General features: G+C 60.0%; 97 protein-coding genes and 15 pseudogenes (2 of these 112 running past the window's edge). 67 read left to right on the plus strand and 45 right to left on the minus strand.

The window, feature by feature from the left end:
• From ABIC03_RS25970 to ABIC03_RS25980, 3 genes are all read left to right on the plus strand, one after another.
• On the plus strand, positions 1–607 hold the 3' portion of the coding sequence (locus tag ABIC03_RS25970) for an ABC transporter substrate-binding protein (RefSeq protein ID WP_354062182.1). Its footprint begins 617 nt before the window's first position; only the last 607 of its 1224 coding nucleotides appear in the window; its start codon lies beyond the left edge, outside the window; the stop codon is at positions 605–607.
• A gap of 61 nt (positions 608–668) precedes the next feature.
• Positions 669–1622 carry an MBL fold metallo-hydrolase gene (locus tag ABIC03_RS25975; protein ID WP_354062184.1) on the plus strand — a complete coding sequence of 318 codons (954 nt, stop codon included), beginning with the start codon at positions 669–671 and terminating at the stop codon, positions 1620–1622.
• An 84-nt stretch (positions 1623–1706) separates the two neighbouring features.
• Positions 1707–3188, plus strand: a complete 1482-nt coding sequence (locus ABIC03_RS25980) for an alkaline phosphatase family protein (RefSeq protein ID WP_354062186.1) — start codon at positions 1707–1709, stop codon at positions 3186–3188.
• Positions 3189–3399: 211 nt separating this feature from the next.
• On the opposite strand, the gene ABIC03_RS25985 is transcribed toward ABIC03_RS25980, so the two are convergent.
• From ABIC03_RS25985 to ABIC03_RS26010, 6 genes are read right to left on the minus strand one after another with little or no spacing between them, the layout of a single operon-like run.
• Entirely contained in the window at positions 3400–4701 is a 1302-nt protein-coding gene (locus ABIC03_RS25985; protein WP_354062188.1) for an NAD(P)/FAD-dependent oxidoreductase, read from the minus strand.
• Entirely contained in the window at positions 4673–5068 is a 396-nt protein-coding gene (locus ABIC03_RS25990; protein WP_354062190.1) for a RidA family protein, read from the minus strand. Before ABIC03_RS25990 ends, ABIC03_RS25985 begins: the two co-directional genes overlap by 29 nt.
• Positions 5061–7238 carry a hydantoinase/oxoprolinase family protein gene (locus tag ABIC03_RS25995; protein ID WP_354062192.1) on the minus strand — a complete coding sequence of 726 codons (2178 nt, stop codon included), beginning with the start codon at positions 7236–7238 and terminating at the stop codon, positions 5061–5063. The genes ABIC03_RS25990 and ABIC03_RS25995 overlap by 8 nt, the downstream gene beginning before the upstream one ends.
• On the minus strand, positions 7231–8901 hold the full coding sequence (locus ABIC03_RS26000; RefSeq protein ID WP_354062194.1) for a hydantoinase B/oxoprolinase family protein: 1671 nt from the start codon (positions 8899–8901) through the stop codon (positions 7231–7233). Before ABIC03_RS26000 ends, ABIC03_RS25995 begins: the two co-directional genes overlap by 8 nt.
• The gene (locus ABIC03_RS26005) at positions 8898–10016 is read right to left on the minus strand and encodes an alpha/beta fold hydrolase (RefSeq protein ID WP_354062196.1); all 1119 of its coding nucleotides are present in this window, start codon (positions 10014–10016) and stop codon (positions 8898–8900) included. The genes ABIC03_RS26000 and ABIC03_RS26005 overlap by 4 nt, the downstream gene beginning before the upstream one ends.
• A 45-nt stretch (positions 10017–10061) precedes the next feature.
• The gene (locus ABIC03_RS26010; RefSeq protein ID WP_354062198.1) at positions 10062–11327 is read right to left on the minus strand and encodes an extracellular solute-binding protein; all 1266 of its coding nucleotides are present in this window, start codon (positions 11325–11327) and stop codon (positions 10062–10064) included.
• A 982-nt stretch (positions 11328–12309) separates the two neighbouring features.
• Here ABIC03_RS26010 and ABIC03_RS26015 point away from each other — a divergent pair.
• Positions 12310–13791 (plus strand): carbohydrate porin, encoded by a 1482-nt coding sequence (locus ABIC03_RS26015; protein ID WP_354062200.1) that lies wholly within the window; start codon positions 12310–12312, stop codon positions 13789–13791.
• 163 nt (positions 13792–13954) lie between these two features.
• Here ABIC03_RS26015 and ABIC03_RS26020 read toward each other — a convergent pair whose 3' ends face one another.
• Together ABIC03_RS26020 and ABIC03_RS26025 are read right to left on the minus strand one after the other, a co-directional pair.
• Positions 13955–14161, minus strand: a complete 207-nt coding sequence (locus tag ABIC03_RS26020; protein WP_354062202.1) for a hypothetical protein — start codon at positions 14159–14161, stop codon at positions 13955–13957.
• Positions 14162–14366: 205 nt separating this feature from the next.
• Positions 14367–14922, minus strand: a pseudogene (locus ABIC03_RS26025) (transposase); the annotation flags it as partial.
• A gap of 79 nt (positions 14923–15001) precedes the next feature.
• Between ABIC03_RS26025 and ABIC03_RS26030 the strand changes: the two are divergent.
• The 4 genes and pseudogenes from ABIC03_RS26030 to ABIC03_RS26045 all read left to right on the plus strand — a co-directional run bounded on the left by ABIC03_RS26030 (position 15002) and on the right by ABIC03_RS26045 (position 21688).
• Positions 15002–16555 (plus strand): annotated as a pseudogene (locus ABIC03_RS26030) (ISL3 family transposase).
• A gap of 553 nt (positions 16556–17108) precedes the next feature.
• Positions 17109–17705 carry a hypothetical protein gene (locus ABIC03_RS26035; protein WP_354062204.1) on the plus strand — a complete coding sequence of 199 codons (597 nt, stop codon included), beginning with the start codon at positions 17109–17111 and terminating at the stop codon, positions 17703–17705.
• A gap of 692 nt (positions 17706–18397) precedes the next feature.
• Positions 18398–19486 carry a DUF3616 domain-containing protein gene (locus tag ABIC03_RS26040; protein ID WP_354062206.1) on the plus strand — a complete coding sequence of 363 codons (1089 nt, stop codon included), beginning with the start codon at positions 18398–18400 and terminating at the stop codon, positions 19484–19486.
• Positions 19487–19531: 45 nt separating this feature from the next.
• Positions 19532–21688: a glycoside hydrolase domain-containing protein gene (locus ABIC03_RS26045; RefSeq protein WP_354062208.1), complete on the plus strand. Its 2157-nt coding sequence runs from the start codon at positions 19532–19534 to the stop codon at positions 21686–21688.
• Here ABIC03_RS26045 and ABIC03_RS26050 read toward each other — a convergent pair.
• Genes ABIC03_RS26050 through legP form a run of 4 tightly spaced genes read right to left on the minus strand, consistent with a single transcriptional unit; the run spans position 21685 to position 26091 of the window.
• On the minus strand, positions 21685–22764 hold the full coding sequence (locus ABIC03_RS26050) for a hypothetical protein (RefSeq protein WP_354062210.1): 1080 nt from the start codon (positions 22762–22764) through the stop codon (positions 21685–21687). The two genes, ABIC03_RS26045 and ABIC03_RS26050, sit on opposite strands and share 4 nt — an antisense overlap.
• Before the next feature lie 52 nt (positions 22765–22816).
• On the minus strand, positions 22817–23992 hold the full coding sequence (locus tag ABIC03_RS26055) for a hypothetical protein (RefSeq protein ID WP_354062212.1): 1176 nt from the start codon (positions 23990–23992) through the stop codon (positions 22817–22819).
• 18 nt (positions 23993–24010) lie between these two features.
• On the minus strand, positions 24011–25192 hold the full coding sequence (locus tag ABIC03_RS26060) for a caspase family protein (RefSeq protein ID WP_354062214.1): 1182 nt from the start codon (positions 25190–25192) through the stop codon (positions 24011–24013).
• Positions 25193–25200: 8 nt separating this feature from the next.
• The gene (gene legP, locus ABIC03_RS26065; protein WP_354062216.1) at positions 25201–26091 is read right to left on the minus strand and encodes a Dot/Icm T4SS effector Zinc-dependent metalloprotease LegP; all 891 of its coding nucleotides are present in this window, start codon (positions 26089–26091) and stop codon (positions 25201–25203) included.
• Positions 26092–26118: 27 nt separating this feature from the next.
• On the opposite strand from legP, the gene ABIC03_RS26070 reads away from it, so the two are divergent.
• The 8 genes from ABIC03_RS26070 (at position 26119) to ABIC03_RS26105 (ending at position 32403) form a co-directional block, all read left to right on the plus strand.
• Positions 26119–26598 carry a hypothetical protein gene (locus ABIC03_RS26070; RefSeq protein WP_354062218.1) on the plus strand — a complete coding sequence of 160 codons (480 nt, stop codon included), beginning with the start codon at positions 26119–26121 and terminating at the stop codon, positions 26596–26598.
• A gap of 97 nt (positions 26599–26695) precedes the next feature.
• Positions 26696–27043 carry a hypothetical protein gene (locus ABIC03_RS26075; protein WP_354062220.1) on the plus strand — a complete coding sequence of 116 codons (348 nt, stop codon included), beginning with the start codon at positions 26696–26698 and terminating at the stop codon, positions 27041–27043.
• Between the two features lie 140 nt (positions 27044–27183).
• Positions 27184–28413 carry a hypothetical protein gene (locus ABIC03_RS26080; RefSeq protein ID WP_354062222.1) on the plus strand — a complete coding sequence of 410 codons (1230 nt, stop codon included), beginning with the start codon at positions 27184–27186 and terminating at the stop codon, positions 28411–28413.
• A gap of 220 nt (positions 28414–28633) precedes the next feature.
• Complete coding sequence (locus tag ABIC03_RS26085; protein WP_354062224.1) at positions 28634–29962, plus strand: hypothetical protein; 1329 nt, start codon at positions 28634–28636, stop codon at positions 29960–29962.
• 248 nt (positions 29963–30210) lie between these two features.
• On the plus strand, positions 30211–30423 hold the full coding sequence (locus ABIC03_RS26090) for a hypothetical protein (RefSeq protein WP_354062226.1): 213 nt from the start codon (positions 30211–30213) through the stop codon (positions 30421–30423).
• A 449-nt stretch (positions 30424–30872) separates the two neighbouring features.
• Positions 30873–31289 (plus strand): hypothetical protein, encoded by a 417-nt coding sequence (locus tag ABIC03_RS26095; RefSeq protein ID WP_354062228.1) that lies wholly within the window; start codon positions 30873–30875, stop codon positions 31287–31289.
• Positions 31289–31867 (plus strand): hypothetical protein, encoded by a 579-nt coding sequence (locus ABIC03_RS26100; protein ID WP_354062230.1) that lies wholly within the window; start codon positions 31289–31291, stop codon positions 31865–31867. The genes ABIC03_RS26095 and ABIC03_RS26100 overlap by 1 nt, the downstream gene beginning before the upstream one ends.
• Positions 31864–32403 carry a hypothetical protein gene (locus tag ABIC03_RS26105; RefSeq protein WP_354062232.1) on the plus strand — a complete coding sequence of 180 codons (540 nt, stop codon included), beginning with the start codon at positions 31864–31866 and terminating at the stop codon, positions 32401–32403. Before ABIC03_RS26100 ends, ABIC03_RS26105 begins: the two co-directional genes overlap by 4 nt.
• Positions 32404–33238: 835 nt before the next feature.
• Here ABIC03_RS26105 and ABIC03_RS26110 read toward each other — a convergent pair.
• The 12 genes and pseudogenes from ABIC03_RS26110 to ABIC03_RS26165 form a co-directional block, all read right to left on the minus strand.
• A complete protein-coding gene (locus ABIC03_RS26110; RefSeq protein WP_354062234.1) occupies positions 33239–33574 on the minus strand; it encodes a class I SAM-dependent methyltransferase in 336 nt (111 codons plus the stop codon).
• Positions 33575–33595: 21 nt separating this feature from the next.
• The gene (locus ABIC03_RS26115) at positions 33596–34171 is read right to left on the minus strand and encodes a hypothetical protein (RefSeq protein WP_354062236.1); all 576 of its coding nucleotides are present in this window, start codon (positions 34169–34171) and stop codon (positions 33596–33598) included.
• Positions 34143–35603, minus strand: coding sequence for a hypothetical protein (locus ABIC03_RS26120; RefSeq protein ID WP_354062238.1), 1461 nt, complete (start codon positions 35601–35603; stop codon positions 34143–34145). Before ABIC03_RS26120 ends, ABIC03_RS26115 begins: the two co-directional genes overlap by 29 nt.
• 197 nt (positions 35604–35800) lie before the next feature.
• On the minus strand, positions 35801–36814 hold the full coding sequence (locus tag ABIC03_RS26125) for a succinylglutamate desuccinylase/aspartoacylase family protein (RefSeq protein ID WP_354062240.1): 1014 nt from the start codon (positions 36812–36814) through the stop codon (positions 35801–35803).
• A gap of 24 nt (positions 36815–36838) precedes the next feature.
• A complete protein-coding gene (locus ABIC03_RS26130; protein WP_354062242.1) occupies positions 36839–37669 on the minus strand; it encodes a class I SAM-dependent methyltransferase in 831 nt (276 codons plus the stop codon).
• A gap of 138 nt (positions 37670–37807) precedes the next feature.
• Positions 37808–38326 carry a GNAT family N-acetyltransferase gene (locus ABIC03_RS26135; protein ID WP_354062244.1) on the minus strand — a complete coding sequence of 173 codons (519 nt, stop codon included), beginning with the start codon at positions 38324–38326 and terminating at the stop codon, positions 37808–37810.
• Positions 38323–39486, minus strand: coding sequence for an aminotransferase-like domain-containing protein (locus tag ABIC03_RS26140; RefSeq protein WP_354062246.1), 1164 nt, complete (start codon positions 39484–39486; stop codon positions 38323–38325). Before ABIC03_RS26140 ends, ABIC03_RS26135 begins: the two co-directional genes overlap by 4 nt.
• Positions 39487–39528: 42 nt before the next feature.
• Positions 39529–40155 (minus strand): CDP-alcohol phosphatidyltransferase family protein, encoded by a 627-nt coding sequence (locus ABIC03_RS26145; RefSeq protein WP_354062248.1) that lies wholly within the window; start codon positions 40153–40155, stop codon positions 39529–39531.
• Complete coding sequence (locus tag ABIC03_RS26150; RefSeq protein WP_354062250.1) at positions 40152–40967, minus strand: phosphocholine cytidylyltransferase family protein; 816 nt, start codon at positions 40965–40967, stop codon at positions 40152–40154. The genes ABIC03_RS26145 and ABIC03_RS26150 overlap by 4 nt, the downstream gene beginning before the upstream one ends.
• Before the next feature lie 24 nt (positions 40968–40991).
• Positions 40992–42197: a pyridoxal phosphate-dependent aminotransferase gene (locus ABIC03_RS26155; protein ID WP_354062252.1), complete on the minus strand. Its 1206-nt coding sequence runs from the start codon at positions 42195–42197 to the stop codon at positions 40992–40994.
• Positions 42198–42784: 587 nt separating this feature from the next.
• Positions 42785–43185 (minus strand): annotated as a pseudogene (locus ABIC03_RS26160) (transposase); the annotation flags it as partial.
• Between the two features lie 98 nt (positions 43186–43283).
• Positions 43284–43641 (minus strand): annotated as a pseudogene (locus ABIC03_RS26165) (transposase); the annotation flags it as partial.
• 125 nt (positions 43642–43766) lie between these two features.
• Between ABIC03_RS26165 and aepX the strand changes: the two are divergent.
• From aepX to ABIC03_RS26195, 6 genes are all read left to right on the plus strand, one after another.
• Entirely contained in the window at positions 43767–44636 is an 870-nt protein-coding gene (aepX, locus tag ABIC03_RS26170; RefSeq protein ID WP_354062641.1) for a phosphoenolpyruvate mutase, read from the plus strand.
• A 523-nt stretch (positions 44637–45159) separates the two neighbouring features.
• Complete coding sequence (locus ABIC03_RS26175; protein WP_354062254.1) at positions 45160–45414, plus strand: hypothetical protein; 255 nt, start codon at positions 45160–45162, stop codon at positions 45412–45414.
• Positions 45415–45670: 256 nt separating this feature from the next.
• Positions 45671–45892, plus strand: a complete 222-nt coding sequence (locus ABIC03_RS26180) for a hypothetical protein (RefSeq protein WP_354062256.1) — start codon at positions 45671–45673, stop codon at positions 45890–45892.
• 760 nt (positions 45893–46652) lie between these two features.
• On the plus strand, positions 46653–47045 hold the full coding sequence (locus ABIC03_RS26185; protein ID WP_354062258.1) for a hypothetical protein: 393 nt from the start codon (positions 46653–46655) through the stop codon (positions 47043–47045).
• 140 nt (positions 47046–47185) lie between these two features.
• Positions 47186–48718, plus strand: a complete 1533-nt coding sequence (locus tag ABIC03_RS26190; RefSeq protein ID WP_354062260.1) for a radical SAM family RiPP maturation amino acid epimerase — start codon at positions 47186–47188, stop codon at positions 48716–48718.
• Between the two features lie 638 nt (positions 48719–49356).
• Positions 49357–51333 (plus strand): RiPP maturation radical SAM C-methyltransferase, encoded by a 1977-nt coding sequence (locus tag ABIC03_RS26195; protein WP_354062262.1) that lies wholly within the window; start codon positions 49357–49359, stop codon positions 51331–51333.
• Positions 51334–51646: 313 nt separating this feature from the next.
• Here the strand turns inward: ABIC03_RS26195 and ABIC03_RS26200 are convergent, their stop codons facing one another.
• The 3 genes from ABIC03_RS26200 to ABIC03_RS26210 are packed head-to-tail and all read right to left on the minus strand — an operon-like array spanning position 51647 to position 53801.
• A complete protein-coding gene (locus ABIC03_RS26200) occupies positions 51647–52486 on the minus strand; it encodes a hypothetical protein (RefSeq protein ID WP_354062264.1) in 840 nt (279 codons plus the stop codon).
• Positions 52480–53175, minus strand: coding sequence for a hypothetical protein (locus ABIC03_RS26205; RefSeq protein WP_354062266.1), 696 nt, complete (start codon positions 53173–53175; stop codon positions 52480–52482). The genes ABIC03_RS26200 and ABIC03_RS26205 overlap by 7 nt, the downstream gene beginning before the upstream one ends.
• A gap of 44 nt (positions 53176–53219) precedes the next feature.
• Positions 53220–53801: a hypothetical protein gene (locus ABIC03_RS26210; protein ID WP_502917345.1), complete on the minus strand. Its 582-nt coding sequence runs from the start codon at positions 53799–53801 to the stop codon at positions 53220–53222.
• Between the two features lie 5 nt (positions 53802–53806).
• Here ABIC03_RS26210 and ABIC03_RS26215 point away from each other — a divergent pair.
• From ABIC03_RS26215 to ABIC03_RS26305, 19 genes and pseudogenes are all read left to right on the plus strand, one after another.
• Positions 53807–54160, plus strand: a pseudogene (locus ABIC03_RS26215) (nickel-dependent hydrogenase large subunit); the annotation flags it as partial.
• 193 nt (positions 54161–54353) lie between these two features.
• The gene (locus ABIC03_RS26220) at positions 54354–55445 is read left to right on the plus strand and encodes a hydrogenase small subunit (protein ID WP_354062270.1); all 1092 of its coding nucleotides are present in this window, start codon (positions 54354–54356) and stop codon (positions 55443–55445) included.
• A gap of 20 nt (positions 55446–55465) precedes the next feature.
• A complete protein-coding gene (locus ABIC03_RS26225) occupies positions 55466–57256 on the plus strand; it encodes a nickel-dependent hydrogenase large subunit (RefSeq protein ID WP_354062272.1) in 1791 nt (596 codons plus the stop codon).
• Positions 57257–57265: 9 nt separating this feature from the next.
• Positions 57266–58003, plus strand: coding sequence for a Ni/Fe-hydrogenase, b-type cytochrome subunit (cybH, locus tag ABIC03_RS26230; RefSeq protein WP_354062274.1), 738 nt, complete (start codon positions 57266–57268; stop codon positions 58001–58003).
• A gap of 14 nt (positions 58004–58017) precedes the next feature.
• Entirely contained in the window at positions 58018–58599 is a 582-nt protein-coding gene (locus ABIC03_RS26235; RefSeq protein WP_148744601.1) for a HyaD/HybD family hydrogenase maturation endopeptidase, read from the plus strand.
• Positions 58600–58625: 26 nt separating this feature from the next.
• Entirely contained in the window at positions 58626–58922 is a 297-nt protein-coding gene (locus ABIC03_RS26240) for a HypC/HybG/HupF family hydrogenase formation chaperone (protein WP_148744597.1), read from the plus strand.
• A gap of 275 nt (positions 58923–59197) precedes the next feature.
• The gene (locus ABIC03_RS26245) at positions 59198–59644 is read left to right on the plus strand and encodes a thioredoxin domain-containing protein (protein ID WP_148756124.1); all 447 of its coding nucleotides are present in this window, start codon (positions 59198–59200) and stop codon (positions 59642–59644) included.
• A complete protein-coding gene (locus ABIC03_RS26250; RefSeq protein WP_354062277.1) occupies positions 59641–60504 on the plus strand; it encodes a hydrogenase expression/formation protein in 864 nt (287 codons plus the stop codon). Before ABIC03_RS26245 ends, ABIC03_RS26250 begins: the two co-directional genes overlap by 4 nt.
• The gene (locus tag ABIC03_RS26255) at positions 60501–60710 is read left to right on the plus strand and encodes a rubredoxin (RefSeq protein WP_148756122.1); all 210 of its coding nucleotides are present in this window, start codon (positions 60501–60503) and stop codon (positions 60708–60710) included. The genes ABIC03_RS26250 and ABIC03_RS26255 overlap by 4 nt, the downstream gene beginning before the upstream one ends.
• Complete coding sequence (gene hybE, locus ABIC03_RS26260; RefSeq protein ID WP_085398642.1) at positions 60707–61234, plus strand: [NiFe]-hydrogenase assembly chaperone HybE; 528 nt, start codon at positions 60707–60709, stop codon at positions 61232–61234. The genes ABIC03_RS26255 and hybE overlap by 4 nt, the downstream gene beginning before the upstream one ends.
• Complete coding sequence (locus ABIC03_RS26265; protein WP_354062279.1) at positions 61231–62325, plus strand: nickel-dependent hydrogenase large subunit; 1095 nt, start codon at positions 61231–61233, stop codon at positions 62323–62325. Before hybE ends, ABIC03_RS26265 begins: the two co-directional genes overlap by 4 nt.
• Complete coding sequence (gene hypA / locus ABIC03_RS26270) at positions 62318–62659, plus strand: hydrogenase maturation nickel metallochaperone HypA (protein ID WP_354062281.1); 342 nt, start codon at positions 62318–62320, stop codon at positions 62657–62659. Before ABIC03_RS26265 ends, hypA begins: the two co-directional genes overlap by 8 nt.
• Complete coding sequence (hypB, locus tag ABIC03_RS26275; protein WP_354062283.1) at positions 62659–63579, plus strand: hydrogenase nickel incorporation protein HypB; 921 nt, start codon at positions 62659–62661, stop codon at positions 63577–63579. Before hypA ends, hypB begins: the two co-directional genes overlap by 1 nt.
• Before the next feature lie 2 nt (positions 63580–63581).
• Positions 63582–65834 (plus strand): carbamoyltransferase HypF, encoded by a 2253-nt coding sequence (gene hypF, locus ABIC03_RS26280; protein ID WP_354062286.1) that lies wholly within the window; start codon positions 63582–63584, stop codon positions 65832–65834.
• Positions 65834–66070 carry a HypC/HybG/HupF family hydrogenase formation chaperone gene (locus ABIC03_RS26285; RefSeq protein WP_085398637.1) on the plus strand — a complete coding sequence of 79 codons (237 nt, stop codon included), beginning with the start codon at positions 65834–65836 and terminating at the stop codon, positions 66068–66070. Before hypF ends, ABIC03_RS26285 begins: the two co-directional genes overlap by 1 nt.
• The gene (hypD, locus tag ABIC03_RS26290) at positions 66067–67209 is read left to right on the plus strand and encodes a hydrogenase formation protein HypD (protein WP_354062288.1); all 1143 of its coding nucleotides are present in this window, start codon (positions 66067–66069) and stop codon (positions 67207–67209) included. Before ABIC03_RS26285 ends, hypD begins: the two co-directional genes overlap by 4 nt.
• Entirely contained in the window at positions 67206–68246 is a 1041-nt protein-coding gene (gene hypE / locus ABIC03_RS26295) for a hydrogenase expression/formation protein HypE (RefSeq protein ID WP_354062290.1), read from the plus strand. The genes hypD and hypE overlap by 4 nt, the downstream gene beginning before the upstream one ends.
• A gap of 8 nt (positions 68247–68254) precedes the next feature.
• The gene (locus ABIC03_RS26300) at positions 68255–69955 is read left to right on the plus strand and encodes a hydrogenase maturation protein (protein ID WP_354062292.1); all 1701 of its coding nucleotides are present in this window, start codon (positions 68255–68257) and stop codon (positions 69953–69955) included.
• Positions 69952–70463: pseudogene (locus tag ABIC03_RS26305) on the plus strand (response regulator); the annotation flags it as partial. The gene ABIC03_RS26300 and the pseudogene ABIC03_RS26305, both read left to right, overlap by 4 nt.
• Positions 70464–70827: 364 nt before the next feature.
• On the opposite strand, the pseudogene ABIC03_RS26310 reads toward ABIC03_RS26305, so the two are convergent.
• Positions 70828–71856 (minus strand): annotated as a pseudogene (locus tag ABIC03_RS26310) (IS110 family RNA-guided transposase).
• Positions 71857–71979: 123 nt separating this feature from the next.
• Between ABIC03_RS26310 and ABIC03_RS39290 the strand changes: the two are divergent.
• Entirely contained in the window at positions 71980–72456 is a 477-nt protein-coding gene (locus ABIC03_RS39290) for an HU family DNA-binding protein (RefSeq protein ID WP_502917346.1), read from the plus strand.
• Positions 72457–73489: 1033 nt separating this feature from the next.
• Here the strand turns inward: ABIC03_RS39290 and ABIC03_RS26320 are convergent.
• The gene (locus ABIC03_RS26320; RefSeq protein WP_354062294.1) at positions 73490–73783 is read right to left on the minus strand and encodes a hypothetical protein; all 294 of its coding nucleotides are present in this window, start codon (positions 73781–73783) and stop codon (positions 73490–73492) included.
• Positions 73784–73852: 69 nt separating this feature from the next.
• On the opposite strand from ABIC03_RS26320, the gene ABIC03_RS26325 reads away from it, so the two are divergent.
• Both ABIC03_RS26325 and ABIC03_RS26330 read left to right on the plus strand, forming a co-directional pair.
• On the plus strand, positions 73853–74164 hold the full coding sequence (locus ABIC03_RS26325) for a hypothetical protein (protein ID WP_354062296.1): 312 nt from the start codon (positions 73853–73855) through the stop codon (positions 74162–74164).
• 58 nt (positions 74165–74222) lie between these two features.
• A complete protein-coding gene (locus tag ABIC03_RS26330; protein WP_354062298.1) occupies positions 74223–74381 on the plus strand; it encodes a hypothetical protein in 159 nt (52 codons plus the stop codon).
• A gap of 1333 nt (positions 74382–75714) precedes the next feature.
• Here the strand turns inward: ABIC03_RS26330 and ABIC03_RS26335 are convergent.
• From ABIC03_RS26335 to ABIC03_RS26350, 4 genes are all read right to left on the minus strand, one after another.
• Complete coding sequence (locus tag ABIC03_RS26335) at positions 75715–77073, minus strand: M16 family metallopeptidase (protein ID WP_502917347.1); 1359 nt, start codon at positions 77071–77073, stop codon at positions 75715–75717.
• Entirely contained in the window at positions 77070–78458 is a 1389-nt protein-coding gene (locus ABIC03_RS26340; RefSeq protein WP_502917348.1) for a M16 family metallopeptidase, read from the minus strand. Before ABIC03_RS26340 ends, ABIC03_RS26335 begins: the two co-directional genes overlap by 4 nt.
• A gap of 139 nt (positions 78459–78597) precedes the next feature.
• Entirely contained in the window at positions 78598–79983 is a 1386-nt protein-coding gene (locus ABIC03_RS26345; protein WP_354062645.1) for a M16 family metallopeptidase, read from the minus strand.
• Positions 79984–81698: 1715 nt separating this feature from the next.
• Complete coding sequence (locus ABIC03_RS26350; RefSeq protein ID WP_354062647.1) at positions 81699–82253, minus strand: peroxiredoxin; 555 nt, start codon at positions 82251–82253, stop codon at positions 81699–81701.
• A 530-nt stretch (positions 82254–82783) separates the two neighbouring features.
• On the opposite strand from ABIC03_RS26350, the gene nifH reads away from it, so the two are divergent.
• The 8 genes and pseudogenes from nifH (at position 82784) to ABIC03_RS26390 (ending at position 91256) form a co-directional block, all read left to right on the plus strand.
• Entirely contained in the window at positions 82784–83674 is an 891-nt protein-coding gene (nifH, locus tag ABIC03_RS26355; protein WP_354062302.1) for a nitrogenase iron protein, read from the plus strand.
• A 66-nt stretch (positions 83675–83740) separates the two neighbouring features.
• A complete protein-coding gene (locus ABIC03_RS26360) occupies positions 83741–84469 on the plus strand; it encodes a nitrogen fixation protein NifQ (protein ID WP_354062304.1) in 729 nt (242 codons plus the stop codon).
• Between the two features lie 567 nt (positions 84470–85036).
• Positions 85037–86066 (plus strand): annotated as a pseudogene (locus ABIC03_RS26365) (hydroxymethylglutaryl-CoA lyase-like TIM-barrel protein).
• 87 nt (positions 86067–86153) lie between these two features.
• Positions 86154–86486, plus strand: a complete 333-nt coding sequence (gene nifW, locus ABIC03_RS26370; protein WP_354062306.1) for a nitrogenase stabilizing/protective protein NifW — start codon at positions 86154–86156, stop codon at positions 86484–86486.
• Between the two features lie 1098 nt (positions 86487–87584).
• Positions 87585–88700, plus strand: a complete 1116-nt coding sequence (locus ABIC03_RS26375; RefSeq protein ID WP_502917349.1) for an electron transfer flavoprotein subunit alpha/FixB family protein — start codon at positions 87585–87587, stop codon at positions 88698–88700.
• A gap of 10 nt (positions 88701–88710) precedes the next feature.
• Positions 88711–90018: an FAD-binding protein gene (locus tag ABIC03_RS26380; protein WP_354062310.1), complete on the plus strand. Its 1308-nt coding sequence runs from the start codon at positions 88711–88713 to the stop codon at positions 90016–90018.
• Between the two features lie 41 nt (positions 90019–90059).
• Positions 90060–90356, plus strand: coding sequence for a ferredoxin family protein (locus ABIC03_RS26385; protein WP_148774735.1), 297 nt, complete (start codon positions 90060–90062; stop codon positions 90354–90356).
• A 378-nt stretch (positions 90357–90734) separates the two neighbouring features.
• A complete protein-coding gene (locus ABIC03_RS26390) occupies positions 90735–91256 on the plus strand; it encodes a hypothetical protein (protein ID WP_354062312.1) in 522 nt (173 codons plus the stop codon).
• 794 nt (positions 91257–92050) lie between these two features.
• Here ABIC03_RS26390 and ABIC03_RS26395 read toward each other — a convergent pair.
• Together ABIC03_RS26395 and ABIC03_RS26400 are read right to left on the minus strand one after the other, a co-directional pair.
• Positions 92051–92914, minus strand: a complete 864-nt coding sequence (locus tag ABIC03_RS26395; protein WP_354062314.1) for an SPASM domain-containing protein — start codon at positions 92912–92914, stop codon at positions 92051–92053.
• 1094 nt (positions 92915–94008) lie between these two features.
• Positions 94009–94284 (minus strand): hypothetical protein, encoded by a 276-nt coding sequence (locus ABIC03_RS26400; RefSeq protein WP_354062316.1) that lies wholly within the window; start codon positions 94282–94284, stop codon positions 94009–94011.
• Between the two features lie 507 nt (positions 94285–94791).
• Here ABIC03_RS26400 and ABIC03_RS26405 point away from each other — a divergent pair.
• A complete protein-coding gene (locus ABIC03_RS26405; RefSeq protein ID WP_354062318.1) occupies positions 94792–95835 on the plus strand; it encodes a Y4kA family protein in 1044 nt (347 codons plus the stop codon).
• A gap of 277 nt (positions 95836–96112) precedes the next feature.
• On the opposite strand, the pseudogene ABIC03_RS26410 reads toward ABIC03_RS26405, so the two are convergent.
• The 3 genes and pseudogenes from ABIC03_RS26410 to ABIC03_RS26420 all read right to left on the minus strand — a co-directional run.
• Positions 96113–96278, minus strand: a pseudogene (locus ABIC03_RS26410) (IS701 family transposase); the annotation flags it as partial.
• A gap of 103 nt (positions 96279–96381) precedes the next feature.
• On the minus strand, positions 96382–98184 hold the full coding sequence (locus ABIC03_RS26415) for an ABC transporter ATP-binding protein (protein ID WP_354062320.1): 1803 nt from the start codon (positions 98182–98184) through the stop codon (positions 96382–96384).
• 244 nt (positions 98185–98428) lie between these two features.
• On the minus strand, positions 98429–98653 hold the full coding sequence (locus ABIC03_RS26420) for a hypothetical protein (RefSeq protein ID WP_283018191.1): 225 nt from the start codon (positions 98651–98653) through the stop codon (positions 98429–98431).
• 164 nt (positions 98654–98817) lie between these two features.
• On the opposite strand from ABIC03_RS26420, the pseudogene ABIC03_RS26425 reads away from it, so the two are divergent.
• From ABIC03_RS26425 to ABIC03_RS26435, 3 genes and pseudogenes are all read left to right on the plus strand, one after another.
• A pseudogene (locus tag ABIC03_RS26425) lies at positions 98818–99161 on the plus strand (transposase); the annotation flags it as partial.
• A 220-nt stretch (positions 99162–99381) separates the two neighbouring features.
• Complete coding sequence (locus tag ABIC03_RS26430) at positions 99382–100413, plus strand: IS630 family transposase (RefSeq protein WP_354062322.1); 1032 nt, start codon at positions 99382–99384, stop codon at positions 100411–100413.
• Between the two features lie 158 nt (positions 100414–100571).
• Positions 100572–100818: pseudogene (locus ABIC03_RS26435) on the plus strand (phage integrase N-terminal SAM-like domain-containing protein); the annotation flags it as partial.
• Positions 100819–101007: 189 nt separating this feature from the next.
• Here ABIC03_RS26435 and ABIC03_RS26440 read toward each other — a convergent pair.
• From ABIC03_RS26440 to ABIC03_RS26460, 5 genes and pseudogenes are all read right to left on the minus strand, one after another.
• Positions 101008–102255 carry an MFS transporter gene (locus tag ABIC03_RS26440; RefSeq protein WP_354062324.1) on the minus strand — a complete coding sequence of 416 codons (1248 nt, stop codon included), beginning with the start codon at positions 102253–102255 and terminating at the stop codon, positions 101008–101010.
• Entirely contained in the window at positions 102252–103193 is a 942-nt protein-coding gene (locus tag ABIC03_RS26445; RefSeq protein ID WP_354062326.1) for a sulfotransferase family protein, read from the minus strand. Before ABIC03_RS26445 ends, ABIC03_RS26440 begins: the two co-directional genes overlap by 4 nt.
• Positions 103194–103222: 29 nt before the next feature.
• Entirely contained in the window at positions 103223–104527 is a 1305-nt protein-coding gene (locus ABIC03_RS26450) for an aminotransferase class III-fold pyridoxal phosphate-dependent enzyme (RefSeq protein WP_354062328.1), read from the minus strand.
• Positions 104528–104568: 41 nt separating this feature from the next.
• Positions 104569–105843, minus strand: coding sequence for a GMC oxidoreductase (locus tag ABIC03_RS26455; protein WP_354062649.1), 1275 nt, complete (start codon positions 105841–105843; stop codon positions 104569–104571).
• Positions 105844–105894: 51 nt separating this feature from the next.
• A pseudogene (locus tag ABIC03_RS26460) lies at positions 105895–106083 on the minus strand (FAD-dependent oxidoreductase); the annotation flags it as partial.
• Positions 106084–106979: 896 nt separating this feature from the next.
• Between ABIC03_RS26460 and ABIC03_RS26465 the strand changes: the two are divergent.
• The 11 genes and pseudogenes from ABIC03_RS26465 to ABIC03_RS26510 form a co-directional block, all read left to right on the plus strand.
• A pseudogene (locus ABIC03_RS26465) lies at positions 106980–107368 on the plus strand (ArdC-like ssDNA-binding domain-containing protein); the annotation flags it as partial.
• A 140-nt stretch (positions 107369–107508) separates the two neighbouring features.
• Positions 107509–107847, plus strand: coding sequence for a helix-turn-helix domain-containing protein (locus ABIC03_RS26470; protein ID WP_283018199.1), 339 nt, complete (start codon positions 107509–107511; stop codon positions 107845–107847).
• A 1-nt stretch (position 107848) separates the two neighbouring features.
• Positions 107849–108568, plus strand: coding sequence for an ImmA/IrrE family metallo-endopeptidase (locus tag ABIC03_RS26475; RefSeq protein ID WP_354062330.1), 720 nt, complete (start codon positions 107849–107851; stop codon positions 108566–108568).
• A gap of 110 nt (positions 108569–108678) precedes the next feature.
• Positions 108679–108885 (plus strand): hypothetical protein, encoded by a 207-nt coding sequence (locus tag ABIC03_RS26480; protein ID WP_354062332.1) that lies wholly within the window; start codon positions 108679–108681, stop codon positions 108883–108885.
• 2 nt (positions 108886–108887) lie between these two features.
• A complete protein-coding gene (locus tag ABIC03_RS26485) occupies positions 108888–109352 on the plus strand; it encodes a multiubiquitin domain-containing protein (RefSeq protein ID WP_354062334.1) in 465 nt (154 codons plus the stop codon).
• Entirely contained in the window at positions 109327–110508 is a 1182-nt protein-coding gene (locus ABIC03_RS26490; RefSeq protein WP_354062336.1) for a ThiF family adenylyltransferase, read from the plus strand. The genes ABIC03_RS26485 and ABIC03_RS26490 overlap by 26 nt, the downstream gene beginning before the upstream one ends.
• Positions 110505–110960, plus strand: coding sequence for a ubiquitination-like system serine protease family protein (locus ABIC03_RS26495; protein WP_354062338.1), 456 nt, complete (start codon positions 110505–110507; stop codon positions 110958–110960). The genes ABIC03_RS26490 and ABIC03_RS26495 overlap by 4 nt, the downstream gene beginning before the upstream one ends.
• Before the next feature lie 20 nt (positions 110961–110980).
• A pseudogene (locus ABIC03_RS39295) lies at positions 110981–111289 on the plus strand (hypothetical protein); the annotation flags it as partial.
• Between the two features lie 16 nt (positions 111290–111305).
• Positions 111306–111548, plus strand: a complete 243-nt coding sequence (locus ABIC03_RS39300; protein ID WP_502917350.1) for a transposase — start codon at positions 111306–111308, stop codon at positions 111546–111548.
• An 818-nt stretch (positions 111549–112366) separates the two neighbouring features.
• Positions 112367–112591, plus strand: coding sequence for a hypothetical protein (locus ABIC03_RS26505; RefSeq protein ID WP_148750447.1), 225 nt, complete (start codon positions 112367–112369; stop codon positions 112589–112591).
• Positions 112588–112785, plus strand: a pseudogene (locus ABIC03_RS26510) (hypothetical protein); the annotation flags it as partial. The gene ABIC03_RS26505 and the pseudogene ABIC03_RS26510, both read left to right, overlap by 4 nt.
• A gap of 883 nt (positions 112786–113668) precedes the next feature.
• On the opposite strand, the gene ABIC03_RS26515 reads toward ABIC03_RS26510, so the two are convergent.
• A complete protein-coding gene (locus tag ABIC03_RS26515) occupies positions 113669–114238 on the minus strand; it encodes an anthranilate synthase component II (protein ID WP_354062340.1) in 570 nt (189 codons plus the stop codon).
• On the minus strand, positions 114235–115343 hold the 3' portion of the coding sequence (gene pabB, locus ABIC03_RS26520) for an aminodeoxychorismate synthase component I (RefSeq protein ID WP_354062342.1). The gene runs 289 nt beyond the window's last position; only the last 1109 of its 1398 coding nucleotides appear in the window; its start codon lies beyond the right edge, outside the window; its stop codon occupies positions 114235–114237. Before pabB ends, ABIC03_RS26515 begins: the two co-directional genes overlap by 4 nt.

The following is a 115343-nucleotide window of genomic DNA, read 5'->3' on the forward strand; positions in this document are numbered from 1 at the left end:
CGCCGACGACCGCTCGATCACGTTCAACGGACCGGACGGACTGCGCGCCCTCGAAATCGTCCGCGATTTCGGCAAGGCTGGCCAGGTGGATATGCCTCGCGAACAGGCCTACCAGGCGTTCTCGGCCGGAACGATCGGAATGATCGTGACCTCGAGTGGATTCCTCAAGACTCAGCTTAAACAGGTGAAGTTTGATTTGCGGACAACGCCTATTCCGATCGTGGACAAGGGCAGGCTCCCGGTCGGCGGCAACTGCGTGATGATGGTCACCCGCAAGCCCGAGCACCAGAAAGCGGCCTGGACGTTCATGAAGTTCGTGGCGAGCCCGCCGGCACAAAGCATCGTCTCGGACGTAACGAGCTATTTGCCCGGCAACCAAATAGCCATCGCAGCGCTCGAGGCTTTGACGCCGCCCACCGACCCGCGGATCGCCGCGATCCGGGCGGCCGGCAAAGCGGGCGGATGGTATTCCTTCCCCGGCGACAACTCGCTTCGAATAACGGACCGGATTCGCCTGCTGCTGCAGGATGTGGTGACGCTGCGCCGCTCACCCGAGGACGCCATGAAGGCGATGACCGAGGCGGTCCAGCAGCTGCTTCCAAAATGAATTCGACGCTGAAAGCGGGGGCCTTTGCCCAATCTTACCGCTCACATCAGGCGAGGCGAGGGTGCAAGCAAGCACCGACCCGGGTCGTCTCGCATGCAATCATCGCCAGCTTGCAATCCTGCATCAGATTCAAGCTGTCCCAGGTGCGGATCTTGCTGATCCCAGAAGCCGCAGCGACAAGACTACGCTCTCGTTCCCGGAGGCAATTGCCATGAGTGATTCAGTTTGCAACGTTCGATATCATGGTGTTGCCGCCTATGAAATCGTAGCTGCCGACGGCAGGCGGATTCTGCTTGACCCGTTCTTTGCCGGCAATCCAGCCTCTCTGGTCAAGGCCGAAGATTTTGAGCGTGTCGACCTCATCCTTGTCACGCATGCGGCCCGCGATCACCTCGGGGACACGCCGGCGATTGCGAAACTTACGGGTGCAACGGTCCTGTGCGGCAATGAGGTCCAGGCCTATCTCCGGGCAATGGACGTTCCGGCATCCCAGATTAGGCCGACAGCCTGGGGCATGCGCCTCGAGATTGCAGGATTTGAGATCCAGACGCTGGAATGCCGGCACTGCTCGGGCGCGACAATGCCGGACGGATCTTTCGTTTCCGGCATTCCCCTGGCCTTCATCATCGAGCTCGGAGCGGGCGTGCGCTGGTATCATCCCGGTGACACCTCCTTGTTCTCCGACATGCGCCTGCAGGGCGAGCTCTACCAGCCGACCATCGGATCGCTCGGTATTGCCAATCCGAGCGGCATTGCAGATCCAAGGCCCGGCCGCAAACTCACCACGGATCTTTCGCCGCGGGAAGGCGTCCTGGCAGCGCAGTGGCTTGGCCTGAAGACGGTTCTGCCATGTCACTACACCGATCCCGACGATCCGCTGGTCCATCAATTCCAGCGCTGCCTGGCTGATGCGAAAGCTGCGGGTGAGAGCGTCCCTGAATCGCTGGTCTTGGCCCCCGGAGATTGGATTAGCCTTGATGCGAGCGGGTGCATCAGGCGGCGTGAGAAGGCTTGAGGCGAACAGCGCCAGCATGTTCGAGCCGGCGGCCGGATCGGGATCCTAACCTTGGTCACGTGCGAGAAAGAACGGATTTGAAAGATGCTTGAATCACCTCGGATTCTCGTGGTCAGCTTTGACGGCCTGCGCCCCGATCTGATCAGCCAGGAACTCACCCCCAATTTGTGGCGACTGAAAGCGGCTGGCCTGACGCTTGCCAATCACCGCACGGTGTATCCGAGTGAAACCCGTTCTGCCTTCCCAAGCTTGGTAACAGGCGCAACGCCAGACCGCCACGGAATGGTCGGCAACAAATATGTCGATCGCACCACCCTGCCGCCTCGCTATATCGACACGTCCGATGCGGTTCTCTTGCGTGAACTCGATGTCGCGAGCGGTGGGCTTTTGTTTTCGGCGCCTTCGCTTGGCGAGCTCCTGGCGAAGAGTGGCCGGAGCCTTGCCGTCTTGTCGACGAATACGCCCGGCACGACGCGGCTGTTTCACCACAAAGCCGAGGACCTTGGTCACGTCCGTCTCTCCGGTCACTTCCGCGAGGCATGCACGCCCTCCGACGTCCTCGCTGACATCGAAGCCCAGCTCGGGCCCTTGCCTCCCGCGCCTCCCAAGATCGAGCCCGACCGCGCCGGCCAGAATTGGATAACATCGGCCTTCCTCGACTATGTCTGGCCCAGATGCCGTCCGGATGTCACGATCCTCTCATTCGGCGAGCCCGACGTCACCTCGCATTTCCACGGCACGGGAGCCGATCAGACCAGGTCCATCATCGCATATTGCGACCGCCAGTTCGGCCGCGTGCTCGACTGGTGGGACGATGAGGGGAGGTCGGCCGGCGTCCAGCTATTCGCCCTGTCCGATCATGGCCATATCACGGGCCATACGCGGATCTCCGTGGCGGGCAGCCTGCGGGCGGCAGGATTTTCTCCGGGTACGGCGCCTGGTCCCGGTGTCGACGTCGTGGTCGTTCCCGGGCAAGTTGGCGCACTCTATCTTGATGAGATGGATGAGGCGACACTCGCGCGGCTGGTCGCAAGCCTTACGGCCGAGCTGTGGTGCGGCCCGATCTTCACGCGGGCCAGGGACGAGGTCAACGGGATTGCGCCGGGCAGCCTCTCGAAGCGGCTCGTCTTTGCCGACCATATTCGCGCGCCGGACGTTGCGTTTTCCTTCCGCACGGACGACAGCGATGATGCCTTCGGCCTTGAGGGAGGCACATTCTACGACAATGATCGCCGCACTGGCCTCGGCCTGCATGGTGGCCTTCATCCGAAAGAGCTTGCAGCAGTCGGGATCCTCGCAGGGACCGCGGTTCCGTGCAGCGGGGCCTCGTCTTCTTTGCCGTCCGGAATCTGCGACATCGCGCCCACCATTCTCCATCTGCTTGGAGTTTCGGCCACGCCGACGATGAGCGGGCGAGTGCTCCACGAGGCCCTCGCATTGGCGCCAAATCTCATCTACCCGCGCGAGGAAGTCTTTGAGGCCCGGCTTGGGGACTATCGCCAGATTCTCCGGCGCGAGCATGTTGGCGGTGCGAGCTATATCGCCGGCGGCTGGATCGAATGTTGAGGCGCTGAGACGCCAAGCCCCGCAATCCAGCGGATTTCTCTGGCTTCTGTCGTGAGGATGACCCTCTGCTTGATAAGGGAACCTGGACAGCCGCTGACGAGCAGTGGAGGGCCGTCCGCTTCCGTCTCACAAACAAGGAGGCTGGGAACGTCAGAATTCCAGGAGAGGAAGAAGCCGGCGTAGCTCGCAGACCGGTCGAATCCACGTCCACTCACTGCGGGTGTGCACCGCCTCCAAACCGACGCGCCGAGAACGGCCCAGGATCGACGCAAGGCGTTTTCTCACTGATGATCTCCGCGACGATGCGGCCCGTCACGGGGGCGGCAGTCATGCCGATATGGCCGTGTCCGAAGGCATAAATCACATCCGCGCATTTGCTTGCTGAGCCTATGACCGGGATGCCGTCGGGCGTAGAGGGGCGGTGCCCCATCCAAAACGTTTGCCGATTGTGAGGCAAAGTCTTCGGCATGCCCGGAAATGCGTTGAGCGCGAAATCGCGAAGGACGTGCGCTCGCGTCCAATTCGGCTTAGCCCGTAGACTCGCCAATTCGACCTGTCCGGTCACGCGCAAGCCGGAAGGTGTGGTGGTGGTGGCGAGCTTTCCGTCGGTGAACAAGATCCGGCTCTTCAGCTTGATTTCCGGGTCTTGAATGACGGCGTGATAGCCGCGCTCGCTCTCCAGAAAGACGCGGTCGCCCAGCCCTCGAACGAGCTCCTTCGACCAGGCCCCGGCCGCGATAACAGCTCGATCGCATGCGAGCTCACCGTCGGCTGTCTGAACCGCCTGGAGCCGACCGCTCTTGATCCGAAAGCCCCTTGCTCGTCCTTTGCGGATCGTTGCACCTCGTCGGCACGCGTGGTCAACAAGGGCCGCGACGTATCGTCCGGGATCAACACATACGCTTCCGTCCACGGCTATGGCAAAGGTGTAGCGGGGGTCGAGGTCAGGCTCTAGCGAGGATAGCTGTCCCTGATCCAACTCGCGCCATGTCGTGCCGTTCTGCCGTCTGAGGCGCCACGCAAGCGCATTGGCGTCAAAATCGCTTCTTTTCCGGAACACATGAAGAAGGCTTGTGTCCTGCAGCAAATCTGGCACGCCAGCCTCTTGCGCCAATTTGCGATGCCGTTCGGCACAATCCGATATCAGACCAGAAATGGCTGCCGCTGTTCTTCCGACCCGCTCGATGGTCGAGCCAGAATGAAGGAAGCGCCACAACCATGGAAGCAGGCCCGGAAGATAGCGCCAGTGGATCGTCAGCGGCCCGAGCGGATCCATGAGGTAGCCAGGAACATGTCGCCAAAGGCCGGGGACAGACGTTGGAACGACGAGGCTGCGGCTGATCCAGCCTCCATTGCCATAGCTCGCCGCATGATCACCGCCGATCTCCCCGGGCTCAAGAATCGTGACCTGATGGCCTTCGCGCAGCAACTCGATTGCGGTCGCAGCGCCGACAATGCCGGCGCCAATCACCACGACATTTCGCTCAGATTGGTGCATCAATCGCACCGCCATCTGCCCTCGCAGCCAGCAGCATGATCTCCACAAGGGTGGCACCGACCAGCTGAGCGCCGACGCAGGTCCGCTGCGGCCAATGGCAGGGATCATCACCTATCCACCTGCACCACGCCTCGTCAAACGAGGCCTTGTGGCTCAAATCCGACAGGTAGATCGTGGCGGAAAGAATCCGCTGCTTGTCGGTGCCGAGCTCCGCCAAAAGGCGATCGAGCTTCATGAAAATGTCGGCAGATTGCTCCGAAATGCTTGCAGTCTTTCGGTCTGGGATCGTGGCGACCCAGACCAACTCACGATAAGCAGTTCCGGCGTTTCGGCCGATAGCTTTGCCGCGCAGCCGATCGATGACATGGGCACGCTCAGACACGGGACATCTCCTTTATTTTGACAGTTGATGGCGCAGGTTCTCCGGATGCGTCGCTGCGCTGCCGCGGCACTTCCGCAATGTTGATGATGAGATTGAGCGAGGCGTCAACTTCGGCCTTGCAGTGAGGTCCGATGATGGTTGTCGACTCGCGTTCTTCGACGACCGCAGGCCCCTCGAACCGCATTCCTGGACCGAGCCGATAGCGATCGAGGACATCGGCCGTTACAAATCCGGTCTCGGGGAAATAGACCATCCTTGAGCCTTTGTGGGGTCCGGCCTCGACGCGGTCGGGAGCCGAGAACTGCAATGACACCTCGGGCGCTGGACCGACGGCGGCAAGCCGCCACGTCAGCGCTTCAATCGCAATCCCGGCGATGCTTCGCCCAAACCGGATCTCATAGGCTTTCCGGAAACTGCCGCCGAGCATATCTGCGGTCCGTGCGTCCAGGATACCATCCGGAACGTCGACTGGGATCTCGAAACCCTGTCCCAGATGGCGCATGTCGACGCAGCGTCGAAAGCCGATGGCTTCAGATGCAATGCCGCTCCGGGTCAGAAAACGACTTGCCTCCTGCTCCATGGCTTCGAGCAAGGCGTTGACGCGCTGCCAATCCAGATCCGCAACACGGCCGGCATAACTGCGCGCCAGGTTGATCGCCGGCGCGGCCACCAGAAAGCCAAGCGCGGACATCACTCCTGCGCCTAGTGGAACGACTACACGCTTCACCCCGAGCAGCTTGGCGAGCGAATGCGCGTGGACGGGACCTGCACCACCAAAGGCGAGAAGCGCATATCGACGCGGATCGCGGCCCTTCTCTGCGATGTACATCCGCGTTGCGGCCGCCATGTTTTCATCGACAATCCTGCGGATGCCAATCGCGGCCTGCAGGACGTCAATATTCAGGGGGGCGGCGACATGCTCGTGCAGCGCACGCTGCACGGCATCTATATCGAGCTCCATCTCCCCGCCGAGGAAGTAGGTCGGCGAGAGGTACCCAAGGACAAGGTCGGCATCCGTGACCGTTGGACGCCTGCCTCCGCGTCCGTAGCACACCGGCCCCGGCTCGGATCCCGCGCTCTGAGGCCCGACCTTGAGCAGGCCCATCTGGTCGATGCGAGCGATCGACCCGCCTCCGGCACCGATTTCGATCAGGTCGATGACAGGGATTTTGAGAGGAAGCCCCGATCCCTTCTGGAACCGGCTGACCCTGGCCGCCTCGAACTGGTTCGATCGTTCGGGCTGACCAGCCTCAATGAGGCACATTTTTGCAGTCGTGCCTCCCATGTCGAAGGAGATCAGATCAGGGATCTGAGTGATCCGGCTGTAGAAGGCGGCAGCGGTCGCTCCGGCGGCGGGGCCCGACTCGATGAGATGAATGGGTTGTGCCTCGGCAGCCTCGATACCTGTGAGACCCCCACCCGACAACATCAGAGACAGCGAGCCAGCAAAGCCGGCCTCGCGTAGTCTGCTATCGAGCCGCGTCAGATAGCGGTTCATCATGGGCTGAACATATGCGTTGGCGCATGCCGTGTTGGCTCGCTCGTATTCGCGAATCTCTGGTGAAATCTCGTGAGAGAGGGTGATCGGCACTCCTGGCAGTTCGGATTGCAAAATCTGCCTCGCACGCTCTTCATGAACCGCATTGGCATAGCTGTGCAAGAAACAGACAGCGATGGCCTCGACATCATTCGCCTTGAACTCCTGGGCGGCAGCCCGGACGCTGGCTTCCTCGAGCTCCAGGAGAATCTCGCCCGCCGCATTGATTCGTTCGCCGGCTTCCTGGCGCAGGCGTCGACAGACCAGTGGCTCCGGCCGGCGCAAAAACAAATCGTGCCGGTCGTGGCGGATTTCCTTGCCGAGTTCAAGACTGTCGCGGAAACCTCGTGTGGTCAGAAGGCCGACCTTGGCGCCCCGTCGCTCGATGATGGTGTTGGTGACCAGCGTCGTACCGTGCACGAGATCGTCGACGCTCTCTATCGAGCGGCCAGATTCCTTCGCAATTCGCTCGAGCCCCCCCAAGATCGCGCGGCTTGGGTCGGCATGTGTGGTCAGACGCTTGCCTAGAAAGATCTTCCCCGTATTCTGGTCGACGAGAACGAGGTCAGTGAAGGTGCCACCGACGTCGACGCCCGTCCGAACCTTGCAAGTTTCACTCCCGACGTTACTCACCTGCGATCTCCTCGAGCCGTACGCCGTAGTGATGCTGCAAACCCTCCACCGTCACATACCCCTCTTCCAGATCCAAAAGCATGTCGGCGCGCGTCCGCTTCTTGGGATCTCCGAAGCCGCCGGCACCGGCGTAACGCAAGATCAAGCGCTGCCCTGGCGCGAGCAGACTGCGAGATTTTGGATGCGGCTGCGATCCATCCCTCAGCCGAATGGCAACTGGTGCGCCGTCCCGTCCACCCATCAGACCCTCGGGTGGGTGTTTCTGTCGGTCAGCCATGAGGGAAAGCTGGATATCTCCAGCGGAAACCACCTCGACCTCAATTTCCTGGCCCAGTCCCCCGCGGTACTGGCCAGCTCCACCGGAGTCCGCGATGAGCTCCTTGCGCCAAACGATCAATGGCGCCGCCGCTTCGAATGCCTCGATGCTTCCAGAGCCCGTGTTGGTCGGAAATGGCGTACAGGAATGACCATCGGAGTGAGCGCTTGCTCCCATTCCGCCGCTGCCAAACAAGACTTGGGAGAAGCGGTTTCCAAAGCGATCGATGCCGCTGTAGACCGAACGCAGGGTTGGGGCAGTCCCTGACTCGGCGACGACCTTGTCGGGGATGACCTGAGCGAGGCATTTATAGATCGCGCCCGCAAGCAGATGGGCTGTGAGCTGCCGCGCATTACACGCTGCAGGGTGAACCGGGTTGAGAATGCTCCCTTCCGGGGCTGTAACCCTAATCGAGCGGTAGGATCCCTCGTTACGAGGAGTCGTAGGATCGAGCGCGCATTTCAATGGATACACTGAAAGCGCATAGGTGAAGTTCATGACGGAGTTCAGACCACGGCCAATCTGCTTCGAGCTACCTGCATAGTCGACGTGAAGCTGCGAGCCCGCAACGGTCACTCCGCATGCGATCCGCGTCTCCTCATTGTCATAGCCATCGGCTGTGAGGACGGCGCGATAAGTTCCATCGGGTACCGCCTCTATCGCGGATCGCATCGCCCTGTCGGCGCGATCCTGCAATGCAGCCGAGATCGCGGTCAGATCTTGAAGGCCGGAGGCCTCGAGAAATTCGCCAAGCTTGCGTGCGCAGACTGCGTGCGCAGCAACCTGCGCGTAGACATCACCCAGAACCTGCTCCGGTACTCTGACGTTGGCGCGAATGAGGCAGGCGAGGTCCCGATTTTCCTGTCCTTGCCGCAGGAATTTGGTTGGCGGAATGCGTACTCCTTCCTCGAACACTTCCCGGCAATCTGCTGAAAACAGCGCGCCGCCGATATCGGGCAGATGAGCAATGGATCCAGAAAATCCGACCAGCCGGCCGTGATGGAAGATGGGCGCGAGCATTGCCAGATCCAGCAGGTGACCCGCGGTCATCCAGGGATCGTTGGTGACGATGCAATCCCCGTCCTGCCAGTCCTCGATCGGTATGTGAGCCAGGCATTGGCGCAGGGTTCTGGGCAGAATTCCGACAAACGACGGGGTCCCGACATTTGTATCGGCGATACTGGCCCCTTCTGCATCCATCAGGACCACTGTGAAATCGTTGGATTCGCGAACGACGGTGGAGAATGCAGTCCGAAGCAACGCAACCGCAGCCTCATCCACCACTGACAGCAATCGATTCCAGAAGATCTCAAGCTCGATTGGATCGAAGTCGACATTCGCCCTCATGTGCTTGTCCGCAAACTTTTGAAACCACCAAATAACGCGCAAGCGCGCTGTACTTCCTCGTGAAGGTCTGCGAGATGAGACATGGTGGCGCTTGCGCCACGTGCTCCGACGAAGAAAAAATGTCCACCCGGCAGGTGCCTGACCAGGCGCCGCGGCAGGTCGATGATACGCTCACGGAGACGAAGCCAATCATGCGTGGAGAGCTGCGCGGGGGCGACCTTCGCCACGACATTGTGCAGAAGGCCCTGGACGGTGATGGATCCCCAGACCGCTTCATCGGCAAGAGCGTGCCGGTAGTCCCGTGAGTCCATGGGAACAACCGCAGCGCATATAGGATAATCGTCGCCCGAGAACGAGCGGGCCTCACGAAGCGCGCAAGACAACTCTTGATATGTCTGTCCTTCAAAAAACCGGTCCAGCTCTGGTCCCCACAAGGCCGTAGGGACATTGGTCCGGTAGAGAGACCTGAACAGGTCCGGATCGACGACACTGCGCCCTTCCAGATTCGCGATTGCGAGTAGCTCTTGCTGCCAGCGCTCGTCCCTGGTCAGGCCATCCCTCGTTCCGGCCGAGAGATCCCAGAGTCCGTTCGGCAACATTCGTTCCGGTGGGATCGGTCCGCCGTCTAGGCGAGGGAAGGGGGGCGTTGCGCAGAAGGAAACGAAGCACGCGAGGGCAAGCCCCTTCAGGCGCAGCGCACGGGTCAGCGCAAAAACGAGCTTGCCACCCATGCTCCAGCCACAGGCAATGATCGGCCGTTTTGGACCACTGCCCAATGTCTCCGCGACGAGTGTTGCAAGCGCCGCCGCCCAGTCGTCCAATGTCAGATCTGGCTTGGATGTCGTGAGCGCCGGATGATCGCCGGGATAGGTGGCAGTCAACAGACCCCATCCTACCCTCTCGAGCCAATGATCGAGGAAATCGCTCGCGTTTGCGCCTGGGTGGCCGTAGGCAATGCGCGCCATAACACCCCCGCCAGTGAGAAACAGCACGAGCGGTTTGCCCACGTCTCCTGGCCTGCAGTAGGCAAGCACCGGCACGAGTCCAATGGCTGACCGATGCTCGCCTTTGAATAGCGCTGCCCGGCAGTGCCTTAATTGCTGTTGATCAGTCATTGCGGGCTTCACCTCAGGTGCCGCAGGTGCATACGAGGCGGCGCACTAGAGCAGCTTCCTGGTTTGCTCGGCCATATCAGCCAAGGCTTGCTTCGGCTCTGAACGTTGCGTGACAACCTTGCGCATTTCCTCGGCCATCATGTCGACGATCTTGACGGTGTTGTCGCTCGGAAATGAAAACTGATCGCCCGTTATCGACATCCGCTCGACGACAGAGCGGTGATATGGATGATCGGCAAAATAGGAGTCGAGAAACTTCGAATCGTTCAGAGCGATCATGTTGATCGGCAGGTAGCCGGTGTGTTTCGCAAGGATGGCCTGGCCATCGCGATCCGCCGCAAAGCGGATGAAGTCCCAGACCCGCCGCTGGCGCTCTGGATCCTTGGTGAACATGAAGAAGCCGTGCCCGGCTCCAATAAGCCTTCCCTGCGGACTGGGGACAGGCAGCTGGCCGACCTGCAACTCGAACTTTCCTGAAGCTGTCTTGGCTACCGAGTTGATGCCGCTTGCAGTTCGGATATGGATCCCGCTGATTCCGGAATTGAACGCCTGGCGCGCCTGGTCCTGCGTCATGTCGACATTGTTGGTCCGGCCGAATTTTGCAAGTATCTCGAGTGCCTGCAGCCCTTCAGGCCCGGCAAACGCGATTTGCGTCTGCTCGGGATTCATCATGCGGCCGCCGAGCGTGCCGAGAATGTTCTGCAACATCCACGCGTTGGTGGACATATACTCGATATATCCGCCATTGACGCCTTCACCGAGCGAGGCAACCTGCTTTCCGATCGCGGCGATTTCGTCCCAAGACGATGGCAGCTCGTTTTTGGAGTAGCCGGCCCGCCTCAACAGCGTCATATTGTAATAAATGACGGGAATGGTCGTCCCGAAGGGCAGAGAATAGGACTTTCCTCTGACCTGAGTTGCATCGATCAAGGGCTGCGAAAGTCCGATGGCGGACAGGGCTTTGACGTCTCCCGTGAATGCGTCCATCGGTTGCGATATGCCGCGCTTTGCGAGAATCCCTGCATAGGTAAGGGACTGCCACGTCGCATCCGGTAAATCACCGACCAAAGCCGAGCGAAGCGTGCTTTGCAAGAGCGGATCCCAGTTTTCGCCGCCGGCGATGAAGTCGATCCGTACGCCAGAATACTTGGCGGAAAATTGCTGCCCAAGCTCGGCAAGCATCTTGAGATAGGCCGGTGCGCCGTGGCTGATCGTCAGCTTGGTGGTCGCGGCACGGACGATCGCAGGAACGGCGAGTGAGCCGATTGCGCTAGCAGCAGCCAGCAGCACTTTTCGACGTGTGGTCCGCATCGCGTCATCCCCAGAGGTTTCGCCTGATCTCGTCTGGCGCGCCAGTTTCAAGCACCGAGTGGTGTGGCGGCCCATCTCTCGTTCAGCCTGGAGTGGCAGGCTCGCCATTTGACGCCCGGATCGCCGAATGTCGGAAACTCATTGGTACTTAGGACCGTACCGCTAGTCTCCTTGCCAGCTTAAGTCTGTTGCTCACGCAGCCTCGCGCTGGCCTCGCTCCACTCCAGCAAGGCTCGTGGTGGCGGAGCCCATTCGGTGTACCGCAGCTTCGTAAAGCCTTTCCGGACAGTGAACCGATCGGCCGCAACCGCGGAAATCGCGTTTCGTCCTCTCGCTGTCTGCCTGCACATCTGTCAGGGGGCACTTAAAGGCGGTATTTGCTACGATCAAATGACATACAGCGAATTAGTCGATGCAATTGCCCCAATATGCGATCCAATACGGGAGGCACTCGCGGCAGATGCGCCTCACGCTCGCAAAGCTCCCGCTGGCCCAGCGTGATCCGCATTTGACCAAGATCGCCATCGCGGAACGATCTCTCGAGAACACCACTTGACGCTCGCGATCGAGATGGTCGCCGCCGAAAGATCCCTCACATAGTTTCGATGACAGCATCAGCGCATTTGACAAGATGGCCCGTTCGAAGTGCTCTGCGGCTTCGCTCGGCTTTGTCGAATAATCACGCGCGGATGGGGCCAGTTGCACCGAACGCCGGTCCGCCCAACTGGTGCTGGCGTGGGAAGCCCATGAGCGTGCGGGATCGCGTATCGTGCGACTTCTCATCGAATTATTCGATGAACGTCATCCCGCTGTTGCGGTCTCAATGCGATTGGAGCCCCCGTCACAAGTCTCACAATCTCTCGGGGGCGTTATGCGAGTAAAGCGAAATCGTACTGGACGGGTGGGCGCGCAGGTTACGCGCTGCGGGCGGGTCAAGGCATTTGGCGATGTGCCTGAGCTTTTTCCAAAACAGGGAAGGCGCATGGTCGCGCTTTCATTGGCAGTAAGTCTGATCAGCAGTATGGCGCTGGCACAGAGTGCCGGCAGCTCGAGCGTCAAGAGCGATACTCCCGATGCGACCGTTAAGCCAAAGCTCCCGAAGAAGAAGGGCCGGCTCCCCGGGTCGGGCAGCGTTCCCGGAAGGTTTGCTTTGGCGCAAGCTCCCGCTTTGCCCCACGCCAGCCGTGCTGACATCGCGGCAGGAAAACCGCAGGACGAAGCCAGCAAGTTTGCAAGGTTCGACAAGCTTCGTGAGCGGGGCCTGGAAATCAACATCCCTGGTCCTGCCGATACGGTTGACCAGGATAAAGGCGGCTTCAGATCAGCTCTGGCTGATCTCGGCATCGGTTACGTTGCCTGGACACAGAACAGCTACGTGCAAAACGTGCTCCCAAATGCGGCCAGAAGCACTATCGCCAATCAGCTCTACAATGGTCAGAATCCGACGTTCAACAGCACAAACTACGTGATGGTCACCTATGACCTCACTCGATATGGGATCCCCGACGGCCAGATCATCGCCGGCATGGAGCAGCAATCGTGGACCTGGCAGCCGGGCGGCCCAGACAGGCTCGGCATCAACACGCTTGCCTATTATCAGACCTTCTTCGACAGGGCGCTCGAACTCAAGGTCGGTTACCTCAGAAACTCGCATGAGTTCGCTGGCACATTGGTCGGCGGAAACGCTGGCGCGAGCGTTTTCGGACCCTCGTCCAACGTCTTGTACCAAGGCGGGATGAGCAGCAACGCGACACCCACACCGGCCATCAATCTTCGATACAATTTCGATAGTCAACTCTACACCAAACTTTCGGTGCAGCGGTCGATCAGCCCGGACGGCGTTGCGACGGAGGTCAATCAGAACCCGGCGGGCCTGAATTGGACCACGCCCAATACCGGCATCCTGACGCTTGATGAAACGGGGTACCAGACCAAGGCGGCTCCCGGTGTGCTCGATACTTGGGTACGCGCCGGTATCGGTTACAACACCAGTCACTACACCAATCTTGCTTTCCCCAAACAACCGAGAGGAGACGAGAATAACTTCTATTATGTTGCAGCCGATCGCCAGCTTTGGCAGGTCGCACCGCAGGGCGCGGCCTCGCGCGGCATTTACGGCGGCTTCTCCGTCATGGGAGCACCGCCCGACCAAAACAAGGTCGTCCAGTATTACGAAGCGCGTCTCTACGCAAAGGGCCTCTTTGACAGCCGTCCCAGCGATCAGATCTCAGTTGTTGCGACAGACACCGTCTGGAGTAACATCGCCGTGCAGAACGCTCTAGCCGCCAAGAACCTCGTTCACAACGACAGTAAGGCAATTTCAGGCACGTACACGGCGCATCTTGCGCCGGGCGTCTATCTCAACCTTGGTCTCACCTATATCAACAATCCCACGACCATCACCTACACACCTCAAATCGGCCACGCCCTGAACTTCTCAGCGTCGACATCGATATTCTTCTAAGGCGCTCCGGAAGCCCGCCGGGCCGGCTCACGCCGGCTCGGTGGCAGCATTTGGCAGCCTCCCACGACGCAGGAGCTTTATTATGAGTCTGATTGGGTGACTTCAAACGCACCCGCTCCCGGGTGAGCTCGTATTCACGTATCCCGTGGCTGGCGCGATCAAGTCATCTGTTTGCCCGCACTGCCTCAAGCCATAGCCAGAGATCGTCAGTGATGCCGAGCTCATGGCATCGGCGGGTGACGTAACGGCACCCTTCTTCAGCGAATAGGTCGGAGCCGTGCTGCGCCTTGAACTTGTCGATCTTCTCAAGATCGAAACTCAGCGCCCACCGTCCCGACTTGAAGCTGATCCCTATTCCGAGGTCTGTCATATCGGCACCAGAAGCAGGCTCAAACAGGACGGCTTCCTTGCGAGAGCGTACGGGTCAAACGGCAGGTTGACTCGCGTGACTTGTTTTCACAAGCGGCGACGTCCCGCATCGCATCACAGCGGCGATCAAATCGCATTATTCGATGATTTGTCGTTCGGCCTGCAATATTGGCTCTGCGTATGACGCAATTTTGGTGCAGCTCCTTTCATTCTGCGCCGATTGATCGGGCTTGAAGCAGATCGATCTTCCCGCGGCCATACATTTGACGCCTGACGAGCTTGAGGCGTGTGATCTGACCTTTGGTCTGGCCGTTAGACCAGGGCAAAGTGATTGCTGCTCGGACCGCCGCTTCGTCCCTGGCGACGCCGCTGGCGAACGGGGCGACGAGACTGGCGCGGGCGCGCTCGATCCACGGGATGAGCCTCGGTCTTACGCCGGATCATCAGGTGGAATTCGGCGGTGATCTCGCGTGCCTCGACCAGGGTTGGCACGCCAGCTTCAATTGCCGCGACCGTGAGGATCTCCGCTTTCGTGAGCAGGTCCCGGCCGACTGTCATCAGGCGCGCAATTGTTCTGGCCGACGGAATCCTCTGAAGGTTTTGTGTGTCGGCACTTTCCGTTCGTCGTCTGCGGGGCGCCCACTCGCTGATGACGCGGAGCGAGCCTCGGAAGCCACGCGCCTTCAAACGGCGCCAAAGTTCAGCCCCGTTGCGACAGCCAGACGCCCACTGATCGTCGAGCCATGGCAAATGTATGTCAATCGGCGTTCGACTGGGGGTCTGACTCATTTCTGATGAAGTTTGCCGGGCGACTGAGGTTCTCAAACGGAGAATCAGCGCCATGCGGACGGGCTTTCAAATCTCATCGCTAGTACCGAGTGGTTTGGTGTTTGTTGGTGTAAGTGACTCAAGGATTCGCTTATTCTGGCTGTTAGGTCGGAAGCTGCGGAGGCTCGGTGCCCTTTGTGCGCGACAGCGTCGAGCCGCATCCATAGCCGCTACGTCCGGCACGTTGCCGATTTGCCATCAGCGGGCAGAAAGGTGCGTCTCCGATTGCTCACGCGACGCTTCACATGCGAGGTGCCGCATTGCCGCCGGCAGATCTTCGCGGAGCGGTTCGAGAAGACGTCGTTCCGCTTCGACGGCGTCGAACGGCACGCTCGAACACATCGTCCATCACCTGGGTTTGGCGCTCGGCGGCCGGCCGGCCGCAAGCTTCGCCAAGCGGCTCATGCTGCCTGTCAGCAACGATACTTTGCTGCGGGTGGTCCGCCGGCGGACGGCGATGCCGACGGATCCATTGCTTGTTGTGGGTATCGATGACTGGGCGTTCCGGAGAAACCGTCGGTACGGGACCATCGTGTGTGATTTGGAGCGTCGGCGGATCGTTGCCTTGCTGCCCGACCGGGAAACGGCGACCGTTCAGGCGTGGCTGTCGAAGCACCCGGGCATCAACATTGTGTCTCGAGATCGCGGTGGTGGATATGGCGAGGCAGCAGCCAAGGCGCTCCCAAACGCCATCCAGGTCGCCGACCGCTGGCATCTGATGGAAAACGCGAGCGCGGCCTTCCTTGATGCGGTGCGCCGCTCCATGAGCAAAATCCGAACCGCAATCGGGGCGACGGCGATCGATCCTAAACTGCTGACGTGCGCGGAAAAGCTTCGCTATCAGGGCTATCTGCGGCGCCAGGACAACCATGCCGCAATTGCGGCTCTTGTCAGCGACGGTGTGCCGCTCAAGGAGATCGTCCGCCGCACAGGACATAGTCGTAATCTGGTTCGCCAAATTAGTCGCGGCGGAGGTACGGATATATTCCGCACCCGTCAAAGCACCCTGGATGGGCACCTGCCGTTCCTGGACGCGCAGTGGTCAGGCGGCTGTCGCAACGGTGCCGAACTCTGGCGCCGTTTGAGAGGGCAAGGCTTTAAGGGATCGCTGCGCGTGGTGGCGGAATGGGCCACGCGACGGCGACGCGCCGAGACTATCAGCCGTCAACAATTGCAGAAGGTCCCCGCCGCCAGGACGATCGCGCAGTTGATGACGACGAAGCGCGACCACCTAACCAAGGCCGAGACCGTCACGGTTGCCGCTATTGAACAGAGCATTCCTATGCTGGCCGATGCCCACGCTCTCATTGGCCGCTTCCACGCGATGATCCGAAAGAGGGCCGAGATCGAGCTCGAACCTTGGATCGATGAATCCAAGCGGAGCCTCATTGGCTCATTCGCGAATGGCATCGCCAACGATAAGGGCGCGGTGCACGCGGCTATCACGCAACCATGGTCCAATGGCCAAGTGGAAGCTCAGATCACCAAGCTCAAGCTGGTCAAACGGCAGATGTACGGGCGCGCTAAGCTCGATCTCCTTCAGGCTAGGCTGATTGGCGCGCCATAAAAACATACACGATCATCGAATATGCGTCAGAGCCCCGATTGGATGCCGATCACCCCGAAAACGGGGTCCTTATTCCATGCCGAAACACACGCAATGTCTTTGACAGCGACGCCTGCCAGTCGAGGCGGCTCTTGGTCAGCAGGCCCGCGGCTTCAACAGGCGCCCAGCCGTTGCTTGCTGCCCAAAAGGTCGCCAAGGCGAAGTTCGAACTTCCGCAAAACCACTCGGACGGCCTCCGCCGCAACCTTGATTGTGCCGTGATCGAGATGTTCCATCGAATTCGACGGGACGCCGGAGAAGCTCCCGTTGACACTGTGCGAGGTATATTCATCGAGGGTGAGCGCATCTATCCGACATCGGGGTTCTTCCAGAAAACTCACGTTCAGATCTGCGTTTGCAATCCGGATATGATCAAGGGCGTGTTTCGCGTTCCTGACAGCCAACTTAGGCGGTCATAGAGAGCGATAAGCATCTGGGCCTTCAACCGGGCCCGAACTTCGACCCCTGGCCCGCCAAACATTCTCAATCATCGTACGAGTTGGGATTTTTCCAGATGTTTTACATAACAGGCGAAAAGCCCACGGGTTTCGTCAAAAACTCCATCTCGACCGATTGGGAAGAATGGATCGGGCATTGCCTTCCAGAAGGCCTGCACCCAGGAGTACGAAAGCGACTGATATCCAATCTCAAGCATGTTATGGTTGCCTTGGAATTGAAGGCTGGGTTGATCGTTCCTCATGGAGAGCGCGGCTCCGGTCCATCAATCTTGTTCGAACCCTATTTCCAGATAATGAACTTCGAATTCTGCGTGGGCGTATTCTCAATTTGCGAGGGATTAGGCTCGGCGCTCTGGTTGAGAGAGAATAAGCGGGATGGGGCTGCGTCCAATCGAATCCGCCATGAGGAATGGGGGCCATCGCTCGTGAGAAAATTTGACCCAACGGGAAAACTTGACCTTACTGATGACGTCAATCGAGTAAGGAATGTAAGAGACAAGTTGCACCAAGATCGGCTGGGTGCGCGAGAGAACATTGACTGGCATGCGTTTTCCTATGCGGACGCATTCACGCCTGCACTACGTGCCATGCGATGTTTGTTTCAAACAAACGCGCAGGTCGTACCTCAACAGACAAATCTGAGAGCTCAATGATCAATCCTTCTAGCGACGCTTCAAACGGCAGCAGTCCGCTGTTCTCTTGTATTTGTGTGCACACCGAGCCGCGAAGGGCCGCACTCGAGCAGGGCTAGCTTACCGGCCACGTTGAGTTGCGTGCCAACCTTATCGGCTTCGGCGTCCGGGCATGTGCTCAGCCCTCGTCGCGATAAACCCTCGAATTCCAGGAGGGCAGAATCTTGGTTTGGAACGTTCTTTTGAACGTTGGCTCGTCTGACCTCGGTCATTAATCCGGTTTGCAGATCCCTGAATCGTATGACTACCGAAGTCGGGGAGACCAAGGTCGGTTTTTGCCCATCCTTCAGGCGGAGCCTCTACCACATGATTTGCGGTGACTACGTTTCTCGTGACGCCGACGACAAACCCTGTCCCGTTCCCCTCGACGTTGGTCCCGTTGGCCGTTTTTCCGCGCACGGCCACCATCACGATTGCGTTCGTGACATCGTTACGGGAGTCTGCTGCGAGAGTCGGTAGCGAAAACGTCGATCCCATCAGAGCGATCAGGGAAACAAGCGCCACACGATCGCCTCCCAGGGAGGGCGATTACCTAAATTTCGGGATGTGATGTTAGCCCGTAAGCCAGATAAGGTGAAAGTGCCTAGTTTACTCGCTCCAAGATTGCGTACATACTTCGGCTTTCGTTCTAAAGCCATTTTCGCGAGATCGTTATGCTGAAGATCGTTCGAAGAAGTGCTTTGGCTATCTTGGCCGTCATAGTGATGACCACGCCATGGGCCACGCAAGCGGCCTCGATCAAGTCGTCCGACGTGGCGGTCGCCGCTCCGCTGACCGACGACGAAGGAACCCCAAGTACGGATATAAGCGGAATTAGCTGCCTGGCGCCGCAAGCCGAAAAGCGGACGTGCGTGGTGATCGACGACCAAGGGCGCCTTGCGCAAGCCGCAACGATGGACGGGTCGATACTCACGGGACAGGCCAAAATTAGGTTGATCGGCAAAAAAAGTGCGCCCGGTGACGTCATTGGAACGGAGCCGGGCCTCAACTCCGAAGTCGTGAAGTGCTCGAAGGGCAAAGACAGCTTCAAGGATCTGGACGGAGAGGCCGTAGCTCTCGATGATAAATACTTCTATGTCGTCGGATCCCACGGTTGCTCGCGAAACAGCAACAAGTTTCGAGCATCGTCTTTTATTTTGACGCGTATCCCGATCGATGTGGTCAGAACCGCCGCTGCCGTTCCCAATAACATCGATGAGGTAGGCCCAAAATCCACGAGTTATCGCCTTTCGGAGGCGCTTCTCGCCGCGCCGACGCTTGGGCCTTTCTATGCGCTGGATCTCATGACCAAGAACGGCCTCAACATCGAGGGACTGGCCATCTTCGGTGGCAAACTCTACGCGGGCCTTCGGGCGCCTGTGATCGGAAAGAAGGCCTATCTGGTTGCCGTTGACCGCGACTGGCTATTTGATGCGGATCAACCCATCGCGAAGGCCGATATCCGCGAAATCGATCTCGATTTGGGAGGTCGGGGTATTCGAGACCTTGCCGTCCTGTCGGACGGTCGGCTTCTCGCCCTCGGTGGCCCAGCACAAGCGGACGATCTTTCCTTTGCCTTTTACATCGTCGAGCCAGCGAGCAAGACGGTCACACCGATCGTCGATCTCGTCGATATTCCAGACGGCGGGAAGGCGGAAGCTTTGCAGATCCTGGCGCAAGGTCCAACTTCGCTCGATCTGCTGGTTCTCTTCGACAGTGCGAAGGGCGGTGCCCCTCGAAGATATCTGATCGACATGCAGTGACGATCGATAGCAGGCATCCCTAAAATCCGGAAAGAGGCGGAGCAAATGAGCAGCCCTAAGCCGATCTACGGTGTCGACATCAGCCATTTCCCGGGGATGGCCGCTATGAAATGGCTGCGGGATAAGGCCAAAGCTCGCTTCGCTTGCTTCTATCTAGGCCCGACCGAGAACCACCCCGGCTCCGATTGGATGGGGCAGCGAACCGATCTCGCTGTCGCCGGCTGGGGCCTCGTGCCGACGTATCTGGGTCAGCAAGCGCACGTCAAGCGATCGGGGGTTAAGGTACCGAATCCGGCGCTGAATGCCGCCAGAGGAGCGTCAGATGGTGATCAGGCGTGTGATCTGATGAAGACGGCCGGCTTTTCCCCTGGGACAGTCGTTTATCTCGACCTGGAAGAGGGAGATGAGCCCGCCAGCGCCTACCAAGCCTACATCCTCGCCTGGATGGATGAGGTGAAGAAGCGGTTCTTCGTGCCCGCAATCTATTGTCCAGGAGGCGCCTTGCGATGGGCGCTCCAGTATGGGCGGATCGTCTGGCTTGCCGCGCCGGACAATCTCGATGCGCAAGGTAATGCGATCACGGTAACCCTCGATCCAGCGGGTCTCCCGCTACCCGCTGCGAGGAAGGGGCCCTTAGCCATTCAGTTCAAATGGGAGATCGAATTCCAAGGGCTCGACCAGCCCGCGGACGGAGGACACGGCCCACGGTTCGATCTTAATGTCGGCCTCGTCGCCGACCCGTCCGATTATGCCTCCGTCGATCGCGCTCTGCTTGATCTGAAGGAAGCGACGGAAGTAGCAGAGCTCGACGAGGCAACGGTCGCGGCACAGGGAGCTTTCGATCGCTTTGTGCAATTCAAGTCTATGGACGCTGCCGTCGCGGCGGACGCGCCTGACGCGGCCAGCCCCACCTCCGACCCGAAATGCGGCTCTCCTTCGGGAGCGGTGGACAAGATAATGCCGGACGAGAAGATTGCCCTGAACCTAGCTGAGGACACGCTGGCGGTCGCATGGATGTCGAACGTGGTCGATCCGGGTCCTAGAGACGAGGATTTGGACCTGTCGCTGGCCGACGCACCGGCGACGCATTCGCCGGATCCCTGGGCCAAAATTAAGTGGCCGGAACAGGACGTGGCGTCTCCCGATTACTCCCATCTAGCTTCCAGTCTAACTTTGCCCGTGCCGACGAGCGGCGTAGCGACACTGGGCGAATTTGAGCTGAAGCCGGAGGATATCGAACTGATGCTATCAGCCAATTCGATGAATCCCGTCGGGTTCGACAATACCGTCGCGCTCGCTATCAGGGGAGCCCGGCTTGGTAAGTTGGCCGGCAAATCGGCCACTCTTGAAGTAGAACAGGTGTCGTCGACGTGGATCACGGAGCTTAGGCCAGATCACAAGAGTTTCCGGTGCCTCATCGGCTTCTACGAACGTGATCCGGGCACCACAAAGCGTAGAATTACCCTATACACGGCCTCGACCGTGCCGAACGCCGAATACGTTCAAAGTTGGTTCAATTATGCGAACGGAAAGACGACGTCGGGGGTCGGCAACATGATGCCGTCTGGTTGCTACGTCTACCGCGTCGGGGTACATAATTCGCCGCATGCTGGCGCGATCAAGCCAGCTCTGCGTCTGACCGACAGTTTCGACCTACATGTCGATGGAACGGCGACGGTACTCCGCACAAAAAACGACCTGTCGTATGGCGTAGACGACGTCTGGTGCAAGACGATACCCGCAGACAACGTGCATTGCTCGTTCCAGACGACCACCGTGCCAAACTGGGGTGCCCCCTTCTCATCGGCTGGATGTATGACGATCCGTGGGCATCAGACGCCGACGGACCAATGGAAAAAGGCCCAAGCCATCATGAATCGGCTGGGTCAAGGTAAGCGATGCGATGTAATCCTAATAACCGGCAGAGATCTTGCGATTGCCGCCGAACTCCGTAGGAAGAACGAAGCCGGCGACGCGGCTTCCGTGCGAAGGGAGCTCGGCCGTCTGAGGCCGGGATCGCGGGGACCCGCGGTCGACCGGCTTCAGGAGAAACTGGGCATCGAACGGACCTCCTACTTCGGTAGCGTCACGAAGAAGGCCCTCGTCGATGAGCAATCCCGAAAGCACGTCCCTATCGATGGGATATTTTCGCCAGCGCTTGACGCCGCCTGGAACTGGGGCATTTTTGATCCCATCGCTTAGAGAGCAGCGATTGCACGGATCATCGCCTTCATCATCGGCACGACCTCGTCCGGATAGTTCCCGCCGTTTATCTTTTTTGCCAAGAAGTAGAGCGAGCCCTTAGTCGCCTTTCCGCCGTTCAGCGTCGCCGCGTCTGTAGCAAGTTGAAGGTAGTTGGACTTGATTCGGCTATCCTCGGCAATTGCTGCCGCGAGAATGATGCCTTCTCCGAAGGCAACGTTCCATTGTGCGTTAGTGGACCGCGACGCGATCGTGTCGCGCTTGCTCGTCCCTACCGCCGCCGGATAAGCGTCCCATGTCGCGCGTAGGTGGCTCAGGTTCGCGTTGCCCGCAATAGCAGGGTTACTCATGATGTAGTCGATCAATACGCCGTAGTCGCCTCTACCCGTCGTTTGGATCACGCCCCGATCTCGAAATTTATAGAAGTCGACTTCCATGACGAACCCGTTGATGGAAGCGTCTTCCTTCGACGAGAAAGAGTGCGGCCAAGTAGCCGTTCCCCATGCCTGATCGATGCCTTTATCGACGACTTGGTGGTAGCCAGCTAGACCGCTGTGCTCCGCCACATATCCGGCATCTTTGAATACCTTCAGCGCGGTCCAATTACCTAGGTCGTCGTTGACGTTGTAGGACGACTTCGATCCGGGGATCTTCTCGTAGGCGTAGACGAGGCCTGGATAGCCGGCCGTGCCGACGGCTTCGGGATCGCAGGACATGTCGCCACTGTTTTCCTGGATGCCGAGGCACATCACGGCGGCGAAATGCAAAGCATCCGTCTTCGGGGCCGAGAAGACCGCCGCTATTTGGTCCCAAAAGGAGTTAAATCTGCTCGCGACGCCAGCGTTCGCCGAAATCCGACCGCGATTTTTGAATGCCGTCGTTGCCGCGAGTGTTGAATTATACCAAGAGATAAAGCCGCCGTGCGCCGCAAACTTGGCTTGGATGTCGGCCGAGCCACCGAGCGGAATGGCGCGGCATTTGTCGATTGTCGTTTGGTCGACGGTATCTCCGGCTAAGAAGTCGTTGATCTCTTCGTTACCGGTATCGAGAAGGAAGTCCGCATCCGATATTTTCATTTGAAATCTCGCGAATGAATGGAATGAGTTGCGCCAATATCGCGAAACGCGATCATGGCTCCGGTGAAATGAGATGCGTCGGGTGGCGGAAAGTACAAACTGACTGCGTTAGATCTAAAGAAGCCGCGAGCTCGCCGAAGACGTAGGAAATTCGCTTGATTAGGCTCAGTTGATCGTCGGGAAGCGAAATGCCGGTCCGGTCGAGAGATGCTGTCGAATAGAGCTTGGCACGATCTGCGACATATCCGAATCCTGATCGAAAAGCCGGTGCTCCGATCTTGGGAATTTGGAGCAGTATTTTTATCGCTTCCTCGTGCTTAGCCATGCGAGCCAAATATTCCATTCGAACGGCCAGGACATCCGGTATCTCGCCGCACGATTCGACCAGGCTGGCCGTCAGAGCATCGAGATCGTCGACCTCATTCGCCCGCAACAAGACGTAGGCCCCCAACGTTGCCCGAAGCGGTTGGACGGCACTTTCCGCCAGCAACTGCTCCGATTGAAGCAGTACGCGGGAAAGAACTCGAGCTTCCACGGTTTGTCCGTTTTGGATGAAGTCGCAGAACGAATTGAGGGACCCGTCGTTGAAATCGTAGGTCAACATCGGGAGGCCCGATGCTTGATCAATCGACCAACGGATTGCGGTCTTCCCACTCTTCTCGACCGGTAGCGCGAAATAATCGCAAACTCGGACCTTTTCGCTTTTCGGACTTGTTGCTCTTTCGAGACTGATCTCGAATATGGCCGGCAGATCCGAAAAGTTGAACTCTAGAGACGTGCGGGAGGTAGCCTCGCGCTTGAAAGCAGCTGTCGGCGCTCCGAACTTGGCCGTCAGCCAGTTGCCGCGCAGAACCGCTGCCTGCTGAGAGGAGAAATATTCTGTTAGCGGTCGAATGTAGTCCTTGACCGCAGCGGAAATCGTATTGATCGGCCGCAAGGTCTCGGGAAAACGAAGTTCTGCGGAAGGCAAGATCACTTCGACGTCCATTCCCGTCGCGACGCTAACAGGCTCCTCGCTCGCGATCTCGCGCCCGTCGGGAAGGGTAGCGGTCACGAAGTAGGTGCCGGGCGTGATGCCGAGAGAATTGCCGCTAAGGCCGCGCGCTCTTAGGACTTGGGTCTTGATATCCCGCACCTCTACTGGGAACGAACCACTCCAACGTTTGTCGGAGGACTCTGACGTTGGGTTGTCGAATTTCACGGTGAGGGATGAAGACGTATCGGCCATGCGCGTGTCCTCTCGCTTCTATTGCACTAGCAGAGAGTCGAGACTGAGTGGCCAGGATCTGACCTTCTGGGTGATCCACTTGAGCTTTGTCTTGTAAGGATTCGTTCTTAGCAGGTTGGAGTCGACCAGAACCCTGTATAATCCGGCTTTCACGGTAACCTCGAACTCCATTATGGTTTGAGGCCAGTTACCGGCTGCGGGTAGATCGCCGTCGTCGCAGAGCATGATCTTGCAATTGCCGTTCATGCGCTGTGGATCGACCAGAATCCTGCAAGCCACCTGCGGAGGATCGGATAGATATCTTAACACCGGCAATCCCACCAGGCTGCTGAGGGTCACGTTGGTCCCGAGCTTGTTGTTGTCGTAGAACGCGTCGAGCGAATTCTTGATCGTTATCGAAGTCACGGGCCACTGGGTGCCGCCGGCGGGAACGTCTTCCGGATCTTCGGCCCCGCGCTCGAAAGCTTGCATCAGAGCTTCGGCAAAGTAGCTGGTCTTGCCGCGACGCCCGATGGAAAGAGCTCCGTCGAAGGTGCTGAAGATCACGGGCGCTTCACGCTTGTCGACCACATTGAGCAAGACATCGAATATCGGCGGCACCCGAGGATTGACGAATTTGGTCTGTGCCTTGGGACGGTCGAGGCAGGCGTCGATGAAGTAGAACTGCGTGAGGCCGATAGCGGGACAGGCCTCGGACGGGGCCATGCCGTTTCGAATGTTTCCCAGTTCGGCGGCTCTGCTCAATATCGTGTCCATCGGGGTGAGGAAGTCGTCGAGCAAAAGGACGCCTTCTTCCGGTCCACGCTGCATTCCGTGGCCGGCGAAGTAGAAGATCGTCATATCCGAGCGGTTGTTCGATGCATCGGCTCGCCAAGCCCTGGCGGCGTCGCCGAAGTTTTGGCGGTTGGCCCGAGGCGCTAGGCCCGCCAAGGCAGGTATGGTCTGGATTTCGCGCTGAGAAGGCGATAGCAACAGCCGGATCGTCTTGATTGGAAGTCTCAAGGGGTTGTTCTTCAGCCAAACGTAGACGGCGTATGCGCTGGATGAAGCGCACGTCAGCTTGTTAAGCTTCCATTCGGCTTGCGGAAGGTCGTCCTCATCGGGAAGATTCACGTAATCGCTCACCCCGACGATAAACAGATGTACGCCGGGAGCGTCGGCGTTCATCGTGGCTCTACTGTCCAGGATCAGTTCGGACATGCCTGCCGTCACGGATAGAGAGTCTTCACGGCCGCGATATCTCCCGCGCTTAGACCGGTCCTTTGGCCGATCTGAGCTCCTTCTTGCTTGGGGACGATGGTGTCGCCGGCGTTCCGCGAGAACGCATCCTTGGGATAGTGCATGATCGAACCGTAGTCGTAGGCCCCGAGATCGATGCCGTCGACAACGTGCTGATCGAAATTGTGCATCATGTTTGGATCGATATTGGCTTTGTTGATGGTGATGAAAGTGTCCCGATCGATCCGGCTTTGTTCATGCCAGAGACCGATCGTGTGGCCGATCTCGTGGATACAGTTGCCCGACGTGCAATCGGGACCCAGGATGACGTTTTGTGCTCCGCCCTTGCGGCCGACCGTGGAGGCGCAGCCGCCGCCGCCTCGAAAAACGACGTAATCGGCGAGAGCTGGATCGTTCCGGTTGGCGGCCGTCCGTTCGACGAACTTGAATCCGGTTTTGTCGGTCCAATGGGCGATCGCGTCTTTCACTCGCTGTTTGTCGGGAAGCCCATCGTCGATCTCGTATGGGACCGTTTTGTTCTTCCAACGGTACTGCACGCCTTTGATCGCGGCTCCCTGCGGCTCTGCTTCAGGAGCCAACAGTTCGGGGTGCAGCTTGATATACTCGGCGATCTCCTGCATCTCGGCGACCGTCCCGAGCACGATGCATCCTTCGAACACGGCCAGGTCACCCACGATCGCGTAGGTGACCTTCTTCCAATCTTGGCCGATCGGTCGGATGTAGGTAATGCCCGTGGTGTCGCTGCTAAGAAATCCATTGTCCGCCATTGTCGGCTCTCCAAAATCGAGTTCGAGGCCGTTGAGCACGGGAATAGTTGTCAGAAATAGAACCATCGTGTTAAGGTTGAAGCCGGACGTCAAGGGGCATCTTTGGATTTGGGGGAATCCATGAGCACTATTTTGCGCATCCGGCCGCCTGCGGGAGACGCCGTCGAGGGAGATGCACCTGCAGGGGCCGCAGCGCCCGATTCCGCTAAGCAGTATATCGAGCGTGTCGTGAACCTCATCCCGACGGAAGTGATCGGGGTCTATCTCGTCGGGAAGGCTGGCATTCAGGCGAGGTTCGCCGACAAGACAGATCACTCGCAGGATTTGTTCTCGGAGACAACCTACTGGATCGGCTGGACCGTGTTTTGCTTTCTTTCGGTCATCGCGGTTCGGGCTTGGGCGACTTCCGATCAGAACACGCCGGCGGAGAAGCCCGCCGTCGCGATCGCAGCCATTTCATTTCTTATCTGGGTCTATTCTCTCGGCGACGTGTTCAAAGTCGTAGAAATACGCAATCACGCAATTTGGGACTCCTTGCTGGCCATGTTGCTGGTTTTCGCGTGGACCCTCATAGTGCCGCTCTTTTACAGAGCGAAGTAATCAAAGGGTTCTACGACGCCGGGCAGTGTTCGTCGGATATTTTTTAAACATATAGTTCTGCGGCCCCTTGGCTGCGCAACAATCGGAGGAGGATACCTTGGCAAAAAAAGCTGCGGTAAAAAAGGCGCCGAAGAAGCCGAGGCAACCGCGTAAGGACTCGCTTCTGGTTCATGCCGAGGCAATCTCCGAGCTCGCTGCCGCGATCCGACAGCACGCCGAAGCCATTTCCGCCGCCAAAGGTGGACAGGCACAGGCGGACGTTGTGGCTGACGATGCCACTGTTGCCAGTCGTGTGACTCTTCCTCCGTTGAGCGCGGACCAAATAAAGGAGGGCATCGAGGGCGTCTTCAATACGAAGCGCGTCTTGAAGGACGACGACGACCTCAACGCTCTCATACCGGGCGATCCGGCAAGGCTCGTGGCTATGTGGCAGGATATTCGATGACTATCCGGCCTTCCGCCAGCGGGGTTTGGCGCTCGGCCCAAATGACCTTCGGTACGTCAAGACGGTGAAGGATCTGGTCGGCATTATCGCGTGGGGACTGCGAAACGCACTGATTCGATAATTTCATAACGGGGGTAAAAATGTTTGGGTCGCAAGGGCGCATCGCGCTCGCCGCATTGTCGTGTTTGCTTATAGGGGTATCAAATGCGGCGTCTGAGCCGGCCGGTGACGAAAAGCCGTTGACTGAAACCGAGCGCGCCGAGCTGCTGAGATTGCGGGCCGAAGTCCGTAAACTGAAGCAGGAAAAGAGCCGTTCAACGAAGCTGTCTGTTCCGAAGACACGGGGAGCGAATGCCAAGGTAGTCTCGACAGCGGTCCCGTCGGCAGCGGACCCTTATCCCGAAGCCGTCGACCCGAAGACTCTCGAGAAGAATAACAATGATCACCCCCAGCCATTCTTTCTCCGGAAGGAGGCGATCGACGCCGCCTACTACCTTTATCCGTTCGGTTCTCCGATCGATGCCAAAGGAGCGTCCGTAACCTACACGCGGGATGAGTTGGGCAAGTCGACTTCCCTAGCGGTTCAGGGGTTCGCAAGCTACGTGTTGTGGCGACCAGATTTGCCTGGCCCGCAGATCAATGGCGATCCTTCGTTACCGCACGTCCAATCGTCATTGGGCCTGTCTGGGTACGCCGCCGCCCCATTCTTGTATGCCAACGGCACGCTTGGAGATCCGTTCAAAGCATCCGAACGCAGCGCATTGCAAGCCGGCATCGATAACCAGTTCGAACTCGCGGGCGGAGGCCCTTTCACAATTCAGACGTTGCGCTTTACGCCCTATGGCCAGACCGACTTCCGCGGCAAGGCCGGAATAGGTGGCTTCTCGGGCACGTATGAGCCCTATCTGCCTAGGGCCCACTGGGGATTGAATCCCGATTTTGGACCCCAATGGATTGGCCTCTATTTCCGTACCGTCGCCGAAGCCAATGTGTTTCGCGTGGCCAACGCCGGCCTTACGAACTACGCGTCGAATACGACTTACAGCTTCCTAGGCGGAACGGCGGAGTTGAACGCCACTTTATTTCAGAACATGCCGGAGATGGGCGCTCTTTGCGGTCGGATACATCTCAACGCTCAGTATCAATATTACTGGAACGCCTCGAACAATACCGACATCAAGAATTTTCATTCTCAAGCGAGCGTGGACCTTGGTGGGAAGCCGTCGAGGTTCTGCTCGGTGGACGGCGCGCCGCCAGCTCCGGTCGACCCGGAGAAGATTTCTGTTGCGGTCACTTACGACGATGGGACGGATAAGACGACGCTGCTGAAGTCGAAGAAGTACCAAGTTCAGCTTACGCTGCAATATTAACTCATCACGCGGCAGGTCGCGACCGCGCATGTCACATTTCGGGGCGGAACTCGGTGCCCGACGTCGGTGGACGGAATTGTTCGGACATAAATTATTTTCGCCAGCGAGGAGTGCGCTCGGCTTTTCGACGACCGATGCTGTTCGACCGCGCAGCGTTCGGTCTACTTTAAAGTGGCCTGCCGTGCCGTTGCGCGGTCGGTAAGCGATTAGATTTGAGCAGATGGATGCGATGACCCACTTAAAGGCATTCTTGTTGCGCTGGAGCATCGTTTTCGCGGTACTCCTACTTTGCGATGCGCTGTGGTACGTCATCGTATTCGCCAATTGGGGCGCGCCAGCAATGCACGTGGGTTGGCTCGCCCTTGCAAGTGTCCTCCTTGCTCTGATCATTTACGGAATTCATCTGCTCGCCGCTTCGCACCCTGAGACGGTTTGGGTGGCGAGACTGCACGTGCCGCGCTGGACGGCACTCGAGCCATTTTTTGCGGGGTCGAGGATGGCCCTCACCCTAGTGGTGCTTTCCTACGTTCTTTTCTACGTAACGCAAGGCTTGGACAAACATTCGGCCTGGGCCGTATGGGTCAACAACAACGTACTTAACTTCTTCCTGTTCTGCCATCACTTCACGGCCGTCGAAGTGATCCGCATCGAAATCGCCGGCTATGCGCTCTATTTGGCGCTCTATCTGATCTACAACCGCTATTGTCCACAGATACTCGCACATTCGATTCGCAAGGAGGGCGCGTTAACCCGTGAGGATGCGGCTCTCGTATTCGTCCGAACGGTCGAACGTCACGGCCGCGCAATCCCGGGGCGCGATCTCGGCAGATCGATTGCGGCGTTCGGCGAAGAACGGCGAGGCCTATTCGAAGAGGATACGAAGGAGCTCTTGGATAAGCGAGCCGGACGGCTGAAGACGCTGGCAGATTCCGATCGACCGCCGGTCGAGGCGACGGTCGCTGCTGCCGCTGCTATGGCGCGCTTATTTCCGGCCAGGCTTGCTTTGGAAACGTACCATCTCGGCGTCTCGCTGTTCGACATCATTTACACCAGCATTCGTGGCTTCATCTGTGTCGGTTTGGCGGTCGCTATACTGGCCACTAGTCTGCCGATCGCGGCGAAGTTATTATGGGTCGTTTTTCCACGCTTGGGAGCTCCTTGCATGACAACAACGTTGGTTGTTCCACCTGACTTTCGCGATTCGGAGTGGGTTGAGTTCAAAGGAAAGGTCGAGTCCTCTAGTGGCGCCGACTTCATCTTGATACCCGAAAGCGACGCAAATGAGAGGTGGACGCTTGCAAACAGCGACGTCGCGGTCTTTCCAACAGATGGGTCCAATCGAATCTTTCTCAGGATTCACGGCACTGTGCAGGAAAGAAAGAAGATTGGCCTCCCTTCAATCTCTCAGCCGCAAACGGGACTTCGGTCTCGCATGAACGTTCAGTGCGGAGCGGCGGGTAGCCAATGCGCCAACCACATCGAGATTTGCTGCGGCAGCAACCAGGTGAAGGGCCATTGCTACGGAGACTGGTGTTGTCCGGATCCTTAGGGTCGCCACGCGGGGCTAGGTGTCATTCAAATCTGTGCGTTTCCTAGCTGGACGAGGTGAGGGCGGTTGAGATCGTTTACCTTGGGCAGTTCGCCAAATGGCGCTGGTCGTCCGGCCAGCTCCCATTTTCCCCCAAATACGGCCAGTACTGCCGCCTGCATGTTAGGGATTATGGTCAGCCCGGGTTGACTCTTAATCAGCGGCTCGTTCCGAGCGCCAGCGTCCGCCGATCAGTGGGAGCATGAATCGTGCCGTTCGTACGCGAGCGCATCAAGGCGATGCTGCCCGCCGATCAGCGCCCGACTTTCTGGGCGTGCTGTTTAAACGCACTGCCCGACTGGCTGCTCGACGTGCTGGCCGTTGCCGCCGCCCGTGGCATTGACGCTGTTCAGCGCAAAAACGGATGCAAACCAAGTGGGCAGAGCGCAGGGACAGGCTTTGGCGTCCGCGCTCGGCCTTGACATGGCACGCTGCTATCGCCCGACAGCGGCAGGGTATTTCAGCAGGATCGGCAAGGCGGCCATCCTCGCCGACCTTGAGGCCCCGCGGCAGATGCCGTGCGGGCTGTCTGGGCTCAAGATGAAGAAGGGCGAACTCGCCGCACTCGCCGAGCGTGAAACAGCCGAAACCGGCCGGCCTCCGCACCGCTGCAGTAAGCGATTGCGAAAGGGGCCAACCGGCCCCTTTCGTTTTTCGAAGCTTACATTTGCAGCCCCGCTTTTTTTCTGCGCCCCAGGCCGCCGGCCTGCCCCGCAACGCCGCCGCTGATAAGCGGGGCGCTACCGGCCGCAACACCCGCCCGACACCGTGCACCGGTTTTGCGGTAGATCGCGGCCACGTCAGGGTTGCGGCACGTCCGGAAAACTGAAATTATCTGAAACCGGCCTCCAGCCAAACCGAATTTCACGCAATGACCAAACTGCAACTCGCCAAGCGCGTCGCTGCGATCGTCGTCTATGGACACGTTGCGCTGTTCGCCTTCGGTCTGATTGTCATGCTTGTCGGACCGTATAACACAGCCGATACCGCGCAGATGATCCTCATGGGCTCCCCGCTGCTGGCCATGGTTGGCCTGTCGGCCTATCGTTTCATGGGAAATCTGCCGGACAAAGACACGTCTCCACCGGCAGACCCGGCATGGTGCCTGATGAGCACGGTTACAACGTCTGCCTTCATCGTAGCGCTGTTTGCCGTCTATACGCTTGCAGCCCTCAACACCTCGATCTCGTCCACCGTCCTCAAGTTCTTGGTCGGTGCGATCGAAACCGTGTTGGGTGGATATCTCGGTGTCAACAAAGACCTCATGTTTCCTGACAAGGCAGCATAATGCGCGCTTTTGCGTGGCTTCTCACTTTTGCTGCCGTCGTCGCCGCGGACCCGGCCGGTGCGCAGGACGCCTATGTGAAAATAAACTGCAATCCGCAGCCGGATTGTGAAAACCAGTTTTATAACGAAATGTATCTTTCCGGTTATATCCGGTCGTGGGTTCACTGGCTGGATCTCGCGGATCACGGCTACAAAAGTGAGTTCGACTCGTATGTCGGTCTGATGAAATACACGAAGTTCGGAGAGACCGACGGCCTTCGCGCGCTGGTGATCATACCCTCGGAGCTGGTGAGAGACTCGACAGCCGACTGGGATTCATTTGAGCTGGTCGTCGGCCATCCCACGCCGATGTCAAAAGCCGATCGCGGGCCGCTCTGGATATCGACCGAAAACTACAAAAGGCGCTCCAGATCGTTATTCGGCCCCAAAGAGCCATCGCCAGATTGGGAATTCACGGCCGTTTCCGACAACGATGTCGCCAACGCCCGCCTGCAGCAAATCGCCGACTCTCTTAAGAAGGTGGCTGAATCGAGAGGAAACAATCGGATCGTCCCCGCTCCGGCTGTGAAGCCACAGTGAGCGCGCCGGTGTTACGAACCGTAAGCTGGAGAGGCGCGCTGGCGGCTCTGGCGCTTGGTTCGGCTGCGCTGCTAACGCCCATGCAAGGCGGGCACGCTATTGTCGGCGCCGACCAGTCGTTCCGGTGCATCGGATGCAGCAGCTTCAAGGCGGGCGCACGCGACATCTTGAATCGATGGCTGTCGACGCTGAAAGCCAACGCGGGATCGAAGTCGGAGTTTTTTATTGGAAAGGAAAGTCTTGAGACGAATTCGTCTCTCAGCGCCTGGCGGGTGCTGGTTATCGTCCCGTCGGAATACGTCAGAGATTCAAGCTCAGACTGGGATATGTTCGAGGTCGTCATGTACACGGACCCGGACGGTCTGGTGTCTGTGGAAAACTATCAGCGACGGGGCAGGGGTGTTTCTTTTGCGAGCGCCGCGCCATCTCCGGACCGAGAGTATGATCGTCCCGACAACGCCCTCTCCAACGCGCGTCTGCGAAACGCCAGAAACGCGTTGCTGAAAGTGGCCGAGGCGCAAGAACAGACAAAATAAGCACCACGTTTTAGACTCTCGTGTTTGCTGCAGCTCATCCACGTTACCCGCATCTTTCCAATCATATTGTTGCAGTCATACAACAATGGCTGGCAATCCGCGCCAGAGTTGTCTAGACGAACTAATCAATCCAGGGGCAGGGGCGTTGCGCCGAAGGCAAATCGCGACGCATCACCTTCAAGTCGACGGACGTTTACATCGAGCACCGAGTGGCAACTGCGACGGTTCGCAATCATCGAGGCTTGACTAAGGAATTTGGCGCACCTGACACGATTCGAACGTGTGGTCTTCGCCTTCGGAGGGGCAGCGGTCAACTTACGCTGCGCAGAGCCTCACCGCATTCAAAGCTTTAGCATGCTCGGGATAAATCTGCTTTCATCAAGCCTTAGCAGTCCAGCGACCCAATGAAACTAACCCGTTAGGCTTTTGCTGCGATAACGTCAAATCAGCGTTAACTCCCTTCACAATAGTTTGGTAGTAGCCTGTCTGGTTCGGCGGAAGAACATCGATCTTTTTGAAACCCGATTGATCGAGTAGGCCGACGAGTTCATGGGTTCGGAGAGCTCGATAGTGGGCGACGAAATGATGAATCCGCCACTGATTGTCGTCTTGCAAAGTCAGATAGACGTGAAACCTGTAGGATCGATCATCGACCCAATCCCAGACATGGTGAAGTATCCGTCGGTTTACGCCACCGGAAAAGCATGACGGCTTAGTAGATGTCTGTCACTCGTGAAGAGCTATGTTCATAGTCAAGTCACGGATGCTAAGCATGACCAAACCGCCGTCAGTCAGCCTCTTGTTCATGTTCTCAATCGCTTGGCGGACCTCGACCTCACTCTTCCAAATGGGGAATGGAATTTCCCATGCAAAGAACTGCGCCGTAGTGCTTGCACGACGCCGCGGACAGCTGCCGCATGTCATCAATACGAAATTCAATGTCGTATCCGTGCGCCAGCGCTTCGGAGCGAGCGCGGCGGATTGCGAGCGCTGAAAGATCGCTCCCCGAGATGTCGTAATTGAGTGCAGCCAAACCAAATGCTTGCGTTCCGATACCACAAGCGCAATCAAGTATCGGGCCCGCCTGTTTCGGCGAAGGCAATAGCCGGCTAAGGCATTCGGCCTGTTCCTTTATCGTTTGGTCCCAATCCTCAAAGAGCAAGTGGTACACTGAGGCAAGATCATCATAAAATCAGAAAGCATCGATAGCTCCGTTTGTTTCCTTCGATCCGCTACGAGTGCACTCGACGCATCGCCGCGCCATTAGAACCGAAAGGTGCCACCGCACTACAGAGTACAGTTCCTTCATGCCAGTGACTGATCGTATCAAGATGTGAAGTCGACACTTCGTGGTCGGCGAGACGCGAGTGGAGAGCCGTCCCTTAAGTCGCCCTAGAAAGCGAGAGCACAGGAAATCAAGGGTCCGTTCGCGCCCTTCAAAAGCAACAACCCAGACCGTCCGGTCTGGAATGGCGCGCTTGGCGGAAGGACAGGGATTAAGGTCTCCGACAGCGGCTAGTCTTGCTCTTGTGCCCCCATTGCAAAGCTGCCTGATGATCTTCCAATCCGGGTTTTCAATGCCGACAGCTTGCTTGTCGGCCTCTTCCGCAGGCCTCCCCTTGTTTTCGCGATGAAAGAAATCAAACGTATGCGCCGTGACCAGAATCGCGGTGAAGAGATCGTCGATATTTTGGCTCAATGAAAATCGGTCCACAGCTCGCTCGGCAAGCTCGATGTATTCACTTGCAGTCTCCGGGAACGCTCGCATCTGGACCTCCACACTTGATCTCCTGAGGGATGTCGCGTTGTATGGGCGGCGGCCGCCACCCTCTTGCCGCGCTCGACGGTCTTGCAGTCCATCGGGCATTGCCAAACTGCTTGCAAAGCGACGGACTTCGTAGCTCCGGCGTCGCGGCTCCTAACTGAGCAACCCCTTCAATGCGGCCCCCCCGGAGGTGGCCTTCAAAGCAATAGTATATTTCCATTAGGTCGGTATCGTGCTTTGCAAGGAGGTGAAGCTCATTGCCGTTGGCGAGGCCAGTAATCGAACCGTCAAAGACGTCGCCTCGGTAGACACCAGAAATAGCAGCTCCCTCTTGCGTTAGCTCCATGGCATGCTCTTCCACCCGACCGGCGAAAGTCAAAGTACTACTCCAGAGTCCCGCGAAAGATTCGTGTGCTTTCGGACCAGCCGACACAGCGTCGTTCTCGACCTCGGATTGCAAGTTTCGGAGTACGGTATCGAGGGATTTAGCAACCAGGTGGGCCTGCTCATTATCGACGATGTTGAACGGGTCGATCAGAACAACATTCTCGCTCGAGCAAAAGTCCGGAAGTTGAATACGAAAATCATGAAGCATCCGAGCAACGATTTCGACCGCGGCTATCCGTTCGTCGACCCAAAAAGCCTCCAGGCGAGGCGTAAGCGCCGACCAACTTGGCGGCTGTATTGAAACATGGAATAGATCGGGCGAGAGGTTTGACGCGATCGTCCCCAATAGCCGAAGCCACTTTTGCTCATCGTTCGCACGTAAAGACGGAGTAAGCCAAGCCTCGAGGGCAACGACGGCGCCTACGATCTCCTCTTTGCCGACTTTCATCGCGCGGCCAAACGAAAGGTGCGGTGGCCCATTCGCCCACGCCGCCCGTGCCAGTTGTTCTGATCCGATCAACAGGCCGGTTGACTGTGGGCCGCGTAGATATTTCCCGCCTGAGTAGATAGCCAATGTTGCGCCTCGGGATAGCCACGGGTCAGGCTTGCCAGGAGACAGTCCAGCTGCATCGACCACAATCGGCATATGCCCAACGCGTTCACGCATCGCTTCCAAGAACATGTTGCCATCAGCCGCCTCCGCCCTTCCGAGCAAGCAGATCATGCAAGCTGATTCGGCTAAGGTGGCGAGATCTTCGAGGCTATCGAATGGAATAAGTTCGGCTCCGACAGTGCCTATGGCAGAGTCATAGGGAAAACGGTGCGCACGCGGAATCAGGACCCGCTTTTTCAAACCGCGCGATTTGGGTAACCGGGTCATTGCAACCGGTTCGTTGCCAGCGATGCATGCGGCGGTCGCCAGTGCAAGTGCCGCCACACTTCCGGCCGTCACCACGCCCCATTCTGCTCCAGTGAGCTGAGCGATGTATCTGCCGACGCCTTCGGCGAGTTCATCCATGTCGACGAATGCTTCGCCCGCAGCTTTCATAGCCTGCTCCACTATCGGAATCGGATTGCTGCCACCAAAACTCGACCTCGTCCCAGCGCAATTGACAATCGGCTGGACGCCCAACGCGTCGTAGATCCAACCACGGCGTTGCTTCTCGTTTGACCGAAGCTGATCGCTTAAGGACCGAGGTTGAGGGCTTAACGTCATGACAATTCCTATCTCGCAGCTCAATCACACTATTCGGGCGTCCATGCCCTCCCGACATTAAACAGACAATCCCCAAGGGTTGCCCGCGCCAGAAAACGCCGGCACAAAACGACGCCGCCCTTCCCGAAGTTAACTGTGACTGACGTCCGCCAAGGCTCTTCAGTAAAGTGAATGCGCCCCGCCTGCTGACCATCGCTGACCGTATCTCCAAGACTTGCAAGCGGCTCGAATAGACCATTTGCAGGAGAGTAGACAAAGTCGTTCGGTCGAACGCGATAGAGAAGTTGGGTGGAACCAAGACGGGGCGCCCTCGGGGCAGCGGTCAGGACACCGATATGATGCAAAACGCGCGCAAGACCATCCTCTGCAGCGCGTAGCAAATTACGTGAAACGGTTCCCCCTCCACCCAATTCGGTCGAAAGACAAGCGGCGGTCCCCACGCGATCGCAAGCGCCGGTCAGGCTGCGATCTGCGCCTGTCGACGCATCGGTTGCGAACCCAACAGGTAAGCCGAATACACGGAGGAGATCCACACTTTGGCAGAGTTGTGAAGCGGACTTCGGAGCAACAATCACAGTAGAAGGCAGATATTCCAGCGAGCTCCCTCCCGAATGAAAATCACAAACCAAATCGCAGCCTGGCAACAGGACCGTTTCGATGAAATGGGCGATCATCATCGTCGGGGTCCCATTTGGATCCCCCGGAAAGCTACGATTTAGGTTTCCATCATCCAAGGGAGAGACTCTTTGGCCTACCGCAACCGCTGGCGCATTCGCACCGGGGAGGATTATCAAATGCCCCTGAATATCTTGTGCTTGTAGCGACTGGATCAGCTTTATGAGCATGATCTGGCCTTCCCACTCATCGCCGTGGCTACCTGCAATCAATAAAACCCGAGGGCCAGATCGATTCTTGATGCTCGCAACCGGAACTGGGATCCATCCGTATGCTGAGGCATTGGTCGAGATCGGCACGCGAAGATAGCCCGTGGCCTTGCCTTCTTGCTGAAGATCGATTTCCGACCAGATTCTTGACGGCTGCATGGTGTGTCCGCTTACGGAATATAATTACTGCACGGTCCGTACTGCAGTTGTAAGTTCGGTACTGTAGGTCACATCAATGGTGCCAACTGCGTCACAATGGTCCGACAAGATTGACCGTAGCTCCTTGATGATGATGTCGTTACCGTGCACCGTCCGCGCCATTTTGAGTTGGATTGTTGACAAAGCGAATGCCTCAAAGCTCTCGGTAGTAAACGTTCTTGGCCATTCCCATCTCTGGACCATGACGTTTGAAAATCGATCATCTGAGGCAAGTTCAACCTCGAAGTCGGCGACCGAATGTCCGCCCCCAGCATCCGCGTATGTGCCTGTTCGATAGCCGGAAACAAACTTCTCGAGGAATAACTCGAAGGACTGGAAGAAGCCGGTCTCGTGGCGGCGCTTGTTCTGCATTATCGCGAGGAAACCATTATCTGCCAGGACGCGGTGCGCTTCTGCGTAGAACAGCATCCGGTCGAAAAGTTGCGCGGCACCAGCAGCCGTTATAACGCCAACGGTTCGGTCGCTGAACGGAAGTTGCTCGGCCGGAGATTGGACGAACCGAATGGCCCGAACGGTCGTTGTTGCTTCAATAGCCCGGCGGATCATCATCGAACTTGGCTCTAGACCAAGGACTTCAAACGACCCGTCGAGAGCATCGGCCAATATTCGCGTGAAGATACCCGTTCCGCTGCCCACGTCGACTATTCGGCGGGAAGAGCGATGCAATGACAAAGCCCGCGCCGCAATTTCATGAACTGCGCAGATGGGATATCCCGGTCGTTCTTTGTCGTAGTGCTCACCAAGTGTCTGATAATGTTCCCATCCAAGGGATTTCGCTGAAACCTGTGTCGGCATGAGAGTTCTCCAAAGAACGTTTTCGTTCGATTCCACACCGAGCCAATGAGGGCGTTGGACGGACAGCTGGGTACTGAGCTAAACTTGAAAAAGAGCAGAGTCCAAAGCAGCCTGCGAGCCCGTTGTTAGCTTCATGGCTCAAGAATGATGCGACTGTCCTATAGCTCTTTTGAAGCGGTAATGGGGTTGAAAGCCCGGCGCCTGCCTCTCGCCGCCAATCTGTTCGAACCCATGGTGTCGGTAGAACGAGCCGGCCGTTGTTCGCCCGGTGCACCATACCAGGAGCCCACCACGCCTACGGAGTTCACGTAAACCATGGTCGAGTACGGCACTGGCAAACCCAAGGCGACGAAAATCTTTTGCCGTTGCCATTCCACGAATTCTCCAACTGCGCCCGGATGACTGACTTCCTTGTTCCGAATCCATGTCTTCGAGAGTAAACGTACCAACGGACGCCAGGACCGATCCACAGTAGGCACCGACGTGAAATAGGGCTTTGGCGTCAGGATAGGCCGGCACTGGTTTCGGAGGTGCAGGTGCCAATTCCGAAGTCCGGAGGTCAAAGCCTGCTTCTTCGGAAATGAGACAAACGTGCAGATCGGTATCGCTGGTGGGGAACTGACCTGTTACGTGAGCTTGCGTTACCTGGCCCTTCATTGGTTCAACTCCCGATCCGCAGACGCATCCATGAGAGATGCAATTGCCTTCAACCCTCGAACAAGTGCATCCTGATCCGACGGCGCGCCTAGACCGAGCCGAAATTTGCGGTCGCCCTGTTGATTGTTAACGGCGAATGAATCACCGGGGCCAACAATCACTCCAGCATCGAGGGCCGCCTTGACAAAGGCGTCAAGTTGCCATGCCTCAGGCAAGTCGATCCAAAGATGATAGTTGAATGCGCTTGGAGATAGCTGCATCCGCGGAAGGGTCGACGCAGCCAGGGCCCGGCGCCTCAGGGTCTCCGCCCGCACCGATCGCAGTATTTCTGAGCCGATCCCATTTACGAGCCAATACGATGCGACCTCCGCCACAAGCGGGGCCACCATCCAATTCGTGGTCCGCACTCCAGGCCAAAAGACATTTTGCGAGATGTCCGAATTAGGACCTACGACATACGCCACCCGAAGCTGCGCGGCGAGGGATTTGCTAAGTCCCAAAATGTACCAGCTGCGCTCGGGCGCATAGAGAGAAAGTGGGGGAGGCGCCTCTTCCGGCAGCACGCCATATATATCATCTTCAAAGAGCCAAAGATCGTGTCGACGAGCCACCGTCGCAATGTCTGAGCGTCTTGCCTCAGACATCGTTGCAGATGTTGGGTTATGCAGTGTGGGCATGCAATAGAGGGCCCGAGCATTGTCGCCCAGCTCAACGCAGGCCTTCTCAAGGCTCGCCGGATCTATCCCTTCAACATCCATTGACACAGCGCGGAGCTCGATGCCGAATAGAGCCGAAAGTGGCTTGATTGCTGGATAGGTCAGCTCTTCCGTTAGAAGGACACCGCCGGGTTTGACGAACCGAGCCATTAACATCGCCAGGATGCTCTGCGAGCCGTTTGCGAGGACGACACGCTCTAGGCTCGGCTTCTGGCCAAGCCGCCGACTAAGCCACGTTGCTCCCGCGTCTCGGTCGCCCACAGTTCCTATGAAGCGCGGAAAGCGAATGGCATCCGCGATATTTGCACGTCCAAGGTCGGCGAAGGTGTCCGTCAAAGCGCGTTGAACCACGGGGCTGGGAGGTGGAAAATTCCGACCAAAATTGATCGGCATCACTTTGGGTGATAAGGGCTGCGCTTGTCCATGCTTGGTCAGATCGTTCATTTCGCTCTCGCTAGTCATAACCTTATGAATTGGCCGCTGATCCTAGTGCTGAAGGCCAGATCGGGAGATCATCACTAAACTGATAGAGCCCGCGATCGCGAAGGCGGTGGCGATGGGGACTGCGATCCCCCGAATAGCCGGAACCCGAATCTCAGTTGTGACATGAAGCATTGCAAGAATGATGAAAGCGATCGCCACGACGGTCGGAAAAAGGTCGTCAGGAAAGTGCGACCGTGAAAGGAGGAGCATCGCAAGAAGTGGCGTATCGTACGAAACAGGGATGCCCGTGAACCGAGCGTCGGCAGTAAGACCCACGTTCTCGAAATAGCTGAGCCTGATGGCACCCGCTAAAACGAGAAGCACGCTCGCGACGAGCGACAGCATCGAGCCTTGACCAAGAAGGATAATGATCGCGGCCGGGAACGCGACTCCATGAAAGAAGTCGGCAAATCCATCAAAGCTCTTTCCGAACTCCGGCACACCTCGACCGCGAAGATGGCTCGTCTTGCGGGCAACATGCCCGTCCCAATGATCCAAAAACCAGGTCCAGAGCATTGCCGCAACGCCGAGCTCTATCTTGCCGTTTAAGGCCAGGAACAGCCCAATGACGGCAAACAGATAGGCGAGGGCGGTGATGGCATTTGCGTAGTCACGCAGATACCCGATCATCGCCTTGCTCCCGTCAGCGGGATGGAACTCGCCGCGGAAAGTGCGCGGCCCATCGACGGCGCGAAAATCTTCTCCGCTAGGCGCAGATCATCTTCGCTATCGATTTCGAACCAGCGGGTATCGCTGCAATCCGCCGTTGAAAGCTGCAGCTCTCGCTTCTCGACAAGCCGAGCGAGGATCTGCTCGACATAGGCCGTACGATGCCCGCTTTCCACAGCCTGGTGCAGTGCTGGCACCAGCTGTTCGCGCGAGGCGTCTGCGGAAAAGCGCGTCAGGTTGATGGTCTTGAAGAGACCCCTGGCCCGGGCCTCGACGGGCGTCTGGTTCATGACGAACGTGACGACAGAACCATCGTCAGCCAGCTCGACGGCGGAACCACTCATTGCTGCGTTGAACGCCGCCACAGCCGCCACGCTCTGCTTGGTAGATGAGACCGTTCGAAGAGTTCTTTCGAGGACTTCGCGCTCAAAGAACACATCGCCTTCGAGAAAGACGGTGTCGCCGGCAAGCATTGTATTTCGCGCTAGCCATAGGGAATAGGCGCTGCCGGTCCGATCGAAGATGGGATTGTGGATATATTCGATGTCGACATCCTCGAATCGATGGCCACAGGACTGTTCGATGGCTTGCGCGCGATAACCCACGACGATGGTTGCTTCGCGAGCCCCGAGCTCAGACAACTGATGCAGCGCGTTGTGCAGCATCGGGGTTCGGTTCACCTCCACCAAAGGTTTCGGAACAAATTCCGTGTAGGGGCGCAGCCTCGAGCCCATTCCTGCGGCAAGGATCACCGCCCGTGTACCATTGAGCATTTTGAAACGTCCTTCTGGCAAGCTTCAGGCTGGTTGCCTGGTCTTCAGGCTGTTCAGGGTCTCGACGACGCGTTTCAGTCCCGTCTCCAGCAGGTCTGGTGGAGCACCGAAACAGAGACGCAGGCCATTCACGTCGCCAAAGGTACCGCCGGCAACGGATCCCACATCGGCTTCCTCCAGGAGCAATCGTGCAATGTCGTCGGTGGATCGAAGGTGACCGCTGGCCGGCAAAGCTGAGACAAGCCTACTGAGATCGAGATAGAAGAAGAGCGAGCCGTCGGCGCCCGGCGAGCTTACGTCCTGCAGACCAGAGAGGATGCGAAGACCATTGTTGCGAGCGTCGGACAGACGCTCATGCATCTTTCGTTCAAAACTGCCGTCGCCGACTTGAAGGTGATGCAGGATGGCGTGCTGTGCGATTACATTGGCATTCGAGGTCGTATGGCTCTGCAGCTTCTTGGCCGCGGAAACGATCTCTGGAGGAGCTGCGAGGTAACCCAGGCGCCAACCGGTGATCGCCAGCTCTTTTGAGAAGGCGTTGACCAGGATTGTCCTTGAACGGACGCCGGGATGCGCCATGACGATCGACTCATGGCGCGAACCGGTGAATACGAAGCTGGAGTAGCTTTCGTCGGAAACGATCCAGAGCTGATAGTTGATCGCGAGATCGCCGATAGCTTGTAGAGTCGTTCGATCATAGACTGCGCCGGTCGGATTGTTCGGCGAGTTAATGATAACGGCTTTCGTGCGCGGGGTGACAGCGGCCCGAATTGCGACAATATCAGGAGTATATGTCGGGGCGCGAACATCAACGAACACGGGCTTTGCGCCAGCGAGAAGAACCTGGGACGGGAATGTCGGCCAGCAGGGGCGAATGATGATGACCTCATCTCCAGGATTGAACACCGCCAAGGCAGCGTCGAGCAGGCCCTGCTTTGCACCCGCAGTGATAGCGATGTTATCCGTATTCCAGTCAATGCCTGTTTCCGCAGACAGCTTTGCGGCGACGGCGCCGCGAAGCGGCGTCAAGCCGATGGAATCGGTATACCGGTTCGCCCCGGCATTGATGGCGGCAATCGCTCCTTCGCGCACGGATGATGGTGGCTTGATGATGACTTCGCCGGCGGCCAGATCGATAATCTGACGGCCGGTCGCGGCAGCGATCTTAGCCGCCTCACGGGCGGCGGCAGTGCCTGAACCTGACAGCAAAGACATCCGTTGCGCCAACATGTGCGCTCCTCCTGCATCGATTGCCGAGTTTGTTAAGTTGATCGCAACCGCTTCGCCGCCGGTACGCGATGTGCCTCGGTGGATATCACTCTTCCGTTCAACAACCGCGTCGTAGCCAAATGGGGTTTAACCGTTCATTGAGACCGGCGACCCCTTCATCGCGCCAGGGTGCCTTTTTGCACTTACAGGAGGAAGAAGGGGCGCGGTTGGAGCAGACCTGAGCACACAGTATTTTGGAACCGAGGAGCCAACGCATCGATCGCGGCCGTCGGCCAGAACAGATTTTGAGTGAGTATGCATGCTGAACTCCTTGCAGTTGATGTTTGCGTAGCCCGATGCTCATCCGACAAATAGTTTGCTCCCATCAGTAGATCAGATACTAACGTTGGTAGTTGACCCGAGCGCAAACGTAAGTCGTTAGAATTGAGACGAGAGTTGCGGCTCTACGGTGCTCGGAGTCGAGTAGGTCTAAACTTGCCCTTGGCGATGGCTTCTATCATTTGCAAGCATGTCGATGCACGAGGCGGTTGAAACATGCGCCGTCCGATCCTGAGAGTGCCGCCCGCGCCGCCGACGAGGCCTATTGAGGTCACAACGGCGCGGATGAGCGATGCATCGATGTGAACGACCTCAGCGGTGGCGATCTTCGCCTTGAGACGGGCCCCGACCGTCCGCTTGAAGATCATGCGATGGCGCTCTGCACCCCACCGCTCGCGGATGCGTATCAAGCTGGAGTGGTCGGGACGAGCGTCATGCGGTCCTTAGCCGACGAACCATCGGATGGCGACATTGACTTGAGCCTCCGATCGTCGACGATGCCCAGTGACAGCCCAGAGAGCATCAACCGTACGGCGACTTCCGGATAATCGCCCGGCCATCGCACAGGCAACAACAGTGAGACTTCGTAGTGTAGAATCGAGTACGCGGTCGAGACGAACCAGCACGTGATCGTCGGGATTGGCTGGCCAAGCGAGCCCGTGACGAACAGCTCTAGCTGATCCTGTTCCTTCCCAGCATGCGGCGCCCTTCCGACCGCGAATCACAAGGAAAACGGGATCAGTCCGCGCGAACTCTTTCGACGACCTCCACCCGGCAGCGCTGTCTCGTGGCGTTCAGTACCTTGGCGGCGGCGGCCTTGATGCCCTCGTGGGCGTCCGAGATTCACTAGCTTGAGGCCGCGCAGACCCCGCCTGGCGAGCCTGCGCAGGAACGCCATCCGCGGATGGGCCGACATCCACGCCGGGGACTTCGCGCCGGCCATCCTGTACGATGATCGCGACGATCCCCGCGACCGAGACAATGGGCCCCTGCCGTCGCACCTTCACGTAGGTGGCGTCGATCCACAGAGAGAGCCATCGCCCTCGACCGGACGGACGAGGAACGCCCCGTCAACTATCAAGTCTACTAATTGATCTAGATGACAGAAAAGCCGAGTGATTGCCGAATGAAGGTTGCGCTGCTCAGTCGGGCTCCTCAACCGTCGCTCCTGGGGTCTTCGGCATGAAACATCAACCGCAATCTGTACTCGCCAACGATCCTGATCGATGCACCGCATCCTCGTCCGCAGAAATGCTGCGCGCACAGGTGTGTTCCAATCTTGAACTCTCCTTCCTCATGGAAGCGCATGACGGCCTCTCCGCTGCGATCGCCGCGCGCGCAGGGTTCAAAGGTCTCTGGGCGTCCGGTCTTTCAATTGCCTCCTCTCTTGGGTATCGTGATGCCAACGAAGCGTCATGGTGCCAACTTGTCGATGCAGTTGAGCGGATCGTGGACTCGAGCAAGCTGCCTGTTCTGGTTGACGGCGATGGCGGCTTCGGGAATTTCAACAATGCACGCCTCCTTGCCCGCAAGCTCCGTCAACGAGGCGCTGCGGGCGTTGCGTTGGAGGACAGCTGCTTTCCGAAGATGAACTCGCTCATTGGCGATCGTCATCCCCTCGCCGATATCCACGAATTCTCCGGCCGCCTGCGGGCAGTCAAGGATACAGTCGCGGAAGACCTGGTCCTCGTGGCCCGGATCGAGGCGTTGATCGCGGGGCATGGAATGGACGAAGCCATTTTACGCGCTCATGCTTACGCGGACGCGGGTGCGGATGCGATCCTCATTCACTCGCGAAGGAGCACCGCGGACGAGGTTCTTTCCTTCACGCGCACCTGGCCAAACCGATTGCCCGTCGTGATCGTGCCAACGACATACTATCGAACACCAGTCTCTGCGTATCGTAATGCCCGCATCTCAACAGTGATCTGGGCCAACCACTCAGTGCGAGCTGCAATAGCGGCAATGCAGCAGATCTGCCGTCGTATCATTGCCGAAGAAGGCGTTGCCGGTATCGAGCCCAATATTGCGACGCTCGACGAGGTCTTCGAGCTTTTGAGGTATGACGAACTTGCCCGCGCGGACGCGCGCTATCTTCACCCTCTTGACTCAGGGCAATGATCTCCCATTTACACGCAACAAACTCGTTCTCGAAGGACCACCGGCATTCAATCGGCCGCCTTACTCTTACGCTCCACCGCATTGTCCAGCGAAGCACAGGCGTTCCCTCCCAAAATTGGATGCGCCATAGACGGGCGCGACAGCTCTTGCGCGGCTGATCCGAATATGCTGCAGATTTACGGGGCTCATTTCTCTCTTGGAGAGGCGCCAACGCGGACGGTGATCCGTCGTCCTCTTCAAGAAAGCCGGTAGACTCCACACCGCAACAGCAACCACAAGTAACATTTGAGACCGACGGAGAGCGCATAGGTTTAAGGCAACGGACGGTTCTGCTCAACTCTTCGGGCACCGCCGCCAACGTGACAGATCTGCGTGGCGGCGCCGTTCGCAACGTTTCGCTTTCAGTATGTGCCGCTGGCGCAAGCAACTGGCCCGGCTAGGGTTGATTGGGACCATAGTTGTCGCCTCAACTGCGGCTGGCAGTGTCACCGATGCGAACGCGGGAGATGAGCGGAGGCTGGCTTTGCAAACCCAAATCGGCCGGGTGCAGCCGGGCGCTAAAGCCATCTCTCTACCGGTTCCCGCATGTGGCGAGACAATCCAGACATTTGGCTCCAATGATCCGAACGATCCCGTCGATGGCACCGTCAACAAGACGATCACCGACTGGCTGGCGGCCAGCAACAAGGCCGCTCCAGCTTCGGTCTTGATAGGCCCGCTCCTGGCGACGCAAAGTCCGAAATCGACACCCCCGGTTACGGGAACGATCTCTTCCTGACCGGCCCCGAAGCCAAGACCCGTACATCGATCCGCATCGGAAGCAGATACTGCCGCACCGCGGTCTATTCGTTAATTCCAAGGGCATTCTCGAAAACACCATTTCAGCGGCCGACAACGCGCTCCAGCACGGTTTCCACGGTTGTCGAACTCGATCTTCGCGCGGATAAGAGCGGTCATGCCTGGATGATGCATGACACGACACTGGGCGGGTTACCGGCGATCCGAACAATTGCCTGATTTCGGATGTCCCAACCGTGGAAATCAAGAACATGAACCTCTCGATGTGGAATCCCATCAATAATGAACGAATTCCGGCGCTTGACCGCAACGGCAATTCGCAAAAGATGGAAGACCTGCAGTACGTGCAAATCGAGCAAAAGAGCTTTCGGGTCTTCAAGCCCAGCAGGGCAGTGCACGAGCGCCTGAACCGCGACGAGAGCTCGGAGACGATCAGCTCGCCGTCTGAGGTTGTTTAAGAGGGCAGGTGGCGCGCAGCCCGACCGTAGGGTTCTATCATGCCAAGCCGGCGGCGGCCGACGCGGTAACGCGCCACCTGTTGGGCAGGGTGCTAGTCACCATTAGCATCGACAAGTCCCGCGGTCAGAGCGCGCCAATGATCAGTCCATCCACGCCTGACTCAGACCAAGGCCGTTGCGCTGAATTGGGTCGGCTTCAAGTGAATGATGTGAACAAACCGTGGTGAGAACCTCGTCCGCCTCCTCGGAACCGATTATCACTTGGCTCGCGGAAGCGGGAACCACAAACGAGGGTCTTCGATCTGGCGTTCGTTTCGAATCCGCCACTAAATCGATCGAAGAGCCCAGCAATCTCAAGAGATTGCTGGATTCTGTTTTGATTCGCTTTGGTCGAGCGATCAGTAACGAGAGGTGCCACCCGAATGTCCTCTGCGCTGGCGCGTAAAGCCATAGCCCGGGTTGATGCCGCATCCTGCATGCGTGTCCGACGCCATCGCCCTGCACTCGGCCGCTCGGTTTGCTGTCGCCAGCGATTAAAGACCGGACGACTTTAGATACCGACAACGAAATCTTGTCCCGAATCGTGGGCCGGTTGTCGGTTCCAAACCAATGCTGTCGTGTTGACGACGCGAGACAAAGCGAAAAATCAGCAATTTTCACTCTGGCGCGTTGCTTGCTTTGTTCGCGCTGTCGGCGTCGATCGCCTGCGAAGGCATCGTGCATAGTTTGGCAACATTAAGCGAAGACGTGGAGACTGACTGTGTCGCGAACTGAGATAGAGCGATTTGTCAACGATCTAGGGAAAAAGGGCAATCTGCTCGAAAACGCAAAACCGAGTGCTATAGGTCTTGCATCAATTGTAGCGGTCGGAAAAAGTCACGGCTACAATTTTAGTCTTGATGAAGCGAAGAGTTACATCCGGTGTCGAAGTCGACAGGAGTTGATCAGTAAACAGCTCGATGCGACTGCCGGCGCCAACCCTGATTCGAGTGTTGCGATCTCGAGCGGCGTTGTGCAAGCCGCCGGGTTGGCCAGGTCCGCTGCGGAGGTGCCCACGAGCGGCGTACAGGTCGCGGAAGCGCACTCTCACTTCGCCTCGGCAGTCGAGCCCGTCGCTGTTGTTCTGGTTGTTGTTGTTGCGGTCGCGGCCTGACACGCCTTTCGCTCTGACCGCATTGGCTCGTGCTCAAGGAGACGAGAAGTGCGACGAGAACACGAAAGCAGGCCTCGTCCGGGGTGAGATCATCGCCATTAGGCTTATAAGATGCTGCTTCAAGGTTTATCCGTAACGTGATGACGCGCGCTGCCACCGAACACTACCGACAGAGTTTTGACCGTCGCACCCCCGAGCAACTGCGCACCCTGTCGCACGTTAAGCGCTTCACGGAGCGGTTAGCCGGTGACGTGGAGTTCCGCAAGGCGCTTTCGGAGAACGTCGACGCCCCTCATACGGTAACAGAGCGCTACGGCATCGAAGTTGACCCAATGGAAATGTTGCCGCTCTGGCACGGAGACTACCAAAAATACCGATTCAAGCCGGAGTCTGCCCAGTGGCCGCTGGCTACGATGTGGGACGAGCATCTGCGCGAGATGTTGCGCCATCGCGACCTCCTGCGCGACGAAGGCGAAATGTCGACGATTAACCGTCGTTTCCATGCCTGGCGCGAGCGTCAAATCCGGCGCTGCAACGACGAATTGGGCGCATCATCGCTATCGGTCACGTACCCGATCATCGCCTTCGAGTTGAGCGAAGGCTGCACCGTTGGTTGCTGGTTCTGTGGCCTCTCTGCCGGCCGGTTCAAGGGCTATTACGACTACAGCAAAGAGCAGGCAGAGCGTTGGCGTGGCGTAGTTGGCGTCGCCAGCGAGGTGTTTGGTTCGGCAGCCCGTACTGGCTTCTGCTACTGGGCTACAGATCCTATGGACAACCCACACTACGATCGCTTTCTGTTCGACTACTATCGGATCACGGGCGCATTGCCGCAGACAACGACCGCTGCATCGCTTAAGGATCAGGCACTCACCAGGCGCGTGCTCAGACTGTTCAACCTGTATGGCACCACGCCGAATCGTTTCTCCGTGCTGAGCAAAGTCCATCTCAATCAGATTCATATGACGTTTTCGCCAGAGGAGCTGCTAGGGGTCGAACTCATCCCGCAGGGCAGGGAGGCGCCGACCGCAAAGGCTTTCGCCGGACGCGCGCGCGAGCGGAAGGGGAAGCTCAGGTCCGCCATCAAAGATGATGCAATCGCGTTGCTGGAACGCGATCATACCACGATCGCGTGTGTTTCCGGCTTCCTCGTAAATATGCAGCAGGGACGTTTGCAACTGGTGACGCCGGTACCGGCGAGCGAACGCTGGCCTCTCGGTTACCGCATCTTGGGTGAACGTTTCTTCAGGACGCCTGACGAGTTCCGGGAGGGGCTGCAGAGCATGATCGACCAGTATATGCTCGAGAGCCCAGCCCCCCACCTGCCGATCCGCTTCCGCAGAGACCTGCAATACAAAGCAGGGAACGGGTACTTCCAGCTCCGCGCCCGCAACATGGAACACCGGGTGCCCGACGACGTCGCTCCGATTTCTGTTGGCGATCTCATCGCGTTCGGCAACTGCACAGCGTCGGAGCTGGTTATGCGGGTCACAACTGACGGAACGAGCGTACTTGCAGTCGCTGACTTGCTCGATCAGCTATACGCGGCCGGGTTAATCGAAGACGACCTCGACGACCGCTTTGCCTGGCAGACCAGCAATCGGACGACGAGCCGCATCGAAGCTGCCAAATACGCGGGCTCCCGCACGGACGTAGATCATGCCCATTCGCACTGAGGTACTACGTCAGTATGGAGGAGCTGCGGCATCTTACCATCTCGCAGTGTGGACTGGGGTGGCAAGCCGTTTCGCATCCACCGTCCGCGGCTTCATGGCGCGCAGAACCGACGCGACCGCAGAACCTGTTCTTGGCGTGCCGAGCTCTCCTAGGCAGCTCGAACTCATTCGGTCTACCACCTGCCTGAGCTCCGCCGGATGGGCTTTGGTAGCTCCGCGCTGGACGCGACCGAAGGACTTCCGCGCTCGCGGGTTCGAGCGAAGTCCTCTTTTTTTGTACATCGGTGAGTACGACTGGAACGCTGCACGCTCTTCGTCAAGAGCGGCTCGACCCGACCTGATCCTTGGCGTGGCGCCGCTTAATGTCGGGAGCGAAGCGGTGTGTCGGCCCATTCACCGCTCGGCTCTAGCACCCTCCGCTGGACTAGCGCGTTCATGCTTTCCAGTCTCCAGGCAACGAACGTGACACGGAAACGTGGCTCGAAGCGCGCCGCCTATGGCATTCGCTGAATTAGTTGACTTCATGTTCACGGCTCCAATCACGGAGTCGCGCAGAAGTTCGCATTGCCGTCCAGCGCATGAGGCTGTGGCCGGGCGAACGCGCCTAGCCTACATCACCACAAATAATGTGGCATCACATGAGTATCGATGTGCCAATCGTCTTAGTCAACATGCCTATGTCGGCAGTCGAAAGACCGTCGTTGGCGCTTGGTCTGCTGAAGTCAGCGCTGACCCAGGCTGGGCTGCAAGCCACGATAGCATATCCCAACATCTGGTTTTTGGAATACATAGGCATTGCCGACTATGGGCCTCTTGAGAGTTGCCCGCCAGAGGAGGCGCTGGTTGATTGGCTGTTCGCCGGCGTTGCTTTTCCCGACTTCGAGCCTGAAGAAGGCGCCTTCCTGGACCTTTATTTCGAACGCAACCCGATACACGCGGGCAACTCTTTGGCCGAGCGTCGCGCGAATTTCCTCAGGCTGCGCTCGCTCATCGGCGGGTTTATTGATTGGACGGCTGACAAGATATTGGAGCAGCGGCCGGCCATAGTCGGGTGCAGCTCGACCTTCACCCAGCATGTTCCCTCGCTCGCGTTGCTGCGCCGACTGAGCGAGCGCTCACCGGATCTTGTCACTCTCATGGGGGGCGCAAACTGCGAGTCGGTAATGGGGCGGAGCACTCACATGCGTTTCCCATGGGTCGACTATGTCGTGTCGGGCGAGGCCGACTTACTGATCGGCCCGCTGTGTTGGGACATCCTTAATCGCGGCAGAGACATTCCGCCTCCTGACCTGCCATTTGGCGTTTTCGGTCCGGCGCATCGCGAGGCCGGTTATCCCACGGCGTCGACGCGCGACTTAGTGCCCCGCGCAGTGATCGAGAACATGTGTGACCTGCCGCTGCCGGATTTCTCGGACTATTTTGCCGAGCTCAACGCGTCGCTCTACGCCGACCGCATCCATGCCGGGCTGCCGATGGAGTTCTCTCGAGGCTGCTGGTGGGGCGAGCGGAGTCACTGCACGTTTTGTGGGCTGAACGGCGGATCGATGACCTATCGCCAGAAACCTGCGAGACAGGCCGCAGAGGAGATGATTGAGATGTCGGCGCGCTACGGTTCGTCGCGCATCGAAGCGGTGGACAATATTCTGGCCACTGACTACCTTAAAAAGGCGCTGCCTCGCCTCACCGCGCTACCCGAGAAGCTTGCGATCTTCTTTGAGGTCAAAGCCAACCTGAAACGCCACGAAGTGGAGAAGCTGGCTGCTGCCGGCGTCCGCTGGATCCAACCGGGTATTGAGAGCCTGGATTCCCGTGTTTTGAAGCTGATGCGCAAAGGAACGAGCTCAGCGCATAATGTCCAGCTCTTGAAGTGGTGCCGTCAGCACGGTGTGCGGGTCAGTTGGAGTTTGCTGTGGGGATTCCCCGGCGAGAGCGACGCATGGTATGCGGAAATGGCTCCTTTGCTACCGCTGCTGCATCATCTACAGCCGGGACCTGCGGTGCGTTTGCGGTACCAGCGCTACAGCCCCTATCACTACGCAGCCGAGAAACATGGATTGAAGCTGCGCCCGGCCGTCTCCTATCGCTACGTCTATCCGTTGTCGGAGCGCGATCTGGCGGATCAGGTCTACTACTTCGAAGACAGTGAAGACGACGATGTCGGCGGTCATTTCGCGGCGCGCGACGCTAATCGCCGCCCGGGGCTAAGCGCTGTCACCAAGGGTATCGATGCCTGGCTGAAAGCCTGGTACGAGCCGAAGTTGTCTATGCTGTCGATGCGGGACAGCGGCGACGAGATCATAGTCGAGGACACGCGAGCCATTGCGGTCGAGCGCGAACACCGGGTCAGGGGCCTCGAGCGGGAAATTCTTCTGGCTGCGGACGAAGGCTCGCCTGAAACCCGCCTGCGCGAACAGCTGAGCGGGACGAATGTAATGCAGGCCGAGATTGAGGCTGCGATAGCTGACATGATCGCTCGCAAATTGATTGTGCGGCTGGACGCGCGGCTGGTTGGGCTCGCGCTCTGGCATCCATATACGCCAATCCCTCCGATGACTGCGTTCCCTGGAGGCTATTTCGACCGACGTGCCGCGCCATTGGGTACCTCGCGTGAATGAGGAAAACTGCGGGGGGCACCTCGGAGGGAGACGCTTCTTCTGGGGCGCACGACGAGATGCCAAGTATGGCGGAGCGGAGATTTCGAACTTTTGGAAGTTTTGTCTCTTTATGTTCCTCCGGACTGGCAGCACGGCGAACAGTGGGCGCCGGAAGAGCTCAAGGAGGGAATGCGCTCGCACAACGTGTTTGCCAAGCGTGTCCGAGCCAAATTTGAACGCCGATTGACAGTTTTTGGAGTGCCCAGTTTTGTAACGATGTGGCGCACCAAACACGATGCGAACGTGTGACTTCCACCTTTGGGAAGGCAATGGTCTAGGCAGCCAATCGCGGAATGACTGTTTCCACCAATCGCAAAAACCGGGTAATACGAGCCCCCACGACCATCATTTCTTGCGAGACCCCGATTTCGAAAACACCCGTTCCATTTCGCCGGAATCGGGTGTTGCGTGTCCCCGCAACCAACGATTCTTGCGAAAGCAAGGCAACCAAAACCCCGGCCTCCGAAAGGACGTCGGGGTTTTTCTTGTTTGCGGCGAACCGCAGGATCGAGGCCAGGTCGCCCCGCAGGACGATCGCCAGTTCAGCCTTGTCGGGCACAAGTGTCACCTGATCGACCAACGTGCGGAAGATTTCCGCCGCCTCGGTCTTCCCATCCTCGGTCTTCCCATCCTCGTTCTGCAGGCTCTCATAGAACGCCGCGATCCGCTGACGGTAGATCTCCGCCATGTTCGGATGTAGGAGGGGTGGCGGCTCTTCCGCATTCGCAAGCTGGTCCTTCAGTACCGCCTTTCGGGCCTCGAGCCGCTTCATGTCCTCGACGATGGCTTCGATCGGACCGCCAGCCTTAATAGCAGTCAGCAGCTTTCCCAGTTCGCGTTCGATGCGCGGGAGCTCGTCTCGCATGGCAGCGAGGCCCGCTCCACGCTCAATCCGCAACCGATTAACCTCGCGGGTGAACTCGTCGCAGAATTCCTTGAATAGATCGGGCTCCATCAAGTGCGTCCGGAGGCCACTGAGCACCGAGGCTGCGAGAGCGTCTCGCCTGATATTCAGGCGGTTGTCGCATGTGCCTTTGTTCCGCGACGTCGCGCAGCCGAGCAGATCCTTAGAGATCATCGTATAGCCGCCACAGCCACGGATCGGGCTCAGCAAGTCCTCGCGCGTCCATACGCCCGGGCTCGTTCCGCGCATTCGCAGCAGAGCTCGTCGCGCAATCGCGCGCAGCATTCGGTTCGTCGGCTCTGGGGCACCCGCAGTAGGGAGCCGAGGATGTCGTTAATCTCCAAGTCCAAGAGACGCTCGGTGAGAACGCCCCAGATGCCGATCCGCCCCTCCGGTCCATGGGGTAGTGTCCCTGACAGGCTGGCCGGGAAAATCCGCTCTTCCGGCCATTCCTCCAAGCCGCGGACCAGCAGGTCGCGGGCCACGCCGGTGGCGTCGGCATTGGTAATCAGCAGATAGCGCGTGCCGGGATCGTCGAGGTGGTGTTTGGCCGGCCGACGGGTGGTACCGTGTTTGAGCAACGCGTCGAAGTCGGTGATTGACCAGGGACCGCTGTTGCGCAGCTTCACCTGCACGACGAGTTTGTAGCTGTCTGCGACGTTCGCGCTAGGTTGGACACGGCCAGGCGTCGTTGGTTCGAGCTCCGACTCCAGATCTTCCTCGTTGGCGGGTTCGAGCGTGATCCTCGTCGCCGATTTGGTGATCAACATCAACCGCAGAGCCGCCAACACCGAGACGGCGAGTTGGTACTCGTAGCCATCGAGTGCAGCCTTGGCCCCGCCTGCAGCAGATGGTGGAGGGAGCGCTGTCAAGCGTCGGCACTCATCGAAGGTCATCATCCAAGTATTGGAGCTGCTGGAGATGATTCATCATCGTTTCTTTCTTACAGGTGCTTATTGGCATCGGACATGCCAGAGGCATCGAGTGTCTTCAGCAACGCCGAGACGTTCCGTTGTCGTTTTTGAGCCCGCCTAGGCGGGGCTCTATGAGACCTCGTCAGGTTGTCTTCAGTTTTAGGGTGCTTCTCGGATACCGAAGGCGAGAAAAAAGTGTGAAACTCGAATGGTGCCGTGCGTGGGAGCCAGCGACGGATCTCGTTCGTGCTCAGTGTCGAAATCTGCGCCGTGAACATATTGGACGGCCTCGCTATCGGGTCGCCGCCGGAGGTAGGCTTAAGGCGCAATGCGGTTGCGAGGGCGGCGTCCTCCAGTGCTTCCCTGATCGGCGGGACCACATCCGGATCAAGAAGGACGCCCGCCATGGCGGCGACCGCTTGTCGGCGGCTGTAGATGCCTGTGACGAAACGACCGAGGCCTTGTTCGAGCAGATAATTCTTTTGCCGTCCCATGCGCTTGAACTCGAAGACGAGACGCATGCCTTGAGTGGTGTCGTTCCAGCCATAGACAATGTCGGTCCGCCGCTCCTGAATGAGCGCTCCAGTGCTCAGATAGATTTCCCCGATCACGTCGTCGGCTGATCGAGACCGCGCGCTCGCGCTTGCCATGGAGCAGCGGACGCGCGCGCTGCGGCTGTCGGAGCCGTTCTGCGACAAATCGCGCGAGCTCCCCGACGGAAGCTATGTCGGGTTGGTCGAGGCCGCCCGCGGTAGTCTCGGGCACTGGATGGCAGTGCGCGACGGCAAGATAGAGCGCTACCAGATCATCGCGCCGACCATCTGGAATTTCTCGCCGCGCGATTCCTTCGACGTCGGCGGCCCGCTGGAACGGGCGCTGGTCGGCACTGATGTCGGCGACGCCGGCCCGCGTGCGGTTGCGATCCAGCATCGTGCGCTCGTTCGATCCCTGCATGGTGTGCACCGCGCATTGCCCGGAAACTTCTGCAAATCGAATTGTTTCCTCTCCTCGTGTTGGCAGCGTCCTCGCGTACCGTTCATGAAAGTGGTTCAAATTCGCAACGTTATGGAATCTCTCCACTTTTGAAATCTCTCCAGGCTGTTGGCCTGCTTCTTGCTACCCTTTGCGTCATCGAAAAGTCAAAGCCGAAGACGGGAGCACTCATGGGCGCGGCGACGGAAACGTTTTACAGCGTGATCAGGCGGCAAGGCATCACGCGTCGGTGCTTTCATAAATTCTGCAGCCTGACGGCGACGAGCCTCGGCCTCGGACCGCTGGCGGCGAGCCGCATCGCGAACGCGCTCGAGACTAAGCCGCGCGTGCCCGTGATCTGGATGCACGGCCTCGAATGCACCTGCTGTTCGGAGAGCTTCATCCGCTCCGCGCACCCGCTGGTCAAGGATGCGGTGCTGTCGATGATCTCGCTCGACTACGACGACACCATCATGGCGGCTGCGGGTCACCAGGCCGAAGCCATCCTCGAGGAGACCCGCGCCAAGCACAAAGGCCAGTATATCCTCGCGGTGGAAGGCAATCCGCCGCTGAACGAAGGCGGAATGTTCTGCATCGATGGCGGCAAGCCGTTCGTCGAGAAGCTGAAGATGATGGCCGAGGACGCGATGGCAATCATCGCCTGGGGCGCCTGCGCCTCCTGGGGCTGCGTGCAGGCGGCAAAGCCCAATCCGACACAGGCAACTCCGATCGACAAGGTGATCACCAACAAGCCCATCATCAAGGTGCCGGGATGCCCCCCGATCGCCGAGGTGATGACCGGCGTCGTCACCTTCATCACCACCTTCGGCAAGCTGCCCGAGCTCGATCGCCAGGGCCGACCGAAGATGTTCTACTCGCAGCGCATTCATGACAAGTGCTACCGGCGCCCGCATTTCGACGCGGGGCAGTTCGTCGAGGAGTGGGACGACGAGGCCGCGCGCAAGGGCTATTGCCTCTACAAGATGGGCTGCAAGGGGCCGACCACCTACAACGCCTGCTCGACCGTGCGCTGGAACGACGGCGTCTCCTTCCCGATCCAGTCGGGTCATGGCTGCATCGGATGCTCAGAGGACGGCTTCTGGGACAAGGGCTCATTTTACGACCGCCTCACCAACATCAAGCAGTTCGGCATCGAGAAGAATGCCGATCAGATCGGCATGGCGGCAGCCGGCGCCGTCGGCGCGGCGGTCGCGGCGCATGCCGCGGTGACGGCGGCGAAGCGCCTCGCCAACAAGCGCGACGATGCGAACCAAGATCACTAATCGAGTTCAGGGAGATAGCGATGGGCATCCAGACACCCAATGGGTTCAAGCTCGACAATTCCGGCAAGCGCATCGTCGTCGATCCGGTCACCCGCATCGAAGGTCACATGCGGGTCGAGGTCAACGTCGATTCCGACAACATCATCCGTAACGCCGTATCGACCGGCACGATGTGGCGCGGCATCGAGGTGATCCTCAAGAACCGCGATCCGCGCGACGCCTGGGCGTTTACCGAACGGATTTGCGGCGTCTGCACCGGCACGCACGCGCTGACTTCGGTCCGCGCGGTCGAGAATGCACTTGGGATCACAATTCCGGAGAATGCCAACTCGATCCGCAATCTGATGCAGCTCGCGCTGCAGGTGCACGACCATGTCGTTCACTTCTATCACCTGCACGCGCTGGATTGGGTCGACGTGGTCTCCGCGCTCTCGGCCGATCCGCGGGCGACCTCGACGCTGGCGCAGTCGATCTCGAGCTGGCCGCTGTCGTCACCCGGCTATTTCAAGGATCTGCAGACCCGTCTCAAGAAGTTCGTCGAGTCGGGGCAGCTCGGTCCGTTCAAGAACGGGTATTGGGGAAGCAAAGCCTACAGGCTACCGCCCGAGGCCAATCTGATGGCGGTGGCGCATTATCTGGAGGCGCTCGATTTCCAGAAGGAGATCGTCAAGATTCACACCATCTTCGGCGGCAAGAACCCGCATCCTAACTGGCTCGTCGGCGGCGTGCCCTGTCCGATCAATGTCGACGGCACCGGCGCTGTCGGCGCCATCAACATGGAACGGCTGAACCTGATCTCCTCGATCATCGACCGTCTGATCGAGTTCAACGAAATGGTCTATCTCCCCGATGTGGCGGCGATCGGCTCATTCTACAAGGATTGGCTCTATGGCGGCGGCCTTTCGAGCCAGAGCGTGCTCTCGTATGGTGATGTGCCAGAACATGCCAACGACTATTCCGCCAAGAGCCTGAAGCTGCCGCGCGGCGCCATTATCAACGGCAACCTGTCCGAGGTGCTTCCGGTCGACCACGCCAATCCCGACGAGATCCAGGAGTTCGTGGTGCACTCCTGGTACAAATATCCCGACGAGACCAAGGGACTTCATCCCTGGGACGGCGTCACCGAGCCGAATTACGTGCTGGGACCCAACGCGAAGGGCACCAAGACGGCGATCGAGCAGCTCGACGAAGGCGGCAAGTACTCCTGGATCAAGGCGCCGCGCTGGCGCGGTCACGCCATGGAGGTCGGCCCGCTGGCGCGCTGGGTCGTCGGCTACGCGCAGAACAAGGCGGAGTTCAAGGATCCCGTCGACAAGTTCCTTCGGGATCTGAACCTGCCGATGTCGGCGTTGTTCTCGACGCTCGGCCGCACGGCGGCGCGTGCGCTCGAATCCGTCTGGGCCGGACGCCAGATGCGCTACTTCCAGGACAAGCTCGTCGCCAACATCAAGGCCGGCGACAGCTCGACCGCCAATGTCGACAAGTGGAAGCCGGAGAGCTGGCCGAAGGAGGCCAAGGGAGTCGGCTTCACCGAGGCGCCGCGCGGCGCGCTCGCGCACTGGGTCAAGATCAAGGACACCAAGATCGACAACTACCAGTGCGTGGTGCCGACGACTTGGAACGGCTCGCCGCGCGACCCCAAGGGAAATATTGGCGCCTTCGAGGCGTCGCTGATGAACACGCCGATGGTCAATCCCGAGCAGCCGCTGGAGATCCTGCGCACCATCCATTCCTTCGATCCGTGCTTGGCCTGTTCGACGCACGTCATGAGCCCGGACGGCCAGGAGCTCGCCAAGGTCAAGGTCAGGTAGGAGAGGATCATGATGGATGCAGCTGCCTCGGACGCCGGGCCCGACCTCGCGGCGATCGCAGCCGATGCTTCCGGAGAACGTGCGGTGGGTCGTCCCAGCGTCTATGTCTACGAAGCGCCGGTACGGATCTGTCACTGGGTGAACGCGTTCTCGATTATCGTGCTTATGGTGACCGGCTATCTGATCGGAACGCCGTTGCCGACGGTCGCGGGCGAGGCGTCCGACAATTTCGTGATGGGCTACATCCGCTTCGCCCATTTCGCCGCGGGGCAGGTGCTCGCGGTATTCTTCCTCACGCGCATCCTGTGGGCTTTCGTCGGCAACCACCACTCTCGGCAGATCTTCTACATCCCGGTTCACCGCAAGCAGTTCTGGGAGGAAGTGCTGCACGAAATCCGCTGGTACGCGTTCCTGGAGCGCGAGCCCAAGATGTATGTCGGCCATAATCCTCTGGCGCAGATTGCGATGTTCACGGGATTCACGCTGTTCGTGGCCTTCATGATCATCACCGGGTTTGCGCTCTATTCGGAAGGCACCGGCATCGATAGCTGGCAGCATAAGCTGTTCGGCTGGGTGTTTGCGATCTGGCCGAACAGCCAGGACGTGCACACCTGGCATCATCTCGGCATGTGGGCGCTGGTCGTGTTCGTGATGGTGCACATCTACACCGCGATCCGCGAAGACATCATGTCGCGCCAGAGCATCATCTCCTCGATGATCTCGGGCGAACGGCAATTCCGCGACTGAAACGGGAACGCCAAGTGAAGCCGACATTCTCGCAAGACGATCGCATCCTGGTGCTCGGCATCGGCAATATCCTGTGGGCCGATGAAGGGTTCGGCGTCCGGGCGGTGGAGGAATTCCACCGCCGCTACGCCGTACCCGACAATGTCACCATTCTCGATGGCGGCACGCAGGGGCTCTATCTCGTCAACTATCTGGAAGAGGCGGACCGCCTGATCGTGTTCGACGCGATCGACTATGGCCTCGAGCCCGGCCAGTTGAAGCTTGTGCGTGACGACGAGGTGCCGCGTTTCACCGGCGCCAAGAAGATGAGCCTGCACCAGACCGGCTTCCAGGAAGTCATCAGCGCGGCCGACCTGCTCGGCCGCTGCCCGAAACATCTGGTGCTGATCGGCTGCCAGCCGCTCGATCTCGAAGACTGGGGCGGGCCGCTGACGCCGCCGGTGCGCGACCAGATCGCGCCCGCGATCAATCTCGCTTGCGCCATCCTGGCCGAATGGGGCCTCACGGTGAGCCAACGCGCCGAGCCATTGGCAGATATCGAGCGGCTGCTCGCCAATGACATCGATCATCTCCATTACGAGACGCGGCCGGCCTGATCGGCCACACTGCCGGAGATTCGCCCATGTGCCTCGGCCTGCCCATGACAATTGTCGAGACCGACGGGATCTCGGCGCTGTGCGCGTATCGCGGCGAGCAGCGCCCCGTCTCTGTGCTGCTGCTCTCGAATCCTCCGGTCGGCGCCAAGGTGCTGGTCTATATCGACACCGCGATCCGGCTGCTGGACGAGGACGAGGCACGCCTGATCGCGAATGCGATCGAAGGTCTCAGCGCGGCGCTCGACGGCGAGGATTGCGACCGCTTCTTCGCCGACCTCATCGACCGCGAGCCGCAACTACCCGAGCACCTGCGGTCCGACTAGGATCGCCGCTGCTTCTCCCGTTTGATGCGTTGACGACATCAGTGACCGGCCGGCCTCGGCGGCCGCTGTGGGCCTGGAAGGTCGATTTCTACCTGCAAAGACAGCTCTCACCAGATATGGCAAGCATCTTTCCATTGAAGCTTAGCTTACAATCGGCGCCAAGAAATACATGATCTGGATCAATGGGATAAATCCGGACATGTGATAACCGATCCTGGCACGTGGCTTGCGAACCTCTAGTTCGGCAAAAACACAAGCTTGTCAGGAGAGGTTCGATGGAATTCCAGGTAGGAAAGCATGATCTGGCGCGGAGTGGTCTGCCCGAGGTCGATGCTGCGACGGTCGATCATTTTCTTGGCGGAGCGGACGAGGCCGGTGCGGTCGCGGTGCTGCTGTCGGCGGGCGATCCCAACCGCTTTCCGGAGGCAATCGATGTCGCCGTGGTGCTGCCCGAGCTTATCGCAGCGTTCGGTAATCGGCTGCGCGGTGCGATCATCGCACGCGACGCTGAGCGTGTGCTCGGCGAGCGCTTCGAGGTGCGGGTGCAGCCGACGCTGATCTTCGTCGCCAACGGCAAGACGCTGGGGTTGATCGCCAAGATCCAGGACTGGTCGGTCTATGCCGACCGCATCACCAAGCTGATCGACCGGCCGCGCGGGCAAGGCGCCGCAGTCGCCGTCACCATCGTTCCCCAGCATCGCGCACAAGAGGTCGGGCTATGAAGGCCGGCTTCTGGGATGCGCCCGAAGGCGCCGAGCAACCAGTCAACGTGTTTCCGATCGGCGACGAGAGTCTCAATGCAGCGAAGGGCAGCCTGACGGCGGCCGGCGCGCTCGCAAAGCTTGCAACGCTCGACAGTGCGGAGCTTGCAAAGAGCTGCCCGAACGCAGTCGCGCTGCTCTCGAGGATCGCGGATGCCATCGCGGATCAAAAGGCGAACGCGCCGATAAGACTGTTTCGGCTGGCCAATCTCAACGATCTCGAGAGCAAGCTGGTGGCCGACGTGCTCGGCGAAGGCGAGGTCGCCGGCGTCGTCGCGCTGCCGGACGGATCGCTGGCGCAGATCCAGGAATCGGTGCTGGCGGGAATTTGGCGTGTGCGGCTCGAGACCGACGCCACTTCCGAATATCTCGAGATCGGCGCGGTTCCCGAGATCGTCAAGCGTGCGGCTGCCGACCTGACATCCGCCGATTTCGAGATCGGGCAGGTGCCGGAGGGCGCCATGAACGTGCTGCCGGTGCTCGCCGAAATCCGCGAGCGGGCACAGGCCTGGCGGCCCGGCATTCGCTCGCAGATCATCAATTTCACGCTGCTGCCGATGAGCCCGGTCGACATGAGCTTCCTGCAGGACACGATCCGGAACGGACCGATTCAGCTCGTGTCGCGCGGCTACGGCACCTGCCGGGCGCTCTCCACCGGCATCCGCAATGTCTGGTCGGTGCAGTTCTTCAACGCCATGGACACTATCATTCTCGATACGCTCGAAGTCGGCGGCGTGCCGACGGTTGCGCTGGCAGCGGACGAGGATTTCGAGGATTCCGCCGAGCGGCTGCAGGAAATCATTGAGGCCTACTTCAAATGAGCGCCTTCGAGAATATTGGCGTGCGCCAGGACGTCGCCGACGTCACGCGGCTGGAATGCGGCATCTGCTGGACCGTCTACGATCCGGCGGATGGCGATGAGGTAGCGCAGATCGCGCCGGGCACGCCGTTCGCGGCGCTGCCGGAGGAGTGGCACTGCCCGAATTGCGACGCGCCAAAGTCCAAGTTCATGGCGATCGAAACATGACAGGCAGCGCGCCAGCGAGTGCGTCAGGTCCTGCCGGCGACGCCGACGCCGCGGCGTGGGGCGAGCTTCTGGCCGCAAGCTACCGGGAGATCGGCGAGCGCGCGATGCGCGATCTACCCATCTACAACGATGCGCTCGGCATCGAGGCGGTCGGTTTCCGTCCCTTCAACGGCACGATCGTCGGCATCATGGTCACGCCGTGGTTCATGAACGTGGCGATGCCGGCGGGCGCGGTGACGCCAGCCACCTCGGGCGCGACCGTGCGAATGCGTTTTCCCGCGGGCGATATCGAATTCACCCTCAGCGAGATCGCCCGGATCGGCCGGAACGCGAGCTGCTCGCTGTTCTCGCCGATGTTCCAATTCGCCGACATGGATGCCGCGCGAGCGACGGCCGAAGCCGCGCTTGCCGAATTGATGCTGCCGGCGGACAGCGAGGAGGCGGTTCGCCGCCGCGAGCCCGAGACAAGCCCGATCGATCGGCGTAACTTCCTGCGGGGTGTCTTGATGGAGCGGCATGGATGAGTCTCTCGTTCCGCAGCGAGATCGATATTACGGTGCTGTTGTCCGGCGCCACGATCGCCGACGTCGCGATCAAGCCGCGCAACCGGCCGCCGCTGACGCGGCTGTTTGCGGGAAAGCCCGCGGCTTCGCTGCTTCCGGTGCTGCCGCGTCTGTTCTCGCTGTGCTCGATCGCCCATCACGTGGCGTTCCAGTCGGCGGTGGAAGCCGCGCAAGGGCGGGAGGCGGCTCCCGCAACGGTGCGGCGCCGCGTCACCGCAGTCGTCGTCGAGCGGCTGACCGAACTGCTGCGCGGCCTGTTCGTCGGACGGCTCGCGCTCGACGGCACAAACGCTCCGGCGGTGCGCGCCGTAATGCAGGCAAGCGCGCTGCTTTGGGGCGCGGACGAGGCCGTCCCGCCGGCCTTGCATCGCAACGCCGTGGTGCAGATCAAGGCCGCGCTCGGCGCGATGGGGATCGCCGGCGAAGAAGACGAGACGCTCGCGCCGGGCAGCCCGCTCGCCGCCTCCGTCGCGGGATGCCACACCAAGCTGGTGTCAGAGTCGGAGGCCGATCCATCCTTCCTGACAGTGGCGGACGATTTGGACATCGTCACGCGTCTGCTGGCGGACGGTGCGGCCTATTCCGATGCGCCGGACCTCTGCGGCCGGATTCCGGAAACCGGCGTCTGGGCGCGCAGGGCACGCCGTGAAGCGGTCTCGGCGGCGGAAGCGGGCTCCGCCGCGCGTCTGAAGGCGCGGATTGCCGAGGTCGCGCGGCTCTGCGCCTGGCTCGATCGTGGCGATGCGGATCTTGATGAAGGCGTCGTCGCGAGCTACCGGCTCGGCGCGGGCAAGGGGGCAGCCGCGGTCGAATGCGCACGCGGGCGCCTTCATCACGCCGTCGCACTGGACGACGAGGATCGCGTCGTCAACTTCGAGTTCCTGGCACCGACCGAGTGGAATTTTCACGCCCGCGGACCGCTGGTCAGGAGCCTCAAGGGCGCGACGCTCGCGACCGGCCGGCAGGGACAGGACGCGGTTCGCGCGCTGGTCGGCTCCTTCGATCCCTGCGTCGGCTTCAGCCTGCAATTTCGCGAGGCCGGCCATGCATGAGATGGCGCTGTGCGAAGGCATCGTCGGTATCGTCGAGGAGGAAGCGCGCAAGCGCGCTTTCACCAAGGTGAACGTCGTCTGTCTGGAGATCGGTGCGCTGAGCCATGTCGTGCCGGAGGCGCTGAAATTCTGCTTCGAGGCCGTGGCCGCGCGGACCATCGCGCAAGGCGCGCGGCTCGAGATCGTCGAGACGCCCGGCACGGCTTGGTGCATGGCCTGTTCCAAAACCGTTGAGATCGGGCAGCGTTACGAGCCGTGCCCGTCCTGCGGCGGCTACCAATTGCAGGTGACGGGCGGCGAAGAATTGCGCGTAAGGGAATTGGAGGTCGACTGATGTGTACGGTCTGCGGCTGCAGCGACGGCAAGGCATCGATCGAAGATGCGCATGGTCATCATCATGATCACGGCGATGGCCATGAGCACGGCGGGCACCATCATCATGACCGCGGTCATGGCCACGACCACGGTCACCACCATCACCACGGTGGTGCCCACGACCACGCCCCCGATGAGGCCGGGCTGCTCGACTGCGGCGCCAATCCCGCGGGCCAGAAGATCGCCGGCATGAGCAGCGACCGCATCATCCAGGTCGAGCGCGACATCCTCGACAAGAACGACCGGCTTGCGGCCGACAACCGCGCCCGCTTCGCGGCCGACGGCGTGCTCGCCTTCAACCTGGTCTCCAGCCCCGGCGCCGGCAAGACCTCGCTGCTGGTCCGCGCCCTGTCCGAGCTGAAGGCAAGTTTTGCGATCGGCGTGATCGAAGGCGACCAGCAGACCTCCAACGATGCCGAGCGCATTCGCGCGACCGGCGTGCCGGCGATCCAGGTCAATACCGGCAAGGGCTGTCACCTCGACGCCGCCATGGTCGGCGAGGCCTATGACCGGCTGCCCTGGCTGAACGGCGGCCTGCTCTTCATCGAGAATGTCGGCAACCTGGTTTGCCCGGCGGCGTTCGATCTCGGCGAAGCCCGCAAGATCGTGGTGTTCTCGACCACCGAGGGCGAGGACAAGCCGCTGAAATACCCCGACATGTTCGCAGCCTCGTCGCTGATGCTGATCAACAAGATCGATCTCGCGCCCGTGCTCGATTTCGATCTGGCGAAGACCATCGACTATGCGCGCCGGGTCAACCCGAAGATCGAGGTGCTGACGGTGTCGGCGCGCACCGGCGAAGGCTTTGCGACGTTCTTTGCCTGGATCCGCAAGCGGATGGCGGCGACGACGCCCGCCGCGATGACGGCGGCGGAGTGACGATGGGCGGCGAGGCCACGACGCGGGACGGACGGCGGCTGCGCCTGCACGTGCGCGGCGCGGTACAGGGCGTCGGCTTTCGCCCCTATGTCTACGGCCTCGCCACGCGCTACCGCCTCGGCGGGTTCGTCGCCAACGATTCCCATGGCGTCGTCATCGAGGTCGAGGGCGAGCGCGCGTCGGACTTCGTCAGGGCACTGCCGCTGGAAAAGCCGCCGCTCGCCCGGATCGACGAGATCTCGGTGCAGCCGGTCGGGGCGGTGGCGAGCGAAGGGTTTTATATCCGCGCGAGCGACCAGGGCAGGGTGTCGACACGCATCGTCGCCGATGCCGCGACCTGTCCAAAATGCCTGAGCGAGCTGTTCGATCCAGCCGGCCGGTTCTATCGCTACCCCTTCGTCAACTGCACCCATTGCGGTCCGCGCTATACCATTGCCGAGCGGCTTCCTTATGACCGCGCGACCACGGCCATGAAGCGCTTTGCGATGTGCAACGCCTGTGCGGGCGACTATGCCGATCCCGACAGCCGCCGCTTCCATGCCCAAGCGATCGCCTGCCCGCAATGCGGCCCGCGGCTCAGCCACGGTATCGAGGACATCGCTGCCGCGATCGCCGCAGGCAAGATCGTCGCAGTCAAGGGGCTCGGCGGTTATCAGCTTGTCTGCGATGCCCGGGACGAGGCGGCCGTGCAGCGCCTGCGCCAGCGCAAGCAGCGCGATCAGAAGCCGTTTGCCGTCATGGTCGGCTCGCTGGACGCGGTCGCCGGCATAGCCGACGCCGATGCTGCCGAGCTCGCCTTGATCGAGACGTCGCCGCGGCCGATCGTGCTGATGACATCGCGCCATCGGCTCTCGCCGGCGATCGCGCCGGAGCTGGCGCGGATCGGCATCGCGCTGCCGGTCACTCCGCTCCATCATTTGATCTTCGAGGCGCTGGATGCGGCGTATCCGCTCGCCGGCGAGAGCTGGGCGATCGTCGCCACCAGCGCCAATCCCGGCGGCGAGCCGCTTCTGACCGACAATCGCGAGGCCGAGCTGCGGCTTGCCGGCATCGCCGACCTCATCGTCAGCCATGATCGCGACATCGTCACCCGCGCCGACGATTCCGTGGCGGCCGTCGTCGCCGGCCGGACGCAATTCATCCGCCGTGCCCGCGGCTACGTGCCGGAGCCGGTTCGGCTGGCGCGACCGGTGCCGCCGATCCTTGCGGTCGGCGGCGCGTTGAAGTCGACCGTGACGGTCACGCGCGGCAGCGAGGCCTTCGTTTCCCAGCACGTCGGCGACCTCGGCACCGCCGAAGGCGTCCGTGTCTTCGAAGAAACCATCGGCCACCTGCTGTCGACGCTGGACGTCGAGCCGGCGGTTATCGCCCATGATCTGCACCCGAACATAGCCTCGACCCGCTTCGCCGAAGCGAGCGGGCGGCGACTGATCGCAGTCCAGCACCATCATGCCCATGCCGCCGCCGTGATGGCGGAGCATGGCCTCGCGGGATCTGCGTTGGCGCTGGTGCTCGACGGCTTCGGCCAGGGCAGCGACGGCGGCAATTGGGGGGGCGAGCTCCTGCTGTGCGAGCGCGCGCAGTTCCGGCGGCTCGGCCATCTGGCGCCGATGAAGATGGCGGGCGGCGATCGCGCCGCGCGCGAGCCGTGGCGCATGGCTGCAAGCGCATTGCATGGCCTGGCCCGCGGCAACGCGATCGCGACCCGGTTTGCGGCGCAGCCGCAGGCTGCGCGTCTCCATGCCTTGCTCGACCAGCCGGGCGTACCGGTGACGACCAGCGCCGGCCGGCTGTTCGATGCGGCGGCGGGGCTGCTCGGTCTTTGCCAGGTGCAGAGCTATGAGGGCGAAGCCGCGATGAAACTGGAGGCGCGGGTTCGCGCGCCGCGCTCCATGAAAGACGGCTGGACGATCGAGGATGGGGTGCTGTCCCTGTTTCCGTTGCTTGCGCGCCTTGCGGCCGAGGGCATCGATCCGGTCGAGGGGGCCGGGCTGTTCCATGGCACGCTCGCCGCTGCCTGCGTCGACTGGATCGCCCGTGCGGCGCGCGAGACCGGCGTCACGACCGTCGCCCTGAGCGGCGGCTGCTTTCTCAACGCGATCCTCAGTTGCGAGATCGAGCGCGGCTGTATCGCCGCCGGTCTCTTGCCGCTGCTGCCGCGGCAAGTGCCGCCCAATGACGGCGGTCTCAGCCTCGGCCAGGCCTGGATCGCCGCGCTCCAACTCGAACAGTACGGCCTGGAAGGAACCGCCTGATGTGTCTCGCGATACCTGCTGAGGTCACGAAGCTCCTGCCCGACGAGATGGCGATCGTCTCGATCGACGGCGTGAGCAAGGAGATATCGGTCGCCTTGATCGAGAATCTCGCCGTCGGCGACTACGTGATCATCCATGTCGGCTATGCCCTGACGAAGATCGATCCGGAGGAGGCAATGCGGACGCTCGAGCTGCTGCGCGAGCTTAGCGCCGAGGGGCAGGGAGCCGCGTCATGAAATATGCCGACGAGTTTCGCGACAAGGAGATCGCGCTCGGGCTTGCGAAAGCGATCCGCGCGGAAGCCGATCCGCAAAAGCTCTATCGCTTCATGGAATTCTGCGGCGGCCATACCCACGCGATCTCGCGTTACGGCCTCGAGGACATGCTGCCGAAGAACGTGCGGATGATCCACGGCCCCGGCTGTCCGGTGTGCGTGCTGCCGGCCGGACGCATCGACATGGCGATCCGGCTCGCCGAGCGGCCGGACGTCATCCTGTGCGTCTATGGCGACCTGATGCGCGTTCCCGGCTCGCAGGGCACATCGCTGTTGAAGGCGAAGGCGCGCGGCGCCGACATCCGCATGGTCTATTCCACCATCGACGCGATCCGGATCGCCGAGGACAATCCCGGACGCGAGGTCGTGTTCTTCGCCATCGGCTTCGAGACCACGACGCCGCCGACTGCAGTCATGATCCGGCTGGCGGAGAAGAAGCAGCTCGAAAACTTCACCGTGTTCTGCAACCACGTGCTGACGCCGCCGGCGATGCAGAACATCCTGGAAAGTCCCGACATCCGCAACATCGGCCGGGTCGAGATCGACGGTTTCGTCGGGCCGGCCCATGTCTCGACGATCATCGGCACGGCCCCTTACGAGTTCTTTGCCGAGGAGTTCGGCAAGCCCGTGGTGATCGCGGGCTTCGAGCCGCTCGACATGATGCAGGCGATCCTGATGCTGGTGCGGCAGGTCAACGAGGACAGGCACGAGGTCGAGAACCAGTACAGCCGCGCGGTGAACCGCGACGGCAATCTGCGCGCCAAGGAGGAGGTCTCCGACATCTTCGAGCTGCGCGATCAGTTCGAATGGCGGGGGCTCGGACAGGTTCCCTATAGCGGGCTGAAGCTGAAGCGCGCTTACGCCATATACGACGCCGAGGTGCGCTTCGACATGCACGAGCTGCGCGTCGACGACAATCCCGCCTGCGAATGCGGCGCCATCCTGCGCGGCGTGAAGAAGCCGGTCGACTGCAAGCTGTTCGGCACCGTCTGCACGCCGGAGACGCCCATGGGCTCCTGCATGGTCTCCTCCGAAGGCGCCTGCGCCGCACACTGGACCTATGGCCGCTTCCGCGACCACCAGCAAAGGCGCGTGTCATGAAGGCCTACCAGCGCAAGCTCGACATCAGGAACGGCTGCGTCGACCTATCCCACGGCTCGGGCGGCCGGGCCATGGCGCAGTTGATCTCGGGTCTGTTCCACGAGGCCTTCGGCAATGAATGGCTGGCGCGCGGCAACGACCAGTCGGCATTCGACGTTGGTGCCGGGCGCATGGTGATGACGACCGACGGCTATGTGGTCTCGCCCCTGTTCTTCCCCGGCGGCAATATCGGCTCGCTTGCAGTGCACGGCACCGTCAACGATATCGCCATGGCCGGTGCACGCCCGCTCTACCTCTCTGCAAGCTTTATCATCGAGGAAGGCTTCCGCTTCGCCGACCTCAAGATGATCGCGGAATCGATGGGCGAGGCTGCGCGCACGGCCGACGTTCACATTGTCACCGGCGACACCAAGGTGGTCGAGCGCGGCAAGGCCGACGGCCTGTTCATCTCGACCGCCGGCGTCGGGGTCGTGCCCCACGGGCTCGATCTCTCGGCGGAGAATGCCCGCGTCGGCGATCGCGTCCTGATCTCGGGCACGCTCGGCGATCACGGCGTGGCGATCATGTCGAAGCGGCAGAATCTCGCCTTCGAGACCGAGATCGTCTCGGATTCGGCGGCGCTGAACGATCTCGTCGCGAAGATGGTCGAAGCCGGCGGCCGCGGCATCCGCCTGATGCGCGATCCCACCCGCGGCGGGCTTGCCGCCACGCTGAACGAGATCGCCCAGCAGTCCGACCTCGGCTTCCATCTTCGCGAGGAGGCGATCCCGGTCAAGCCGGGCGTCGCGGCAGCGTGCGAGCTGCTCGGGCTCGATCCGCTCCATGTCGCCAATGAGGGCAAGCTGGTCGCGATCGTGGCGTCCGAAAATGCTGCTGCAGTGCTGGCCGCGATGCGGGCGCATCCGCTTGGCCGCGACGCCGCCGACATCGGCGAGGCCGTGGCCGACGATCATCATTTCGTGCAGATGGCCACGAGCTTCGGCGGCGGGCGGATCGTCGACTGGCTGTCGGGCGAGCAATTGCCGAGAATCTGTTGAGGCAAACCATGCGCATCCTGCTCCTGTCGCATTCCTTCAACAGCCTGACGCAGCGGCTGCATGTCGAGCTCAGGGATCGAGGCCACGATGTCGCGGTCGAGCTCGACATCCATGCCGAGGTCACGCGCGAGAGCGTGGCGCTGCATCGGCCGGACCTTGTGATCGCGCCGTTCCTGAAGCAGGCGATTCCCAACGACGTCTGGTGCAGCCTGCGGTGCCTGGTCGTCCATCCCGGTCCGCCCGGCGATCGCGGTCCGGCGGCGCTCGACTGGGCGATTCTGGACGGTGCAAGCGAGTGGGGCGTCACGGTCTTGCAGGCGGATGGCGAGTTCGACGCCGGTCCGGTCTGGGCGTTCCGCAGCTTCCCGATGCGGCGCGCGCCTAAGTCCAGCATCTACCGCAATGAGGTGACGTCCTGCGCGGTTGCGGCGGTGCTCGAAGCCGTCGCGGCGATCGAATCCGGACGGCCTGCCCCGCAGCCGATGGACACGGACGACCCGCGCATTCGCGTGCGCGGACCTTTCCGCCAGGCGGGCCGGGCGATCGACTGGCAGCACGACACCACCGCGACCGTGCTGCGCAAGATTGACAGCGCCGACGGCATGCCGGGCCTGGTCGACAGTCTGTCCTTCCAGGAGATCAGGCTGTTCGATGCGCATGAGGCGCACGGCATCTCCGGCGTGCCCGGCACCGTCGTCGCGCAATGCGACGGCGCGCTGGCGCGCGCCACGGTCGATGGTGCGGTCTGGATCGGGCATGTCAGGCAGCTCGCGCCGAAGAGCCTGAAGCTGCCGACGGCGAAACTCTTCGCCGCCGAGGCGGCGCATCTGCCGCACCGTCCCGGCTGCGGCTACGCCCCGATCCGGTATCGCGAGCATGGCGAGGTCGGCGAGCTCGCGTTCTCCTTCTACAACGGCGCCATGGCGACCGCCGACTGTGAGGCCCTGCTCGAGGCCTATCGCGCGGCGCTGGCGCGCCCGACCAGGGTGCTGCTCCTGACCGGCGGCCGGGATTATTGGTCGAACGGCATTCATCTTGCAGAAATCGAGGCGGCCGACAGCCCCGCGGATGAGTCCTGGCGCAACATCAATGCGATCGACGATCTTGCCCGCGCGATCATCGAGACCACCGACCGCCTGGTCGTCTCGGTCATTCGCGGCAATGCGGGTGCGGGCGGCGTCTTCCTGAGTCTTGCCGCCGACGAGGTCTGGGCAAGCGACCAGATCGTCCTCAATCCGCATTACAAGGACATGGGCAATCTTTACGGCTCGGAATACTGGACCTATCTGCTGCCGCGCCGTGCGGGCGCCGCGAACGCAACCCGGATCACGCAATGCCGGCTCCCGATGGGCGTGGCGGAGGCGCGGCGCCTCGGCATCGTCGATCGCGTGCTATCGGGCGAGGAGCTTGCCGATATAAGCCTCGTACAGCGCGGCGCCACCATGGCGTCGGATGCCGGCTTTGCCATGCGCCTCGCCGCCAAGCGGCAGCGGCGCGCCGCCGATGAGGCCGAGAAGCCCCTGCAATCCTACCGCGACGAGGAGCTGCGGCGGATGAAGCTGAATTTCTACGGCTTCGATCCGAGCTACCACGTCGCGCGCTACAATTTCATCCACAAGGTGCCGAAGTCGCGCACGCCGCTGACCATCGCTGGTCACCGGTCCCGGCGTGCGCCAGATCGGCCTGTCGGCATGGTGGTGCCATCGTGAACATTCAGGGAACCATTCTCGTCGTCGACGACGAGGTCCGCTCGCAGGAAGCGCTGCGGCGCGTGCTCAGGGAGGATTTCGAGGTGCTCTGCGCGGCAATGCGACCGATGCGGAGAAGCTGCTGGAGGGCAAGATCGTCCACGCGATCCTCTGCGACCAGCGGATGCCGCACGAATCCGGCGTGAGCTTCCTGAAGCGCGTCCGCGAGCTCCGGCCGGATCCGGTGCGGATGATCATTTCCGGCTATTCGGAGTCCGAGGACATCATCGCAGGACTGAACGAAGCCGGCATCTATCAATATATCACCAAGCCCTGGCAGCCGGACCAACTGGTCGAAACCGTCAAGGAGGCGGTTCAGCTCTATCGGCTGCAGAAGGAGACCGAGACCGCCGGCGTCGACGTCAAGGCAACCTCGGGGCACATCAAGAAGGTCGTCTCGGTCAAGCGCGGAGTGGCCAAGCAGCTCTACGATTTCGACCGCATCGTGCATGCATGTCAATCGGCCCTTTAATTGCGGTTTGTTGTCAAGCTACCATTCTTCCTCTCTCCAGTGACACGCCGGTAGCGATTGCTCCGTCGGAGCTGGTCAGGTTGCGGAGACGGAGCGATCGCGGATGGCGAGACGATCGCCTAGCGGGCTTGGCAATCGACGTCGTTGGCGGCTTCGTCGGGTTGGGTTGATGTCGTAGCTGGGGTCATGGTCCTTTCCGAGGTCGCGAGCGCCTCATGATGATGTCCGGATCGGGCGCCTCAACGTTTGCAGCGGAGTGCGGGCGAACCGCCACCAGCCGATTGACCGAGGTCACCACGACCACCGTCCCAGCGGGACATCGCCAGTCCGGCGGACCGGACCAGGAACTTGCGAGCAAATATCAGATTGGCTTCGGCTGGCCCCAGTCGAACGATGTGCCATCGACCCAGATGCAGTGGAGAATCACGGCGATCTTTCGGGCGATGGCGACCTTTGCCTTCTTCATGCCGATCCGCTTGGCGAGCTTCATGCCCCAGGCCTTTAGGGAAGACCACTTTTTGGTTCGATAAAGAAGGACAGTGGCGGCCTCGAACAAGTAAGTTCGGAGAAGCCGGTCGCCCCATCGAGATATCTTTCCGTTGGTGTCGGTTTCGCCGGATTGGCTGCGCCTCGGCGTAAGGCCTAGGTAGGCGCCGACCGTCGAAGCCGATCGGAAGCGCGAGGGGTCATCGATCGTGTGGCGGAACGTTAGGGCCGTCACGACACCGACCCCCGGGACCGTCATCAGGCGACGCGTCGTGTCGTCCAGCTTTGCCAACCGGCGGACCTCGTTGTCGAACTTACCTTGTTGTTGACAAACGTTCTCATGGATCGAGAGCAGCGGCGATATCACGCTGAGAAGCAAATGATCGACGCCCAAGAGTTCGCTGACCTGGTTGCGGAATTGTTGGCCGATCGCGCGAGGGAACAGCAATCCACATTCCTTGATCAAGCTGCGAACTTGGTTCTCGATGTCTCGGCGCATGGACACGAGCCGAGATCTGGCGACAAGGATCGCTCGGATCTTCTGGCTTTCCTCACTTTTGACTTTGACCTCTCGATACCATCCAACCCGCACCAGTTCGGCAAGCCCTCACGCATCATTCTGATCGCTCTTGTTCATTCGGACCGACAAAGCTGCGTGCGCATGCCGAGCGTCGATGCAGACCACCGGAAGCTCAACCCTGCGGAGTTCATGCCATAGCCAACTTGCCATCGCACCGGTCTCGAAGCCGATACGCTCGGCATGAGGCGCATGTTTGTTAAGCAGGTCAGTCAAGGCACCAGGATTAGACCTGGCTTTCCCTTCGAATATTACTTGACCGGTCTCGTTGACAACGCACACAGCGGTTTCTCTCTGTGAGACGTCCAGCCCGACGTACTGCTTCATGGGAGCTCCTTCGAAGCATTTGATTGCGAGGGCTCAACGATAACGGAGGTTGTCTGCCACGAGCGCCGACCGCAATTACGTCATCGTGTTCAAATATTGCAAGCCGAATGACACTGGGTTGAGTTGCGAGGCTTCGGAGTATTTTCGGTCAGCCATCGGCAGCCTCGCACAGGCCGTAACCCAAAAACGGGCCAGTACGTGCAAATCGAGCAAAGCGCTTTCCGGTCTTCAAGGCCGAAGCGCTGCTCTGTCCCGGAAATTCGCCAGCAAAGCCGGGCCAGTTCCTGGAGGATGGAGCTGGCGATAGCCATCCACTCAAACCGACGTAGGGTTCCATCATGCCAAGCCGCCGGCGGCCGACGCGGTAACGACTACCCGTTGGGCAGGGTGCTAGTCACCATTAGCATCGACAAGTCCCGCGGTCAGAGCGCCAAGATCAGTCCATCCACGCCTGACTCAGACCAGGGCCGTTGCGCTGAATTGGTTCGGCCTCAACTGAATGATCGTGAACAAACCGTGGTGAGAACCTTCGTCCGCCCCCTCGGAACCGATTATCACTGGGCTCCCGGAAGCACGGAAACCACAAACGAGGGTCTTTGATCTGGCGTTCGTTTCGGGCCCCGCCACCAAATCGATCGAAAGAGCCCAGCAACTCAAGAGATTGCTGGATTTCGTTTTGAGTCGCTTTGGTCAAGCGATCAGTAACGGGAGGTGCCACCCCGAATGTCCTTTGCGCTGGCGCGTAAAGCCATAGCGCGGGTTGATGCCGCATCCTGCATGCGTGCCCGAACCGTCGCCCTGCACTGGGCCGTTCGGTTTGCTGTCGCCCGCGATTAAAGACCGGACGACTTTAGATACCGACAACGAAACCTTGTCCCGCGTCGTAAACTACACGGCCAGCATTGGGCCGCCAAACCTGGAGCACGAAATTTTCCTCCGCCGAAGCTGATTAGGGGGCTAGCTTCAGCACGTGTTGCGTTCAAACGACGGGGTATCGGCGCAAGCGCTGGGCCGTCTTGGCCGTAGTCGCCTCGCTCAACGAGACTGGCCAGCAGCGGGTATGCCTTGAGCAGCGCATCGACAGTTTCCCCGGCCTCGTCGTTGAGACCGCCGGAGACACGGCGCAGTGCGGATCGCGCGCGCGCCAAGTGGTCGTTCGCAACCGAAAAAAGCCGCGCAAAAATGGAGTGCCAAATCAGGCCAATTTCAACGAATCAAGTCCTCTGTGTCGAGGTACAGGTCAGCTTCTCGAAAGCCAACCTTCTAGCATTCGAACCTGGTCTCTAGATGCCGATGCCGCCTATGACTGAACTGGTGACTGCGCTCCTCGCTAACGACCTCCTTGCCGATTCCAAGGCGGCCGGCAGGCTGCGTTACATACCCGTCGGTATCGAACGCTCCTAATTCCATCCGCTGGAGGTGCCGCAGCTCATTGAGGAAAGCTTCTATCAGATCCTGGCAACCGCTGCCGCGATCAGCGACCCCGTCGAACAAGCGTTTTTCGTGATGGTGCAGCTCCATACCTGCAGCCCTTCGACGACGTGAACAAGCCCGTGTCGCGCCTCGCCGCCAACATCCCGCTCATCAAGCGCAACCTAGCGCCGCTGTCGTTCGCCGATGTGCCCCGGCAGACCTATACGGTGCTTACGAGTTGAAAAAAATCGACCTTCTCAGGGACGCCTTCATCTGGCGCTATGAGCGCTCGGCCGCTCGCTGCGCCGCCGTTCGCCAATCCCTCGGCGAACCCGATCCCTTCCGACTTCGCTACCGCGAACAGTTTCGCGAGCTCATCGCCGAACTTGTCCGCGCGCGCGTGGGTCGGAGGGACGTCGCAGCACGAATAGCAGCTTGGTCGGAGAAAGAGATCGTCCCCGACGGCCGCGAGCATTTCGCCGAAATCGCCGCAGCCGAACTGATAGGCCCGCATGAAGGCAATTTCGCTAGCTATCGAATCCGTCCTCGGAATTCCAGCCTGGCGACAAGTCTGGGAGGCCAGATGACCGATGCCGCACCGTCAGCCAAACCGCCGGCGGCTGCGATCTACGCTCTCACCATAGAGCGCTTTCGCGGCATCACCTCTCACGGTGGGAATGGACCGGCGAAGATGCCGCCGTTCCTGCCCTCGAACACGACGGCAAGGTCGCTGGCGAACCGGTCTACCGTGTTTGTGTTCGTGGCACCGAAGACCTCAGAACTCGCCTATGAGGTCGGCCAGCTTGACGGCTCTGCGGATAGCCTTCCGGTCGCGCTGCGACGCGCGATCGGCCTCGTCCGATTGAGCGGCGAGATCGCAATGATCGCGATCTAAGATTAGTTCAGGGTTCTGCGCTCGATCGCCTACTCTTCGACAAAGACCTACGCCCCGCATGGCGAGCGAGCTGGCGAAAAACGACGTCAAGAGCGAACTGACCACCCAAGCACAGACTGCGCTCGAGAATCTCGATACCGCGTTCCAAGAGAAAGCCTGCCTGGCGGCCTCGATCTCGCGATCACTGGCTGGCAAGGTCCGTCGATCGCGTCAATGATCGGCCTCACCGCAGATCGCGCCGGCATCCAATTGCCCCTTGCTGGGGAGCTGGAACCAAGCCGATTGTCGGCGCTCGCCATCGCCGAGCAAAACCAGGGCGATGCGCATGTCCAAGACCACGGTCGACGAGCTAATTGCGCTTCACTCTGCGCTGCCCGGATGGTTGTCGAAGTCTACAAGTCAAACCCTCGTGCCTCATGGCTAAACGTAATCTCACCCTGTCGCGCGAGGTCGGCCTGAAGCCTTGGGCGTTGCCGCGACCGCCTCGGGGCGGCCTGTTTGCTTGAGAAGGACATCTGGGTTGTGTAGGCGCTGGATGGTCTGTTTGCATCACCGCTCGGCGAGCATGTCGTCTTTAAGGGCGTACGTCGCTCTCGAAAGGCTACAAGGTTATTCGTCGATTCTATGCCCACGGCAACCGCTCTCCGGTTCTCACCCCAGGGCGGAGCGGAGAGCGAGGCTTGAAGCTACGCGGGGCGCTGCCTAAAGTTAATTGGGTTTGGTCGCCCCTCCATCGTGTCAATTGCCCTGTCGATCGAGATGACAGGCACCTGCCTGATTGCAGACCCAGCCCCGCCGGGACGACTCCAACGATGAGTCAAAATCAGGCGCGCGTTGCACGGAGAAGCAGGGGCACTACCTCGCTTTCATCCATACCTATTCGTACATGTTCGGACGGCCGGTCGCCGAATCCTGCGCCATTTCCGCGTCAGCCCGCCGAGTGTCCACCAGATGATCGTCACCCTCGAACGGAACGGCTCCATCCGACGTCAACCCGGCGTCCCCAGAAGCATCGAAATTCTCTTGCTACCGGAAAAATTGCTCATTCTCGAATGGCTCGGTATCAAAACGTCAAAATCACTATGATGAACCACCAGCTTGAACTCCGCACGCAGTCGTTTGAGCGGCGGGCGGAGGCAAGCCCTTCAATGGTCGCCTCCCCCGACGAGGACGGGAAAGCCGGCCAGATGGGGACACGACACTTGAACAGATAGCATTGAAAGCTGCGAACCAACTGCCGAAGAGCGGGGTGCGGGAAATTCGCTCGCCATGTTCTCGAGAGCCGGCGGCGGGCGACCGCCTCCGGTAACCCGGTGGGCGGAGCTGCGATGCTCCCCCTCTCGAACAATCTCCTTCGGGGATCCCGTCAAAAGGCAGGGAGCCGGCAGGGAGTCCGTCCGCCAATGCGCCCCTACTGATCCCAATGACTCCGGAGTCATCTGCAACGCGCTGTGAGGTGAGCACCCCCGTTCATGTCCCCCCCTTGCGGCCCCTCGCAGGGGAGGGGTTAGGGACAGGGATAAACCGAAACGGAGGTGCGCCTAGGAACGTCATTTCGACTTCGGGGTCGCCGCTGCCGGCTGGGCGGCCGCCTGCGGGTCGTGGCCGACAATTACGGTGAGCAGGCCGTCGCCCCAGAGCTTCTTTGCGACCCGCCTGGTGTCATCAAGCGTCACCGCGTCGACGATGGTGTTGCGCTTCTCGATATGGTCGATCGGCAGCTTGTCGAGCTGATAGTGCAACAACGTCTGCGCCAGCTTGGAGGAGGTGTCCAGCGCCAGCATCTGCGAGCCCTTGAGGTAGGACTTCGCCTCGTCGAGTTCCTGCTGTGTCGGGCCCTCCTCGGCGATGCGGCGGATTTCCGTCTCGACCGCATCGACGGTCTCGCAGGCGCGATCGGCGCGGGTGCCGGTGTTGCCGATGAATAGCGCGGAGTGATCCATCCAGAGCAGCGCTTCAGAAATCGAATAGACAAGCCCACGCTTTTCGCGCACTTCGTTGAAGAGACGCGACGACATGCCGCCGCCGAGAATGTGGTTCACCACTTCGGCCGCCATGAAATCCGGGTCGTGCCTGTTGATGCCGGGTCCGCCGAAGGTGACGACGGTCTGTGGCACGTCGAGCGGGATGAAGGCGCGATGTGGCGGCTTGGCCGCCACGACGTCGGGGATCGGCGTCAGTTCAGCCTTGGCCGGCAGGGCGCCGAAGGTCTTGTCGAGCAGCTTGCCGAGCGTATCGGGATCGACGTCGCCGACCACGACGATGCGCAGCGTATCCTTGGCGAGGATCCGGCGCGCATAGTCCTTCAGGTCGGCGATCTCGATTTTCGGTACGCTGTCCAGCGTGCCGGTGTCCGGCCTGCTATAGGGATGATCGCTAAACGCGACTTCGAGGAACTTGCGGTGGGCCAGCGAGGACGGATTGGTCGATTCACGGCGCAGGGTGGAGATCACCTGGGCGCGGATGCGTTCGACATCGGTCGGCTCGAACCGCGCGGAGGTCAGCGCCGTCCGCAACAGGTCGTACGCTTCGTCCTTGTTGTCCTTGAGCATGCGAAGCGAGCCGCGGAAGTGATCGCGCGTCGCGGAGAAGCTCAACTTGATGGCCCGGTCGTCGAGCCGCTCATGGTAGGTCTTGGAATCGAGATTGCCTGAGCCTTCGTCAAGCAGGTCGGCGACCAGATTGCCGACGCCAGGCTTGCCGGCCGGATCCTGGCTTGCGCCGCCGCTGAAGGCATATTCCATGGCGATCAGGGGCAAGGTCGCGTCCTGCACGAACCACGCTTCGATGCCGCCAGGCGACACCAGCCGCTGGATTTTGGCCGCAGCCTGCGCGGGCGCGGATGACAGCGTCATCGCGGCGCAGGCGCCGCCGATCAGCGCCGCGCGGCGGGTGAGGGAATAGGTCACGAGCGCTTCTCCTTATGTTTCGGCGCAGTATCCTTGATCAGATAGCCGGTCACCGATCGCTTCTTGTCGAGCCATTTGGCCGCGGCGTCGCGCACCTGCTCGGCGGTGACGGCACGGATGCGGTCCGGCCAGCTCCTGATATCGTCGATGCTGAGACCGGTGGTCAGGGCATCGCCATACCACCTCGCTAGCATCTCCTGATCGTCCTGGGCGTAGACCGCTTCGGCAATGAGCTGGGTCTTGACCCGTTCGAGATCCTCGGCGCGCGCGGTGTTCTGCGCCAGGTCAGCGATCACCTTGTCGATCGCCTCCTCGATCGGAGCGAACTCGACGCCTTGCTTGGAGGCCACCGAGATCGAGAACTGCGAGGGGTCGAGCGCCGTGCGCTGGTAGTCGGCGCCGGCGCTGATCGCGAGCCCCTTGTCGATCACCAGGGCGCGGTAGAGATAGGAGTTGGCGCCACCGCCCATCAATTGCGCGAGCACATCGAGCGCGGGACTATCCCCTGCTGCCGCCGTCGCGGCCGACGGCACCAGATAATAGCGGCGCAGGCCGGACTGCTCCACGCGCTGATCCGACAGCGTCACGGTGCGCGGCGCCGCCGGCATCGGCTCCTGCGGCCGGATGCGCTTCTCGGGGATCGCGTGCTGCGCCGGGATCAGGCTGAAGTTCTTCTCCACCAGCGGGCGGATGTCCTTGATGTCGACGTCGCCAGCGATCACCAGGATTGCGTTGTTCGGCGCGTAGAAGCGCTTGTAGAACGCGAGCGCATCCTCGCGGTCGAGCTTTTCGATCTCCTGGTGCCAGCCGATCACCGGGCGGCCGTAGGGATGGTTGAGGTAAAGCGCGGCCATGATCTGCTCGGTCAGCCGTGCGTCCGGATCGTTGGCGACGCGCATGTTGTATTCTTCCAGCACGACGTCACGCTCGGGCAGCACGTTCTCGTCCTTCAGGATGAGGCCGATCATGCGGTCGGCCTCGAACTCCATCATGGAGCCGAGCTGCTCGCGGGGCACGCGCTGGTAGTAGCCAGTGTAGTCGACCCAGGTGAAGGCGTTCTCGCTGCCGCCGACCCGCCGCACAGTCTGCGAGAACTCGCCGGCCGGGTGCTTGGCGGTGCCCTTGAACATCAGATGCTCGAGGAAATGCGCGAGCCCGGATTTGCCCGGCGTCTCGTCGGCGGAGCCGACGTTGTACCAGATCGTCTGCGTCACGACAGGCGTGCGGTGATCGGGGATCACCACAACCTGCAGGCCGTTGTCGAGCGTGAAGCTGGCGGGGCGTTCGGAGGTAACCGTAGTCTGGGCGCGGAGGCCGCTGCTTGACAGCGAGGTCGTGCAAACAAGTGCGGCAACGAAAAGGGCGGTCGCTCGGTGTGAGGGCATCATGATCCTTATGGAAGCCTGAACATGCGGTCGGGGCGTATTTGAGCTCGATTTCTATGAGCACGGCCACCACTCTCCAGTTCTCACCCCAGGGGCGGAGCGGAGAGCGAGGCGCGAAGCTCTGCGGGCGTTGCCTAAACTAATTGGGTTTGGCCGGCATTTTTGGCGATGGCGGCCCACTTAGCTGCTCGGCGCCTGGTGAGGAAGTCGCGGCCGATGGCACGGTGGTCGACCGGGCTGCGCCCATTGGAGAGCGGCCGACGACAATGGTGAGCAGACCCTGGCCCCACAGCCGCTGTGCGGCCCTCTTGGCGTCCTCCAACGTCACTGCATCGACGACGGCGTTATGCTTTTTGACATAGTCGATCGGCAGCTTATCAAGCTGATGCTGCAGCAGCGTTCGCGCAAGCTTCGAGGGTATGTCGAGTGCCAGCCTCTGCGAGCCTCTCAGGTAAGACTTTGCATCGTCGAGCTCCTGCTGGGTCGGGCCTTCCTCGGCTATTCGGCGCGCTTGCTTCTCGATCTGTTCGACCGTCTCGTCAGCGCGATCGGCGGGGGTATCGCTATTGCCGACAAATATGGCGGAATGATCCATCCAGACCAAGCGCTCACGGACCGAATAGGCCAGCCCGCGCTTCTCGCCGACTTCGCGGAACAGCCGCGACGTCAGACCGCTGCCGCCGAGGATGTGGTTGACGACACAGGCCGCCATGAAATCGGGCTCGCTGCGGCGGACGCCGGGACCGCCGAAAGTCACAACGGTCTGGGGCACATCGAGCGGAATGAAGACGCGCTGCGGCGGTGTTGCTGCGACCACGTCGGGCACTGGCATCGATTCCGCTATGGCCGGCAGGCCGCCAAAAGTCCTGTCGAGCAATTTGCGCAGGGCCTCTGGATCGACGTTGCCGACCACCGCGATCTTGAGCGTGTCCTTTGCCATCACGCGTCGGACATAGGCCTTGAGATCCGCGACCTCGATCTTTGGCACGCTCTCGATCGTGCCTCTGGCCTCCCGAGCATAAGGATGATCGCTAAAGGCGACTTCGAGGAGTTTGCGATTGCCGACAGACGAAGGATCGGTCGACTCGTGCCGCAGGCTCGCAAGCATGTTGGCACGAATCCGTTCGACATCGGCCGCGTCGAACCGCGGCGAGGTTAGTGCCATCCTTAACAGGTCGAAGGCCTCGTCCCTGTTGCCTTCGAGCGTGCGCAAGGCACCGCGGAGGTGATCGCGGGTCGATCCAAAGCACAGCTCAATGGCGCGACGGTCGAGCCGCTCATGAAAGGTCCGGGAATCTAGATCGCCGGAGCCTTCATCGAGTAGATCAGAAACCATGTAGCCGACGCCGGGTTTATCGGTCGGGTCTTGGGTCGCGCCGCCGCCGAAAGCGTATTCCATCGCAATCGATGGGGCAGTGGCGTCCTGCACGAACCAGGCTACTATACCGCAAGATGATACCAGGCGCTGGATCTTGGTCGCGGCATGCGTTCCGGTCGCGGAAAGCGAACCTGGCAAGGCGAGCATAGCGGTTGAGAGCGAGGCACCGCCGACGAGGACAGCACGACGTGTGAAGGAGTAGGTCATGATCGCTTTTCCTGGTTGCTCCGGGTTGATTCTGTCATGAGATAGCCGGTCACGGAGCGTTTCTTGTCGAGCCATTTCCGAGCGGCCGCACGCACCAGGTGGGCGGTGACGGCGCGGATGCCGTCCTGCCAGCCTCGGGTTTCGTCGATGCTGAGTCCCGTCGTGAGCCCAACACCGAACCAGGTCGCAAGCACTTGTTGGCTGTCGGGGGCGTAGATTGCTCGCGCGATCACTTTTCTTGACCCGCTCGAGATTCTCGGCGCGCACGCAACTGCGCGCATTATCGACTATCACGTTGCCGATGGCGCACTCAATCTTCCCGAAGCTGAACCTGAACCCGGGCTTCGGGATCGCTGAAATCTTGTTATCATACGTTTCAACAGCCAGTGCGGTGCGCGTCGTCGAATCAAAGGCTGCAGCCGCAGTGCTTCCAACCGTGGCGGTCACCGAGTTCAAGCTTTTCATCGCATCGCACTTTCGTTCCACAGAGAGCAACGTTTCCGTGACAGACAATCCCGACAAAGCGGGAAGCCGCACACGGTTTAGCAAGCAGCGGAGCAAAAGCCGGGCCAACTGCCCGGCGGCATGCGTACGCCCACGCTGCGCGCCAATTGGACGCAAAACAAGACGCGCGGCGCACGTTCTGGCCAAAGGTCAACCGCCGGCATGTCGTGAACACGACATTGCGTACGAAAGCGCACGATAACTCGGCGCCGGCTGGCAGAATGGCAACTTGCAGCGAACGACAGACCGAGCGCCGAGCACGACGCCGGCTCAACTTAGGCTCTCTTTTACCGCATCAGGATGCGCATCCATCGAAAAGTCTGACGCACGGCGTCGTACCGACGGTTCAACTCGGGTTGGCAGTGATTGCCTGTTCGCTGGAGCTAAATCTCTGCGCAGCCGGTGCCACCGCAAGGCAGTTGGTGATGGCGTTGGCAAGAGTCTGACTCTTGCCCGGGTCGCGCGGCCCGAACAGTACATGGTCCGCGCCGCGCTGGCGGCGACGGCAGCGATCTGCGAGGAATCGGCTGAGAGCGGCGCGAACATTTCGATCGGGGCGATGATATCGTCGATGGTCCGCGCATCGATGAAGCTCGCCCGGGACCCATCGTAGCTGTGGTTCAGGGTATCGATCAGGTGACGCACGACGGGATTGCTCTTGAGCAAATCTGCGCCGTCGACGAGACCCTTCCATATCAGTTACTTGGTGAAGGACAGCGTCCCGAGCGTGACCGGCTCGGTGACTTCCCAGTCCTGGATGCTCTTGATGTGGCGGCGACACCTTAGAGCTGGGCAGGCGGATCGGCTCATTCTGAAGGAGGAGGTTGAGTTGCGTCGGTGCTCTCCGACTTGTCGGCCGGACTCAATTCGCAGGTGCTGAAATACGAGCTGAAGAAATTCGGCGGAAGTTGGTCTGGATGATCGCGTTTCCAACGATGCTCATGGGTCCTGCTCGCCCTACTGTTCGGTTGCCGCATCGCCAAAACAGTCGCGTCGATGACGGCAGCCATGCGCCAGCTCGGCGACGGCCGGTTCGATGTGGTTCTGCCGGGTAGCGGATCCAGGAAATAGCCTCCACGTTAGACCGTACCGAGTCTGACGTCCTTCGAATGCGGGAGCGTCTCCTTCAACTGCACGATCGACATGTTGCCTCAGGCAGGTTTAAGCGTGTCGCCGCCGATCTCGCGGTTGCAAGGGCAGAGCTCATGAGTCTGTATCGCATCCAGAACGCGTAGCGTGTCCTTTGGGCTCCGGCCGACATTGAGGCTTGTCGCATAGACATGCTGGATGGTGTTCTCAGGATCGACGATGAAGGTATAGCGATGCGCGATGCCATCACGCGAGCGCACTCCAAGGCCATCGACCAGCACGCCCTTGGTGTCGGCAAACTGCCAGATCGATAGACGGTGCAGGTCCTTGTGCTCACGCCGCCAGGCGAGCTTGCAGAACTCGTTATCGGTCGAGCCACCAAGTACGACTGCATCGCGATCGGCGAAATCCTTGGATAGCCGGGCAAACTCAGCGATTTCGGTTGGGCAGACGAATGTGAAATCCTTCGGGTAAAAGAAGATGACTTTCCATTTGCCGGGAAAGCTCGTCTCAGTCAGCGTCTCGAAGGCGCTCTGCCCGTTCTCCTCTTGCACGTGAAAGCCGGGCTTCACGCCCGTGATGTCGAACGGCGGCAACTTACTTCCAATGCCAGACATATTGTCCTCACAACAACATCGCGTCACGCGGAAACTCGTTCCGGGACTAGCAAAGCAAGCGATATGCCACCCGATCAACGGCAAGTACCCACCGTGCCGGTCATGAAACATCGCCTTTGATGGCGGTGTCCTCGAACCCGATCTGCACCGTATGATCTCATCAATCGGCTCGGGCTAAGGCCGGCATTCCCCGTTCCGCGCCCTTTCGCGGGCGCTCGTATTGGGACCAACGCGCCAGGGCTTTGTCCGGTTTCTGTCAAAGCCCTTGCCGCTGTCGCGTCCGCCACGGCATCCAATTTCGGACGCCGCGCGATTAGTCCAGCATGCTCAGGCGCTTGACGCACCTGCGAATGAAATGGCACGCCAGTTGCTAAATGGATGCAGCAACAACGAGTGAGGGCTGAGGGCACGCCGACGCCGATGGCGAGCGATGGCCTCCTTCCCGAAACCCGTGTGCCCACGTTTCTGAGAGAGAAACAGCCTCGCGCGTTCGGCGCGAAAAAGTTGGCAATCGCTTGATGGAGAGCAACATGTCGTCGCTGAGACAAATCGCGTTTTATGGCAAGGGTGGCATCGGTAAATCGACAACGTCGCAAAATACGCTGGCGGCCCTGGCTGAGCTGGGCCAAAAGATTCTGATCGTCGGTTGTGATCCCAAAGCAGACTCGACCCGGCTCATCCTGCACGCCAAAGCGCAGGATACCATTCTCAGCCTGGCGGCGAATGCCGGCAGCGTCGAGGACCTCGAAATCGAGGACGTCATCAAGCTCGGCTACAAGGACATTCGATGCGTCGAGTCCGGCGGTCCGGAGCCGGGGGTCGGGTGCGCCGGAAGAGGCGTGATCACTTCCATTAACTTTCTGGAGGAGAATGGCGCCTATGAGGACATCGACTACGTCTCTTACGATGTGCTCGGCGACGTCGTCTGCGGCGGCTTCGCGATGCCTATCCGCGAGAACAAGGCACAGGAAATCTACATCGTGATGTCCGGCGAGATGATGGCGATGTATGCCGCCAACAACATCTCCAAGGGTATTCTGAAGTATGCGAATTCCGGCGGCGTGCGCCTCGGCGGCCTGATCTGTAACGAGCGGCAGACCGACAAGGAGCTGGAGCTTGCAGATGCTCTTGCCAAGAAGCTCGGCAGCCGGCTGATCTACTTCGTGCCGCGCGACAACGTCGTTCAGCACGCGGAGCTGCGCCGCATGACGGTGCTGGAATACGCGCCAGATTCCAAGCAGGCGGATCACTATCGCAATCTCGCGACCAAGATCCACAACAATGCTGGACAAGGCGCGATCCCGACGCCAATCAGCATGGACGAGCTCGAGGATATGCTCATGGAGCACGGCATCATCAAGCCCGTCGACGAGAACCTGGTCGGCAAGACCGCCGCCGAGCTCGCCGCTGTTTCGGCATAGTTCATGATGTCGGCCTTCTCGACCCGGGAAGGCCGACATCGTCCACTCAAATGCCGGGGAACCTTCATGATTGGTACACAAAGAAAATTGGCCGATACTGTGTCATCTCCTGTATCGGCAGCTCACGTCGCCGAGCAGCGCGATGCAAGTAAGCTCTACGGACTTTTGACTGGGCGCCATCCAACAGAAGTCGACATCAGCGATAATTACGATTTCGATCGCCATGTGCTCGCCTGCGTTCTCGCCGCATCCGCTATGGATGGCGGCCAACTTCCCGAACGGGCTGGCTTGACTAACCAGGAGCTCAATGCGCTCCTAGTGCAATACTTCCCGTCCAGCCCGTTCAGAAGGTGTACCTGGCGCGAACAGTCCGCGTTAGCGGCTCCTGACGAGACAATTATGGTGCGCGACCTCCTGCTTGCGCAACGTTCTACCCATAGCGAGGTCGGCGGCTGGTTGGCGAGGATGATCGCGCGGCGCGCCATGGAGCCCAATCACTTGTGGGAAGATCTCGGTCTGCGGAAGCGGGACGAATTGTCCCGCCTCCTGACGCGCCATTTCGCGCCATTGGCGGCTCGCAACACCAAGAAGATGCGCTGGAAGCGCTTCTTCTATCGCATGCTATGCGAAGATGACGGTCTGGTGATGTGTACTACGCCGGTCTGCACGGAATGCAATGATTTTGATCTTTGCTTCGGCGAGGAGAGCGGGGAGAGCCGAATGGCCGGACGACGGCGGGATCATCTGCGTCGTCTCGATGACTCCGTCCAAGCCATCCCCAGTTTGCAAGACTGAGCCCATAACGGATTCCGCTCCTCGGCGCGAGTCCCGGTATAGCGGACGAACTTGCGGCCGGCTGTCACATGAGACTGCGGTTTTGAGAAGAGGCCGGGGCAAACGATTGCGCGCACGGTGGCCTAAGGCCGAGGCGACGGCATCTGATGATCGTGAGGTGATACCTGGCGAAAGGCGACCGTCACACTTACCGGCAAGATGTTCTATGTTGACGCGCGGTCAAGGCCCTAACATCCGCCTCTCGATCGCGCCCGCTGATCTTGTTTACGAGCGCCAACCTGCGGTCGGACGAATCCAACGGCTCACTTCTTCTTCGACACGCCAGAATGCAGCCGCTTCACCGAAGTGCTGCAGCTTGAGGTGCGGCGCGAACCATTGCCCGGCTAGCAAGCCCAAGCTCGGTGCCTGTCTTCAACTCGGTCGCAGCTGACCTAACCCGGCGCTCCGCCGTTTCGACCCTGTCGGATTCGTGACACAGCCGAGTCATCTTTATATGGTCTTGGGAATTCGAACGGGTTGGCACGGCAGTTGCTGAAGAGCTTCCGGAATTAACACACGGAGCCGCTAATGGCGTTCGTTGGCGCAATGACCGGGCTTGGCGAAGATCGGTCGAGGTCCACAGTCCATAATGACACTACGTTGCGTGACAGCGAACAGGCGCCCGGTGTGGCCTTCACGGCAACGGAGAAGGTCTCGATCGCGCGTGCGCTGGCAAGGGCCGGAATCGCGGAGATCGACGGCACACCGGCGATGGGTCAGGAAGAGATTACCGCGATCCGAGCGGTCGCCGAAGCGGGCCTTGCGGCCGCGATCATCGGCTGGGGCCAGATGAAACCCGCGGATGTCGATGCGGTGATCGGGGCCGGCGTCTCGATGGTCAACCTATCGATTCCAACGTCCGACGCGCAGATCGCGGCGAAACTCGGTGGCGGCCGTTTGGCCGCGCTGGAGTGGGTGAAGCGCGTCGTGGGCTATGCTCGCGACAAGCGACTGGATGTCGCAGTGGGTGGCGAAGACTTTTCACGTGCCGAAGTCAACTTCCTGATCGACCTGATAGCAACGACCAAGGAGGCCGGCGCGCGGCGGTTTCGTGTCGCGGATAAGCTGAGCGTACTCTACCCTGCCGCGTCCTTCGCGGTGATGGCGCCACTGCGCGCCAGCACCGATCTCGAGCTCGAATTCCACGGCCATGACGATCTTGGGCTAGTGACGGCTAATACGTTGGCGGCGGTGAAGGCCGGTGCAACCCACGCCTCTGTGACGGTCATTGGCCTGGGCGAGCGAGCGGGAAATGCGCCGCCGGCGGAAGTTGCCGTCGCACTCAGTCAGCTCTACGGCGGTGATACCAGCGTGCTACTATCCGAACTGGTGAAAGTCGCGGCCGCCATTGCAGCCGCAGCGTCCGGCACCAGGGCTTGCCGCGATCACTTCGCTGTTGTCCGAGTTGCAGCTGTCGGTCACCGCCAAGCAAACCGAAACCATCCTCGCGCGCGTCCGTCCGCAAGCATGCCATCGCGCAAAAAGGCCGGTTGCCCCGGAAACGGTGGTGGCGATCTGGCGCGACATTCACGAGTGTTCCCTGGTCAACGGCGCGTGATCGGTTGGTCAGCCATGCGCGCCGCGCGATCAGGTTAGAACATTCGGCCCGGATGACTCTGGGCGCGGATCTAAATGGAGGTTGAGAATGACGACGGACGGCATCCTTTCGCAATTGAACAAGGCCTCGGCGGCAGAGGAGTTTTTCGCACTGCTCGGCGTCGAGTACGACGAGAAAATCATCAACGTGGCGCGGCTTCACATCCTGCGTCGCATGGGTCAATATCTTGCGGGTGAGGAGTTAACAGGTGCATCCGATCCTGACATCGCCTTGCGTTGCAAGGCTACGCTTGAGCGCGCCTATGCCGACTTCGTCACGTCTTCTCCGATCGAACAGCGCGTGTTCAAGGTCCTGGAGGATGCGGCAGCGCCACAACCGAACAAGCATCCGGCATTGGTCCAGCTCGGTTCCTTGGAATGAATCGAGTTTATATGAAGGTTCGGAGCTGACAGCCCCCAGGGCTTCCAATTCAAACGGACGTTGCAGTGGCCTCGCGGATCCGCAGCTTTAAACACTTACTCGGCTCTCCTTAAGGGCCGATCACGACTGAGCACTGGTTTGTCCATCTGTTTAAGCTGGTGCCCATGGCGCACCTATCTCCTGCAATGGTACGCCGGCAACGGGAAGCGCACATTTGGCGAGGAAAGCGGACCAGATTCGGATGACTGTCTTCTGTCGCATTCCGGACACTCATCGACTCGGTTATGGAATGTTCCAATCGTCGTGAGAGGCTGCCAACCCAATTTCCTTCAGTAAGGGTCTGTATTGGCGCCCAATTTTAATCGCCTATGCAAGTGGTACGACAATTGCTGACATATGCTCAGCTAGTCTGGAGAAGCGCATGCACATCTTGGTCCGCATCGATTGTGTTTTTGACGTCGCGCAGGTTCGCGCGCGCTACCTGTCGGCACCATGATGCGTCGCTACGCCAAAGCGATGGCCGTATATTCCGAGCTGGCTGGGCTAAAAGCCGGGCTTGATCCGCGCCAGAGGTTCGTCCACGAAATCACCCCCGTTGGCCGATCTATGGCCGAGGTTTCGCGGGGGCAGTCCTTGCTCTCCAGCGCCGGTCGCGTGGGGCCGTTGACGGGCGGTTTGACCCCGGCGCTCGTGTCCTCGCCAAGAGTTGCGGGCTTGTCGCTGCAATCGGCGAGATCTCGAGGGCATCCGGAGCAACGGATCGCGTTTTCACCGGCAAGCACGTGGCGGATAATGATATCAGCCGAGCATCTGCCACATCCTCGATCCGTTCCAGCTCGGTTGCATCTCGAAGATGAGGGGGACCAATCGATCGGCTCGCGTGACCGGCGCGGAGAACCCGAACCGCGTGATTCCGGGGTCGTCGACACATCAAGCAATGTCTGTCTCGGCCCCGCGCTGCTGCCAAGCCGTGCTGACAGAATAGCGGCGGGCACCCGGCCGAATTTTTGACTGAAGCAATCCTCAAGCGCGAATTCAAAGCTGGGGCGGAGCGCGCTCCGCTGGCGAGCCGCGACTGAACAACGGATGGGAGTACAGATGATGAGCACCGCACCCAAAAGCGCAGCGCCGGCCGCGGGTGGTGGTCGCGCAGCGACCAAGAGGGAGCTGCCCGAACGATTTAAGGCGTATAAGCACGTCTGGGTCTTCATCGAGCAGGAACGCGGGGTTGTGCACCCCGTCTCCTGGGAGTTGATGGGTGCCGGCCGCCGGCTCGCCGACAAGCTCAACGTCGACCTCGCCGCGGTTGTCATCGGCCCGGTCGGGGAGACAACGGAGCAGGCAGTCGCCGAATCCTTCTGCTACGGCGCCGACCTCGCCTATATCGTCGCGGACCATCTCTTGGCCGACTATCGCAATGAGTCCTATACCAAGGCCCTGTCAGAGCTGGTCAATACGTACAAGCCGGAAATCCTACTCCTAGGGGCAACTACACTCGGCCGGGATCTCGCCGGCTCAGTGGCCACCACACTGCTCACCGGCCTAACTGCCGACTGCACCGAGCTCGATGTCGATCCCGACGGCTCGCTTGCAGCGACGCGGCCGACGTTTGGCGGTTCACTGTTGTGCACGATCTACACACTCAACTATCGTCCACAGATGGCAACCGTCCGCCCGCGCGTGATGCCGACGCCCGAGCGCGTGACGGGCGCCGTCGGGCGCGTCATCTCGCATCCGCTCGGGCTTGTAGAAGAAGATGTCGTCACAAAAGTCCTCTCGTTCCTGCCGGACCGCGATTCGAAAAAGTCCAACCTTGCCTATGCGGACGTGGTCGTCGCTGGAGGGCTCGGTCTGGGATCGCCTGAGAACTTCCAACTGGTACAGCAGCTCGCCGACGTGCTTGGCGCCGAATACGGCTGTTCGCGGCCGCTGGTTCAGAAGGGCTGGGTCACCTCGGACCGACAAATCGGCCAGACCGGGAAAACTATTAGGCCAAAGCTTTATATCGCGGCCGGTATTTCCGGGGCGATCCAGCATCGCGTCGGAGTGGAGGGTGGCGACCTCATCGTTGCCATCAATACTGACAAGAACGCTCCGATCTTCGACTTCGCCCATATCGGTATCGTCACCGACGCCATTCGACTGTTGCCGGCATTGACCTCTGCATTCCGCGCGCGGCTGTCGCCGCACTCGCACGACCGCATCGCCGGCTAGGGAGCTTTTTATGATCGAGGAAAAATTCGACGCAATCGTCGTCGGTGCTGGCATGGGCGGGAATGCGGCGGCGCTCACCATGGCCGAGCGTGGCCTGAAAGTGCTGCAGCTGGAGCGCGGCGAGTATTCGGGGTCGAAGAACGTGCAAGGGGCCATCCTCTATGCCGATATGCTGGAGAAGCTGATCCCGGATTTCCGCGAGGATGCACCGCTTGAGCGGCATCTGGTCGAGCAGCGCTTCTGGATCATGGACGAGCGTTCGCACACGGGGCTTCACTATCGCTCCGATGATTTCAATGAGGAGAAGCCGAACCGCTATACCATCATCCGCGCTCAGTTCGATAAATGGTTCTCGCAGAAGGTCCGCGAGGCCGGCGCCACGGTGCTGTGCGAGACCACGGTGACCGAGCTCCTCCAGGATTCACATGGGCGGGTGGTCGGGGTGCGCACAGACCGCGACGGCGGTGAAATCCATGCAGATGTCGTCGTGCTGGCCGAGGGGGTGAACGGAGTGCTCGGGACGGGTGCGGGGTTAAGAGGGAGGCTGAAATCGGATAAGGTGGCACTCGCGGTCAAGGAGATGCATTTCCTGCCGCGCGAGACAATCGATGCTCGCTTCAGTCTCAAAGGCGACGAGGGGCTCGTCATCGAAGCTGCCGGAACCATCTCCCGCGGCATGACCGGCATGGGCTTCATCTATTCCAACAAGGAATGCATCTCGCTCGGTATTGGCTGTCTTGTTGCCGACTTCCAGCGTACCGGCGAGACGCCCTACGGCTTGCTCGAGGGTTTCAAGCGGCACCCCTCCGTCGCGCCGCTGATCGAGGGTTCGGAAGTAAAGGAATATTCCGCGCACTTGATCCCCGAAGGTGGGTACAAGGCGATCCCGCAGCTTTGTGGTGAGGGCTGGGTCGTCGTCGGGGACGCCGCCCAGCTCAACAACGCCATCCATCGCGAGGGGTCCAATCTGGCGATGACGTCGGGCCGTATCGCGGCGGAAGCGATCTGTCTTATCAGATCGCGAAATGATCCGATGACGGCGAAAAATCTTTCGCTTTACAAAAAAATGCTGAATGACTCCTTCGTAATCAAGGACCTGAAGAAGTACAAGGATATGCCGGCACTGTTGCATACCCACTCGCAGAACTTCTTTCTCACATATCCGCAGCTCTTCTCGAAGGCGATGCAGGATTACCTGCGCGTCGACGGTACACCAAAGCTGGAGAAAGAGAAGCTGATGCTGAACTCGTTCATCAAGGCGCGATCGTGGACTGGACTGTTCAGCGATGCCCTCCGCATTGCCCGGGCCTGGCGCTGATCACGAAGCAAAGACAACGACGATTGACGGAGCCAGAATCAATGCCGAGCGAGCCATCCCAACGTGTCGAGGACAAACTATTCTACAACCGTTATCTTGTTGATTCCGGCCGCGCCCATATCAAGGTGCGGCCGCACACCACGCCATCGTCGCAGCTGCTATCGATGCTGAAGGCTTGCCCAGCACGGTGCTACGATCTCAACGATAAAGGTCATGTTGAGGTTACAGTCGACGGGTGTCTCGAGTGCGGCACCTGCCGGGTGATTTGCGAAGAAAGCGGTGATATCAAGTGGAGCTACCCACGGGGCGGTTACGGTGTGCTATTCAAGTTTGGTTGAAGCTTCAGGGGTGGCCTGGCTTTGGCGGGATGCGACGTTGTCGCGATGCAACGAGATGCGCGGGACTCGAGATTTGACCCGGGCACATTCAATTGGGCCCCGGCAGGCCCTTGCATGGTGGACAACCGCAGCTTCCCAGCTTCCCCGTAATATTCCGAAGATAGCCAAAGCGAGCGGATCCGAAACAAGGGTCGCAACGCATTCGCGAGATTAGGTCGTCCATCTCGGATCTGGTCGACGGATACTGGCTTTCTTCGCCCAGACCTGACCGGTTTCGTCCTCCTTCCAAGGCAGGCGGGCGGCGCGCATGCAGCACACAATTTTGCACTTTCATTCGGCTGTATCGTGGGGATATATCGCCGGCCGGAGAGCATTGCGATGATTCGAGTAAAAAAGAGCAGGTCAGCTAACGCGCGGCGAGCAGAGGTAGGCCGTGAGAGTTCGGTTGGCGACATCCAGGCCTGCATAGCCGAACTGAGAAGCTTGCCGCGTGAGAAGCTCGCCGATGCAGTGTTCATGCTCTCAATGAATGCAAGACGGCAGCGCGAGTTAATACGACAGGCGATCGAGAAGCGCGCCGAGGTCGACTTCGACTTTGATCCGCCGGCGAATGCGGATTTGGCGACCTATCTCGCCAATGATGCGGTCTCGACCGTGCGCCACCACGTTGCTGACCTTCCGACCTTGCTGGACCTCTTGTTTCAGCAAGCGCCTGACGTCTGCTTCAGCGTCCATCGGGAGGAGGCCGTTTCGCTGGTAGCCGCAATCATTCGCGAACAGCGGCTCGAAGGAGTCCTTGAAGGCCTCAGGCTCACCGGGCTCCTGAATGAGCCAGCGAAGCATCGTCATGCTGGGATCGGTTCGGAAGCGGATTTGAGGGGAGCAGCCGACGGCGCGTGAATGTTCAGGGCGCTTTGAGGACAGTCCTGCAGAGAGGTCAAAACCGCGTCGAAAGTCGCGGCGCAGTTCCTTTCTCCTCCGTTTAACGTTTATCGCCGACGCGGAGCCGCTATGCACGCCCGGTCGCAGTCCCCGGCCGCGTCAAGCCCGGACCTGAGTGAGCACGAGAATCGCAGTTCTGAGCTTTCGTGTTCAGTTGCAGCACGCGCGGTGCGCTGCGCTGGCGGATCATAGAACCGTTCGCTAACAGCCTAGCAAGGGAAATCGCGGCAGAACATGTCGGCCAAGCAGCGGCGACGTTTTTCCGCAGATGGCAGGCTTGCCGGGCGCAGTTGATCCATGTTCACTTTAGCGTCCGGTTTGGCGCCACGTCCTCCCGATCATGCGCATAGTAAGATGGTCTCAAGCTCTCGTATGCGCGAACGGCGCAAGACACAAAGTCGCGAGCTCCGCAGGAATGACACCATCTCGGCTGTGATTCTTAAGAACCACGGACTCGCGGTCATGCCAAGACGCCGCCTTTTGAGTTCGAGAGAGAACTGCATTCGCCTCAGAAGAATGATGGGGTTCTCCAGGGCCTGACAAGACAAGGGCGTGACACGGAAATAACAACTAGATTCCGCCGGGTAGCCCAGGCGACCTCCAGCAGACCGGCGACCAACAAAATGCTACTCCAGTCATGGCGACCCTCCGTTCATGGGAGCGGCGTCCCGATGTAACGATGAGCTGCAGGGCCGAGCTTCGCCAGGACTCGCGATTCGCTTCGATCAGGCAGCGGCCACTGCTCTCAAAGATCAGCTCTCGGACGTTATTGGTTCAGCGAATTCACACGATCGACAAAGCAGAAAGCCGTCCGATCCGTTCATGCGATCGGCAATATTGCGAAAAGTCGCCCCTTCGAAGAGATCCTCGTACCTGTCGCGGAGGAGGTTGCCCAAGACGTGTCGTCGCTCAAAATCCATGCAGCAGAAAGTAACATCGCCGTTTGGGAGAAGAACATTACGATATTGCCGTTCGTCGGGACATGTTAGAGTTCCAACGATTGGCTGTCGTGCTTCAACCATCTCGAACTCGCCGCTGCCAGCTCTCCTGCGCGGCGGACGCAAGCGGACCAGCGCCTCGTCAGGAATGATGTCGACAAGTTCGGGATGAACCTCGCCCATGACTATGAAGAGCAGTGATGAAATGTCGGCGTCGACAAGTTGGCGCATCAAATGGACATAGTTTCGCTTGACGAGACCACTATCCATGTGCGTGCCGTCATCAACAACCTGCACCAGGAAAACGCGGAACTGTACCGCACGTAAGCGTCTTAGATCCTGCCCATTCATTCCGGCCAGGGTTGTGAAAATCCGGATTCCATGGCCACACGTGTAGGCATGCTCAACCATTTCGGTGCAAGCCGGATTGAGCCAAGGCTGCAAATACCCGGAAAAGCTGATGTCGACGGCTGCTGGTACGCTCGCCAGGCATCGCTTGAAATCTTGCAGAGAAAGATGCTTCACGTCGGATATCGCTCTTTGCCGTTCGGCAAACCTGTCCTGCGAGCAATAAGAACATTCGACGACACAGCCCGTTGTCGTAGTTATCTCCAAGACCCTGCCGCCAATGACTGCAGAGCGCAGCTCCTGAAGAGTCATCGATTTGATATTATCCACTTCCGCGCTTCCCGTTTGGAATAAGTGATCTTGAGGGTGACCGTCGAGTTGTATCCGTCATGCCAGCTCGCTCATGCATCATTTTCGTTCGTCGCCCATCAGCGCGACACGGCACCGTTGCAGGCGCGACCGCGAAAGATGAAGAAAGTGCCATGGCTCTCTCCCGCCTGGGCCAGCAGGATCGGGCGGATGCCGAGTGCGCTTGCATCGATGGGGTTGGTCTAACGTCTCGTTTACTTCAACAAGCATCACTCATGCCAGGCGGCACCGTCCATAAGTCGGCACGCTCGCGATACATGTCGTCGCAATTGTGGCAACCGAGACGCAGCTCTACGCGATCGACAGAGTACAATATGACCTTACGTACGATTCAAGCTCTTTCGAAAATGAATTGAATCGCGGGTTTCTACGAAATGTGACGGCGTTGCCGCTGCCCCGAGCGCCACCTGCGCCATGTTCTCGGGACGCAATTCGATCGTAATGCCGAGAACCTTTGGGCAACTTACCCGCAGTATCTGAGGGATGAGGTTGGGGGCTCTGCTCCGGTATCGCCCTCTCGCGCCCGCAAAGAGGTCGCCAGTTCACTGAGGACGAGCATTTCGACATCGGGAGTGAACAGTTGGAATGCGTCGTTCTTCAGGGGGCTATTGGAGGACGATGGGGCGAGAAAATATCTGGCTCGCGCCGCACGGACCCTCACGGCCACGCCGCTTCCCTTATGAGCGGAGTTCTACCCTATCGAACCCACAACTTGGCTTTACTGGCCGGAAATCCATTGACGCGCGCGCCGTGGGCGAGGCTAGGTCATTGCTGACGCCCCCCGCCCGTCGGCCACCCGCGGATCGTCCCACGCGGTGCCGACAAGGAAGACCGCGCTGCGGCGTGAGCCGTTGAGTGTTCCTACTGGCCGCTGCTAGTACCGACCGCGTCGCATTTTGACTATCAGTACCGTATGGAGTTTCGTTCACGCCGGGGACCTCATGGATGTCCGCATCAGCTCCATCATGCGACTAAACTCGTCTTCCGTCAGGTCTTCGTTCAAGGCTGGCGTTGTCTCCGACCTCGCACGTATCATCGGAACGGCCCGCGATCGTTCACATCGTGTGATGGTTCGGACATAACCAGACGTATTCTTGATCAGGATATTTGAAGCCCCCGTCATATTGCGAGGTGAGAGGAATCACGTGATGAGCTTGCGTGATACTTTTGAATTTTTCGCACACGTAGCAAGGCTGGCGATCTCCGGGCGAAAAGATGCGCTTTGAGACTGCGATCCAGACGTCCCGATCAATAGTCGGCCCCCGCCGTCGCTCTTCAACGAGTTCACGAGTCTCGATGAGGCGTTGCAATTCGTCATCATCATCGCTCATGACGAGATCATCCCAGAGGCCATCGGAGCGGCACACCTATCGCGAGTAACGGGCCGGACCAACCCATTTGAGACCACTGGATTGACGAAGGAATCGGTTGGCTTCGAAACTATCTTTCCGCGGTTCTCGCCGATACCGCCGCTGGCGGGCGGGCGGTTCGGGCGATCTTCGATTAGACGCATGCTTCGACGCAGCACGTTGACCGGACAATTCCGTGCGAGCGCCTCGTGGTCGAGGGATTGCTGTCCCGCGGTGGATTATTCTCGCTCTATTGGCCGTCCGCCCAACGGCCGCTGTTCTCCATACCTGTGGCCGTTCAGCCACAAGTTGAGTAATTGTCGGAAGGTCTTCACACTCCGAGATTGTAAATCGGCCGAGCGGCCGTAGTGTACGAAACCAACTTGCCCTGACACGGTAGATATTTTGATCGATCGCGAACGCTGCCAGCAATTGGCGCGTTTTTCTGTATTTTCGTAGTTTGTCTCAAGATATTATTCGAGAGTAGCCATGCCTTATGGTTGGTCTGAATTCGAATTTTCGAGCGCTTTTCGTCCGAACGTTTCCGGCGACATGTGGCGCGGAAGACGACGAAAATTACTGCTCGCATGCGCGACGACAATTTTGGTGGCGGGTTGTTCAATTCACCCGATCCAGCAGGAAGTTACCGGAGTGCGGACGTCTGATCTCGTGCAATATATCCGTTGCGAGAGCCGGCTCGCGATCCAGGATAAGGCAATCCTCCTGTTCCGCAAGGAAGATCAGGCCAATCCGCTGATCGATGAACTCAGCGTTCTTCGCGGAAGGCAGTGGCCTTCAAACCTGAGGGCCCATCTCGACGGGATCGAGCAAGTTATCTATGATCGATACATCAAGACCGGCATCGCCTATGATTTTTCGTTCGATATAACCGAAGAAAATGGAGCGTCCGGCGCTGCCGATCCGGTCAAGTTGTTTACCAATGGGATCGCCGGTCTTGGGTTATCCGCAAGCAGTGACTTAAAGCGAGAGAACCTTCGGCATTTCGTCGTCAGCGAAACGGCCGAAGATCTTCTGGAGAACCAGCAGCTGGATTGCGGCCCGCAATATGACTACAAGTCATCAAATTATGCTTATCCCATCGCCGGAAAGATTGGCATCGACGAATTGGTGTCAACCTTTTTTGACGTGAACGAGATCAGGAACCTGTCGCCCGACAAGACGAGTGCGACAGTCTTTGCCGACACATTGACGTTCACAACGACTGTTACCGGATCTGTGTCTCCGCACATAATTGTTGCGCCCACTGGAAATCGCTGGGGCCTTGCAAGCGCGGCGGGCCTCGGCGTGTCCGGCTCGAGGGTAGACAAGCACGCGCTGATCATTGGCTTGTCGTTGGACACGACGAAGCGCGCGGCGGTACGACAGACGGCTGCGGCGGCTGTCGTGGTTCCTGGATATGCGGGAAGGTCTGCTCTCCAGCGGTCCAACGTCCGATCGGCGAATGAGCAGAGCGCGCTGGATGCAGTTGGTCAAGCGCGACTCGACGCTTATTTGGATCGGGCGTTCCGCTAAGATAGTCTCTCGTTCTTCATGACTTCTGCGTCGTGTGTTGTCCACGTTGTTACTGTCTAGGATTCATTTCGCGGCCGCCCAGGCCCGGAGGACGTCGCGACAATAGCGGAGGTGTTAGGATGAAGCGATTGAACGTGGATCCTCTAGCTGGCTCGATCTTCCTCATCACGCTAGCCCTCGAGCGCTCGTTAGAAAAAGGCAGTTCGGCTATCTTGCTCACTCATTCCTGAGCTTCTTTCCGGATATCAATAGCGCGAACAAGCGCTGGACACCTAAGGCCGGTCTTGTCGATCACCAGCACGGCCTCGTCATCCGCCAAACGCTCGACATAGTCGGGCACGATATCGCGCATCAGCGTCCCAGTCCCCATGCCCCAGAATTGCATGCTGCCGCCATGGGCCGGGATCGCTAGCCGCCTCCGGCCGCTTCCAACCGATGTTGCGCCATTATCACGAGCTGACCTCCAAGAACAGGGCTGCACGTCGCACACGCGCTTGCGTAGAAAGCTCCAAGAGGCAACTGGTATGCCATAACAGCTGCGCCCATCTACTCCACGGCCGAGATTATGCGACCCAATTCAGTCGTCTGGCACTCGAACAGGCTGCGATAGATGCCGCCGGGCTTGGCGGCGAGCAGGGCATGCGTGCCTTGCTCGGCGATCTCGCCGCGGTCGAACACCAGGATGCGATCGAGGCTGCGCACCGTCGACAGACGATGCGCGATCACGATCGAGGTGCGGCCTTTCATCAGCCGCTCCATCGCCTGCTGGATCAGTGCTTCCGATTCCGAATCGAGGCTCGAGGTCGCCTCGTCCAGGATCAGCACCGGCGCGTCGGCCAGGAAGGCGCGCGCCAGCGCCACGCGCTGCCGTTCGCCGCCTGACAGTTTCACGCCACGCTCGCCGACCAGCGTGCCGTAGCCCTTCGGCAGCCGCAGGATGAAGTCGTGCGCATTCGCCAGCCGCGCCGCCTGCTCGATCGCCTCGAGGCTGGCGCCGGGCCGGCCATAGGCGATGTTCTCGGCGAGCGAGCGGTGAAACAGGATCGGGTCCTGCTGCACGATCGCGATCTGGCTGCGCAGCGATTGCTGCGTGGCCAGCGCGATGTCCTGCCCGTCGATCAGCACACGACCGCCGGTGACGTCGTAGAGCCGCTGCACCAGCTTGACGAACGTCGTCTTGCCGGAGCCGGAGCGACCGACGAGGCCGACACGCTCGCCGGCGCGGATCCTGACCGACAACCCGTCATACAGCGGCGCGCGATGGCCGCCATAGTGGAACGTGACGTCGTCGAACACGATCTCGCCACCCTCGATCGCGATTGGCCGCGCGTCGGCGGCATCGGCGATGCCGATCGGCTCGTCATGGATCGCCACCAGCTCCTCCATGTCGTTGACCGAGCGCTGGAGGTTGTTGATGTGCATGCCGACATCACGCAAATAGGCGTGGATGACGTAGTAGCTCGTCAGCACATAGGTGACCTCGCCGGGCGAGGCGTGCCCGTACATCCACAGCAGCACCGCGCCGCCGATCACCGACCCCCGCAGGCATAGCAGCAGCGAGAGCTGCGCCATGGCGGTGTAGTTGTAGCGGAACCAGGTCCGCCGCACCCGTACGCGCCAGCGCTTGATGACGCGGGCGAGCCGCGCATCCTCACGGTCTTCCGCGCCGAACGATTTCACCACCGCATTGCATGTCAGCGCATCCGCCAGCGTGCCGCCCACCTTGGTGTCCCAAGCATTGGACACACCCGCGGCCGGCGCGATGTAGCGCGTCGAGAACAGCACCGTCATCGTGACATAGGTAGCCGCGCCGAGCGCGATCACCGCGCCGAGCGAGGCCCAGTGCACGCCAAGCAGAATCATCGATCCGATCAGCACGGCCAGCGACGGCAGCAGCGCCAGCAGGATGGTCTCGTTCAACAGATCGAGCGCCCACATGCCGCGCGTGATCTTGCGCACGGTCGAGCCCGCGAAGGAGTTGGCGTGCCAGTCGGTCGAGAGGCGCTGCACGCGCAGAAATGCGTCCTGCGACACGTCAGACATGATCTTCAGCGTGAACGGCACGATCACTTGCAGGCCCGTCAGGCGCAGCACCATCGAGGCCGCGCCCAGCACCACGATGCCACCCAGCGCCACCAGCGCGGCGTAGCGGGCGGCAGGATCGGACGGGCCACGCGTCAGCGCGTCGACCAGATGTCCTGAAAACACCGGCATGAACAGGTCGGCGACGGTCGCCCCTAACAGACCGGCGGCAACGGCGAGCGTGCGCCCCGGCTGATTCAGCCAGTGCAGGAACACGAAGGGCAGAACCACGCGAATAGCCGCGGGCTTTTTTGACAGAGCGGTCATGGCGTCATCTGGCCGCTTCTGACGCACGGAGCCGCTCCCACCTCTGAACCTTCGATTTGCACCCCCGTCCAAAAAGATGGGAGGCCATAATCTTGTAGGTCATTATTAACGGTCCTTGAGCAAGCGCCTCTGAACCACAGCTCCCCTTCAATGCTCGTGCCACTAGCAACAGCTTGATTTGTGGGATATTTTCGAACGGACCTGTCGTGTCCCCGACAGCCTGTCGCGAAACCGACAGTCGGCATCAGATGCGATAAAGGTGTAATCCAAGAAGCCGACGATCGCAGTTCGATTTGGAACCTTTCGGCCGCAAAAGCGCAGCCTCGTATGCGTCGTCCGGCAAAGGCGGTTCAAGTCTGGCAAATCCTTTGCGCCGCATAGTCCTTGGCACTGTCGTGAGCTCATTGGCGGCGCTGTTGTCGCCGGCCGAGTAAAACTCTTCCGGAGGAGCCTTGCGATGTTTTGCCATGCAGCGCCCCAGTAGGCGGCACCGCAGACACCATCAATCTGGACGGGAAGCACTTCCATCCTGATTGCCGCGCCGCAACCGCTACAAGGGCACCGTCAATCTCTTCGTCTGCCTCGATGTGAACAGGCCCTGGCGCAAGGTCCAAAGTCACCCAGTGTCCCGATGCCGCGTGCATCCGCGTCGTGCAGGACAACCTGTCGAACCACTCGGCCGGCGCCCTCTATGAGGCTTTCCCGCCCGCCGAGGCCAGACGCATTCTGCGCCGCCCCGAGTTCCACTACACCCCAAACACGCCAGTTGGCTCAACATGGTGGAAATCGAGATCGGCGTCGTGCGCGGCCGATGCCTGGACCGCCGTATCGATAATTCCAGCCGCCTCATCCGCGAAATTGCCGCTTGGGACCAGCAACGCAATTCCGCCGGTGCATGCATCAAATGGATGTTCACAACCGAAAAAGCCCGCGCCAAAATGAGCCACGCCTATCCGATCACGCCCAAAGAGTCTTAATCACTGTGCCGAGGTACTAGACGACCGATTCCATGAACTTGGCAGTGATGGAACGGGAGGTTTGTTTGTGGATTCCTCGTTTGGTCTGACTGAACGAGGAGTTTTATCATGGCAGGATGGCGGCGAGCGCTCGAGTTGGCGATGACCGACGAAGAGATTGAAACGTTGACGGCTCTTGCGGTCGAGGACCGAACCGGCACGCCGGGTGTCGCGGGCCGCGATGCAGCTTGCCTACCGCGAGACCCCGTCGTTCTTTGCGGTGGGACGAAGACTTGGCGCCCATCATCAGACGGTCCAGCGCTGCGTCGAGCGGGCGGCGGCCGATGGCGCGCTGGCGGCGCTCGACGAGCGCCCGCGGCCGGGCAAGGAGCCGGTGATCACGCCGGAGGCCAAGGCCTGGCTGGTGTCTCTGGCGTGCGACAAGGCCAACGAACATGGCTATCCGCACGAGTTGTGGACGACGCGGCTGCTGGCCCGCCATGCCCGCGAGCACGGACCAGAGGCCGGACATGAATGTCTCGCCCGTCTGGTTCAGGGCACGGTGTGCAAGCTTCTCGGTCAGGAGGACATCAAGCCGCACAAGGTGCGCTACTATCTTGAAAACCGCGACGCCGAGTTCGAGCAGAAGATGGCGGAGGTGCTGTATGTCTATCGCGAGGTCCAGGTCCTGAAAAAAGCCGCTGCCCGGTCGAAGAAATCGGACCAGCCGGTCGCGATCGTCTCCTACGATGAGAAGCCGGGGATCCAGGCGATCGCGACGACAGCGCCGGATCTGCCGCCAGTGCCGGGCGTGCATGCGACCTTCGCGCGCGATCATGAGTACAAACGTCACGGCACGCTCAGCCTGTTGGCGGGGATTGACCTGCTCACCGGGAAGGTCCACGCGCTCGTCAAAGACCGCCACCGCAGCCGAGAGTTCATCGAATTCCTCAAGCTCCTCGATGCTGCCTATCCGGCCAAGACCGCGATCAAGTTGATCCTCGACAACCATTCCGCACACATCTCGAGAGAAACCAGAGCCGGGCTCGACACACGACCGGCAGGCCGCTTCCAGTTTACCTTCACGTCCAAGCACGGCTCCTGGCTTAACCTCACCGAGGGATTCTTCTCCAAGTTCGCCCGCTCCGTCCTGCGTCACATCCGGGTCACATCAAAGCACGAACTCAAAGAGCGCATCATGGCCGGAATCGACGACGTCAATCGCCATCCCGTCGTCCATACCTGGTCCTACAAACTCGCCGACGCCGCCTGATATGATTCGAACCAAGAAAACGCTGACCTAGTTTGAATCGATTGGGGATTGAACGAAGCCGCTGCCGCGGCGTGATGACGGGCAAGGTGGCGTGGATCGCCTCCGGGCTGAGAGGATGTGGGTGTTGGAGCCCATCCCCCTCAGACGGGCGTATCGAGATGCCCGATTTGAGCACTCTTCGCCGCCGCATGATCGAAGACATGATCGTCCGCAATCTGTCGCCGGCGACGCAACGATCCAACGATCCAACATCAGCGCGGTTTCGAAGTTCAGCCGCTATTTGGCCGATCGCCTGACCGGTTAGAGCTGGAAGACGTCCGCGCCTTCCAGGCGCATCTGGTCTCGACCGGCATCTCATGCCCGGCGCCGAACCAGATCGTCTGTGCGCTACCGTTTTTCGGTGGGTAGATGATCGGGGCTTAGACTGATCGTCTACGAGATGATCCAGAAGCCAATGGGCTGCTAGATTACTCTCCGGCATCTTTGGGGGCGCCAGGGTCAGCATCGGGCACGTTGATCCGCCACGCAGTCAGCCGGCCCGGGTGGCCAAGCTCGTCCAGTGTTTTGATCTCCATAAGCGGTCCTGTCCGCTAGTCAAAGACACAAACTGTGCGTGTGGCGCAGCGGCGACCGCCAGATCCACAGCACCGACGTCGCGCCCAGCACGCTGCTGGCCAGCAACGTGGCACGCAGGCCCGATGCGGCACCCGCCGCGCCGCCGACCAGCGCGCCCAGTGGCGCCAGCCCCCACACCACGCTCCGGATGCTCGCGTTCACCCGGCCCTGCATCCGGTGCGGGGCCAGCGCATATCGAATGGGGACCTGCTGCACGTTGTAGATCCCTTGGCCAACCGACAGCAAGAATTGAGACAATGCCACGTACACCAACGCGGCCCACCATGGCCGGGGGGGAAGCGCCGCCAAGCTCATGCCTCCAGCGCTGAGCGCCAGCGCAACCATCAGCACCGGCCCGAGGCCGATCGCGCGTCCCGCCCGCGGTGCGATGACCGCGCCGACGACGCCACCGAGTGCACCGATGCCGAGCACCATGCCGACAGTCCCGCCCTCCAAACCCAGATCTTTCGTCAGGTGCAGAAGGAAGACCGCGGAATATGCGTGGTACCAAAAGATGAAGGTGGCAGTGGCCAACGTGACTGCCCGCAGAATCGGGGTGCCGAGCACGGCGGTTAGCCCTTCGGCCATTTGGCCGAGTAGCTGGGTCGACCCGACCGCTGAGCGCGCGGCCGCGCGCATCGGCACGAGCGACAACAACGCGGCAGCGAGCAGGAACGAGGCCGAGTCGGCCAGGATCGCGGTCGGCGCGGAGAACGCGCTCACCAGCCAGCCGGCCAGGAACGGACCCGCTGCCAACGCGCTCGCCTGGCTGAGCTCCAACAAACTCTGCGCCTGGACCAGCTGAGTCCGGTCCACCACCGTGGGTACGCACGCCAGATAGGCCACCTCGGCGTTCATCGCCGCCACCCCGATCAGCGCCGTCGCCGTACAAAGCTGGACCATTCCGAGATGTCCGAGGCCGGCCAGCAGCGGAATCGTGGCCAGCGTTGCCGCCATCACGAAGTTGGCTATCAACAGGATCCACCGGTGCGGGAGGCGGTCCGCGATGACGCCGGCGAACGGGCCCGCCAACAGGTACGGCGCCCGACCGCAAGCCAGCAGCAGCCCGGTCTGCACGGGTCCCGCGCCCAGCAGAGTGATCGCGGTAAGCGGCAGCGCCAGCATGGTCACCTGGGAGCCCAGCAACGACACGGTCTGACCAACGAGCAGCGCCAGGTAGCCGTGCGGCAGTCGGAGCAGGGCGGCGGAACAGTGGGCGCGCCTCACGCTTCGACGCTCAAAGTCGGGGCCGATAGATAGCCCAGCCGGGCCAGTTCACTGCCGGCAATCCGCTCGAACTCAGCGATCTGAGCGCGCGTCAGATCCTCGGCGTAGCGACCGAGCCGGCCCGAGTGCAGCGGTTTGCCAGCGGATTCGGCCGCCGGGTGGCCGTACGGATGGTCGAAGAGCGCGTGCTGATACTCGGCGTGCCACAGCACCGCCTCGTCCCAAGGCAAGTCGAGGTGCTCCAGGATTTGGGTCAGGGTGGGTCGAGGACGACTTACCAGATCCTCGTAGCGCAGCTCGAGGTAGCGGTCCGGCGGCGCGACCCGATGCGGCCGGGAAACCACTTCAAGCCAGCCCCGCGCGGCTTCGGCGGCGGTCCGGTAACCCCAATCCGGCACGGTTTTCAGGTGCGAGGCGGCCACGTCCCGACCATCGCGCACGATGTGCACGAAATGCGCCCTCGGCCACAGCGGGGCGTAAGAATCGACCTGAGCGATCTTGCGCTGTAGTTTTAGTCCCCACCGCCGGGCTCCGGTGTGAGCCCTGCGGAACTCACCGATCTCGTTGATCAGCCGGCAGCGGTCGGCGAACGATACAATGTCATTGGCCACCTCGACCATTACCTTGGTGACCAGTTCGCGCACGTCGTCGAAGTCCAGGCCAAAACGTCGGCACTGCACCGCGAAGTGCACGCCGTCGTACCAGAATGGATCGATTGTGCTTTTTGTGGTGCCGGTGACCTTGGGGTCGCGGGCATCCAGCAGGTCAATCGCGCGCAGGATATGCGGACCGAGATTAGGCGGCTCGAGGAAGTCGATCTCCGGCCCGATCACCAGATCGGGATGAGAGTCCAGGACGACGCTCAGCAAGGTCGTGCCGGACCTGTTGTCGCCGCCGAGCAGCACCGGCGAAGTGGGAAATGGGTCGGCCTCGGGCATAGCGGTGTCCCCTGTTTGGCAGCTGGTGCTCATGGGTGGCTGGGCGCAGTGAACCAGCGCCGGACAGAATCCGGGGTAGCCAGGAAGTGATCACTGGCGAACCGCACGGCGGCGGCCACCGGATCCGGGTCGCCGCCGGTGCTATCCACTCGCGCCAGTGCCGCCGGCAAAGCTTGTCCTGCGGCTTCGATCGCGGCCCGTACGTCAGCGTCGGACAGTGCGGCGGATGGCATGAACCGGCCGCCGTACTGCATGAGGAAGCCCCGCGACCACATCTCCTGGAAAAAGGCGTGGCCGAGTTCGGCGTCGGCAAACATGACGTCGAACATGGTAGGCCAGGCGAACGCCCACGCCTCGACCTGCTGGCCGACAAAGACCTCGTTGAGTCCTCTAATGAGTTGCTCGCCAACCTGGCGCATCCGCGCCAGTGCGGTCCCGTCGCGCAGTGCGTCTAGGGTGCTCAGCGCGGCCGCGAACGGGGTAACCTCCCGCTGATAGGTGTTGCCCAGGTAGGTCTTTTCGGTGGCATTGAGCACGTCCGCCCGACCGGCCACCGCAGATAGCGCCATGCCGTTCGCCAGTCCTTTGCTCAGTGTGATCAGGTCGGGCGCGAGGCCGACTGCGGTGTGGTATCCGCCGAGGGCGTAGCGAAAACCGGTCATAACCTCGTCCAGGATCAAGAGGGCACCGTGCTGGTGCACCAGCGTCTGCAATCTGTGGTGGTATTCGGCAGGGAAGAAGTTGACCTCGGGGGTGATGATCACTGCGGCGACACGCTGGACGTTGGCCAATGTCTCAAGCAGGTCTAGGTCGTAGCGGAACTCCACGCTGTCCGGGTCCCGCCTGGGCAGTCCCATCTCTGGCCGGTCCTGTAAGTGCCAGTCGTGCCAGCCGTGATATCCGCTAGTAAGCACCAGGTTGACGCCGGTGTGCGCGCGGGCGAGGCGGACTGCGGCAGTGGTGGCGCATGAGCCGGTGCGGAAGAACACCGAGCGTTGCGCGACCGGGAAGATCTCCGCGAGCCGTTCGGCCACCTCGACCCGGTGAACGGACAACGGCCCGGGTAGGATGCCGCCGGTGCGGCGCATTTCCGCGGTGACGTGCGCGAGCACAGGTTCGTATCCGGCTCCCAACGGCGCGGCCCCGCTACATGAGGTGAAATCCACGTATTGTCTTCCACTAACATCCCAGACATGCGCGCCAGACGCGCGGCTCATCACCACTGGAAAACGCCGGTTAAGATCCCATTTCTCCGACGCGGTGATCCGCAACGCGCGGCGGAGCGCGGTTTTTTGGGCGTCGGTCGCGGCGAAGGTTGCACTGGACGTATTCATGGATATGAACGGTCTCCGGTTGATTCTCCGCCCATGCTCGGTCAGGCGAGCTGCGTGGCTATTCTTCGAGCGATCCGCAGCGCGTTCGCCTGAATAGTGAAGGTCGGGTTGACGCCTCCGGAATACGGAAAGAACCCGCCGTCCGCGACATAGAGATTGTCGATGTCGTGCACCCGACCCCAGCGGTCGACTACAGACTCTGTTGGATCGACCCCTGCGCGACAGCCGCCGTGCAGATGCCTGCTACCGAACTGATAGTTGGAATCCTGGTAATCGACTTTTTTCACGCCGGCTTCGGCCAGCAATTCCGACGCGCGTCGGGACAAATAGCCTAATCGGCGTTTGTCCAGCGGATGAGTCCAGTATTCAAGAATGATTTTCTGCAGACCTAGCCGATCTCGACTATTGGCCAGTCGGACCGTGTTTTCGCGCATGGGCTGATCGGCCGCCAGGAAATGAAGCCGTAGCGCTATATTGCCGTCACAAACCGCCTGTTCGGCAGGGCTGGCTTCGTAGATCAGTCCGCCCAGCCCGGAGGGCGCGTCGTCGTCGAGGTAGTGATCCGACATTGCGACCGTGGAGAACGGGCCGCCAGGCGACCGCGCGGGCAGCCGGTCCAGCGTGGTGTTGCCGGACACGTAGCCACTGATTTTGAACGAGATGCCGCTGCCGACCATACCAGTGGCATTGCCAATGCCGTTGGGCGCCATGGACTGCGCCGACCGTAGCAGCAGGGCGGCAGACTGCACCGCGTTGCCGGTGAGCACCACGCAGCGGGCGCGGACCCGAGCGCGTTGACTGGTGACGGTGTCCAGCCATTCCACCGAGTCCGCGCGACTCACGTTGCCCAGATCGATACGCACGGCCTTGCTGCCCAGGGCGACTGTCAGTGCGCCGGGCGGCAGGGGTACGTCAGTGAACGGGGACCGCGCGTCGGCCCTCGCACCGGTCGGACACAGGTGTTCGTTGCACGGGCCGCAGCAGTGACACGCCGGGCGGCCGCCATAGGGCAACGAGTTGATAGCCAGCGGGGTGGGGAACGGTCGCCGGCCTAGGCGTCCGCCCGCCTTGGCGATCAACAGGCCCTGTGGGCTGTACTCGTGCGGCGGCAGCACGGCGGGATCGCTGGGCGGTTCGAGCGGGTCCGCGCCAGGGAGCCGGGCCACCCCCGTCCGCCGTTCGAGCTCCTCGTAATAGGGGCGTAGTTCGGCGTAGTCGATCGGCCAGACTGGGTCGAGCGCGTCCGCGGCCACATGCGCTCGCGCATCAAAATCGACGGTCCTATAACGGAAGGCGATCCCGGCGTACAGCGTCATTCCACCGCCGAGTGCCGACACAGTCCAGGGGCGCCCGAACGGCGTCAACGTCCCGGCAGGAGAGGGCACCAAGGCGTCATCGAAACCACTTTGGACAGTCGCCAATGAGGCGCCGGGGGGAAGCGTCCGGCCTTCCTCGAGGATGAGCACCCGGAATCCGTTTCGAGCGATCTCGTGGGCGACTATCGAGCCACTGGCACCACTCCCGACGACGCATACGTCAACGGCATTAGCTGTCATTGTGTTACCTGACCGCTCTACCCGCAACGCGCCCTGTGATATGCTCCCAAAAACCGCTGTGGGTCGAAGTGCCGCGAACTTCTTTGGCCTTGGTCTGTTCTTTACTCGGCATCAGCGCTTTTTCTCCGTAATCCAAGATCCTGTCGTGCCGTTCATGTTCAGCTCAAATTGGCGCCTATTGCCCTATGGCGAGATAGAGCAACGGCCGTGCCAGTGCTCCTCGCGCGCATTAAGCGACTGATTGTGCTTTGAAACGGTTCGCGATGCGCAAACGGCGCACGGTGTTTGGAATCTCACAGCTTTGTGCAGCACTGTCAGAAAGCGGACAAGGATCGAGGGGCTGACGCATCCGGACCTTGCCCCACGGACTTGATCCGGGTTGAAGGCGATCCTTTTTGGCAATGCGCGCTGCGACCTGCAGACTTGCGGTGGGCTACCGCCAACTGCTGATAGAGGATTTCACGGTCCATGCCGCGCTTACAGCACTGTGTCCGTGCTGCGGAGGTCTATGGTCTCGGGGGCTGAGAGCCACAAAAAATTGACCCTGCGCGACAACGCCCGCGCGTGACCGGCGTGTGCCCATGCTACGCATTTCGATCGGATCGCAAATTCGCACTTAGAGTCAGAACGCCGCGATGCTTGCGCACGATTTCGATGTCAGCAACATAAGCTTCGTCCCCTTATCGCAATCCACTCGCCGGGCATTGACGGAGGCCTCACCGGTGTCGACGACCTGGGCTTTGAGGAGGATGGGACTCTGGATCGCACTCACGGTCGAGACGCACCGAGATGGTCGAGACGAGGAGATCTCCAGCGAGCCAGAGTGGCGGCCTGGATTGCCGTGACGGGTTTATAGCCGCGAGAGAAGCTCGCGGTGCCCGTCGTGGAGAACCGCAATGTCCAGGCACAACCAAGTTTGCAGAGCAGCCCCAGCCGGACCCAATTTTTATGACGAGATCACGAATAGACTCATTGCCGAGCTAGAGGCGGGGTGTGTGCCCTGGGTCCAGCCGTGGGGAACGGCCACGGCGAAGGCACCGCTTGCCATGCCTCACAAAACATCCTGATCCTCTGGGGGCTGTGGTCGAGCGGGGGCTTCTCCGGCCAGAGCTGGCTCACCTTCCGGCAGGCATTGTCGCTGGGTGGCCACGTCCGCAAAGGAGAGCGAGGAACCACGGTCGTCTATGCTGACCGCTTCGTGCCCGAAGAGGAGAGGAAGCGGGCGATTGAGGCGGCCGACGAAGCCCAAGAGATTCCCATTCTGAAACGTAAGGTCGGCTTCTCGCGCGGCGAGCCACTCGAGCTTTTTCGAAAAGATTGGAATTCTGTGACAGCGACCGTGTTGCTCAAGCGAATTGACGCGAGTCAACGATCGGACTACGCTAATCTGCGTATTAGCGTCGCAGACGCGTCCAAGGGAGTATTATGGCGACGAGTGAGAAAACTTTCGGCGGTGCCATCGCCGAAGCGCGAAAGTCAAAAAGCTGGAGCCTAAAGGATCTGGCATCACGTATTTTGCGCGAAGACGAAGACCCTATCTCTCCGCAATATTTGAATGATATTGAACATGATCGCCGGAGCCCCTCTTCTGATCGCATGGTGCAGCAATTTGCTGACGTCCTAGGCATCAATCGTGATTGGCTTTACTATTTAGCCGGGCGGTTTCCTGAAGACGTTCGAGTTCGGAACCTCAGCGAAAAAGAGGTAACTGAAGCAATGGTGGCATTCAGGGGCGGGCCTTCAAAGGGAAGGAATCGTCGATAGTGTGAGATACGTCCCAGACAAAACAGGAAGGTTTTCTCAACGCCCGCATTACAAGCCGGAAGAGCTTGATCGCGAGTGCGAAAACATCGTTGCTGCCTTTTTAAAGGACCGAGGTGGGAAAGTCAGCTATCCCCTCTCTACAGACGATTTAACGGTATTGATCGAGCGCGACACCGAATCCCTAGATCAGTTCGCCGATCTTTCAGCCTTCGGTCTTAAAGTCGAGGGTCTAACCCTTTTCCAGCCCGGCCGGAAACCAAAGGTGAAAATCTCGGCCCGCCTTGCAGAGGACGGGCACCGACAAAATCGCCTTCGTACCACTTTGGCCCATGAGTACGGGCATGTCCGCTTTCATGCCTACCTCTGGGAAATTGAACCCCCGAGCGGCGATCTACTGAAGCGCAAGCCCACTGCGAATATGCAAATCTGCTATCGCGACACTATGCTGGACGCCGTGCAGACCGACTGGATGGAATGGCAAGCAGGATATGCTTGCGGTGCATTTCTGATGCCGGCATCGGCACTTCGGCGGCTTGTGAGACCATACATCGAAAAGCATGGATTGTTTGGGGTCGTTGGCGAACGCGATTCGCACGGCCACGCGCTGATCGAGCTGGTGAAGGATGGTTTCGAGGTTTCCGCAGATGCCGCGCGAATCCGCCTGATTAAACTCGGGATTCTCGGTCCTACGGGCGCCGGCCCCTCTCTTTTCAGCATCTAATTCATAGCTGCCGGGAGGCCGAAAGCGGGACGATTGTATTTCCTGCGACCCGGTGCTACGCTAATTAGCAGATCGGCGGATATGTTGCCGAATGCCAAAAGGAACGCTCGATGTCGAAGCACTGCAAAACTGGACTTGACAACCGTTGCCGCGATCTGGATGGCGAAATTCGCCAGAAGCGCGGCGACACCTTGGTCGGTACGCTGCGCAAGTCTTATGGGCCTGATTTCGCGGCCGGTGTTCGTAGCGACATGCGGCTCGATACGTTACGCGAGCGTGTGGGCACTTCACTCTCGAAAATTCTCAAAGGGGAATAGGGATGACTGACGCTAAACACGAAGTACGCATTCACATCGATCAGAAGCCCTATCATTCACCCAACCCGACGACCGGCGCTGACCTTTATGAGTTGGGACACGTTCCCGAAGGCAAGGTGCTCTACAAGGAAATCGAAGGCGACCACGAAGATAAGCTGGTACGCATAGACAGCGCCAGCCTCCACCTTGCCGAAGATGAGCACTTTCACAGCGGTGAGGCACCAGAAAAGCATTACATCATCATCGTCAATACGGATCCCATAGTTGTCGACCACGATGTTTTGACATTCGATGAACTGGTGAAAATTGCGTATCCAGTTCCGCCGGCCGGGCAAGACCCCGAATTCACCGTCAGCTTCGAACACGCAAAAAGCGTCCCGCATCACGGCGATCTGCCGGCCAACGGCAAGGTCACCGTCAAGAAACATGGCACGATCTTCGATGTCGATCATACCAATAGATCGTAGTCCTGATCTCCAACGGCTGCGCACGGAAGGATACAACGTCCAAATAACCAGCGCGGGAAACTTGGTTGTTCACGACGTTCCTTACGTCAACAGCAAGCGGGAGATCGCGATCGGTGCCGTCGCCTCAAACCTCGACCTCGCCGGCGACGTGACGGCGCGCCCGCAAGATCACACAGCCAAATTTATCGGCGAGTATCCGTGCGACAGTCAGGGAAATACGCTGACTGTCTTGCGGCATACCAGTGGGTCATTCGACCTCGGGAGCGGGCTCATCGCCCAACACTCCTTCTCCCGGAAACCGCTGCGCGGGCATTACGAGGATTACCACGAGAAAATGACGGCTTACATCGCGCTGATTGGCAAACACGTCGCCGCCATCGCCCCGGAAGTCACCGCGAAAACACACAAGGTGATTGAACCGGAGGATGACAATTCCTCGTTCAAATATCTCGACACCGCATCTGCGCGCGCGGAAATTAACACAATTACCGCCAGGCTCGCTGAGGACGCGATTGCTATCGTTGGCGTCGGCGGCACAGGATCGTACGTTCTCGACATGGTCGCTAAGACGCCGGTCAAGAAAATCCATATCTTCGACGCTGACAGGTTCTTGACGCACAATGCGTTTCGAGCGCCGGGGGCGCCCGCGATCGAGGAATTGCGACTTCAGCCGCTCAAAGTCGAATACTTCGCTTCGATTTACGGACGCATGCATCGCGGTATCGTCCCGCATCCCGTCAAAATTGACGCAACCAATATCGCCGAACTTGAAGGCATGTCCTTTGTCTTCCTCTGTATGGAAGGAGGCGCTGCAAAGCGTGCTATCGTCGACAAGCTGGAGGCGATGGGGGTTCCTTTCGCGGACGTTGGTATGGGCCTCTATTCTAAACGCAACTCGCTCGGAGGTATGCTGCGCAGCGTCATCAGCTTACCGGATGCCCGCGATGTTGCGCGTGCGCGCATATCGTTCGCATCTGATGATGCGAACAACGAATATGACAATAACATCCAGGTTGCTGACCTTAACGCGCTTAATGCGTGTTTGGCGGTGATGGCTTGGAAGAAATTACGTGGCTTTTATTTTAACCTGGGCAAGGAGCGCTTCGTTTCCTTTACGATCGCGAATAGCCTTCTCGTCAAGGACGATGTCCTATGAAAGAGATCGAGACCATCCAGCCCGAATTTGTCGATCGGATACCGAAGGTCCTCGATAACGGCGTGATTTACATCTCACAAAAATACGCAACAGCCGCTCACAATTGCTGCTGTGGATGCGGCACAAAGATCATGACCCCTTTGAAGCCCGGCCGCTGGCGGTTGGCAATCGAAGGCAATGCTGTGAGCCTATACCCCTCTATCGGAAATTGGAGTACGGACTGTCAGTCGCATTATTGGATCAGGAATAACCGCATAGATTGGGCGCTCGCCTTCACTCCCGACCAGATCGCAGCAAACCGCGCCCGTGATCAATATGTACGGCAGGAAGCACATGCTGAGCGCTACAGAAGAGAGCGCGGTTTCTGGGGGCGCCTTTGGGACAAGATTGGCTGGAAACACCTTTGGAATAAAATACAAGGCGCCTGGCAGGCTCTCCAAGACCGGTTCTAGCGTCGCCTAACGGCCGTCTGATGACTCGCTTGGCTACTTCGACGGAGAAGAGATATTGGTCTAGTCTGCAAACAGGCTGCCGTTGCAGTCACCTTGCCCAAGCCCATGACGTCGAATGCGAAGGCGGAAGGCCGGTTCGGGGGTTCGGCAAACAGGACTTCGCCTATCTGCCTGATGAGGACGTCTACCGCTGCCCATCCGGCCAGCGGCTGCCTATCACTACACAACGTCGAGCACGGAATGACGCTGCGCCGTTATGGTCGACAGCAGCGTGCCAAGGCTGCGCGATCAAGAGCCAATGCACGCCGTCAAAGGAGCGCCGCATCACGCGCTGGGAGCATGCGCATGTGGTCGAGGAGGTCCAGAGACGGGCTCGATTCCAATCCCGATGCCATGCGGACGCGGCGCGAGACGGTCGAGCATCCCTTCGGCACGATCAAAGCCCGTATGGGTGCGACACACTTCCTGATGAAGCGCCTAGGGAATGTAGCCGCTGAGATGGCGCTGCATGTTCTCGCCTATAACCTCACAAGGGCGATGAACATCGTCGGCAAACCGGGCGTGATTGCAGCCATCCGCGCCACTTGAAGGCGGCGAAGTGCGCCAAAGGCGACGCCGCGCGTCGCTTAACCACCTTGGCCGGCTATTTAGACGCTCCGAAGCGAAAACATTGGCGGCCTGGAACGATTGTCGACCACGGCCGCCTCTGAGCTATCCGTTTCCACACAACCAAGACCCATTGCGGAAGTGGTCGGCTTTAGGGAGGAGCGCCCTAAACCTTCGTATTGTTCCGTCACCTATCTATATGCCGGACGATTACCTACGTTCAATTGAGCTGCTGATCGTGATCGTCTTAGGTTGCATGCGTTGGAAACGCGCATAGGCTCATCAAGTGCGATAGTGAAAAAGGATGATCGACGAACAGCTGCGATAAAGCCAAGAGGAGAGTACAATGCCCAACTGCTCCGAAAGTCTTAGATCTGGCGGTGCCGCGCGATGCGCAGTTTGTGACGGCAAGTTCGGTCTCGTCCGGCACTACTCGTGGCGAACGCCTCTTTGTTCCAAGAAGTGCGTCGATCGCTTCAGAGCTCGCAGGGAAAGTGACCGCAATTGGGTGGGCTGGATCCAGATCACCTTCAACCAGCTGCAAGAGAACCGCGCGAGGGCTTTGTGATGGTCCAGATCTCTCAACGAGGCAAGGCATATTTAGAGACAGCACGGACTTTGCTCCGTGCAGCCCAAACCATGACCGACTCAGCGATTGCGGGTCAGCTAAAGGTCCTTGCCGACGACTACGAGCGGCGTGCTGAGAAAGCTTGGCATGTTAATGCGGCCAAAGCATTCGCCCGATCGGCTGCTAGCGCCGAACGCGAATTGCGTGCATGACCGGGTGGGCAGCTTCAAGCATGTTCCCCGAATTCTGTACCATTGAAGCGCTGAACCTGCGCCCCGGCTCCAAGGAGCTGGAGGCATTCAACGTCGAGCGTGTGCGCGGCTACCTCGAGTGTAATCTCGGCTGCAAGAAGAAGGAAGTGATCCACGCGCTAGGCCTGCATCCGCGCACGGTGGCCAAAGCCATCAAGATCATCCGGGCAAATGCCCATCGCAGCGATGGTGCTCTCCAGTCGTGATCAAGATCATCGCTGTGCTCTGCGGTCTTTCCTCTCCGGCAAATTGCCACGAGCAGACCGTGACCACCTCGGACTTCGCCGACGTCTCGATGCAGTCCTGTCTGATGGGTGCGACGCAGCTCGCCGAGTGGATGAACCTGCATCCGGCAGAACGCCCGGCGGGCTGGCGCTGCGTGATTAGCTTGACATGCGGTGGCAGAAAAAATTGCAGTTCTGGCGCTGCTGCTCGAGAAGTGCTCCCAGTTTCGTCAGAGAGTTCGCCCCAGGTACAGCAGCCCTCATGTCGAGAACGAAGCGCTCTGGCTTCGGCACAAACTAAAAGTGGGCTGCCAATCCGCCTTCAAATCGTTGGCCGCTTTCGCGATGAGGCCAACGCTGGTCCGTATCGCACGCATCTGAAGGAAGCCAGACCTTGGGCCACCAGCGGCCAAGTGTTAGAGCAAGAGGGGTCTGAAACTGTCGATTGTGGGTACCCAGGGCTTGCGCGCCGTCTGATCGATACCGGTCTCGACACGCGACATGCCGCTCATCCAGGTCTGCGTCATGATCTTCTGCTCGGTCTATCTCTTCCTTGGGTTGCTGGTCTATATCGCCGGGATCCCATCTGACCCGAGGCGCGGTCATCATTGAAACTGATCAGACCATTGCTGCAGTCGAAGCGCTCGCCCCGGTCGCGCCGGGGGCGGTCCGCTCGCAGGCACGAATCGGCGCTAGCATCGTTGCCGCCTGATGGCGATCACACGTCCCGTACATCGCCCCTCCCAACATCGGCGCGCCGGTCGACGATGACTGTTCGCGCGCTTGTGCTCGGCGCTGCCGCTCGGCAGCAATTACCTCGGCCGCGCGTCCTCAGCCGCATCGTTGTCGGCGCGCACTCTCAATCGGGATCCTGCGGCGGCAACTTTCCTTGCCATCCTGATGGGCGGCACACTCGGCATGCTGAACGCTTTTGGTGCCGTCGAACGAACGCGGCGGCGCTCTACTCCAATCGAAGAGATCAACCGCTCGGAGCGGGATTCTGAGCAGGCCGGGAGCCCATGCGTGTGACGCAACTTCAGCTCCTCACCCCCTGGAAGACTATATGAGTCGCAAGAAGTTGAGCAGCAGCACGTCCCCTTGTTGGGTAAGTATCGATTCAGGGTGGAACTGCACACCAATAGTTGGGTGATATCGATGTGCGAGGGCCATGACCTCGCCTTCCTCCGAACGCGCTGTCACCGTGAGATGCGACGCGCATGACTCATCGACCTCGACAACGAGAGAATGGTAGCGCCCCACGCGAAGTGGGGACGGAAGTTCCTTGAATAGCCCTCGGCTATCATGAGTTACGTAGGAGGATCGACCATGCATAGGGCGACGTGCACGCGACACTTGAGCGCCGAAAACGCTCCCAATGCACTGGTGACCGAGGCAGATGCCTAAAATAGGGACTTGACCCGAAAGTTCGCGGACGACGGCGGTGGATATTCCGGCCTCAGCTGGACCGCAGGGACCGGGTGAGATAACTACTGCGCGCGGCTTGAGGCCAACAAGATCGCTAACGCCGACCACGTCGTTCCGGATCACTTCCGTTGCTTCACCAAGCTTGCGGAAATAGCGGGCAATGTTGAAGACGAAGGAGTCGTAGTTGTCGATGATGACAATCAAGATGCACCGGATGTTTCAGCACGAAACGCGTCAAAGATTCGCTGCGCCTTGGCGAGCGTCTCTTCGTATTCGGCCTCTGGATCCGACATCGCCGTCACGCCGCCACCCGCATGAAACACGGCCAGATCGTCGTCGATCGTGACAGTGCGGATCGCGATATTCGTGTCCATGTGCCCGTTGAAGCTGATAAAGCCAATCGCCCCGCAATAGACGTATCGCGCCGCCCGCTCGATTTCCGCAATGATTTCCATCGATCGCACCTTTGGCGCCCCTGTAATGGAGCCTCCGGGAAAGCAAGCTCGAAGCAGGGTAATAGCGTCTTGGTCGTCTGCAAGTTCACCCGTAACGATCGATACGAGGTGGTGCACTGAGGCGTAGGATTCGAGGCCGCCCAGCACTGGGACGTCGATCGAATGTGGAGTGCAAACGCGCGACAGATCGTTGCGCATGAGGTCGACGATCATAGTATTCTCGGCACGGTCCTTTTCGGACGCGACTAGGATCTCAGCGCGACGCTGGTCTTCTCCGGAATTCGCGGAACGCGCGATCGTGCCCTTGATGGGGCGCGTTTCGACCTGTCGTCCGTCGAGCCTCAGGAATCGTTCCGGCGAGCTCGATGCAATGGTGAGCTTGCCGTAGCGCAGGAGGGCTGCAAAGGGTGCCGGGTTCAATGACCGTAGCTGGCAGTAGAAGGCAAGAGGATCAAATGAGGTCGACAGGCGGGCGCTGAAGCGCTGCGCAATGTTGGCCTGGAAGACCTCTCCAGCCAGAATCAAGTCGATGACGCGCTGTAGCGCCGCAATGTAGCCCTCACGGCTGAAGTTCGAATGCCATGCGACAGCTCGGCCGGGGGAGACGTTGCCCGACGTCTTTGGGCCCGCAAGCAATGCTGCTGCAAACTCGTCGGCTCGACGGCGTGCGCGCTCCGCGCGACGTGCGGGATCCTGCTCCGGCCATCCGGTAGAAACGACCCAGCATCTATCGTCATGGTGGTCGTAGCTGATGACCACGTCATAGAAATGGAGGATGGATTGGGGCAAACGCTGACCGGGAATCGTCGGCGCCGACAATCGCTCCAGAGTCCTGTTCAGATCGTAAGCAAGGA

This window comes from Bradyrhizobium sp. RT6a, from assembly GCF_040547675.1.
Classification (GTDB): domain Bacteria; phylum Pseudomonadota; class Alphaproteobacteria; order Rhizobiales; family Xanthobacteraceae; genus Bradyrhizobium.

Bases quoted from the DNA above. Each gene is read 5' to 3' on its own strand.
- ABIC03_RS25980 (WP_354062186.1), top strand. From the start codon at position 1,707: ATGCTTGAATCACCTCGGATTCTCGTGGTCAGCTTTGACGGCCTGCGC.
- ABIC03_RS26040 (WP_354062206.1), top strand. From the start codon at position 18,398: ATGCTGAAGATCGTTCGAAGAAGTGCTTTGGCTATCTTGGCCGTCATA.
- ABIC03_RS26265 (WP_354062279.1), top strand. From the start codon at position 61,231: ATGAGTCTCTCGTTCCGCAGCGAGATCGATATTACGGTGCTGTTGTCC.
- ABIC03_RS26205 (WP_354062266.1), bottom strand. From the start codon at position 53,175: ATGATGACCTTCGATGAGTGCCGACGCTTGACAGCGCTCCCTCCACCA.
- ABIC03_RS26100 (WP_354062230.1), top strand. From the start codon at position 31,289: ATGCGCGCTTTTGCGTGGCTTCTCACTTTTGCTGCCGTCGTCGCCGCG.
- ABIC03_RS26330 (WP_354062298.1), top strand. From the start codon at position 74,223: ATGGCGAGCGAGCTGGCGAAAAACGACGTCAAGAGCGAACTGACCACC.
- hypE (WP_354062290.1), top strand. From the start codon at position 67,206: ATGAAGGCCTACCAGCGCAAGCTCGACATCAGGAACGGCTGCGTCGAC.
- ABIC03_RS26225 (WP_354062272.1), top strand. From the start codon at position 55,466: ATGGGCATCCAGACACCCAATGGGTTCAAGCTCGACAATTCCGGCAAG.
- ABIC03_RS26060 (WP_354062214.1), bottom strand. From the start codon at position 25,192: ATGTCCGAACTGATCCTGGACAGTAGAGCCACGATGAACGCCGACGCT.
- ABIC03_RS26300 (WP_354062292.1), top strand. From the start codon at position 68,255: ATGCGCATCCTGCTCCTGTCGCATTCCTTCAACAGCCTGACGCAGCGG.
- ABIC03_RS26095 (WP_354062228.1), top strand. From the start codon at position 30,873: ATGACCAAACTGCAACTCGCCAAGCGCGTCGCTGCGATCGTCGTCTAT.
- hybE (WP_085398642.1), top strand. From the start codon at position 60,707: ATGACAGGCAGCGCGCCAGCGAGTGCGTCAGGTCCTGCCGGCGACGCC.
- ABIC03_RS26045 (WP_354062208.1), top strand. From the start codon at position 19,532: ATGAGCAGCCCTAAGCCGATCTACGGTGTCGACATCAGCCATTTCCCG.
- ABIC03_RS26470 (WP_283018199.1), top strand. From the start codon at position 107,509: ATGGCGACGAGTGAGAAAACTTTCGGCGGTGCCATCGCCGAAGCGCGA.
- hypA (WP_354062281.1), top strand. From the start codon at position 62,318: ATGCATGAGATGGCGCTGTGCGAAGGCATCGTCGGTATCGTCGAGGAG.
- ABIC03_RS26405 (WP_354062318.1), top strand. From the start codon at position 94,792: ATGCCTTATGGTTGGTCTGAATTCGAATTTTCGAGCGCTTTTCGTCCG.
- ABIC03_RS26155 (WP_354062252.1), bottom strand. From the start codon at position 42,197: ATGTTGGCGCAACGGATGTCTTTGCTGTCAGGTTCAGGCACTGCCGCC.
- ABIC03_RS26245 (WP_148756124.1), top strand. From the start codon at position 59,198: ATGGAATTCCAGGTAGGAAAGCATGATCTGGCGCGGAGTGGTCTGCCC.
- ABIC03_RS26195 (WP_354062262.1), top strand. From the start codon at position 49,357: ATGAGTATCGATGTGCCAATCGTCTTAGTCAACATGCCTATGTCGGCA.
- ABIC03_RS26240 (WP_148744597.1), top strand. From the start codon at position 58,626: ATGTGCCTCGGCCTGCCCATGACAATTGTCGAGACCGACGGGATCTCG.
- ABIC03_RS26020 (WP_354062202.1), bottom strand. From the start codon at position 14,161: ATGACAGACCTCGGAATAGGGATCAGCTTCAAGTCGGGACGGTGGGCG.
- ABIC03_RS26255 (WP_148756122.1), top strand. From the start codon at position 60,501: ATGAGCGCCTTCGAGAATATTGGCGTGCGCCAGGACGTCGCCGACGTC.
- ABIC03_RS26055 (WP_354062212.1), bottom strand. From the start codon at position 23,992: ATGGCCGATACGTCTTCATCCCTCACCGTGAAATTCGACAACCCAACG.
- ABIC03_RS26350 (WP_354062647.1), bottom strand. From the start codon at position 82,253: ATGTCTGGCATTGGAAGTAAGTTGCCGCCGTTCGACATCACGGGCGTG.
- ABIC03_RS26360 (WP_354062304.1), top strand. From the start codon at position 83,741: ATGATTGGTACACAAAGAAAATTGGCCGATACTGTGTCATCTCCTGTA.
- nifW (WP_354062306.1), top strand. From the start codon at position 86,154: ATGACGACGGACGGCATCCTTTCGCAATTGAACAAGGCCTCGGCGGCA.
- hypB (WP_354062283.1), top strand. From the start codon at position 62,659: ATGTGTACGGTCTGCGGCTGCAGCGACGGCAAGGCATCGATCGAAGAT.
- ABIC03_RS26015 (WP_354062200.1), top strand. From the start codon at position 12,310: ATGGTCGCGCTTTCATTGGCAGTAAGTCTGATCAGCAGTATGGCGCTG.
- ABIC03_RS26380 (WP_354062310.1), top strand. From the start codon at position 88,711: ATGATCGAGGAAAAATTCGACGCAATCGTCGTCGGTGCTGGCATGGGC.
- ABIC03_RS26190 (WP_354062260.1), top strand. From the start codon at position 47,186: ATGACGCGCGCTGCCACCGAACACTACCGACAGAGTTTTGACCGTCGC.
- ABIC03_RS26220 (WP_354062270.1), top strand. From the start codon at position 54,354: ATGGGCGCGGCGACGGAAACGTTTTACAGCGTGATCAGGCGGCAAGGC.
- ABIC03_RS26050 (WP_354062210.1), bottom strand. From the start codon at position 22,764: ATGAAAATATCGGATGCGGACTTCCTTCTCGATACCGGTAACGAAGAG.
- ABIC03_RS26115 (WP_354062236.1), bottom strand. From the start codon at position 34,171: ATGCGAGCGTTCCCGGAGACTGCAAGTGAATACATCGAGCTTGCCGAG.
- ABIC03_RS39300 (WP_502917350.1), top strand. From the start codon at position 111,306: ATGTGGTCGAGGAGGTCCAGAGACGGGCTCGATTCCAATCCCGATGCC.
- ABIC03_RS26085 (WP_354062224.1), top strand. From the start codon at position 28,634: ATGGATGCGATGACCCACTTAAAGGCATTCTTGTTGCGCTGGAGCATC.
- ABIC03_RS26035 (WP_354062204.1), top strand. From the start codon at position 17,109: ATGTTTTACATAACAGGCGAAAAGCCCACGGGTTTCGTCAAAAACTCC.
- ABIC03_RS26150 (WP_354062250.1), bottom strand. From the start codon at position 40,967: ATGCTCAATGGTACACGGGCGGTGATCCTTGCCGCAGGAATGGGCTCG.
- ABIC03_RS26420 (WP_283018191.1), bottom strand. From the start codon at position 98,653: ATGGCAAAACATCGCAAGGCTCCTCCGGAAGAGTTTTACTCGGCCGGC.
- ABIC03_RS26480 (WP_354062332.1), top strand. From the start codon at position 108,679: ATGTCGAAGCACTGCAAAACTGGACTTGACAACCGTTGCCGCGATCTG.
- ABIC03_RS26250 (WP_354062277.1), top strand. From the start codon at position 59,641: ATGAAGGCCGGCTTCTGGGATGCGCCCGAAGGCGCCGAGCAACCAGTC.
- ABIC03_RS26415 (WP_354062320.1), bottom strand. From the start codon at position 98,184: ATGACCGCTCTGTCAAAAAAGCCCGCGGCTATTCGCGTGGTTCTGCCC.
- aepX (WP_354062641.1), top strand. From the start codon at position 43,767: ATGCTGCGCGCACAGGTGTGTTCCAATCTTGAACTCTCCTTCCTCATG.
- hypD (WP_354062288.1), top strand. From the start codon at position 66,067: ATGAAATATGCCGACGAGTTTCGCGACAAGGAGATCGCGCTCGGGCTT.
- ABIC03_RS26140 (WP_354062246.1), bottom strand. From the start codon at position 39,486: ATGAACGATCTGACCAAGCATGGACAAGCGCAGCCCTTATCACCCAAA.
- ABIC03_RS26135 (WP_354062244.1), bottom strand. From the start codon at position 38,326: ATGAAGGGCCAGGTAACGCAAGCTCACGTAACAGGTCAGTTCCCCACC.
- ABIC03_RS25985 (WP_354062188.1), bottom strand. From the start codon at position 4,701: ATGGCGGTGCGATTGATGCACCAATCTGAGCGAAATGTCGTGGTGATT.
- ABIC03_RS26000 (WP_354062194.1), bottom strand. From the start codon at position 8,901: ATGAGGGCGAATGTCGACTTCGATCCAATCGAGCTTGAGATCTTCTGG.
- ABIC03_RS26430 (WP_354062322.1), top strand. From the start codon at position 99,382: ATGCAGCTTGCCTACCGCGAGACCCCGTCGTTCTTTGCGGTGGGACGA.
- ABIC03_RS26005 (WP_354062196.1), bottom strand. From the start codon at position 10,016: ATGACTGATCAACAGCAATTAAGGCACTGCCGGGCAGCGCTATTCAAA.
- cybH (WP_354062274.1), top strand. From the start codon at position 57,266: ATGATGGATGCAGCTGCCTCGGACGCCGGGCCCGACCTCGCGGCGATC.
- ABIC03_RS26385 (WP_148774735.1), top strand. From the start codon at position 90,060: ATGCCGAGCGAGCCATCCCAACGTGTCGAGGACAAACTATTCTACAAC.
- hypF (WP_354062286.1), top strand. From the start codon at position 63,582: ATGGGCGGCGAGGCCACGACGCGGGACGGACGGCGGCTGCGCCTGCAC.
- ABIC03_RS26130 (WP_354062242.1), bottom strand. From the start codon at position 37,669: ATGCCGACACAGGTTTCAGCGAAATCCCTTGGATGGGAACATTATCAG.
- ABIC03_RS26125 (WP_354062240.1), bottom strand. From the start codon at position 36,814: ATGCAGCCGTCAAGAATCTGGTCGGAAATCGATCTTCAGCAAGAAGGC.
- ABIC03_RS26450 (WP_354062328.1), bottom strand. From the start codon at position 104,527: ATGAATACGTCCAGTGCAACCTTCGCCGCGACCGACGCCCAAAAAACC.
- ABIC03_RS26145 (WP_354062248.1), bottom strand. From the start codon at position 40,155: ATGATCGGGTATCTGCGTGACTACGCAAATGCCATCACCGCCCTCGCC.
- ABIC03_RS26010 (WP_354062198.1), bottom strand. From the start codon at position 11,327: ATGCGGACCACACGTCGAAAAGTGCTGCTGGCTGCTGCTAGCGCAATC.
- ABIC03_RS26505 (WP_148750447.1), top strand. From the start codon at position 112,367: ATGTTCCCCGAATTCTGTACCATTGAAGCGCTGAACCTGCGCCCCGGC.
- ABIC03_RS26485 (WP_354062334.1), top strand. From the start codon at position 108,888: ATGACTGACGCTAAACACGAAGTACGCATTCACATCGATCAGAAGCCC.
- ABIC03_RS26080 (WP_354062222.1), top strand. From the start codon at position 27,184: ATGTTTGGGTCGCAAGGGCGCATCGCGCTCGCCGCATTGTCGTGTTTG.
- ABIC03_RS26400 (WP_354062316.1), bottom strand. From the start codon at position 94,284: ATGAGCGATGATGATGACGAATTGCAACGCCTCATCGAGACTCGTGAA.
- ABIC03_RS26455 (WP_354062649.1), bottom strand. From the start codon at position 105,843: ATGACGCTGTACGCCGGGATCGCCTTCCGTTATAGGACCGTCGATTTT.
- ABIC03_RS26445 (WP_354062326.1), bottom strand. From the start codon at position 103,193: ATGCCCGAGGCCGACCCATTTCCCACTTCGCCGGTGCTGCTCGGCGGC.
- nifH (WP_354062302.1), top strand. From the start codon at position 82,784: ATGTCGTCGCTGAGACAAATCGCGTTTTATGGCAAGGGTGGCATCGGT.
- ABIC03_RS26320 (WP_354062294.1), bottom strand. From the start codon at position 73,783: ATGCGGGCCTATCAGTTCGGCTGCGGCGATTTCGGCGAAATGCTCGCG.
- ABIC03_RS26120 (WP_354062238.1), bottom strand. From the start codon at position 35,603: ATGAAAGCTGCGGGCGAAGCATTCGTCGACATGGATGAACTCGCCGAA.
- ABIC03_RS26490 (WP_354062336.1), top strand. From the start codon at position 109,327: ATGTCGATCATACCAATAGATCGTAGTCCTGATCTCCAACGGCTGCGC.
- ABIC03_RS26345 (WP_354062645.1), bottom strand. From the start codon at position 79,983: ATGCTCGCCTTGCCAGGTTCGCTTTCCGCGACCGGAACGCATGCCGCG.
- ABIC03_RS26340 (WP_502917348.1), bottom strand. From the start codon at position 78,458: ATGCCCTCACACCGAGCGACCGCCCTTTTCGTTGCCGCACTTGTTTGC.
- ABIC03_RS26325 (WP_354062296.1), top strand. From the start codon at position 73,853: ATGACCGATGCCGCACCGTCAGCCAAACCGCCGGCGGCTGCGATCTAC.
- ABIC03_RS26375 (WP_502917349.1), top strand. From the start codon at position 87,585: ATGATGAGCACCGCACCCAAAAGCGCAGCGCCGGCCGCGGGTGGTGGT.
- ABIC03_RS26070 (WP_354062218.1), top strand. From the start codon at position 26,119: ATGAGCACTATTTTGCGCATCCGGCCGCCTGCGGGAGACGCCGTCGAG.
- ABIC03_RS26495 (WP_354062338.1), top strand. From the start codon at position 110,505: ATGAAAGAGATCGAGACCATCCAGCCCGAATTTGTCGATCGGATACCG.
- ABIC03_RS26285 (WP_085398637.1), top strand. From the start codon at position 65,834: ATGTGTCTCGCGATACCTGCTGAGGTCACGAAGCTCCTGCCCGACGAG.
- ABIC03_RS26390 (WP_354062312.1), top strand. From the start codon at position 90,735: ATGATTCGAGTAAAAAAGAGCAGGTCAGCTAACGCGCGGCGAGCAGAG.